An 82,097-nucleotide genomic window follows, 5' to 3' on the forward strand; every position below is an offset into this window, starting at 1 on the left:
GGGTAAAGTGGCTGCAAAATTGCAAAGCTGTGGGTTAGAAGTAATAGAAATCAACGGTTACAGGGATGCCTTTTTTGGAGGAGGTTTACCGGAACCGGTAGCTTCCAGACTGCAAACTCTAACTCAGACAGTAGTTCAGGCAAAGGCGGTAGTGGGCCTGGCCAATGATGGTGATGCAGACCGTTTCGGAGTGATCGGATCTAATGGTGAATATCTGGCCCCCAATCAGATCTTGAGTATTATCAGCCAGTATCTACTGGAAAATGGGCAAAAAGAGGGGGGGCTGGTCCGTACTGTAGCGACCACCCATTTGCTGGATGAAATTGCGGGCAGGTATGAACGGAAGGCTACTGAAACCCCTGTTGGATTTAAATATCTGGCCCAGGAGATGTTACGGCGTCCTGTGGTATTAGCCGGGGAAGAAAGCGGTGGCCTCAGTATCGGTGGTCATATCCCGGAGAAGGATGGGATATTGGCCAATCTGCTGATCTTACAAATAATAGGGGCCACTGGACAAAAGCCGGAGGAGGCCTGGCAACTCTTGCAGGAACAATATGGTTATTATGCTTTTCGACGCCTGGACTTACATATTGAAAATGATAGGAAAAACCAATTAATGCAAAAACTGCGGAATGAACCGCCTCTGGTTTTCGGGCAGAGACAGGTACTGCAGCAATCTTTACTGGAAGGGGTAAAGCTCTATTTAGATGATGGTTCCTGGGTTTTATTCCGGCCATCCGGAACAGAACCGGTCTTGCGGATTTATATAGAAGCCCGTTCGGAACAGGCGTACTACGATTTAATAGCGGCTGGAGAAGCGGCAGTAAAATAAAATGTATAAAAACTCTGGTTTTTGGTTAGACTTAACTCCTGTAGACTAAAAAAGTTTACAGGAGGTTTTTTTGTCGATGAGTAAGGGAAAAAAATATCGATTATGTTGCCTGGTGCTGATTGGATTGCTTATGCTTGCTCCCCTGGCCCGGGCAGCGGAGGTCGATTTTCGTCAGGGCAGACTGGTGCCGATTGTTTCCAGGAGCATTGTCTTAAGCCGAAATGTACCCGCTATTCATCGGGTGCGTCCGGGAGAATACCTGTTGCGGATTGCGCGTCAGTATAATGTTTCAGTTCAGGATTTGATCAGAGCAAATGGTTTAAAAAGCAAAATTATTTACCCGGGACAAAAATTAATTATACCAAGGGGTAGCAAAATGATGGCCCGTGCATCTGGCAGAATGGCAGCCGGGGTTTATTACTACAAAGGCAGGATAATCAGGATCAGTGAAAGTGAAATGGATCTGCTGGCCCGGCTGGTGCATGCTGAGGCTAGAGGAGAGTCTTTCCAGGGAAAAGTGGCAGTAGCTGCTGTTGTCTTAAACCGGGTAATAAATGACCAGTTTCCTGATACCGTGAAAGAAGTTATTCTGCAAAAAACCCGGGGAACCTACCAGTTTAGTCCGGTCCAGGATGGGGCTATCAATTTGCCGGCTGACAGGGAATCTTATGAGGCAGTACGGGAAGCGCTTGCCGGTTATGACCCTACGGAAGGATCGTTGTATTTCTATAATCCTCAGATTGCCACAGATACCTGGATCAAAACTTTGCCTACATCTACGATGATTGGCAATCATGTTTTTGCCCGTTAGAGCTTGGCTCTAACGGTCTTTTCATGTAGAATATACATGAAGGAGGTTGGTTACATGGCAGCAAAGGTTTACTATACGTCAATGCGTACCAAACGGGGAGAGAGTTTGTTAGCCAAACTGGTACGTCTGTACAAAAGAGCCGGTTTTGAGGAAATCATCAGTCCTGGAGATCTGGTGGCCATCAAAGTCCATTTCGGCGAAAAAGGCAATACAGCGTACATAAGACCGCAATTTATCCGGCAGGTAGTAGAACAGGTTAAACTGGCCGGAGGGAAACCGTTTTTGACAGATGCCAATACCCTCTACCGGGGTAGCCGGGCCAATGCTGTTGACCATTTGATTACTGCTATTGAAAACGGCTTTGATTATGCCGTAGTGGGCGCACCTCTGATTATTGCTGATGGTTTGACCGGACACGACTATATTAAGGTGCCAGTTAACCTCAAACACTTTCAGGAAGTAAAAATCGGCGCTGCGGCGGTACATGCCGATGCCTTTATTGCTGTCAGCCATTTTAAGGGACATGAGGCTACCGGTTTTGGCGGCACTATAAAAAATATCGGAATGGGTTTGGGGAGCAGAAGTGGCAAGCAGAATATGCATTCTGACCTGTTGCCCCGGGTTAATCGGGAGAAATGCATTAAATGCGGGCGATGTATCAAGTGGTGTCCAGCTGATGCTATCGCCTTTGCCGGGGAGGAGGGGACTGCTCTTATCAGTGAAACCAGGTGTATTGGCTGTGGTGAGTGTGTAACCGTTTGTCCGGTTCAGGCTATTGCTATTAACTGGAAGACAGAAGCGGATATGTTGCAGGAAAAAATGGTGGAATACACCTACGGAGTACTAAAGGATAAAGTTGGTAAATGCGGGTTTATCAGTTTTGTTACCAGCGTTTCTCCTGATTGTGATTGCTGTGGCTGGTCCGATGCTCCACTGGTAGCCGATCTGGGCATTCTGGCCTCTAAAGACCCGGTAGCTCTGGATCAAGCCTGTGTCGATCTGGTTAACCAGGCTCCTGTCAACCGGATTTCTGTTCTGGGGGATAAACAGGTAGAGGATAAATTCCGCGCTCTCTATCCCAAAGTGGACTGGTCAGTACAACTAAGGTATGGCGAAGAAATTGGCCTTGGCACAAGGCAGTATGAATTAATTGAAGTTTAAAAGAAAGAGGCATTCTTCCTGAATTAAAGAAGAATGCCTCTTTTTATTGTATTTTTTGGAGGAAATTTAGTTATTGTGTCGAAAAATACATTCCGGGAGGGAAAAATTGTGGCACATGAAAACTTTGGCAAGACATTAATCGAGTTTAAGGTCGGAGTATTTTTATTCGCTTTTTTGTCTTATGTAGCTTTTATAGGCTCCAGTTCAATTTCATGGAACCTGATTCTGGCTATGTTATTAGTTATATCCTATAATTTCCTCATTTATTTTACATGGAATCATAATCTTCTGCAACGGAGCCGTTATCTAATTATCTTTGGTGAAATTGTGCTGTTTGGCTACTTGATGTTGTCTTCACAGGGTAATGCCTATTTCCAGCCTCTGTTTTACCTGGTGATTACCACCTATGCCATTCGGTTTGGGGCCAGATTCGGGTTGCTAACCGCCTTAACCGGCTGGCTGGCGGTAATTGTGACGGGAATCAGCCAGGAAGGGGATTTGCCTTTATTACTAAGCAAACCGGAAACGGGGATTTTGCAGGGCTCAATCTGGGCACTTATTGGCTGGTTTGTCGGTAAAATAATGGAAAGCCGTCATAAACTGCAGGAAAGCTATCAAAAACTGACTACCATTATGAAAATTGACCATATTACCGGGGTATATAGTTATCGGTATATTCAGCAGTTTCTCGCCGAGGAGATATTAAAAGCCAGACAAAAGCATGAGCAGTTATCGATAATTCGGATTAGTATTGATGGTTTCCAGCCGATAGTTGATGGCTATGGTCAGGAGGTAACCCAGCAGATTTTAAAGACTGTGGGGGAACTGATCCAGGAAAATATTCGAGGTAAAGATAAGGTAGGGCGATATGGGGAAGATGAGTTTATCGTTTTATTGCCCGGTTCCGATAGTTTCGATGCCCTGGATGTGGGGGAAAAAATTCGCATTGCCGTACGAAACCACTCTTACCCCTTTGAAGACGAGCAGCTCAGGATAACAGTCTCCCTGGGGATTGCCACTTTTCCAAAAGACGCTGAGGATATGGACAATTTATTATACAGGGCCAACCAGACCCTGTTTCGGGCCCGCCATTTACGGCGCGACCGGGTGTGCCTTTCATCTATCACCATTGATGAGGTACAGAATAAAATCAAAAAGGCTGGTACCGCTCTGGCCGAAAATATCCCTACCCTGGTTGCTCTCATTGATGCCAAGGATGTCAACACCTGTGGCCATTCGGAGCGGGTAACCAAATATGCGGTGGCTATGGCCAGAAAACTGGGCTTTACTGAAAAAGAACTGGAGAGACTGCAGTATGGAGCCCTGCTCCACGATATCGGCAAAATCAATGTGGAAGAACATATCCTGGATAAACCGGGAAGTTTGAATGAAGATGAAATTTACTCCATCCGTAATCATCCGGCCTTTGGAGCCAATTTTCTGGCTTCCATTGACTATTTGCAGATGGTAACACCGCTGGTTTTATATCACCATGAGCGCTGGGATGGCTCCGGTTATCCGGAAGGGCTGAAGGGTGAAGAAATACCGCTGGGGGCAAGGATTATAGCTATTGCTGATTCCTATGATGCCATGGTATCGGAACGTCCCTATAAAAAGCCCTTACAACCGGCAGCAGCCTGGGATGAAATCAAAAATTGTGCTGGTACCTGTTTTGATCCGGCTCTGGTTGAAGTATTCTGCCAGGTGGTGGATCGGGAAACCGGTCAGATCAAGCCCGCTTAACCGGCGGGCTCTAAACTTGCTCTTTTTGCCTTCTGTGATATAATTAAATGTGGCAAATAATTACTTAAGGAGGACTGGGAATGGAGCTGTGGCTGAGAGAGCAACATACAGAGGGCTATAGCGTGAGTTGGAAAATAAAGGAAATATTTTATCAAAAACAAACTCCATATCAACATCTGGCAATTGTTGAATTTTATGATTTAGGGAGAGCATTGGTTCTGGACGGGATTGTTCAGACCACTGAAAAAGATGAATATATTTATCATGAAATGATTGCCCATGTGCCCATGTTCAGTTTGCGGCAGGTGGAAACGGTACTGGTCATCGGTGGCGGTGATGGCGGTACAGTCCGCGAAGTGCTGAAACACACCGGGGTTAAAAAGGTGGTACTGGCTGAAATTGATGAAGATGTAATCAATGCCTGTCGGCAGTATTTGCCGGTAACGGCTGCCTGCCTGAGCGATCCCCGGGTTGAACTGGCCATTGGGGATGGGATTAAATATGTCGAGCAGCAGCAAGCTGCCTTTGATTTGATTATCGTTGATTCTTCCGACCCCATTGGACCTGCTGAACCACTGTTTGGCAGCAAGTTCTATCAGCTGGTCAAACGGGCTTTAAAGCCTGGAGGAGCAGTAGTAGCCCAGACGGAGTCGCCCCTCTTTTATCCACAGGCGTTTCAGAGAGCGGTGCAGGCTATGCGGGAGAATTTCACCTATGTTAAACCTTATTTAACAGCTATTCCTAGCTATGTGGGAGGATTCTGGACTTTTACTATGGCCAGTGATTCGGAACTGAAACCAAGCTGGCCTGAAACCCTGCCCTTTAGTAACCGTTATTATACACCGGAAGTTCATCAGGCTGCCTTTGCCTTACCGCCCTTTGTAGCGGAAATTGTGAATAAATAATAGTGATAAGGAGGGATAACCGGATGACCAGAAGCAAATGGCGTTTAGCGGTCATGGTTATCCTTTTTCTTTTTCTGCTCTCTGGTTGTAAACCCTTAAATCAATGGTTGCCCCGTTTGCCACAGCCCCAGCTGCCGGCGGCTACTCTGATTACTGATCACAAGGGCAGAGTGATCGGACAAATTTATGAACAAAAACGTTATCCGGTTAAACTGAAAGACATATCCCCTTATGTGCTGCAAGCAGTAATAGCGGCTGAAGACCGGGATTTTTATCTGCATCAGGGGCTGGATCCAGCTGGTATAATCCGGGCTATCTGGCATAATTTGAGGGCTGGCCGGATAGTGGAGGGGGGCAGTACCATCTCCCAGCAAACGGTAAAAAACCTGTTTTTGAGCCAGGAAAGAACATGGAAGCGCAAGCTGCTGGAGGCCTGGTGGGTTATTCAGCTGGAACAGCAATATACCAAAGATGAGATCCTGGAGCTATATCTCAATAGCGTTTATTTTGGCGAAGGAGCCTATGGTATAGAAGCTGCAGCTCAAACCTACTTTGGCAAAAGGGCCAAAGATTTGAACCTGGCTGAAAGCGCCTTGCTGGCCGCTACTTTGAAAGCACCTTCGCGCGTAAATCCCTGGGCTAACCTGGAAGCGACCAAAAAGCGGCAGCGCTATGTTCTGCAGCAAATGGTGGAAATGAAAGTCATCACTCCTGAACAGGCCCGTCAGGCCGAGGAACAACCATTGCAAATCCGAAAAAAGCAAAGGGCTGTTTCCAGCCTGGCTCCTTACTTTCTGGACCTGGTCAAGCAACAGGCGGAAAAGCAGGTTGACCAGGAAACCTTGCTGGCAGGGGGACTGAAAATCGAGACGACTCTGGATGCAGAGATTCAGCAGGTGGTTAATGACAGGGTACAAACATATTTGCAGAAATATCCCGGACTGCAGGTAGCGGTGATAGTGCTGGAGAATGATAGCGGGGCTGTTCGGGCCCTGACCGGTGGCCGGGACTGGTGGCAGAGCTCATATAATCGGGTCTTGGCCCGCCGGCAGCCTGGCTCAGCTTTTAAACCTTTCCTCTATGCTCTGGCGCTGGAGCAAGGGATGCAGGCCAATAGCCTCTATAAATGTGAACCGGTTAATTTCCAGGGTTATCAGCCCCAGGATTATGGCAGGCCCGGTTATCATGGCCGGGAGCTGACTATGGCGGAAGCTGTCTGGGTCTCCGATAATATCATTCCTGTTAAAATTCTGGCCCAGTATGGCCCGGAGCAACTGGTTAAAGAAGCAAAAAAATTTGGTTTTACTTCACCCCTACCGCCGGTGTTATCCCTGGCCCTGGGCAGTGGTGAGGTGACTCCGTGGGAAATGGCGGCGGCTTATCGGGTTTTCCCTGGTAAGGGGCAATATATAGAACCCTGGTATATTTCCAGGATAGTTACCGGTACTGGTACTAATCTCTGGCAGGGACAGCCCAGGCGCTGGCAGGCGCTTGGACCTGAACTTGCTTTTCAACTGTTGGACATGATGCGCGGGGTTACAGGACCACAGGGCACAGCGGCCCGCATTAGCCAGATAATACGGAACCAGGCGGTTGCTGGCAAAACCGGGACCACCCAGGAGAACCGTGATGCCTGGTTTGCAGGCTTTAATAGTAAATATACCGTTGTAGTTTGGCTGGGATATGATCTCAAAGGAAAAGGGGTAGGGACTGGAGGAAAAATGGCCGCTCCGCTCTGGGCTGAAATTGTCAATTCCCCTGCCTTGCGAGGGGAGATGGAATTTAACGTTCCTGGTAATATAGTTAAGGAAAAAGTTTGTCTGGATTCAGGGCAAAAGGCAGGACCAGCCTGTGAACGCACTGCCGAGCTGGCTTTTGAGCAGGGTAAAGAGCCCCAGGAGTACTGTGCCCTGCACTGGTTTGTTCCCTTTATCAATCTGCCTGGATTTTAGGAGAGATAGGGGAGAAGGAAGATGGCTGAAAAAATTTGGCACTGGCTTTGTGAACATGACAGGATCTACGCCGGTGACCCTGTTTGGATTAAACCTTTACAGCAATTGAGCCGGGAGGAAAGGCGCAAAGTCTATGGAGCGCAGGGACGAGCCGTGGCAGAGTTAATCTTGAAAACCCTGAAGGAGGATACGGCTCTAGCAGCAGAATGGGAAAAGGCTGTAATCGAGAGCGTACTGGCCAAAGGCGGTGACCGGGATTTCCTGGATAGCCAGGTCATGGCTGTCCTGGGCCCACTCAAACTCAATCATTATATCACCAGAGAAGCTGAAGCCCGGGGGATTTTGTTAAAAACAGGAGCCAGCCAGGGAGGTTGCATGCTGGCAATCGTGATCATGACATTGGTGGTGGCGGTCATTGCCTGGCTGACTCGTTAGAAAAAAGAGGAGGTAAGAAGGATGCGGAGAGTACAGACAGATAAGGGAGAAGTGGCAGTAGGAGGGCCGCTAACGGAAGATGTGCTGGCATGTTTGCAGTTTGATCCGGGCTTAACTGCCTTTCGGCGGCCTCATGAACAGCACCGGGCTTTGCAGCAAATAGCGGCCATGCCGGAAGGCAGGGTATATGGATGTATTGCCGACGAAACACTGGTAGGCTATGTAACCTTTCATCCTGCTGAAGAGGAGGGGCGCTGGGGTAAAGGGGAATTTGCCGGCTTTATCCTGGAACTGGGGGCTATTGAAATTTCACCGGAGTGGCGGGGTTTTGGGCTGGCTGGCTTACTGTTGCAGGAAACTTTCTGTGATGATTTCTGGGAAGATTATATCGTGATTTCCCAGCATTTGCACTGGCACTGGGACTTAAAAGGCACAGGGCTGGATTTATGGGGCTACAAGAAGATGTTGAGTCATGTGATGGAGAAAGGGGGATTCCAGCTCCGAAATACCGATGAGCCGGAAATAGCCAGCCATCCTGCCAATATGCTCCGGGTACGGATCGGCAAACGAGTACCGGCGGAGAGAGTCATCCAGTTCGAAGGCAGCCTCTATCAGAATCTTTGGATGTTATAAAGACAGGGAGGGAGAAGGATGGAAGTCTACCGAATTATGCGTTCACCAGTGGTAACTGTTAACCCTCAAACTACCCTGGCGGAAGCCTGGAAAATTATGAAAAATTTGCGCATCAGGCATTTGCCGGTAATTTCCGAAGGGCGGCTGGTAGGGATTGTTTCTGATCGGGATTTGCGTTCTGCCAGCCCGGCGTTCTGGGAAGAAAACAGCGAAGAAAAAACCTGCCAAATTTGGATCGGGCAGATCATGAGCAAAAATGTGATTACTATCGCGCCTGATGATACCATAGATGAGGCAGCCAGGATTATGTATGAATTCAGGATCGGCTCCTTGCCAGTGGTCGATGGCAAGTACCTGGTCGGGCTTTTGACCCAAAGCGATATTTTGCGGGCATTAACGGAATTGCTGGGTGTACACGAACCCGGCTCCCAGTTAATTTTGGAGATACCAGATCGGCCAGGCGTACTGGCTGACATCGCCATTATTTTCAAAAATCTGGGAGTAAATATTGTCAGTGTTGTCACTTTACCCAAACGCAGGCATGAGGAATACCGTTTGATGGTAATCAGGGTCAATACCATCGATCCCCGCAAAATTATGGCTGCTTTACAGCAAGCAGGATATATAGTCAGAACGCCGCGACTGGAGGATACCGGCTATGGGCGGTAGAAGTCTTTTAATCCATAGCCGGCATTTTCAGCGGTATCAGCTTAGTGATGAACATCCCTTCAATCCTTTGCGGCTGGAATTAACAGAAACCCTGATTAAAGCCATGGGGCTATGGCCAGAGAAGGCGCTAGAAGCGCGAGGTGCAACTTTTGAAGAACTGGTACTCTTCCATTCTCCTGCCTATGTCAATGCGGTTTTTAGTCTGGGGGAAAAAGGGGAATGTTCCCTGGGCCCCGAGGCATGGGGACTGGGTACGGAAGACAATCCGGTTTTTCCCCGGATGGGGCAAGCAGCAGCCTTGCTGGTGGGGGCATCGATACAGGGAGCCGAATTGATTCTTGCCGGCAACGCTGAGCATGTTTTGAACTATGCGGGTGGATTACACCATGCCCACCGGGAACAGGCTTCCGGCTTTTGCGTTTTTAATGATATTGTGCTGGCAATCAAGAAATTTTGTCAGGCAGGCTGGCGGGTCGTCTATATCGATACTGATGCTCACCATGGTGATGGCGTGCAATGGGCATTTTATGATAACCCCCAGGTTTTAACCATCTCATTGCATGAAACGGGAAGATATCTCTTTCCTGGTACAGGGAAAATTACCGAACTGGGTCAGGGAGCCGGATATGGCTATAGTATCAATTTACCTTTAGAACCCTTTTCGGATACTGCCAGTATGCTGGAATGTTTTCAGCTGCTGTTACCTCCTCTTTTAGAGGCGTTTAAACCGGATGTAATTGTTTCTCAGCACGGCTGTGATACCCATTATCTGGATCCATTAACCCATCTGCATGGGGACATGCATCTATTACGAGCCTATGCCGAGTTAATTCACGGCTATGCCCATCAATATTCCGGAGGAAGGTGGCTGGCCTTAGGGGGAGGGGGTTATGATATCTGGCGGGTTGTTCCCCGGGCCTGGACACTCCTCTGGGCAACTTTGAGTCACCAGCTGTGTTTACCAGTTGTACCGGCCAGCTGGCTAGAACAGTGGCAGGGAGGAGCGCCAGTACCTTTACCGGCAATGATGATGGACCCGGAAGACATGGTAAAGCCTATTCCCCGGCAGCAGGAAATTCGCGAAAAAAATCTGGCTAATGCGCAGCGGGTATTACAAAATGCTTATCCTATTATCGCAGGAATAATTGGTTAAACGGAGGTAGCAATGAAAAAAGATGTTGCGGGCTCTGTTGTTGCGTTTTCGCCTGAACAGGCCTTTGCAAGAACAGGCCTATGTGTTATAATTTTTTTAGTATTTTGCTTGTTGGGAGGGATTTTTGGTGAGATTGTTGATCATGGGGCCCCCGGGTGCTGGTAAGGGCACTCAAGCCGAGGTATTAGTAAAGAAATTAGAGATACCTCACATTTCCACCGGTGATATGTTCCGGGCTGCTATTAAGGAAGGCACTGAAATGGGCAAAAAAGCCAAGGAATATATGGATGCCGGTCAACTGGTTCCCGATGAAGTAGTGGTCGGGATGGTAAAAGAGAGACTGAGCAAGGAAGATTGTGCTCATGGCTTTTTACTGGATGGTTTTCCACGGACTATCGCCCAGGCAGAAGCACTGGAAAAAACATTACAAGAATTGGATATGCAGATCGATGCAGTCATTAATATAGCTGTGCCCCGGGAGAAACTGATGGAGCGCCTGACCGGTCGTAGAATTTGCCGGGCTTGTGGAGCCAGCTATCATGTAGTATTTAATCCTCCTGCCCGGCCAGGCATTTGTGACAAGTGTGGTGGAGAACTGTATCAACGGGATGATGATAATGAAGCAACAGTAGCCAATCGTCTGGATGTTTACGAGGCTCAAACTCAACCATTAATTGACTTTTATCAAGTCAGGGGATTACTGCGGCAAATCGACGGTGACCAGCCCATTGACAAGGTATTGAGTGATATTTTAACGGCTATTGGCAAATAATTTTGGTGGATTTTTGGCCACAGGATTACCTTCCTGTGGTTTTTTATTAAAGTCTGTTGACAAGGAGGTGAAAAAGTGGCCACAGTATTGAAGGAAGTATCCCGTATCTCCGGACTTTATGGTCTTGATGGCGAAGAAAAAGTAGCCAAAGAGCTGGCGGAACAGCTTCCGGAATATTTTCTGGTGATTAACTCACCGCGCCTGGCAATGAATGATAATGTGGTGGATATTGACCATATTGTGATTACGCCGGCTGCGATCTTTGTCATCGAGAGTAAAAACATGAATGGCCGTATTACCGGCGGCCTGATGGGCAACTGGACCCAGGAGCGATTAAATGATGGCAAGAAGGAATATATCAAGATAGGCAATCCTGCCGCTCAGGTTAATCAGTATACCAAAGTTGTTCGGGACTATTTAAAACATCATTACTATCAGCAATACCAGGTCCAAAAAAATTTTAAGATGGAACCCATTGTAGTTTTTACCCATGAACATTCCAATATTAATGGGATTCACTACACTTCCCGGGGACGGGTTGGTAAGGTCAGAGTTTTGTTGTTAAAGGACCTGGTTTCCCATATTATGAGCTTTGATAAGGAATATATGACTTTAGAGGAGATGCATGAGGTAGCTGATATCCTGGTGCCTCAGGATCAGCGGGAACAAACCGGGGTTTATCCGGTGCTGAACGATTTGCCCAAAGAAAGTTTTCGCAGCCGTTATCAGATTCTGGAGGAGATAGGCCGGGGAGCTACCGGGGTGGTTTTCCGCGCCTTTGACAATAAGCTGGATCTGGAAGTAGCAGTAAAGCGGCTGTATGCGGGCCAGGATGGAGAGAAACATAAACAGTGGAAGCAGATTGCCCGGATTTCTGCCCGTTTGAATCACGCCAATATAGTACGCATCCATGACTATTACGAAGAGGATGGCGAGTTTTACCTGGTCATGGACCTGGTCCAGGGTTTGACCTTGAGTGAGGCTCTGGAACAAAGGCAATTTAGCTGGCGCGAAATCTATGATATTCTGGAACAAATATGTAATGCCCTGGACTATGCTCATCGAGAAGGGGTTATTCATCTAGACCTCAAAGGGGATAATATTCTCATTGATGAAAAAGGACTGGTGCATGTTACTGATTTTGGTCTGGCAGCCCTAGCGGAACTGGGCCCTGGCAAAAGCATAGGCACTCCCCTCTATATGGCACCCGAACAGGTAAGAGGAGAAAGGGGGGATAAATCTTCTGACTGGTTTGCGGTCGGAGTTATCCTTTATCAATTGATAACCGGACATTTTCCTTTTTATGGAAAAGACTTGCAAGAAGTAGGACAGGATATTTTATACGGGCAACCCCCGCCGTTAACCCGCTGGCGGGAGGATGCACCGGCAGAACTGGAAAAGGTGCTGGCCAAAGCCCTGGCCAAAGAAGCCAGGCAGCGCTATCAAAGCGGGCGGGAGTTGCTGACTGATTTGAAAACTGCTCTGGGTGAACGCCTTGAAAGTGGACAGGGCTTGACCCAGCAATGGTTTGCCAATCAGCGCTGGTTAAATTTCTGGCGGGATGATAAAAAGAAATTTTATGTCATTGTGGCCCTAACGGCATTAATCTTTGGCTGGATGTTCAGTTTACAAATGTATATAGACCGGAAGTTCCCCCAATCCGGCAGCAGTACAACTGGGGAATTATTACAGGATAGCCGTCTGGATACTACTTTAATTACCAATGAAAATATAAATCAGGCTTATAATAAAGTTGAAGAATGGTCCGGACGCAAAGTTAAGATTACAGGGAGACTGGAGAAGCTGGTTAATCGAACAGAAGATTATCTCTTGTTACAAATGGCTGTTTCAGATAGCAAAGGAGCTATTACCAGAATCCTGGTCCAGTATAATGGGGATCCCCATCTCCTTCTGCAAAAAGAAGAGAGTTTGCCTCTGGTCAGACTGGTAGGCAATCTGGGCTCAACTACTACTGTTGATCCCCGCAATGGGGAAATAATAAAGATACCCTTGATAGTCAACAGTGTAATTGAGCCAATTGAATTATGGAATGCCATGACACCAGCTAAATACAAATTGGATGTTAAGCAGATACTGGTGCGACATGGGATAGAGGTAGAGCTGGAGCGGATAGAAATAGCAGAGGAGGAAACGCGTTTATTCTTAAGGGTCAAGAATCGTTCCTTGCAAAAACATCTGGTCTCTCTGGCTAATCCTCAGGCTAGACAAGGAAATAATATCATCTACCAGCTTTACCATAGCGAAAACAATTATCAATTCGAGTTACAACCCGAACAGGAGGTAAAAGGGCAAATTATCCTTGGGCCCCTTGATATTATCCAGCGGCAAGTCGAAATTAGTTTGGGGAATAATTTTTTGGGACAGGAACCCTGGGTATTTTCAGTCAAGTGGTAGGCACGGCAGCATAGAATATATTAGAACCCGAAAGGGAGGTGCTGACCGTGCCCCAATTCCTTTTGCGTGACCTGGCTACGGAAATTTATCTGGAAGTTTTATGGATTTATATAGATGATGCCCTGGATCGTCAGGACAAAAGAAGGTTTGAAGAATTATGTGGCGAATTATTGTCTATTATTAATGGAACAGGTTGAAGGAGGGCTGGTTATGTTAAAGCGAATCGGAGTATTAACAGGTGGGGGTGATTGCCCGGGTTTAAATGCGGTGATCAGGGCAGTTACCAAATCGGCCCTGCGGGCTGGTCTGGAAGTGGTTGGTATCGAGGATGGTTTTGGGGGGTTAATCAGACAACAGTTTCGCCCTTTGAATCTGGCGGCTGTGTCCGGTATTCTTCCCAAAGGGGGAACGATACTGGGCACTACCAACCGGGACAACCCCTTTAAATACCCTGTGCTGGTAAATGGCGAAAAAAAGTATGTGGATATGTCCCAAACTATCCTGGACAATCTGGCGGTAGCGGGAATTGATGCTCTGGTGGTTATTGGTGGGGACGGCAGTTTGTCTATTGCCAGGGAGTTACATAATAAAGGCTTAAGGGTAGTAGGTGTTCCGAAAACTATAGATAATGATTTATCTGCTACTGACATTACTTTCGGCTTTGATACTGCTTTACATACGGCCACCGAGGCGCTGGACAAGCTCCACACTACTGCTGAATCCCATCACCGGGTAATGATTCTGGAGGTTATGGGCCGTTATGCCGGTTGGATCGCTCTGGAGTCAGGGGTAGCTGGTGGTGCTGATGTAATTTTGATTCCAGAAATAGAGTTCCAGATTGAAAATGTGGTTAAGAAAATCGAGGAACGCTGCCAGCAGGGCAAGAAATTCAGTATTATAGTTGTAGCAGAAGGAGCCAAACTGGGTGAAAACCTGGTAGTGCAGAAAGTAATTGAGGATAGCGGTGATCCTATTCGCCTGGGAGGGATCGGCCAGCGGCTGGCCGATGAGCTGGAGCGCAGGATTAATCTGGAGACCAGAGTGACAGTGCTTGGCCATTTACAGCGCGGTGGCAGTCCTACTCCATTTGACCGCATTCTTGGTACCCGTTATGGGGCAGCAGCCGTAAAAGCCCTGTTGGAAGGGGAGAACGGGGTAATGGTAGCCTTGCGCACTCCCGATATAGTAACTGTTTCCCTGGCTGAAGCTACCGGGGTATTAAAGCGGGTCAATCCTGAACATGATCTGGTTCAGGCGGCTAAAGCCACTGGCATTTCTTTCGGTGATGAATAATATATAAATAAATATATAACAAAAAAGAACTGTACCCACTCTGGATACAGTTCGGAGAAAAGGGGAGAGGAGATGAGGTGATAACAGGACTTATCCTGATTCATATTATAGCTATTTTTTACTTCCTGACCAGTAATTTGGGGGGAGTTGCCGTTTTTGCTGGCTGAACGGCAGAAATGAGGGATTATTTATGATACGTGAGTTAATAAAGCTAAAGAATTTTTGCTGTTTGGTTTTTTCCTCAGCCCAGCAGGCATTGGCCGCAGAGCATATTGTTGATACCCGAGCTTTACCAGCACTAATCATCCCCACTCCCCGTATTATCACAGCTTCTTGCGGGTTGTCGTTGAAATGCCGGTTAGAGGATGAAGCCACAGTTACAGCGGTTTTACGGGCTGAGGGTATAGAACCGGAGGCTTGCTATATTTGTACCGAAGGCCAATTACCCGTTTTGAAATGGAAGGGGACTTAAGCTTTGGGGATTAAGAATTTTGTTGCTATTGATATTGAAACAACAGGAGTTTCACCGGCGATTGATGAGATCATTGAGATCAGCATCTGTCGGTTTGAAGAAGGAGAACTGGTAGAGAGCTGGGAGACTCTGGTTTGTGCTAAACATCCTGTTCCCAGGGAAATTACCCGGTTAACCGGTATTTCTTCGCAGGATTTGCAGCGGGCACCGTGCTGGGAGGAAATAGCGGATCTGGTACGGGATAAAATTGGGGAATTGCCTGTGGTTGGCCATAATGTAGAGTTTGATCTGGGCTTCCTGCGTGCCCGCGGTATTTATGCGGGCCATTTTTTTGATACCTGTCAATTGGCCCGCCTGTTGTATCCCGGTTTGTCTTCTTATTCCCTGGCTGCTGTGGCCAGCTTTCTGGGGCTAAAACCCGGAGAAAGGCACCGGGCCCGCTGGGATGCGGAATTGGCCGGGCAACTCTTTCTCTTAATGCAAGCGGAAGTGGAACAGCGACCACTACCCTGGCTTACCATGGTAGCCAAATGGGCCAATCCAGCCTGGTCCCTGGGCAAACTGATCAGAGAGACAGCTGAAGCAGCTCTAAAAGCCGGATTTGCTCAGCTGCCACCCACCATGGAATGGTTAACTGCGGGCCAGCGGTTACAGTACGCTGACAGCGCAGTTACCGATTCCGGGTTGACGATAGCAGAGATTTTTGCAACAGGTGGGCCCCTGGCCAGGGTGTTTAATCAGTGGGAGAGTAGAGCCCAGCAAATTGAACTGGCTGAAGCTATTTTTACGGCATTAGCCAATGAACGACATTTGGTGGCAGAGGCAGGAACCGGTACTGGCAAGTCCCTGGCCTATCTATTACCTGCGGCAAAGATAGCAATTAGAGAAGGAGCCAGAGTAGTGATCAGTACCAATACCCTGGCTTTGCAGGAACAGCTGCTGGAAAAGGATGGGCCAGTTCTACAACAAATTTTTCCTGGACTAAAAATATTGCCTCTTAAAGGCCGGAGTAATTATTTATGCTGGCGACGCTGGTGGGAACTGGTAGATGGCAGTGAGAGCTGGGATCAGGAAACCTGGACTTTGGCTGGCCGCCTGGCCTGGTGGCTGCATATCACTAAAACCGGCGATGAGGCTGAACTCAGGTTACATGGTCCTGACCGCAGCAAATGGGATTTACTCAAGGCGGAAAGGGATATTTGTCTGGGCAATGCCTGTCCCTGGCAGAAATGCTGCTGGGTGCAAACCAACCGGCTGGCAGCCCAGAAGGCCCAGCTGCTGGTTACAAACCATTCACTCCTCTGTACTGATTTGAAACTGGAAGACAAAGTTTTGCCTGGATATGATTATTTAATCATTGATGAAGCCCATAATCTGGAAGAAGTAGCCCAGCGCCATCTAGGACTGCGCCTGGGTGAAATCGACTTTAGGAGATGGCGGACTGGCCTCTGGCGACGGCCTTTTGGTGGACAGGGGCCTCTGGGTGTACTGGAGAGCTTACCATTAAGGGAAATTAAAGAGGAGCTCCTGCCAGTAAAAAGCCTTAGCCAGGAAGTGGAGAGCCGGGAAAAGGAGTTTTGGGAATTCATTGCCAGCGGGGAAAGATTACCGGAAGTGGTAGGAGACAATTATTTATTGAAGCTGAAAATGTTAGTGGATAGCTTGAACAAGCTGGTCTCTCAGGCAAGGGCCTGGAATCAGGAGGGGCTTATCGCTGAGAGTTTGCTTTCTGAATTGGGAGGAAGAGTCAATCAGGGGCAGGAACTGGTTGAAACTCTGGAAATTTGGTTACAACAACCTTTTTCCCACTGGGTTTACTGGATTGAAGATGGCAATATCTGTGCTGTCCCTGTGGAAGTAGGGCCGATATTGCAGGAGCAGCTTTGGAGCCGAAAAAAATCAGTGATTTTTTGTTCCGCTACCCTTTCCATAGCAGGAAAGAATCACTACTATGCCGAAAGCATCGGGTTAAGAGCCTCTGATTACAAGGAAATTGTTTTATCCAGTCCCTTTGATTATAGAAATCAGGCCCTGCTCCTGGGTGTAGCAGAAGGACCTGATCCCGGGCGGGAAGAAGACAGGCTGGCTGAATATCAGGCCGCCATGTTACTGCAGTTGTTATCCCATTCCGAGGAAAGAGTACTGGCCCTTTTCACTTCTTATAAACATTTGAATACAGTGGCTGATCTGATCGCAGAGCCTATGTTACAGATGGGGCGAAAATTGCTGTTACATGGCCGGGATGGCAGCCGAGGCCGTTTGATTCAGGAGTTTAAGAGTATTGATGGTGCAGTTCTCTTTGGCACCCAGAGTTTCTGGGAGGGCGTAGATCTCCCCGGTGACCTGTTGCGAATGGTGGTAATTATGAAACTGCCCTTTGCTGTGCCCACCTATCCTCCGGTGCAGGCTAAAATGGAATTATGCCGCCAGGCCGGAAAAAATCCTTTTACCAGAGTATCTTTGCCCAGAGCTATCATTCAGTTTAAACAGGGGTTTGGCCGTCTCATTAGAACGGCAGAGGACTGGGGCCTGGTAGTAATTCTGGATCCCAGATTAAAAAACAAAAGCTATGGCCGGGAATTTCTCAACAGCTTGCCAGAGGTAAATGTTGAATGGGCCCATCCCCGGGAAATCGGTTTAAAGGCAAAAACTTGGCTGGAAGCAAGAAAAATGCTACAATATTTAACATAAAATCAAACAGGGGGTAATATGTTACATGCGACAACCGTATCCGATTGCCAGGGAAGCTTTTCCCTACCTGATTTTTTTGGGGATCATCACAGTGTTAGTTGCTTTCTGGTCCTTCTGGGCCGCTCTGGTGCCTTTGACCCTGTTTCTTTACATTGCTTTTTTCTTTCGCAACCCCAAACGTCAGATTCCAACCGATCCGGAGCTGATTTTATCACCAGCTGATGGACGAGTTATGGTTGTAGAAGAAGTGGATGAAAAGCGTTTTCTCAACGGAAAAGCCATCAGGGTCAGTATCTTTCTTTCAGTTTTCAATGTTCATCTCAATCGCTGTCCCATTGCCGGTACTATTGCGTATACTGCTTTTGAAAAGGGTCAGATGCTGCCAGCTTATAAGCCGGAAGCTGCCAAACTCAATGAAAAGAACTTCATCGGCATTGAAAATAACAATTTCAGGGTGCTAGTAGTGCAGATTTCCGGACTAATTGCCCGTACCATTGTCAGCTGGGTTAAAACCGGTGATAAGGTGGCAAAAGGGGAAATTTATGGTCTGATCAAGTTTGGCTCCTGTACAGAGATTTATTTTCCAGCCAGTTGCGAAGTACTGGTAAAACCAGGGGATAAAGTAGTTGGGGGCATTACAGCGGTAGGGAGGATAAAGGATGCATAAGACAACCAAGGCCATACCCAGTATTTTTACCCTTGCCAATTTGTTACTGGGAGTTCTATCTCTTATTTATACCCAGAATAAGGAATGGCAGCTGGCAGCGATAATGATCTTAGGTGCTATGGTATTAGATGGCATGGATGGGCGGTTGGCTCGCAGGCTGGAGGCTACCTCGGCTTTCGGCAAAGAATTGGATTCTCTGTGTGACCTGGTAAGTTTTGGGGTAGCGCCGGCTTTACTGGCATACAGCAAAGTTTTATATGTTTGGTCCAGTGTTGGAATGATTATTGCCATTGTTTTTTCTCTGTGTGGAGCGATCCGGCTGGCCCGGTTTAACATTTTAAATATAACGGGATATTTTGTCGGGGTACCAATTACTGCTGCTGGCAGTCTGGTTGCCTTGTTAATCCTGGCTGGACACTATTTGCACCCCTATGTTTATCCGGTAGTGATGGTTGTTTTGTCTTTTTTAATGGTCAGTAACATTAAAGTTCCAAAATATTAGTGTTGTAAAACCCCCTTGGCGCATAGTATAAAGTAGTGATTGTTGCGAAGGGGTGAAAAATATGCGCGTGTTATTCATCCCCTTGCCGGGGTTTCTCCGAAATCTGTTGCTCAAGCTGTTTCAGTAATTGATAACAGCCTCATTGGAGGCTGTTATTTTTTTCTGAATTAGTCAGAAAATTTTTATTTATCGGCAGGAATTGGCGGTAAAACGTTGAATATAAATTTAACATGCATGGTTGTGTTGGCCTATTAGCACCACTCTTCACTTGCCGTGGTAGGGAGGTGACCTGGTTATTACCAGAAATTTCGCACATATCTGATGAAAGGAGAGTGGACGATGGAGGATGTGGTAAATATCACCGATTTAATAGCGGCCAACCGAGATTTTGCCCGGCAGGTTATGGAGGAAAGTGGCGAAAACCTGCGTCAATGTTATCAATGTGGAAAATGTTCGGCTGGCTGTCCGGTAGCGGCCGATATGGACATACGTCCAAACCGTATCATTCGGATGGTGCTATTAGGTATGAAGGATGAGGTATTGTCTTCCCGGACCATCTGGATGTGTGCTACTTGTTCCACCTGTACTACCCGTTGCCCGCGTGATGTGGATTTGGCAAAAATCATGGATACTCTGCGCATCATTGCTCAGCGAGAAGGAGTGCTGGCAGGGAGCAAGGCAGAAGCTATATTCCACAATTTGTTCCTGGATTCCATCAGCCGCTTTGGTCGAGTATATGAGCTGGGCCTGGTTATTGGTCTGAACCTTAAAACCAGGAATTTATTTAAGGATGCTGATCTGGGCTGGCCGATGATCAGCAAAGGCAAGCTGAATTTGTTGCCCCACAGCATCAAAGGTGCGAAAGAAGTGGCCCGGATTATAGCCGAGGCTAAAAGAACGGAGGGACATAGCTAATGGAATTTGCATATTATCCAGGCTGTTCCCTGCATTCAGTAGCTGCTGAATATGAACAGACTACCAGAGCTGTTTGCCAGAAACTGGGTGTATCCTTAACCGAAATTCCCGACTGGAACTGTTGTGGGGCCAGCTCAGCCCATAGTGTCAATCATTTAGCCGGTATAGCCGTACCGGCCCGCAATCTAGCTCTGGCAGAAGAACAGGGCAAGGATGTAGTGGCACCTTGTGCAGCCTGTTACCAGCGGTTAGTGACAGCTGATTATGAAATGCGGGAGCAACCGGAAACCAGGGCCAGGGTAGAAAAGCTCATCCAGCGCCCCTGGCAGGGCAAGGTCAAGGTATTATCCATTCTTGATGTTTTTAACCAGATAGGTCTGGAACAGATTCGCAAAGCGGCTGTTAAACCTCTGGTTGGTTTAAAGGTGGCCTGTTATTATGGCTGTTATTTGGTCAAGCCGCCCAAGATCGCCCATGTTGATGATCCGGAAAACCCAATGTTAATGGACAATATTCTGCGCACCCTGGGAGCAGAAACTGTGGACTGGCCTTTCAAAACTGAATGCTGTGGCGGTTCCCTGGTACTTACCAATACCGAAGTGGTTTTACGTCTGGGTAAGGACATTCTGGCGGCGGCTGAGGCAGCAGGGGCGAACTGTCTGGTGACACCATGCCCTCTCTGCCAGCCCAACCTGGACATGAGACAGAGCCAGATCAATAAACATTACAATACCAGTTTTAATTTACCGGTGTTCTATCTAACTGAACTGATGGCACTTGCACTGGGTGTCAGCAAAAGCCAGATACCTTTACGCAAACATTTTATTGATCCTCAGCCATTGTTAGTTTCTTTCTAAAAATTAATGATCAGGAGCGATGCCTATGAAACGCACTGGAGTGTTTTTATGCCATTGCGGAACTAACATCGCCGCTGTGGTTGATGTCAGTCGAGTAGCTGAAGAAGTCAAAAAAATGCCTACTGTTGCTCATGTGGAAGAAAACAAGTATTGCTGTTCTGAGCCGGGGCAAGAGGCGATTATCAGGGCTATTAAGGAACATAAACTGGACAGAGTGGTAGTGGCGTCCTGTTCCCCGCGGATGCATGAGCAAACCTTCCAGAAGGCACTGGAAAAAGCGGGGTTAAACCCTTATTTGCTGGAAATGGCCAATGTGAGGGAACATTGTTCCTGGGTACATGCACAGGAACCGGAAAAAGCTACTGTTAAGGCCATTGATCTGGTAAGGAAAGCAGTGGCTAAGACCGTTCGTCTGCAGCCCCTGAAGGAAGATTACATAGGTATTACTAAACGGGCCCTGGTTATCGGGGGTGGAATTGCCGGTATCCAGGCAGCAATTGATATTGCTGATGCTGGCTATGAAGTTTATCTGGTAGAACGGGAAGCTACCATTGGCGGGAAGATGGCCATGCTGGATAAGACCTTTCCGACCTTAGACTGCTCTGCCTGAATAAGCACACCCAAGATGGTTGTTGCGGCGCAACATCCTAACATTAAATTATTGACTTATGCTGAAGTAGAAGAAGTAAACGGCTATATTGGCAACTTTGAAGTAAAAATCAGGCAGAAGGCCCGTTATGTTGACATGACAAAGTGTACTGGTTGTGGCCTCTGTGAAACCAAATGTCCTACCAAAGTTAGCAGTGAATATAACCTGGGACTGGGTAAAAGACCGGCAATTTATAAACCTTTCCCGCAGGCGGTCCCCAATAAGCCGGTGATAGATCCTAACAGCTGTCGCAAGCTGAAGGAAAACAAGTGTGGCGTCTGTGCCAAGGTATGTCCTACCGGGGCTATCAAGTATGATGACCAGGACCAGATCCTTACCGAAAAATTTGGTGCCATTGTCATGGCTACTGGTTTTGACCTCTTTGATTGGACTCAGACTTATGGGGAATACGGTTATGGCCAGTATCCGGATGTAATTACCGGTTTGCATTTTGAACGCCTGGCCAATGCATCCGGTCCTACTGGTGGAAAAATCAAGCGCCCCTCTGATGGCAAAGTGCCGGAAAAAGTGGTTTTTATCAAGTGTGTTGGTTCCCGGGATGATACCAAAGGTAAGTCCTATTGTTCCAGAGCCTGCTGTATGTATACAGCCAAACACGCCATGCAGGTATTGGAAAAAATACCTAATTCAGAAGCCTATGTATTTTATATGGATGTAAGGACTCCGGGGAAGGCATATGAAGAGTTTTATCAGCGAGCAGTGCAAGCAGGAGCCCAGTATCTGAGAGGTCGGGTATCGAAAATTTATCCAAAAGGTGACAAGCTGGTAGTTAGAGGGGAGGATACCCTGCTGGGCAAACAGGTAGAAGTAGAAGCAGATATGGTGGTTTTGGCCACAGCGATGGTTCCCTCGGCTGGTTCTGATAAAATTGCACAAATTGTGGGCTTTTCCACTGATAAAGATGGATTCTTTACTGAAGCCCATCCCAAGCTGCGCCCAGTAGAAACCAATACTGCCGGGGTATTTCTGGCTGGTTGCTGCCAGGGGCCCAAAGATGTTCCTGACACTGTTTCTCAGGCCAGTGCAGCTGCGGCCAAGGTTATCACTCTGCTGGCCAAAGACCAGATGGCAACCAACCCGCGGGTATCAGAAGTCAATCCGGCCCTTTGTTCGGGTTGTATGTTGTGCCAGCCGGTTTGTCCGTATAAAGCCATTGAAGCGCGTACCATCACTGAAAGAGGCCACCATGGCATGGTTGAAAGAGTTATCGCTGCCGTTAATTCCGGACTATGCCAGGGCTGTGGGGCTTGTACTGTTGCTTGTCGTTCTGGTGCACTGAACCTGAAAGGATTCTCCAATGAACAGCTCTTGGCGGAGGTGGATGCAGCATGTCGTTAGAAAATAAGCAGGACTGGGAACCCAAAATTGTAGGTTTTGCCTGTAACTGGTGTAGCTATGCCGGTGCCGATTCAGCCGGTGTCAGCCGTTTTCAGTATCCTGCTACGATTAGAGTAGTTCGGGTACCATGTTCTGGTCGGGTTAATCCCCAGTTTGTCATTCGAGCCTTTCAGCGCGGGGCTGACGGTGTGCTGGTAGCCGGTTGACATCCCGGTGACTGCCACTATGCTAGTGGCAATTACTTTACCCGTCGGCGCTATTTGATTATGAAAAGATTGTTAGAATACGTGGGACTGGAGCCGGGGCGGTTTAAAGCCCGCTGGATTTCCGGCTCAGAGGGGCAGAAGTGGGCTGAGACCATCAAAGAAATGTCTGAACAGATCAGGGCTCTTGGTCCCAACAGGAAGATGAGGGATGACAGATGATCAAACTGGTAGAAGAGCTGCGGGCAGAAGTGGCTCGTCTGCTTGCGGATGGCGAGGTCAAACTGGTTATCGGTTATGAGAATGGCTCTGATCCTACCCGGACCACTCCGCTGTTTGTGAAGTCGGCGGATCAGGTTCAGCGTCTTACCTTTTCTCCCTTCGCCATCAATAATCTGGCTAAATATTTGCTGGATTATCAGGTTGGGGAAGGGAAAATCGGGATTATTGCCAAAGGTTGTGACTCCAGAGCCATAGTGCGCTTGTTGCAGGATAAACAGTTTCCGGCTGAGCGTTTGATGGTAATCGGAGTAAGCTGTCCTGGACAGCTGGATAGCAGAAAAGTTCTGGCTCAGATCGATCCCCTGGCTAAATTGGAGCGGGTTGAACTAAAAGGGGAAGAAGTAGTACTTGTGACCGATCGCGGCCAGTTCAGCCTTAAAAAAGCTGACTACTTAATGGATAAGTGTAAGGAATGTGAAACTCCCAGGCCAGTACTTAGCCATAAATTTATCGGGCCCGAGCCTCCAGCAGGTAAAACTCCTGCCTATGAGGAAATTGCCCGATATGAGGCCATGAGTCCGGCGGAAAAGGCTGCTTTCTGGGATAAGCAATTTGAAAAATGCATCCGTTGCTATGCCTGCCGTAATGTTTGTCCGGCTTGCAACTGTCGTCAGTGTTGTTTTGATCAGGCTGAACCCAACTGGCTGGGGAAAGGGGTAAATGCATCGGAAAATCACATGTTCCAGCTGACCAGGGCAATGCATGTGGCAGGTCGTTGTGTGGACTGCGGTGAATGCGACCGGGTATGTCCTATGGATATCCCATTGCGCTTACTTAACCGTAAAGTCTTAAAAGATATTAAAGAATTGTTTAGTGTGCCCACGCCCGGGATTGATGATACTGCACCGGTTTTAGGGGCCTATCGGGCCGCTGATCCGGATGAATTCCACTAATATGAGGTGGTTGTTGATGGAAAACAGGTTTCTATCGGAAGCTAAACTGGACCAATTTCTGGCTGGGCTGGGGCAAAAGTATCAGGTAATTGCACCTGTGGAGGAAGAGGGGATAGTATTATTTAAGCCCTGGCAAAATGGACAGAAGATCACTTTGCGGGGCAGCAATTCCGTAGTTCCTCCCAAGGATTTCTTCTTTCCCCAGACCGAGACCATGTTTAAATTTAATGCCGCTGGTGATTGGGAAATTGAGCAGGCACCGGGTATTGGGCCCAGAGTGATTGCCGGCATGCGTCCCTGTGATATTATGAGCTTGAAATTGCTGGATCCGGTTTTCATCGGCGAAAAATTCAATGATGTCTATTATCGTGATAAAAGGGATAATACAGTTATTATCGGTGTCAGCTGTGAAGAGGTTAATCACAATTGCTTTTGCGCTGCCTATGGCAACTCCCCTGTTAACGGGGAAGGGGCAGATTTGCATCTGACCTGGCTGGGTGATGGTTACCTGGTCGAAGTTCTAACTGAACGGGGGCGCGAACTGGTGGAAAGTCAGTCTTCCCTTTTTACAGCTGCCGGTACAGATGCCCAGTCTAAAAAGGCCGAAAAAGCTGAAAAGCTTCTGGTCAAGCAACGGCCTGTAGATGTTGCCGGTGTCAAGGAAAAGCTGGATGAGATGTTTGAGCATCCCTACTGGGAAGAGATTGCCCCTAAGTGTCTGGGCTGCGGTGCCTGTACTTATGTTTGCCCTACCTGTCATTGTTTTGATATCGTTGACCATGTTTCCCATGGTTATGAAGGGGAAAGGTTCCGCTGCTGGGATTCCTGTATGTTTGCTGATTTTACCTGCATGGCTGGGGGGCACAACCCTCGACCCACGAAAAAGGAACGGGTCAGAAACCGTTTCCTGCATAAATTGAAATACCATAATGATCGTTATAATCTGCCGGGTTGCGTGGGCTGTGGCCGATGCCTGAGTAAGTGTCCGGTTAACATGGACATTACTCGTATTATCTCCGATGTAAAGGGTGTGAAATAAAGAATGTGCAAGAGCGCAAATCCTTTGCAACCCCATATAGCCACCATAACTAAAATTATTGATGAAACACCGGATGTTAAAACCTTTCAGGTGGTTTTTGATGATCCCCAGGTTTTAGATAATTTTGGTAACTTGCCAGGTCAGGTAGCCCAGCTGTCAGTGATCGGAACCGGGGAAGCCACGATTTCCATTACCAGCTCCCCTACCAGAAAGGGATTTCTGGAATTTTCTATCAAAAAGGTGGGTCGCTTAACTTCTGTTATTCACCAGTTAGAAGAAGGATCAAAAATCGGGGTAAGGGGTCCCTATGGAAACCATTTCCCCTATGAAATGATGAAAGGGAAGGACCTGCTTTTTATCGGTGGTGGTATCGGGCTGGCGCCTTTGCGATCCCTGATTGATTTCGTACTGGCAGATGAAAACAGAAAAGACTATGGTAAAGTGGAAATTATTTATGGGGCACGGTCAAAAGCCGACCTCTGTTTTAAGTATGATCTCTTCGATCGCTGGCCTAAAGCCAAGGATTGTCAGGTCTATGTAACTATCGACCGGCCGGAAGAAGGCTGGGACGGCAAGGTGGCTTTTGTGCCGGCTTATCTGGAAGAACTTAATCCCAGTTCCCAGAACAAAATCGCAATTACTTGCGGACCTCCGATCATGATCAAATTCGTGTTACAGGCCCTGGAAAAAATGGGCTATACAGAGGAACAGGTAGTAACAACCCTGGAATTAAAAATGAAATGCGGAATCGGAAAATGCGGGCGTTGTAACATCGGTCATAAATTTGTTTGTGTTGACGGACCTGTATTTACCCTGGCTCAGCTCAAACAAATGCCCAATGAGTTTTAAAAAATACCCCCTCCTCCATACAATGGAGTGAGGGGGTGCTTATTATGGCATTAGCATTTGTCAGGCAAAACAGAGCTAGCATGGGGAAAAGAAAACAAAAGAAAAAAAGCCGGGTGCTTTTCGGTCTGGTTTACTTGATTTCAGGATTAGTGCTGATCAGCGTGCACCTGTTAATGCGCCTGCAATAGAACCGACTAAAATGGCAGCTATGTTGCCTACCCAGGCAGAGATGGTCATTGCGGACCCGTAAAAAACTATACCGATGGCCAGTAAAAACAGGATGAAAAATACACTTAGCAACAAGGTATGATATAATATACGGTGTTCCACCCTATTACCGAGATACCAGCTACCAGAAAAGGCAGAACCGGCTAGAAAAAGAACTACGAAATAGTCAATATACGTTTCTGGAAGGGATGTAAACTTAAGGGCAAGAGCCAGCACGACTGTAAATATCAACAAGGAAAGAATAGAGATTATTGAGGCAACAGTGATTGCACGCCAGTTTAAAGTTTCATCCATCCTTTTCACCTCCCTGCTAAAAAATTTATGCATGGAACAGGAATATATAACTGCTTGGCAATAATGAAGGAGGTATGCCGGTGATTACCAATTATCAGCTGGGTAACAGCCTTTATTTAAATATTACCAATGCCTGTACCAATCGCTGTGATTTTTGCATTCGCAATACTACTCAGGGACCTGGGGAGAAAAGCTTATGGCTGGAAAGAGAACCTTTGGCCAGGGAAATCATTGCTGACTTGCCGGCTGATTTAAAGCAATTCGATGAGGTGGTATTTTGCGGCTATGGTGAGCCTTTAGTGCGTCTGGAGGTAGTAAAGGAAGTAGCAGCTTATCTAAGGCAACAGCAGGTGAAGTCCATCCGCATTAACACCAATGGACAGGCTAATCTTATTCACCGGCGCAATATTGTACCGGATTTGGTAGGGTTGGTAGATGTGGTTTCTATCAGCCTCAATGCGGAAAATGCGGAAAAGTATCAGGCTAAATGCCATTCTGTGTATGGTAAAGAGGCATATTCCGCTTTACTGGAGTTTGCAGCAGAATGCCGCAAACATCTTCCCAGAGTAATCTTGACGGTAGTGGATGATGGAACAGTAGATATCGGGGCCTGTCATAAAATTGCGGAAACCCTGGGTGTGGAATTGCGAATCAGACATTATTATCCCGAGTTTGCTTGAAAAAATCGCCCTGTCGGCTGGCAGGGCGATTTTGCATATTTACCTGTGAACAAGCATAGATTTTTTGGTAGGGAAAGGAGGGACAATATGTTGACCCTGGAAGAGGAAAGGGAGAACTACCTGGTTGTTTTGAGCAAAAACCCCAAGGATGTCTGGACCCTCTTGCGCCTGGGTTATGTTAGCACCAGGCTGAAAATTTATGAAGAAGCCAAGCATGCTTATGAAACTGCGTTAAAACTGGATGACAACCTTTATTTTGCCTATTATGGTCTGGGTTATATTGCCTGGCAACAACAGCAACTGGATCTCGCTAAAAACTACTGGCAAAAGGCGATCAAAATAAACCCTTATTATTTGCAGGCATTGTTTCGCCTGGGAGTAGTGGAAGCCGATTCCGGTAATTGGACGGAAGCGGTAAATTATTTTCAGAAGGTGCTGGCTATAGAAGGAGCACATATAAAGGCTTTGCTCTGGCTGGGAAAATGTTTAAATCTCCTGGGTAGATATGAGGAAGCTATTGCTCCTTTGACTCGGGTTACTGCTTTAAAACCGGAGATCGAATTTGGCTGGTATCAGCTGGCATTAGCTTATGCTGGTATAGGGGAAATCAGGGAAGCTGTCGCCAAAGTTAAAGAGGCAATCAGGCTTAATCCGCGTTTACCTCATTTATATGACAAACTGGCAAAATGGTTATGGCAATTAGGGTATGGACAGCAAGCGGAAACTGCCCATCGCCAGGCAGTAGAGCTTGCCCCTAATCTGGGCATATACTGGCGCAACTGGGGTTTGGCCTTATGGCGTACAGGACGCTGGCAGGAAGCGGAAGAGCCGTTACGAAAAGCAGTAGAGCTGGAAAAAGATAATGGTATAAACTGGTATTATCTAGGTCGGGTTTTGTATAAGGGTAAAAAAAATGCGGAAGCAAAAACAGCATTTGCAAAAGCTCTGGAATTGATGCCTTTCCATCAGGCCAGCAAAAGATATTTAAATCTCTTATCTAAAACCTAAGGCCTGATAATCTGTGGCATGGATTTGACCGGTAATTTCAACTTTTCTTGTTTTTTGCCAGTTTTTCACTGCAAGCTCGGTACTGTAACCAAAAATACCGTCAGCATTTCCTTGATAAAATCCCAGAGCAGAAAGGCGTTCCTGAACTAGGACTACATCAGCACCTTTTAAGTCCCGAAAAAGAGGTCGCCAGCTCCAGGAAGCAAAAGGATTGCCGATAATGACCACTGGTGTACCTGTTTTTACCAGTGGATATAAACGCTCAATATCCTGGTTTTTCATTCTAATACAACCGGCTGAAGCCCGCTGACCAATGGACCAGGGCTTGTTGGTGCCATGAATGCCATATTTACCCCAGGGAACATCTAATCCCAGGAACCTGCTGCCAAAACCGTTACCCCAGTTGGCAGATTTATGTATTACTTTCCAGTTGCCGATCGGGGTAGGCGAATTTTTTTTGCCTATGGCTACCGGAAATTGAACAAGGGGCTGGTTACCTTGCAGAGCTGTAATAGTACGATTATTAAGATCGATTAATAACCAGGTATTTTGGTTGGAGGCAATTACTGGGGAAAAAGGAAAGAAAAGAAAAATTAACACATATAATATTGCTTTGCGCATTCCCATCACCCCTAATATTTTAACGCCAAAAAATTTTTTTATTCGGCAGGGATTTTACATAAAATATAGTAATTACCAATTAGGCGAGAGAAAGAGAAAAGGAGGTGAAGGAGAAATGAAAAAAGTTATGGTTAGAGCTGAGAAATGCCTGTCCTGCCATAGCTGCGAACTGGCCTGTGCTGTTGCCCATAGCCAGCAGAAAAATTTATTTCTTACTATATTGAATGGGGAAAAACCGGTTAACAGGGTACAGGTGGAAAAAACCAGCCAGGGTGCCATGCCTTTACAGTGCCGTCATTGTGATGATGCGCCCTGTTTACTGGCCTGTATGACCGGTGCTATCTACCGCGCTGGGGATGGGAGTGTACAACTAAAACGGGAACGCTGTGTCAGTTGCTGGATGTGCATTATGAGCTGTCCCTACGGAGTCATGTTGACAGAGGCTGAGGGGAAGGCAGTTAAGTGCGACCTCTGTCATGATACAGGCAAGCCATCCTGTGTTCAGGCATGTCCTACTCAGGCTCTTGTTTATGAGGAAGGGGAAGAGTTTGCTGCTGCAATAAGAAAAAATTATGCCAAAAATTTAATCTAGAGAGGGAGGCTACAGATATGGAGAAATTTACAATAGATACCGGGGCGGAGCAAGTATTACAAAACTGGCAGGGTCCTGTAGAACATGTCTGGCAGAGGTACCAGGAACAGGAACCCCAGTGTGGCTTCGGCAGTCTAGGCTTGTGCTGCCGTCACTGCGGCCAGGGCCCTTGCCGGATTAATCCTTTTGGGAAACCAGACAAAGGAATCTGTGGAGCAGATGGCAATATTATGGTTGCCAGGAACTTGCTCAGACAGGTTACTGCCGGGGCAGCAGCTCATGTGGATCATGCCTATGAAACCCTGGAAGTTTTAGAAAAGGCCTTATCTGAAGAAGGACCATACAAGATCACTGATGCTGAAAAGCTAAAAGGGCTGGCTCACAAACTGGGGATTGCTGTTGAAGGCAAAGATATAAAAGATATTGGCAAAGAATTAGTAGCCAAAGCCAGAGAAGATTTTCAACGTTTTGGCAGTGGAGAATTGAACTGGCTGGTTGCCCATGCTCCCAAAGAAAGGGTAGCTAAATGGCGGGAACTGGGGGTAATACCCAGAAATGCTGACCGGGAAATTCGCGAAGCCTTACATCAGACCACCATGGGCATGGACGCTTCCTGGCCAAATCTTTTGCTGGCTACTGTCAAGCTGGGTCTGGTGGATGGTTATGCAGGTTTAAAACTGGGTACTGATTTGCAGGATATACTATTTGGTACACCTCAGCCTGTCTTCAGTGAAGCTAACCTTGGTGTCCTGACTGAAGAAAACGTAAATATTGTTATGCATGGACATATACCTTTACTTTCCGAGAAAATAGTAGAATGGGCCAGAAAGCTGACACCGGAAGCACAGAAAGCAGGGGCCAAAAGTATTCAAGTCAGCGGTATTTGCTGTACAGCCAATGAAATTTTGATGCGACATGGCATTCCCCTGGCAACTAATTTTCTGGCCCAGGAACTGGCAATAGCCACCGGACTCACTGATGCCATGATTGTGGATGTGCAATGTATTATGCCATCTCTGGCTTCCCTGGCCAGATGCTACCATACAGTCCTCATTACTACCAACCCCATCGTCAAAATGGATGGCGCAACCCACCTGGAATGGTCCTATCAGCAAGCTGATGAAATGGCCAGAAAAGCAGTAGAATTGGCTATTGCAGCTTATAGCAAGCGAGATCCTGCCAAAATCAATGCCACCCGAGAAAAGACTACCCTCATGGCTGGTTTCAGTGTAGAAACTATTATTTCAATCCTCAGCAAAATAGATGCTCAAGAACCCTTAAAGCTCCTGGTTCAGGAGATTAGCAATGGCGATATCCAGGGGGTAGTGGCAACTGTTGGTTGCAATAATGTCAAGATTACCCATGATTACCTGCACGTAAATTTAGTCAAAGAATTAATCAGCAAAGATGTACTGGTTGTGACAACGGGCTGTTCAGCTAATGCCCTGGCCAAAGCTGGTTTGCTCAATAGTGAAGCTACGGAAAAGTGGGCTGGGCCGGGCTTGAAGAAGATCCTGTCTCTCCTGGGTCAGGTAGCCGGTCTGGATAAACCCTTGCCGCCAGTCTGGCACATGGGCTCCTGTGTAGATAATTCCCGGATTGGTGATGTGCTGACAGCTCTGGCAGAATACCTGGGCGTGACTGTTCAGCAATTGCCTGTTGCCGCTTCGGCGCCGGAACATCAGCATGAAAAGGCCCTGGCTATCGGTACCTGGGCTGTAGCCATGGGATGTCTGGTTCACTTAGGAGTAATGCCTCCGATATTAGGGGGGCAGGAAGTCACTGCTTTCCTAACCAGTGGCGCAGAAGAGGTTCTCGGAGGCAAGTTTTTCGTAGAATCCGACCCTGTAAAAGCTGCAACGGTTATTTATGAACATATTCAGGCCAAACGCAAGGGACTGGGCTTATAGGAGGCAGTGACAATGGCCTGTTTACAGCGAGAGATCGTTATTATCGGCAACAGCATTGCCGGGATTACTGCTGCCCAGGAATTGAGGAGGCTTGTTCCCTGGCGGAAAATCACTATCTTGACTGCTGAGACAGAGGGCGGATTTTATAGTAAACCGCTATTAACCTACTTTCTGGCTCAGAAAATCCAGTCTGAACAAATCTATATTAAAACGGCTGCGGCCATAAAGGAACAGGGGATTGAACAAATTACCGATTATAAAGTACAGGCTATTGATGTTAACCGGCGACTGATAGTTGATAAACAAGGAAAGGAAATCCAGTATCAAAAGCTATTGATTGCCAGTGGGGCTGACCCTGTGGCTATTGACTTGCCTGGCGTCGAACTCAAAGGTGTTACCCCATTACGTACATTGGAACATCTACAAATCATCAAAGCTAGATTACAGCAAACCCAGAAATGCGCTATCATTGGCGGGGGATTGGTGGGCCTTAAAACTGCCTGGGCTTTGCGGGAACTGGACAAACAGGTAAGCATGATTATTTCCTCCAGTTATCCTTTTTCCCAGGGCCTGGATACAAGAGCAGGTGAAATCCTGGCAGCTCATTTGATTGAACACGGGATAGAGCTAATTTTCGGGGACAACCCGGTCGCCTTCACTGGCAGTCCAGAACAGGGCCTAACCGCTCTGCAGACGGCCAGGGGCAGAACATTGCCAGCAGGACTTGCGGTTATCGGTAAGGGAGTTAACCCCAATAGCGATTTCCTTGGCCGGGAAAAAGGCATACCGGTTAACCAATTTCAGGAAACAGAGTACGAAAATATCTATGCTGCCGGGGATGTGACCCTGGCCAAAGAAAAAGTTACCGGGAAACTGCGTAACCTGGCCCTTTGGCCGGTAGCAGCCCGACAGGGTTTAATTGCTGCCAGAAATATGGCCGGGTATAAAACAGCCTGGGATGATTATCAACCGGGCAATTCTGCTCATTTTGGCAGTTTGCGGCTGATTACCGGCGGACTTTCACCTTTGACTCCAGCTGAGGCTGAGGTGGAGGTTATAAAAGATAGGGGGAAAGAATACCAGAAGCTTGTTTTCCTTGAAGGAACCCTGGCCGGATTTATTTTGCTTGGAGCATCGGCCCGGATTGCCGGACCTCTTTCCTGGGGTCTAGGGAGTTGGAAAAAAGCGCAAGCACTGGACTGGTTCAGCAGGAAAAAAGCTGTTTTTGTCGAATAAAAAACAAAAAACAATTTGGAGCTGAGATTATGCAAATTCGCTCAAGGATTTTGGCCGGAATGATGTTGTTCCTGCTTCTAAGTGGTTGCGCTAAAGGTGGTACTATTTCCGGAAATGATCAGAACTGGTTAGCAGCTGATGCCAGAGAGGGATTGCGGGCTGCCTGGGAGAGGGATTATCGCCTCTTGAGCATTGTAACTGGCAATATCAACCGGTTACGCAGTTCTGACCAGCCCGCCTGGATTCTCGGAAAAGCTACGGGAGCACTGGAAGCTTTTATTTATACTGAGGAACAGGAATATCAACGTTTGGATGAAAACCGTAATATTAGCGTGGAGATAAAAAAAGAGCTGGTTACTCCCGGGCTTTTAACCCAGTTGTTGCAAACCAGAGCGGTACTAACCCACATTAAACAGGATATATTTGATCCCTGGAGCCAGAGCCTTCTGACCAATCAAGCCTTAACGGTAGAACAGGAAAAAGCAATTGAGCAAACAAAAGAATTATTGCAAAAACTTACTGATATATATGAAAAACTGGCAGATGAATGGGAAAAAATGAATGGTAACCAGAGACAGGAATTAGTACAGGAGTTAGGGCAGGTACAGGAGCAACTGCAAAAATTGAGTTATCCCCGCAAGGGTTAAGATTGGCAGAGGGAGGCGATAGTGGTGCGGGCGTTGAATTTCTATTCTTCCAATTACCATGGTCATCTGTTATGTCGCAAGAAGAATTGTACCATCAGACTGGGAGATAAGAGAGAGAAATATAGTGAAGGTGATATCGTTTGGATTACTGCCGGTAATCGCTTTGAACCCCGCAAAAAAGTTTTTACTGCTGTCCTGGACAGAGTAATTGTCAAAAAACTTTCAGAGTTAAATGAAGATGATTTAAAAGGAGAAAGTCCGGATATTCGTTCTCTGGATGATGTAATCAAGTATCTTTCTGAGATTTACAAACGTCCAGTAGAAAAGGATGAAACTGTTACAGTCATCTATTTTTCCGAAATTCTCGAGTAAGAGATAATTCCTCCGTGAAAAGGAGGAATTTTTTTCTTTGACATTTTATTCCTTCTATTATATAATAAATAATGGTTTTGTAAATCGTAATGTAATAACCGGGGAGATGCAGATTTTATGAATTTTACTGCTTTTTTATCTGAAAATCGTAATTTTCGGTTTTTATGGTTAAGTCAGCTGATATCAGCGCTGGGGGACTGGATCAGCTATGTCGCTTTAACTCTTTTTGTAATTGACAGGTATTCCAATTCCGTACAAGCCCTTGCCTGGATTACCCTTAGCAAGACCCTGGCCATTCTGTTTTTTGGGCCGCTTGGTGGGGCAATGGCTGATCAACACAACCGGAAAAAATTGATGGTCATTGCGGATTTATCCCGGTTTTTCCTTACTCTTTTGTTGCTTTTTTCCCCTCCCCTCTGGGCCTTAACATTGATAGTTTTTGCCTTAAATATTTTATCGTGCCTGTTTACCCCGGCCTATTATGCTATTATCCCTGAACTGGTTGAGGAAAAAAATCTGCTGGCTGCTAATAGCATTAATGGTGTTACGGCAAACAGTGTCTGGTTGCTGGGGACTTTAATTGGTGGTGTCATGGTTGCTGCTATCGGCTACCGATGGGCCTTTTTATTTGATGCTTTGAGTTTTCTTTTATCAGCACTTTTTCTGGCTTTCATTAACTATCGTTCGCAGAAAACGGCTCATTTTTCTTTGCTTATGCCTTTTCAGCAAACCTATCAGGGCCTGCGGGAAATAAAAAAATCACCACCGCACTTAATCATGTTTGCAGTGGTGTTTGGCTTTTTCCTGGCCGGTGGTTTTTATAATTTTGTCCAGCCCTTGATAATTCGCAAGGAACTGGGACTGGCTGAAGTTTACTACAGTTACGCTCTTGCCCTCACTGGCGGACTGATGATTTTAACCTCTTTTTTACTGGGGAAATATGGTCAGAGAGTTCCTAGACCATTACTGGTACAAATTAGTGTCCTGCTGGGCGGGATAGCATTTATACTGCTGGGCTGGCAGATCAACTGGGCAACTGTAGTGATTGCAGCTGCTCTGGTCGGAATATCCAATTCCTTTGGCGGCCTGGGCATGCGAACATTTATGCAGGAAATAACACCTAATGAGCTCAGGGGCAAAGTTTTTGGTTTGATCGAACCAATTATCAATAGCGCCATGGCAATTGCTGCGTTTGGTGGCATGGTAGTATTGAAGGGACTGGGCTATAACTGGCCGTTAAAATTAAGCGGGATCTTCCTGATTTTAGTCTTGTTTTTGGCGATCGCATTAAATAGATATAATAATTTACAATCTGATTTAAGTCAGCAAAATATCTCCGCATAAAAGAGAAACCCCTGCATTTGCAGGGGTTTTTGACTTATTGGTGCCGAAGGCGAGACTCGAACTCGCACGTGGGGTAACCACGCCAGATTTTGAGTCTGGTGCGTCTGCCAGTTCCGCCACTTCGGCAGGATTTGGAGGCGGCGGTCGGAATCGAACCGACGCATATCGGTTTTGCAGACCGCTGCGTTACCACTTCGCCACGCCGCCATATTTAAGAAAATGGAGCGGAAGACGGGATTCGAACCCGCGACCCTCGCCTTGGCAAGGCGATGCTCTACCACTGAGCCACTTCCGCCTGCGAAAGATAGTATAAACTATCAGTAAAAAGAAGTCAAGTAGATTTAGAATTCTACATATATATGTAACACCCAGGGGGTTTTGGGAGGAAAGGAGGCGACCTCAATGGATTTTTTACAAAAACTGGAATTATATCGACAGCAGCAGGAAGCTTTGGCCTGGGAAGGCACCTTCAAAGACTATTTGCAGCTAGTCAAAGCAAGACCTTATATTGCTCAGCTTTCCCATGCCAGAATCTATAACATGATTAAAGATGCTGGCATTGAAGAGGAAAATGGGGTAAAAAAATACAAGTTTTTTGCCGAAGAAATTTTTGGTTTGGAAAAAACCCTGGAGAAGCTGGTAGAGGAATATTTTCACTCAGCAGCGCGACGCTTGGATGTGCGTAAGCGCATTTTGCTTTTAATGGGGCCTGTCTCAGGGGGAAAATCAACGATTGTAACCATGCTCAAAAAAGGCCTGGAAAAATATTCGCGCACTGATAGAGGGGCGTTATACGGGATAAAAGGTTGCCCCATGCATGAAGAGCCATTACACCTGATTCCGGAAGAACTGCGCCCGGACTTTGAGCGGGAATATGGGGTTTATATCGAAGGTAACCTCTGTCCTGTTTGCCGTTTGCGTTTACAAACGGAATTCAACGGACAGATCGAATTGATGCCGGTAGAAAGGGTAATTTTTTCCGAGGAAAACCGGATTGGCATAGGTACTTTCACACCTTCTGACCCCAAATCCCAGGATATTGCTGACCTAACAGGCTCCATTGACTTTTCTACGATTACTGAATATGGTTCTGAGTCTGATCCCCGGGCTTATCGCTTTGATGGTGAGCTGAACATTGCCAACAGAGGGATCATGGAATTCCAGGAAATGTTAAAGTGTGACGAAAAATTCCTCTGGAACCTGTTGAGCCTATCACAGGAAGGAAATTTCAAGGCCGGCCGCTTTGCTTTAATTTCGGCAGATGAAGTTGTAGTAGCTCACACAAACGAAGCTGAGTATAAAGCTTTTATCAGCAATAAGAAAAATGAGGCTCTGCAGTCCCGGATAATTGTCATCAGGGTACCTTATAATCTGAAAGTTTCAGAAGAGGTCAAGATCTACGAAAAATTAATTCGCAACAGTGATATGAAACATATTCACATTGCTCCCCATGCTTTACGGGCAGCTTCTATTTTCTCTGTGCTCAGCCGCCTGAAAGAATCCAAGAAACAGGGAATGGACCTGGTCAAGAAAATGAAGCTTTATGATGGAGAAGATGTAGAGGGATTCAAGCAAAAAGATGTAACTGAACTGCTGAATGAGAATCCTGATGAAGGGATGAGCGGGGTTGATCCGCGTTATGTAATTAACCGAATTTCCAGTGCGCTGGTGACCAAGGATACAACCTGTATCAATGCTCTTGATGTACTGCGGGCTCTTAAAGATGGACTGGATCAGCATCCATCCATTACCAAGGAGGAAAAAGAGCGGTTGATCAATTTCATTGCCATTGCCCGGCGGGAATTTGATGAGATCGCTAAAAAAGAAGTGCAAAAGGCTTTTGTCTATTCCTATGAAGAGAGTGCCAGAACCCTGTTCCAGAACTATCTTGATAATGTAGAGGCCTATTGCAATGGAGTAAAATTAAAAGATCCCATTACTGAAGAAGAACTAGATCCAGATGAGAAATTGATGCGTTCCATTGAAGAACAGATCGGGGTTTCGGAAAATGCCAAGAAAAGTTTTCGGGAGGAAATCCTGATTCGCCTTTCCAATTATGCCCGGCGGGGAAAAACTTTTGATTACAACAGTCATGAACGCCTTAAAGAGGCTATTGAGAAAAAACTCTTTGCCGACTTGAAAGATGTAGTTAAAATTACAACCTCTACCCGTACTCCCGATGCGGAACAGCTAAAGCGTATTAACCAGGTATCCAAGCGCCTCATTGATGAACACGGGTATTGCCCGGTCTGTGCCAATGAATTGCTAAAATATGTAGGAAGCTTACTTAACCGGTAACGGGAGGGGGTAATATGACATCGATTGTCTCCCGGGACGATTGGTCACTGCATCGCAAAGGGTTCCTTGATCAACAAAGACATCAGGAGAAGGTAAAGGAAGCTATAAAAAACAATCTGGCAGATATTGTTAGTGAAGAAAGCATCATTATGTCTGATGGTAAAAAGATAATTAAAGTTCCCATTCGCTCCCTGGATGAATATCGTTTCCGCTATAATTTTAACAAGCAAAAGCATGTGGGCCAGGGTAAAGGAGACAGTAAAGTCGGTGATGTTTTGGGGTCAGATGTGAAAGCCGGCAAAGGACCGGGTAAAGGCCCGGGCGCCGGCGATCAGCCTGGGTTTGATTATTATGAAGCAGAAGTAACGGTAGATGAGCTGGCAGCATTGATTTTCGAAGATCTGGGACTACCCAATCTGGAACAAAAAACGGCACCAGAGCTGGAGAATGTGAAATATCACTTCAATGATGTCCGCAAAGTGGGTATTACGGGCAACCTGGATAAGAAAAGAACACTTCTGGAGAATTTGAAACGCAATGCATTAAAGGGAATTAAAGGAATTGGCAAAATCAGCAAAGATGACTTGCGATTTAAAACCTGGGTGGAAAAATTTGAGTATCACGCCAATGCAGTAGTCCTGGCTATGATGGATACTTCCGGGTCAATGGGGCCCTTTGAAAAATACATTGCTCGCAGTTTCTTTTTCTGGATGGTGAAGTTTTTGCGTACAAAATATAAAGCGGTAAATATAGTGTTTTTAGCCCACCACACTGAGGCTAAAGAGGTCACAGAAGACGAATTTTTTACTAAAGGCGAATCAGGGGGTACGCGCTGTTCCTCGGTCTATAAACTGGCCCTGGATATTATTGAAAAACGCTATAGTCCCCAGGATTATAATATTTATGCCTTTCATTTTTCGGATGGCGATAATCTGGCTTCAGACAATGAATTGTGTGTCAAGTTGTTACATCAGCTGGCAGAACAATGTAATATGGTTGGCTATGGAGAAATTGTCGGGCCCTATTACCGGCATAGCACTCTATATTCTGTTTTTAAGCGGATTAACCATCCTCGTTTTGTAGCTGTAACCATAAAAGATAAAACTGGTGTCTATCCAGCCCTGAAAGCTTTTTTTGGACCCCAGGCTGATATGGCACAAAAGGGGGGGTAACGGTGGCAGATAAACAGGAAATCAAAGCTCTGCAAAAAGCTATTAGCGAAATCGAAGCCATCGCCCTGGATTTTGGTCTGGATTTTTTTGATATGCGTTTTGAAATTTGTCCTGCCGATATTATCTATACTTTTGGAGCATATGGGATGCCTACCCGCTTTTCCCACTGGAGTTTTGGCAAGGCATTTCACAAGATGAAAACTTCCTACGATTACAACTTGAGCAGAATTTATGAACTGGTAATCAATTCTAACCCCTGCTATGCTTTTTTGTTAGAGGGAAACAGTTTAGTGCAAAATAAAATGGTAATAGCCCATGTCTATGCCCATTGCGATTTTTTTAAAAATAACCGCTGGTTTGCCAGAACAGATCGCCAAATGGTGGACATTATGGCTGTGCATGCTCTGCGGATTGCCGACTATGAATTTCATTATGGTTTTCGGGAAGTGGAGAAATTTCTTGATGCTGTTCTCTCTATTCAGGAGCATATTAATCCACACCAGATTAAGGAGAAAGACGGCAGGCCTGTCAAAGAAAAAAAGCCAGAGCCTGCTGGGTCCTATGCTGATCTCTGGCAACTGGATAGCAGAGAAATACAGGACCAAGAAGAGGAGGAGGAAAACAATAAGAAGCTGCCGGAAAAAGATTTGCTGAAATTCATTATGGAAAACTCATTGGATTTAACGGACTGGCAACGGGATATAATTGCTATGATTCGCAGTGAAATGTACTATTTCTGGCCCCAGTTGGAAACTAAAATCATGAATGAAGGCTGGGCTACTTTCTGGCACGTCCGGATTATGCGGGAATTGGCTCTAACCGAAGATGAGGCTATTGAATTTGCTAAACTCCATGCTGGCATCAGCCAGCCTAATCCCTATCATATCAATCCCTACCTGGTAGGCTGGCGTATCTGGGAATATCTGGATAAAAAATACGGCCGGGATGAGCTGTTTCTGATCAGGGAAGTGGATCATGATCAGTCATTTTTGCGAAATTATTTAAATGAAGAGCTGGTAGAGGAACTGGACCTTTATCTTTATCAAAAGGTGGGGCAAAACTGGCAGATAACAGAGAAAAAATGGGAACAAATCAGGGATAATCTGGTCTTTAGCTTGAATAATTGTGGATTTCCTTATATAGAAGCGGTAGATGGGGATTATAACAAACGGCATGAGCTGTATCTCTTACACAGGTATGAAGGAATTGAGCTGGATACAAAATATCTGGAAAAAACCTTGCATTATGTCAGTTTCCTCTGGGGTCGACCGGTACATCTGGAGACAGTTATCGACAATAAACGCGTTCTTTTTACCAGCGATGGTTTCAGAAGCAGCAAGCGATTATTGTGATTGCTTGACTTTTCAAACTATCTTATTTATAGTGGAAGCAGTGAAGTTGCAGGAATTCTATGGTAATGAGGAGTCAAAAAGAGATGGATAGGCGTCAATTGAAGCTGGCCCTGGTCTACCAGCTGGGGCCAGCCAAAGCCATCAATTACTATTATGCTCAGGGGCAAAAGATCAGCTTCCGGTTGGAGTGTGACCCTTCTACCCTGATGGAAGAATTACAACTGCAGGGGATCTGGTGGGTAACTGATGAAGATGAGGAATATCCTGCGGCTTTGCGGGAATTGCATCAGCCGCCCCTTCTTCTTTTTGGCCAGGGGGACAAGCAAGTTTTAAAGAAACCCATGATTTCCGTAATCGGCAGCAGAAAAGGTACCGAATACGGGCGACAGGTGGCTGTGCAGGTTAGTAATCAGCTGGCTGCCTGTGGCTATGTAGTGGTTTCAGGGCTAGCCTATGGCATAGACAGCTTTGCTCACCAGGGAGCTCTGCGTTCTGGTCTGACCATTGCGGTCCTGGGCAATGGGCTGGGACGCATATATCCGGCTGCAAACCGGTCCCTGGCGGAGAAAATCATAAACCGGGGCTGTTTATTGTCCGAATTCTGGCCGGGAACAGAGCCTAAACCCTGGCATTTTCCCATGCGCAACCGCATTATTGCTGGTTTAGGTCAGAAGCTGATTGTGGTTGAGGCAGCAGAAAACAGCGGTACCTTGATTACTGTAGATTACGCCCTGGAACTGGGACGGGAAGTCTGGGCGGTCCCTGGACCCATTACCAGTATATATTCTAAAGGAACCAATAACCTGATAAAACAGGGAGCCATGCCGCTTTGTGACCTGGAGGATCTGGATTTACCGCCGGTAAAGGAAAATACTGCAGATTCAGAACTCCCGACCAGAATTTTATCCTTAATTAACCGGGGCTTTACCGATGCGGTAGCTTTGGCCCGTGAACTCAATCTGAATCTGGATATAGTCATGGCGGAATTAACCAGAATGGAACTGCGTGGACAGGTTATTCGTTTTGGCAACAATTTTTGGGCGTGAGGTGTTGATTGTGGCAAAAACCCTGGTGATCGTTGAATCTCCAGCTAAAGCAAAAACTATCAACAAGTTTTTGGGCAGAGGTTTTAAAGTAGCAGCTTCCATGGGACATGTACGCGATTTGCCGAAAAGTCAGCTGGGAATAGATGTGGAAAAGGATTTTGCTCCTAAATATATCGCCATCAGGGGTAAAGGGGATTTGATCAAATCCCTCAAAGCTGAGAGCAAAAAAGTAGATCAAGTTCTGCTGGCTACTGACCCGGACCGGGAAGGGGAAGCCATTGCCTGGCACCTGGCTAACTTGTTAGAACTACCTCCTGAAGCCAGGTGTAGAATTGAATTTAATGAAATTACCAAAGCAGCCATTCAAAAGGCCGTAAAACAACCACGCCAGCTGGACTGGCATCGCATTGATGCCCAGCAGGCCCGGCGCGTACTGGACCGTCTGGTGGGTTATTCCTTGAGTCCATTTCTCTGGAAGAAGATCAAAAAAGGGCTTTCAGCCGGACGGGTGCAATCTGTTGCGGTGCGGTTGATTTGTGATCGCGAGGAAGAGATTCGCGAGTTTGTTCAGGAAGAGTACTGGAGCCTGGAAGCCATTTTTACTGAACCAGGGCAGACTCATAAACTGGTAGGGAAGCTGGTACAAATCGGTGACCAGAAAGCGGAAATTAAAAATCGGGAAGAGATGGAAAAAATCCTGGCGGACCTGGCCAGTATCCAGCAGGTTCAGGTAACAGCAGTGAAGAAGAAAGCCAGGTTGCGTCAACCGCCTGCTCCCTTTACTACCAGTACACTGCAGCAGGAGGCCAGCAAAAGGCTGAATTTTTCCACCCGCAAGACTATGCAGCTGGCTCAGCAGCTGTATGAAGGGATTGAACTGGGAAAAGAGGGAGCTGTCGGTTTAGTCACATATATCCGAACCGATTCGGTCAGGATTGCAGAAGAGGCACAGCGAGAAGCGGCGGATTATATCAAAACCGAATTTGGCAATGCTTACCTACCGGAAAAGCCGCGACAATTCGCCAGCAAAGGTAAAATTCAGAATGCCCATGAAGCTATTCGGCCTACTTCTATGAGCAGACCGCCGGAAAATATCAAGCAGTTTTTGACCCGAGATCAGTACCGGCTATATAAGCTGATCTGGGATCGTTTTCTGGCCAGTCAGATGGCTCCAGCTCAGCTGGAAACAACCAGCATCGATGTAGACATATCACCATATTTGTTCCGTATTACCGGTACGGTGGTGATTTTCCCCGGATTTATGAAAATTTATCAGGATGAGGAGAAGGAAGAGGAAAAACAGATTCCCCCTGTATTTGAAGGGCAATGGCTGGAATTAAGAGAACTGAAACCGGAACAGCATTTTACCCAGCCACCACCCCGTTACACAGAAGCTTCTCTGGTTAAGACTTTGGAGGAACTGGGGATTGGACGTCCATCAACCTATGCTCCGACCATCGAAACCATTCAGAAACGGGGCTATGTTACCAGGGAACAAAAACATTTTTATCCTACCGAACTGGGACAAATGGTAGTGGAGTTATTAAAACAGTTTTTCCCGGATATTATTGATGTGGAATTTACTGCAAAAATGGAAGAGGATCTGGATAAAATTGAAGAAGGGGAAAAGCGCTGGGTAGATGTAGTCCGTAGTTTTTATGAGCCTTTTCGAGAAGAATTGCAGCAGGCGGAAATAAAAGCTGAAAAAATTGTGGTAGCGGATCCGGTGGTTGAGGAAAAATGCCCTAATTGTCAGGCTAATCTGGTGATCAAAACCGGGCGTTTTGGTAAATTTTTGGCCTGTCCTAATTTTCCGGAGTGTCGTTTTACCAAACCCTTGCTGGAGGAAACGGGGGTATTGTGTCCTCAGTGTGGTGGTATGCTGGTGAAAAGGCGGAGCAAAAAAGGAAGAACCTTTTTTGGCTGTGTTAATTATCCGGAATGTGATTTTACGGTTTGGAACGAACCGGTACCGGAGAAATGTCCCCAGTGCTCTGCGCTAATGGTGAGAAAAAGCAAGAAAATAGCAGAGTGTATTAAATGCAAAACTAAGGCCCAGGTATCTTAGGAGGAAAGAAAGTGGCTACGATACAGGTTATTGGAGCGGGATTAGCTGGTTGTGAAGCCGCCTGGCAGGCGGCGAATCTAGGTGTAAATGTGGTTTTAAAGGAAATGCGGCCGTCTAAAATGACACCGGCCCATCATACCGGTTATTTTGCTGAGCTGGTTTGTAGTAACTCTCTGAGAGGCAATGCTCTGGAAAATGCTGTGGGTTTGCTTAAAGAAGAGATGCGCCGGCAGAACTCTCTCATAATGCAGGCGGCGGAAAAATATCAGGTGCCGGCTGGTGGGGCCCTGGCGGTCGATCGGGAGGGCTTTTCCCGTTACATAACGGAAACCATTCATAAACACCCCCGGATCACTGTTATTCAGGAAGAAGTAACCGCCATTCCGGAGGAAGGGATTGTGATTCTGGCTTCGGGGCCGCTGACTTCTGCTGCCCTGGCAGAGGCTATTCTGAAGTTTACCGGGGAAGATTATTTGTATTTTTTTGATGCCGCAGCCCCCATCGTAACCAGGGAATCTCTGGATTTCAGCAAGGTGTTTGCTGCTTCCCGTTATGGCAAGGGGCAGGGGGATGAATATTTGAACTGCCCACTGGACGAACAACAATATCTGAGATTCTGGCGTGAGCTGGTAGAAGCAGAGAAAGCACCGGTAAAGGATTTTGAAAAACAGATTTTTTTTGAAGGCTGTATGCCGGTAGAAGTGCTGGCAGCCCGGGGGGAAAAGACATTGCTCTTTGGGCCCATGAAGCCTGTAGGACTTATTGATCCCCGTACCGGTAAACAGCCTTATGCAGTGGTACAGTTGCGTCAGGATAATGCCGAAGGGACCCTCTATAACCTGGTGGGTTTCCAGACTCACTTGAAATGGGGGGAACAGGAGAGGGTTTTCCGCTTGATTCCCGGGCTGGAAAAGGCGGAATTTGTCCGTTATGGTGTAATGCATAGGAATACTTACATAAATTCCCCCAGAATTTTATTACCTACTCTGCAAACCAGGAAAAGGACGACTTTGTTTTTTGCCGGGCAGATTACCGGGGTCGAGGGCTATGTAGAATCAGCGGCAGCGGGCTTAATTGCCGGTACCAATGCGGCCCGTTTGGCCATAGGACAAGAACCGCTGGTCTGGCCCCGAACCACTGCCCATGGGGCATTGATTCATTATATTACCAGTGCCCGGCCGGATAATTTTCAACCGATGAATGTAACCTATGGCCTTTTCCCGGCCCTTGCAACCAGGATAAAGAACAAGAAAGAAAGAAATCTGGAACTGGCCAAACGGGCCCTGGCGGATTTGGAACAGTTCCGCTACCGATGGGGGTGATTGGTTTGTTAAAGGGAACGACGATAGCCGCTGTCCGTAAGCAAGGGATTACTGCTATGGCCGGTGACGGGCAGGTAACTTTCGGCAATGCCATAATTATGAAACACCAGGCCTGCAAAGTGCGGGAACTTTATGGTGGTAAAGTGCTGGCCGGTTTCGCCGGTTCGGTAGCTGATGCTTTTACACTTTTTGAAAAGTTTGAGAGCAAACTAGAGGAATTCAGAGGAAATTTAACCAGAGCCGCTGTCGAGCTGGCCAAAGAATGGCGGCGGGACAAAATCCTGATGAAACTGGAAGCCATGATGATTGTGGCTGATTTACAACAAATACTGATAATCTCCGGGAACGGTGAAGTGATTGAGCCTGATCAGCCATATATAGCTATTGGGTCAGGAGGCGCCTATGCAATGGCAGCCCTGAAGGGTTTGTATCATCATTCTGCACTGCCTGCAGATAGCATGGCAGAAGAGGCTTTAAAAATCGCTGCCTCTCTCTGTGTATATACCAATGAGCATATTACTGTGAAGCGGATAGGGGGGTAAGACAGTGCAGGAACTGACTCCTAAACAGATAGTACAGGAACTGGATAAATATATAGTGGGTCAGCATAAGGCTAAAAAAGCTGTGGCCATAGCACTGCGCAATCGGATTAGGCGGAAAAGGCTGCCCAGAGAACTGCAGGAAGAAGTGCTTCCTAAAAATATTATTATGATCGGTCCAACCGGAGTGGGTAAAACCGAAATAGCTCGTCGGATTGCCAAACTGGTGAATGCTCCTTTTGTTAAAGTGGAGGTTACGAAATTTACGGAAATCGGTTATGTTGGCCGGGATGTAGAGGCAATGGTAAGGGATCTGGTGGAAACGTCCATTCGCATGGTCAAAGAAGAAAAAATGCAGGAAGTGGAAGAACGCGCCTATGAACTGGCTGAGGAGCGGTTACTGGACATAATTGCCCCTCGAACTCAGCAAAATTTGAACCGCAAAAATCCTTTCGAATTGTTTTTTGGTAGCAATCAGGAAGAGCAGGAACCGGTACAGGTATCAGAACAAGATGAACTCCAGCGGGTTCATCAGCGCCAGTTACTAAAAGCAGGCAAGCTGGATAATATGTTGATTGAAATCGAAATCGAAGAAACTAACCGCCCGGTGGTGGAAGTTTTTTCGGGAAGCATTGAGGATATGGGTTTGAATATTCAGGATATGCTAAGCGGCTTCCTGCCCAGGAAGAAGCGAAAACGGAAAGTAACTGTAGCGGAAGCGAGAAGAATATTGATGCAGGAAGAGGCACAGAAACTCATTGATATGGATGAAGTGATTGCAGCAGCGATTGAGCGAGCAGAAGAAACAGGAATAATTTTTCTGGACGAAATTGACAAGATTGCAGCCAGGGAACAGACTGGTGGGCCAGATGTGTCGCGGGGTGGGGTTCAGCGGGATATATTGCCGATTGTGGAAGGTTCAACCGTCATGACCAAATATGGGGCCATCAAAACAGATCACATGCTCTTCATTGCTGCTGGTGCCTTTCATGTTGCGAAACCATCGGATTTGATTCCAGAACTGCAAGGAAGATTTCCAATCCGTGTTGAATTAGAACCATTGAGTGAACAGGATTTTTTACAAATTTTAATTGAGCCGCAGAACTCATTAATCAAGCAATATACAGCTTTGCTGGCTACAGAAGGCATAGAAGTTAAATTCTCTGAAAATGCCCTTGCTGAAATAGCGAAAATAGCTTATACTGTAAATGAAGAAACAGAGAATATCGGGGCACGAAGATTACACACTATTTTGGAAAAAGTTCTGGAAGATATTGCCTTTGCTGCTCCGGAAACTGAGGAAAAACATATTACTATTGATGCCGAATATGTCAGAAAAAAGCTGGCTGATGTGGTGCAAAATCGGGATTTGAGCCGATATATTTTATAAACACTATTCTTTGGAGGGACAGCAGGAATGGAAGAAATGGAAATACTTTTAGAGAAGACGAGGAAGATCAACCGACTTTTACAGAAAGCAGCGGGCAACCCTGTAGATTTTGAAGAAATGGCCAAAGTTTTGTGTGATTGTGTAGATGCCAATGTTTACATTGTGGGAAGAAGAGGAAAAGTACTGGGCCATGCGTTTATGAAAAAATTCGAATGTGACACCATGGTTCAGATCGTGGAACAGGCAGAGCGGTTTCCTGAGGCATACAATGAGGCTCTGCTTAAAGTTTCTGATACTTGTACTGATTTTCACCAGCGGGCCAACACCTGTGTTTTTGAAGGCGGGCATACCTGTATATTCAGTGGGAAGCGTACAACGGTAGTTCCCATACTGGGTGGCGGTGACCGCCTGGGCACTCTGGTCCTGGCTAAATTTAATACTGAATTCAGTAATGCCGATTTAATCCTGGCCGAATATGGTGCGACTGTTATTGGAATGGAAATCCTCAGATCTAAAGCCGAGCGAGTAGAAGAAGAAGCAAGGAAAAAAGCGGCTGTTCAAATCGCTCTGGCTACCCTGTCCTTCTCGGAACTGGAGGCAGTTGAGCATATTTTTGAGGAACTGGGCGGGGAAGAAGGATTGCTGGTGGCCAGCAAAATTGCTGACCGGGTAGGTATTACGCGTTCGGTAATTGTAAACGCTCTGCGAAAATTTGAAAGCGCAGGTGTGATTGAGTCCAAATCCCTGGGAATGAAAGGCACTTATATCCGGGTATTAAATGATCGGCTGCTGGAAGAACTAAAAAAGCTAAAACACTAATTTTTAGAAAACGATGAAAAACCACCTTACTGGTGGTTTTTTTTCTTGTCTTTCCAGCAACAAATACTATATTTTTTAAGGTAAAGCTTGATATTTTATTGATAAGAGAAAGGAATTTCGCCAGCTGCGGCGAATATATAATGCGACATAAGATGACAAAAAAAGAAGAAAAACGAAAATGGTTAAACAAAAAGCAATAATATGGGACTAAAGTCCTGTCCTTTGCTCAGGGCAACTTGGTCGAAAGGCCAAGACGCAAAGCCACGGGCCTGTAGCTCAGATGAGTATGGCAGCCGGGTTACCAAAGGGTTCTCTTGCCCTGGCCTCTGCCGGGTTTATTTTTTGGAGGGATAGCGAGATGATCGAGCGCATTCTCAATCTTTCGACAATCAATTTTTTAGAACGGGGTCTGGATGCAGCCAGCCTGCGGCATCAGGTTTTAAGCAATAACATTGCTAATGTGAGCACACCTGGTTTTAAACGCAGTGATGTGGTTTTTGAAGAGGTTCTGGCTGCAGCGTTAGGACAGGGAGAAAAGACTACCCTTGCAGGTGTCAGAACGGATGCTAAACATTTGCCCATTGGTTCTGTCCCAATTGTGGCTGTTCAACCTCAGCTTGTCCGGCAGGAGGATACTTCTCTCCGAAATGATGGTAACAATGTAGATATTGATTTGGAAATGGCTGAACTGGCGAAAAACACCATTTATTATGAAGCTTTATCCAGACAAATTGGAGCGGAAATTGCCAAGCTGAAATATGTGATCTCCGAAGGGAGGCGCTAATTAATGAGCTGGTTTGACAGTCTGGAAATCAGTGCTTCAGGATTGACGGCCCAGAGGTTGCGGCTAGATGTTATTTCCAACAATCTGGCTAATGTTAATACTACCAGAACGCAGAACGGAGGCCCTTATCGGCGGCAAATGGTAGTTTTTGCAGAGCGGGCCGATGAGCTTACCTTTGCCCAGGCTTTACAGAATGCTCTGGGGCAGCAAAAACCTGTTCCTGCGGGAAAGGGAGTTAGGGTAGTTCAGGTTGCAGAAGACCAGAGTCCTTTACCCAGAGTTTACAACCCCCAGCATCCGGATGCCGATAACCAGGGGTATGTGACAATGCCGAATGTGAATGTAGTGACGGAAATGGTAGACATGATTTCAGCTACGAGAGCTTATGAAGCCAATGTTACCGCCTTGAATGCTGCTAAGTCCATGGCGGTCAAGGCTCTGGATATTGGCCGTTAATTAGCGGAAAAGGGGTGAAAGAATGAAAATCGAAGCAATCCAAAGCAGCGGATTGGCTCAACCCCTGGGGTTGGATAAAACAAAAACTGTTACTAACAGTGAGGGTCCCAGTTTTAGTGAAATACTGGCTGCCAATTTGGCCAAAGTGGATGAGTTGCAAAAACAGAGCGATGCCGCCAGGATGCAACTCTTGACCGGTCAGGCCCCTGATTTGCACACCGTAATGATTATTGGGGAAAAAGCTAATCTGGCTTTGCAATTAACGGTACAAATACGCAATAAGGTAATTGAGGCCTATCAGGAAATCATGCGCATGCAGGTATAAAAGTTAAAGGTTAGTGAGGAAGGTGGATATGAAAGAGTTATATGCCAAAGTCAGGGAAAAACTGATGCAATTCTGGCAACAGGCCAACCAAACCCAGAAAATACTGGCCCTGGCGGCGGCAGTGACTGTTGTTGTAGCCATTGGGGCGATTTTGTATTTTTACCGGCAGCCTGATTATCAGCCCCTTTTTACTAACCTGGAAGCAGCCGACGCTGGTGCCATCACAGCCAAACTGGATGAGATGAAAGTGCCATATCAGGTTTCAGCGGATGGCAAGACCATCCTGGTACCCGCTGACCAGCAAGCTTCTATTCGCTTAAAACTGGCCAGTGATGGTGTACCTACTGGTGGCGTGGTGGGTTTTGAATTATTCGACCAGCCTAAATTCGGGGAGACAGATACCGATCGTCAGGCCAAATACCAGCGGGCATTGGAAGGAGAACTGACCCGCACTATCATGCGAATGAATGAGGTTGAGCAGGCGCGGGTTCATATTGTATTGCCGCAGAACAGTTTGTTTGCCCTGGAGAACGAACAGGAAGCTAGAGCGGCAGTAATGCTGAAACTGAAACCCTACCAGAAATTAAAAGAAGAGCAGGTAGTGGGCCTGATCCGTCTGGTAGCCAATAGTGTTAAAGGTTTAAAGCCGGAAAATGTAACAATTGTTGATTCCAATATGCAGAGTTTAAGTGATGATATTAATCTGGGCAGTGAAGAGAAAAATAGTTCGAAGCTAACAGCATCCCAGCTGGAATTAAAACAGCAGCTGGAAAAGGATATGGAAAAATCAGCCCAGTCTATGCTGGACCGGGTTTTTGGACAGGGTAAGGCAGTGGTTAGAGTGACTGCTGAACTGGACTTTGACCGGGTTGAAATCAACAAAGAGGACTGGGGAGATAAAGTAACGCGGTCAGAGCAGATTCAGGAAGAAAACCAGAAGGGCAGCAGTACTATTCCGCAGGGAGTTCCCGGAACGACCACAAATATCCCCGGTTATCAGCAAATAACTCAGCAGAATAACAGCAGTGAAAGCAATAAGAGCAATAAAATCCGCAACTATGAGATTGACCGTACTCAAGAACATCGTGTCGTAGCGCCTGGCTCAATTAAGCGCCTGTCAGTAGCAGTGATGGTGGATGGGCAAAGGGTAAAAGAGGATCAAGTAGGAGCGGTGCAGGAAGTTGTTGCCAGCGCCCTGGGTGTTGATACTGCTCGTGGTGATATGATTAAAGTCACCGCCATTCCTTTCGATACATCTGATCAACAGGCTCTGGCAGCTGAGCTGACAAAAGCTGAAAAAATGGAACTTTACAAACAGATAGCAATCTGGGCGGGGATTGCGATAGTTCTAATCTGGCTTGCTTTCATGCTTAAGAAGGTGTTAACTCCTAAAGGCGGAATACAGCCTGAGCCGGTTTCGGTGGAACAGCTTCTGGCCGGCGTCAGCATTGAAAAGACCCAAGAAAAATCTGAACTGGAAAAAATTCAGGAAGAAATTGAGCAACTGGCCAAAAAAGAACCGGAAAATGTGGCCGGGTTGTTACGCACCTGGTTGGCCGAGGAATAGAGGTGATGTAGTTGGCCAAAGGTCTAACAGGAAAGCAGAAAGCAGCAATATTGCTAATAGCCCTTGGGCCTGAGCTCTCAGCTCAGGTGCTGAAAAAAATGAAGGAAGATGAAGTGGAGAAACTGACCTTTGAAATTGCCAATTTGCGCAAGGTCAGCCGGGAATATACGGAACAGGTGTTGCGTGAATTTCATCAGCTTTGTATAGCCAAAGAGTATATTAACCAGGGTGGTATCGACTATGCCCGGGAAATCCTGGAGCGAGCCCTGGGCACTCAAAAAGCCATTGACATTATCCAAAAACTGACCTTAAACCTTCAGGTTAGACCATTTGACTTTATTCGCAAATCTGATCCATCCCAGTTATTGAACTTCATTCAGGGTGAGCATCCTCAAACTATTGCGCTGGTGATGGCTTACTTAAATCCGGATCAGTCAGCTCAGCTCCTGTCGGCTATGCCGCCGGAAATTCAGGTGGATGTGGCGAGACGGATAGCGTTAATGGATCGTACGTCACCGGAGGTTATCAAGGAAATTGAAAAGGTTCTGGAGCGCAAGATGTCATCTGTTTTTGCCCAGGACTACACTACTGCCGGCGGATTACAGAGCATTGTAGATATATTGAACCGCGTGGATCGTTCTACCGAAAAGGTGATTATGGAAAGCCTGGAAATTCAGAATCCAGAACTGGCGGAAGAAATCAAAATGCGCATGTTTGTCTTCGAGGATATTGTGTTACTGGATGACCGGGCAATCCAGCAAGTTCTGCGGGAGGTTGACAGCAAGGATCTGGCTCTTGCCCTGAAAGGTGCCAGCGAAGAAGTTGGTAACAAAATTCGTCGCAATATGTCCAAGCGGGCAGCGGAGATGCTCAAAGAGGACATCGAGTTTATGGGCCCGGTCCGTCTGCGGGATGTCGAGGATGCGCAGCAGCGAATTGTTAACATTATCCGCAAGCTAGAAGAAGCTGGCGAAATCATCATAGCACGTGGGGGAGGAGATGAGATCATTGTCTAAAGTCATCAAATCTGCTCATGTGGCTAATCTGGCTCCTTTGCCGGTTCATCGGCTCAGAATTTTGCAGCTGAATGAAACCGGGGAAGAAACTGGACCTGAAATATTTAAACCAGATGCGGAAGAACTGGAAAAGGTCCGGGAAAGCATCTTAAAAGAAACAGAAGAAATGGTGGCGGATTTAATCAACCAGGCTAAAGAACAGGCTCAGGTAATAATCGCTGAAGCCCATGATGAAGCGGAAGCCATTCTGGCCAATGCCCGTCAAGAAGGGGAAAACCTGCGCACCCAGGCTTTTCAACAGGGACTGCAGGAAGGACAAAAACAGGCATTAGCGCAATGGGAAGAAAAAATTTCTGCTTTAACAGCTATTATTAGGGCGGCTACGGAAAACAAAAGGCGGGCTCTCAAGGAAGCTGAGGAATTGATGGTAGAACTAGTACTAGCCATTTCTGCCCGCATTTTGAAAGCGCTGCCGGAAATTAATCCAGACTATCTCCGCGGGCAGGTTGAAGCAGTAGTGGAAAAAGTGCTGGACAGTGAGCAAGGAATTTTGTATGTGGCCCCTCAGGCTGTAGAGCAAGTCAGTGGCTGGCTGGATGAGATAATCGCCAATCATCCTACCCTTCGCAAGCTAAGGATTCAACCGGATTCCAGTTTGTCGCCTGGTAGTGTGATTCTGGAAACTCAGTATGGCCGAGTGGAAGCGATTCTGGAAGAGCAAATGCAGCTGCTGGCTGAAAGCTTAAAAGGTGTGATGGAAGATGAGCTGGACAGCGAAGAAATGGCGCTATCTGGAGTCAATTGAAAACACCGAATTGATCCGGGTTAAGGGTAGGGTTACTCAGATAATTGGCCTTACTATTGAAGCCAATGGGCCCGGGGTGCAACTGGGGGAGATATGTGCTATTAGCAGTAGAAATGGCGGTCCGAGGATTCTTGCCGAAGCGGTGGGGTTTAAGGAAAAGAAAGTATTACTGATGCCCCTGGCTGATACCAGCGGGATAGGACCGGGATGCGAGGTGCTGGCTCTGGGGCGCAATCTGGAAATTCCCGTTGGACCAGAGTTGCAGGGCCGCATCCTGGACGGTTTGGGCCAGCCTATCGATGGCAAAGGGGAAATAAAAGGCAGTATGGTTTATCCTGTTCATAATACACCCCCCAACCCCTTGACCAGGAGGCGCATTTCTGAACCCATCGCTGTTGGAGTGAAAGCCATAGATGGTCTTTTGACTCTGGGAAAGGGGCAGCGGATCGGTATCTTTGCTGGTAGCGGGGTGGGTAAATCCACCTTGCTGGGCATGATCGCCCGCAACACCAAGGCTGATATTAATGTTATCGCTCTGGTAGGAGAACGGGGACGGGAAGTAAGGGAGTTCATTGAACGGGACCTGGGGGAGGAAGGGTTAAAACGGTCGGTGGTGGTGGTGGCCACTTCTGACCAACCGGCTATGGTTCGCCTGAAGGCTCCCATGGTGGCTACTGCTATAGCCGAATATTTTCGAGATCAGGGTTATGATGTAATGCTGATGATGGACTCTATTACCCGCTTTGCCATGGCACAACGGGAAATCGGATTGGCAGTAGGGGAACCGCCGGCAACCAGAGGATACACACCATCGGTTTTTGCTCTCTTACCTAAATTGCTGGAAAGAGCAGGTACCGGTGAAAAGGGTTCTATTACCGGTCTTTACACCGTTCTCGTTGATGGGGATGACCATAATGAGCCTATTGCTGATGCGGTAAGAGGTATTCTAGATGGCCATATAGTTTTATCGCGGCAGCTGGCAGCGCAGAATCATTATCCTGCCATTGATGTACTCAATAGTGTCAGCCGGGTAATGACAGAAATAGTCGGCAAAGAACAAAGACTGGCGGCGGCCAGATTCCGCAGTTTTCTGGCCACTTATCAGGAGGCCAGAGATTTAATTGAAATTGGTGCCTATGTAAATGGAACCAACCCGGTACTGGATTATGTCATCGCCAATCTAGAGGAGATTAAAGGATTTTTGCAACAGGATACCGAGGAAAACTGGGATTTTACTGAGACCTGGCAGCGCTTGCTGCAACTGACAGAGCGAGGAAGTAGGCCATGAGGAAGTTTAAGTTTCGTTTACAAGCCCTGTTAGATCTGGCTGTGAAACTGGAAGAACAGCAGTTAAACAAAACCAGGGTGGCAGAGCGGCAGTTGAGAAAAGAACAGGAAACGCTGGAATCCCTCATGGAGGATAAGCAAACTGCCCTTTATTCACAACAGGAAAACATGTTAAAGGGCTGCTCAGTTCAGGAGCTTATTGAGATGCAGTTTTATCTGGATAAATTGGCTAGACAGATCTCAAGACAACAAACTCAGGTTGCAGAAGCTGAAAAAGCATATCAGGATGAAATGGCAATGCTGCAGGAGAAAATGCGCTATCGCAAAATGCTAGAAAACCTCCGGGCCAAAGCATGGGAGGAACATCGGCAAAAACAATTAAAAGAAGAGCAGATTATTTTAGATGAATTGGCCCTCGTCCGGTACTGGTACCAGGAACATAGCTAAAGGGGGCAAAGGAATGAGGGTAGTAAAATGGATTTTATTTGTCCTGCTGTTAGCAGGGGTTGTTGCAGGAGCGGCCTGGGCCCTGGACCATTACCAGATTTGGAGCTGGCGGAAAACTGAAAAAACTGCTACAACTAAAACTGTTAAAAATCAGCAAGCCTTATTGGAAGAAGAAATCCAGAAACTCAAACAAGAGAATGAACAGCTCAGGAAAAAATTGACGGAAACAGAAAAGCAAGCTAACCTTTTAACTGATCAAATCAATAAACAAAAGGCTGAAATGGAACAAATGCAACAGGAAATGGTTCAAAGCCGGCTTCAGAATAATGACAAAAAAGCCCAACAACTGGCTGCGTACTATACTGAGATGAAACCGCAGCAAGCAGCGGCGGTACTGGTTAAGCTGGATAATAACCTCACTGTCAACATCCTGGCGGCTATGGAAGCCGATGTGGTGGCAAAAATTTTGGCGGCTATGTCGCCTGACCAGGCGGCTGGTTATACCAAAATGCTGAATGAGAGGAGGTGAGCGAGTGGAAAATGTCAATTTAGCCGACTTGCTGCTGGGGTTTCCTGAACTCAAGAAAATTGAGACTGCAGGCAATGCAAATGGGAAAGCAGGGGATTTTACCTCATTGCTGCTTTCTGTTTTGGCTCCTGTGCAGGAAAGCAAACAGGAACAGGCTGAGCCAGTCAAACAGAAAGAGGAAGGTGAAGGCATTAACAGGGCTAAGGATTTGCCTCTTGAACTTTTTAACCTGCTCTCCATACCATTATTAGCGCCCCGATCCCAGATGATTACTGAACAAGAGGGGCAGCTACTGGATCAGGTTCAAGTTCAAGTTCAAGAACCGGGCCAGGGACCAATATTAGTAGATGCAGTAAGGCAACCGCCTACTGTCTCCCCTGCTGTTTTAGGGGTAAGACTGCCAGGACAAGGGCAGATTTTAGCAGACACAGCAATACCTGTCGAAGACAAGGAGCCATCAACTGGACAAACATCATTGTTTCATGAGTTTCCAGTTAAGCCTTTAGCTGATCTGATAGTGCTAAAACAAGAATCTCCAGCAGTTATGCCCAAGGCAGATATGCCAGACCTTAAACCTCAAATAAAAGATTCCGGTTTATCGCTTCGATTTAAACTACCTGATATCCGATCCCAGGAACCCAAAGTGGTACTGGTTAATGAAGTTTTAAATCTACCGCAGACCGCTAAAGAACAGCATCAGGTTCCGCAACAGGAAAAGCCGGAAATGTTAAAGGCTACGTTAATTGCAAATTCAGGAGAAAAAGGCTCGAAAGAGAAAGCATTCATCCAGGTTAAGGAAAATATACCCTATATTCAGCTTGGGAAACCTGACAAAGAAATGGCAAGGGAGAATTGGGAAACTTCAGATCAACCAGTTGCTCAAACCAGGCATTTTTCTCTACCGGAATTCCACAGGGCTAGTGATCCAGTTCAAACACCGGCAGATAAACAGCAAGTAACTAGACAGATTATTGAACAAATCGTTCAAAAGAGCCAGATGGTTAGGGAACAGCAAAAAACGACTATTGCAATTCAATTGAAACCTGAACATCTAGGGAAACTGGAAATTGTCCTCAAAGTGGAAAACGGAGTTTTGCAAGGGGAAATCAAGGTTCTGGATAGTTTCGTGCGTCAAACTATTGAGGCAGATCTTGCTAATCTCAAACAAAGCCTGGCTGACCAGGGGCTGAAACTGGGACAACTTACTGTTTCAGACCTGCAGAACGGGATATTTCAGCATTTTCAGCAGGAACAGCGAGAGAGAAATTCGGGTATGTTCAAGCAGTTCTCAAAACGTTCCCTTCGTACATTGTTGCAAGAAGAGCTGGAGCACAGCGAAACTGCTGCTGAAATCAAACTGAGTCAGATTAATTATCGAGCTTAAGGAGGTGAGAAAGATGACTATCAGTAAGGTTCAGCAAACTACCAATCAGGGGGGGGTAGCACCAAAAGCAAATAATAAAGACCTGGGCAAAGATGCGTTTCTACAGTTGCTGACCACTCAATTGCGCTATCAGGATCCGCTGCGCCCTATGGAAGATAAGGATTTTATTGCCCAACTGGCCCAGTTCAGCAGCCTGGAACAAATGCAGAACCTGAACTTAAATTTTAACTTGTTACGAGGAACTGAACTGCTCGGCAAGACGGTTAAAGCCAAATTGACTGATGAAAAAGGGCAGGAAAGAGTTATTTCCGGGCTGGTAACTGCAGCTCAGAAGGTAGATGGACAGGTAAAACTGACAGTTAATGATCAAGTTGTAAGCATTGAACAGATTTTGGAAGTTAGCCTGTGACCGGGAGGGATAGAGAGCTATGAGTGAGATGTTACGCGGAATTACCGGTCAGAGTATAAAACCTGCTGTCAATCAGCCTGGGCATGGCATCAGCAAAAACGTTAATTTTGCGGGGATCCTGCAACAAGCGGTAAACAAGCAAAAGTTGAAGTTTTCCGGCCATGCCTTAGAACGATTGGGCCTCAGAAACAGCACCATCAGTGAAAGGGCTCAGCAAAAACTGGAAGATGCTGTCGCCAAAGCTGCTGCAAAAGGAGCAAAGGAAGCGCTAATCTGGCTGGATAATACGGCTTATGTGGTAAGTATCAAAAACAGGACTGTAATTACAGCGGTAACCAAAGAAGCAATGAAGGAAAATGTCTTTACCAATATAGATTGTGCTGTAATTATGGATTAACGGGCTGGACCTCAGTGAGGAGGCCCAGGTGCCGTGGACTGACTGAAGCGGTACAAAAAGAGGAGGTTTGATTGCGTATGATGCGTTCATTATTCTCTGGTGTGTCGGGTTTGAGAAATCATCAAACCAAAATGGATGTGATCGGTAATAATATTGCTAATATAAATACGGTTGGGTTTAAAAGAGGACGGGTTAATTTTCAGGAAATGCTGGTACAAACCATTCGAGGTGCCTCTGCTCCTCAAGGGGGGCGCGGTGGCGTCAATGCTCAACAGGTAGGTCTGGGTGTCCAGGTGGCCAGCATTGATTATGTTCAGACCCAGGGTAACCTGCAGTCTACTGGCAAGACCACTGACCTGGCCCTGCAGGGGGATGGTTTCTTTATCCTTTCTGATGGTGCGGATCAGCTCTATACCAGAACCGGGATTTTTGACCTGGACCAGGATGGCAATCTGATTTTTGCCTCCAACGGGATGAAGGTAATGGGTTGGACCACAGTTGATGCCTATGGCAAGATAGTCACTAATACCAGCTTAACTAATATCACTATTCCCATCGGTCAGTCCATGAAACCTCAGGCAACCGAAGCAGTGACCTATGCCAACAACCTGGATGCCAGTGCCAAACTTGGGACTGTTCATCAGACACAGGTAGAGGTTTATGATTCTGTTGGCAATGCCCATACTATAGTGACAAACTTCGAAAAATTATCTGTCGATGCTGATGGAAATACCACCTGGGGTTATACAGTTAGCTTAGGTAATAACGATGCGATAATTCAAACTTTTATCGGTCAATTTGACACCTATGATTCGTTATTACCTGGAGGCCCTGGAGATCCTATTCCTACACCAACCACGAAGCTGGAAACGCAATATCAGGTATTAAACCTGGCCCAGAGAGCAGCTTTTCTGGCAAACCCTAATGTTACCATAGATGGCAAGCCGATTACTAAGGACTTAAAATTCTCTGATCTGGTTCAGGATACTGGTAATCCAGCCTTTTCCATTCGTGACCAGGTATCGTATCTCACGGGGGGCGCGGCTAATTTTGATTCATTGGATGTAGCCCAAAAGCTATTTATTTTAGAAGCAGCTTATGCGGCAGTGGAGGCAAATAAACAGGTAGCTGCTGGCAACCCCAAATTTTCCGGAGACTATAGTTTGAATGTAACTGCACCGTATACTGGAGCGGGCACCGTATTTGGCAATAATTATTATATTGATAATTTAGGTGTTCCTTATCCGCTTACCGTAACAGATCCCGCTGCCAATACTGATCCTTCAGTAGCTGAAACTATAACAATAAAAATTTATTCGGATAGTGATCCTACTGGTTTTACAATAACTTTAACAGAAACAGGTCCTGATACAGGTATTTTCCAAAGTGATTTTAATTTTACCAATGGCGCATCTAATGCCGCAACCAGAAGTATCAAGGTTAAGGATGGAGACACGATAACTATCGAATATGGCGGTAGTACTGTAGATACCGCTAGATGGTACACGACAACATATAGTCCTGAATATGTTGATGATTTGTTAAAGGTACAAACTAGCCTGGGAATCGATAAACTTAATCCCAGATATGGCTATATTATTTTCGATCAGAGCGGTCAGTTAAAAGCTGATGAAACCCGACTGGCAAACTTGATTATCGATCCGAAAAATATAAATTTGACCAGAGCTTATAGTTTTTCCCCTTCCGGGGCTAAGACAGTAAATATTATTCCTGATTTCAAGTCCCTTACTCAGTACACTTCGCCTTTTACAGCCAGTGCTGTTAACCAGAACGGGAACCCGGCGGGTACTTTGCAGAGCTTTACCATCGACAAGAATGGGACAGTTACCGGTATATTCTCTAACGGTTTTACCAAAGATTTGGCAGTAATTGCTATTGCTAATTTCAATAATCCGGGCGGGTTGATGAAAATGGGCGAAAACCTTTTCAAACGTTCCAACAACTCCGGTTTGGCCCAGATTGGCCCGGCTGGCACAGGTGGACGGGGTTCTATTACCCCCGGGGCGCTGGAAATGTCCAATGTGGATTTGAGCCAGGAATTCACTGATATGATTGTGACCCAGAGGGGGTTCCAGGCCAATTCACGGATTATAACTACTTCTGATGAAATGTTACAGGAACTGGTTAATCTAAAGAGGTAGTTTAAATTGATAATCCAAGCAGCCGCTCTCGGCTGCTTGGATTAATTAGAAGGTGACATAAATGATAAAGGTCACGCGTTTAAATGGAAAAGAGTTTGTTGTCAATTGCGAGCAAATAGAGTTTATAGAACAAACCCCAGATACGGTGATATCCCTTGTTAGTGGCAAAAAAGTTGTTGTGCAGGAAAGTGTAGATGAAATTATTGGAAAAGTAATTCACTATAAACGCCAGATTGGTATGTTCCCGGTAGAGAAGTGAGGTGTAAATAGTGGACTTAGCGACAATCATTGGTCTGGTTTTAGCGATTGCTTCGCTGTTGATCAGTGTTATTTTAGAAGGTGGGGAACTACATTCATTAATCAACGAATCAGCGGCTTTACTGGTCTTTGGCGGCACCATAGGGGCTACCCTGATCTGTTATTCCCTTGAAGATATAAAAGAAATCGGAAAGGTATTAAAAATAGCTTTTACTACTCAAAAAACTGACCCGATCAGTGTTATTGAAAACCTGGTCAGTTTTGCTGAAAGAGCCAGAAGAGAAGGTTTACTTGCTTTAGAAAATGAGACAAGTAGCATGGACGATGATTTTTTACGTAAAGGAATACAATTAATCGTTGACGGTACAGACCCGGAACTTGTTAGAAATATTTTGGAAACAGAATTGGCCTTTTTAGAACAAAGACATCATCGCAGCGCAAGTATCTTTGAAACTGCCGGTGGTTTTGCACCGACGATGGGGATTATTGGGACTGTTATGGGGCTGGTTCACGTTTTGGGGAACTTATCGGATGTAGCCGGGCTAGGTCCGGCTATTGCCACCGCTTTTATAGCAACATTTTATGGGGTGTCTTCAGCAAACGTCATCTTTTTGCCGCTGGCAAACAAACTAAAAGGTAAAAGTAGCACTGAACAACTTATCAGAGAAATAATGATAGAGGGAATACTTTCCATTCAGGCAGGTGAAAACCCCAGGATTGTAAAAGAAAAGCTAATGGCATTTTTATCTCCCAAAATTAGGTCTCAGCTCCCTGTTGAAGGAGGGGAGAAATAATATATGGCACGCAAACAAAAATCTGACAGTTCGGGCGGTGGAGGGGGGCATGGTGGCAGCGGCGAGCTTCGCTGGTTGCTAACATATGCCGATTTGATTACCTTATTACTAGCCTTTTTTGTTATTATGTATTCCATGTCGCAGACTGATGCCAAAAAATATCAAGCATTGGCGCATTCTTTATCAATTGCATTTAATAGTTCAAGTGGCGGTAGTAGCGTTGTTCTTGACCAAGGGGGAGCTTCGACAGTTCAGGTACCAGCACCTGAAGAACAAAGTAGCAGTGATTTGGAATTGTTAAAAAAGAAAAAACAGGAAATGGAAATCAGAAAAAAAGAAAATGAGGAGTTTCAAAAAATAAAAGAACAAATAGAGAAATATGCTGCTAAATTAGGATTTAAAAATAAAGTGATTATGAATATCGAGGAACGGGGCTTGGTTATAAGCCTGGCAGATTCTGTTATGTTTGACACAGGTAAAGCCAATTTAACACCAATGGCAATAAAGGTTCTGGATCAGATGGCCGGATTACTTAAACAACTAAATAATCCGATTAGAATTGAGGGACATACTGATAACGTACCAATTAAAAATAGTAAATATCCAAGTAACTGGCAATTATCAACGGATCGTGCTACTACGGTACTAATTTATTTGATTGAAAAACATGGATTGTCCCCCCAAAAATTATCTGCTGCAGGATATGGTGAATACAAGCCAATAGTACCTAATACATCAGAAGAAAATCGCAGCAGAAATAGAAGGGTTGATATAGTCATTCTTCATTCTTCTGAATCAGAAAAAGAACCTAAATGATAAATGGGGGTGTAAAGGTTGGCTTCAGAGACCAACAAGGAAACCAAAAGCAACAAAATCTATTTTACCATTGGGATTGCAATAATTATTATCGTTGTAGCGGTAGTAGGAACCAATTATTTTTTAATTAAAAGTCTATTGCCGAGTTTGACCAAGCAACCAGCAGCTACTGAAAGCAAATCATCAGAAATAGGACCGATTATTGAAGCTGGAGAATTTATAGTTAATTTAAATGATCCCGAAGCTTCACCCTATTTAAAAACCAAAGTTACTATAGAATTAACTAATGCAAAAAATGAGGCAACAGCTAAAGCTAGGGAAGCGATTATTCGCAATGATATTATTAATATATTAAGAAGTAAAACACTGGAAGATGTTACCCAGTCAGATTCCATGGTTAATTTAGCCAAGGAAATTACCAAGACGCTCAATGAAAAAACTCTCCCAGGTATGGTGAAAAATGTATATTTCTCGGATTTTGTTGTACAAAAATAAAGCTTGGGAGCTGGTAATGTGAGTGAAATACTTTCACAAGCAGAAATTGATGCTTTGCTAGCTGCATTAACACAAGAAGAAAAAAAAGATGGTAAAGAACCTTTAGCAAGTATTTTTCATAATGAACAGGACAGTTTATTACATGGATCGAATAAAAAAACAACTGTAAAAGTTTATGATTTCCGTCGCCCTTCAAAATTCTCAAAGGAACAATTGCATACAATCCAGGCAATTCATGAGAATTTTTGCAGATTAGCTGGAACTTATTTGTCAGCGTATTTACGTATAGCGACCCAGCTAACAGTTGTGTCAGTTGAACAAATTACTTATGAAGAAGTAATAAACTCATTACAAAATCCTTCTATAGTTAGTGTCCTTTCCTCCAAACCGTTAAACGGTAACGTTTTACTCGATATAAATCCTGCTATCGGTTTTGTAATGCTGGATAGGTTATTGGGTGGCCCTGGAGAAAGCGTAGAAAAAGCTCGTAATTTAACAGATATCGAACAAGTTGTTTTACAAAAATTAATAACATCGTTACTTGGCTATTATTCAGAAGCATGGAGTAATGTCTTTAAAATTGACTTCACTTTAGAGAGTCAGGAAAGTAATCCACAGTTTGTTCAGATAGTTTCACCAAGTGAAATGGTTGTACTGATTGGGATTGAGGCAAGAATTGGGCAACAAACGGGTATGCTTTCGATATGTATTCCCTATTTAACATTAGAACCAATCATAGGAAGATTAAATGCGCATATTTGGTATGGTACAAGCAGGAAAGAAACAGATGTCGAATATTTACAGAAATTGAAAAACAAACTGCAAAAAATCAATGTTAATATTTCTGTGCGATTGGGAGAAGGGACGATTTCGATAAAAGAACTACTTGAAGTGGAAGTTGGGGATATTATTAAGCTTGATACAAAAAGCGATGAACTAGTACGTTTATATATAGGGCAGACGCCTAAATTTTTAGGATTGCCTGGAACTATAGGAAGCCGTTTGGGGGTTCGAATAGTGCGAGTTATTGAAGAAGGAGAAGATAGCCTATGAATAACGGCGTATTATCACAGGAAGAAATCGATGCTCTCCTCCGTTCTGCTACTCTTCAGGACGATAGTTCTCAGCAAGAGGCGACCGCCGGACATGATAACCTGGATTATTTACTAAGTGATATAGAAAAAGACACTCTGGGTGAGCTGGGAAATATGGCGATGGGAGCGGCTGCCACAGCACTTTCTACATTGCTCAATACCAGGGTCGAGATTACAGCTCCACAGGTTGAAATAATTACCTATCAAATGCTAGAAAACCGCTATCCTATGCCCTTCGTTCTGGTAGAAGTAGACTATACTTCAGGACTGCATGGAACTAATCTTTTTGTTATTCAGAATCAGGATGCCTTGATCATAGCTGATCTTATGATGGGTAATGATGGTTCTAATCCCCCTCAGGAGCTGGATGAATTTTACCTATCTACGGTCGCCGAAGCGATGAACCAGATGATGGGTTCAGCAGCAACAGCCATGTCCCAGATTCTGGCCGGACGGGTTGAGATTGGTCCACCGCGAACCCGTACCATCAATCTGGCCAGTGAAAAACTGGTAACTGGCCAGGACGAACAAGCGCCTGTGATTTTAATAACATTCTCCATGCAAATTGGAAATTTGGTTAACAGCCATCTACTTCAGCTGATTCCCCTCGATTTGGGAAGGAAGCTGGTAGAACAAATGCTGAGTGATATCAACAAAGGGGAGATGCTATCTGTTCCAGAAACACCTGCCTATATACCGGAACCAGAGCTGGCGCCGGTTATCCAGCAACCCATACAGGACCAGGTAAGCAGAGGGGGAAATGGAGGGGTTCAGTCAATGGCAGGTGAAACGAAAAAAGTCACAGTGCAACCCGTTGAATTTGCTCCCCTGGATAAAGGCGGAGCCAAAGCGGAAATGCCGCAAAACCTGGATTTAATCATGGATGTTCCCCTGCAGATAACAGTGGAACTGGGTAAATCACGGAAAACCATTAAAGAAATTTTAACATTAGGACCGGGGTCAGTGGTGGAACTGGATAAGCTAGCTGGTGAGCCTGTGGATGTACTGGTTAATGGAAAACTGGTGGCCAAAGGTGAGGTAGTAGTTATTGATGAAAACTTTGGCGTCAGGATCACAGATATTGTCAGCCCGATGGAACGATTTGGCAAGTTAACGTAATATTAAGCTGGGGGGAAGATGATGAGCGCCAAAATTCTGGTAGTGGATGATGCTGCCTTTATGCGGATGATGATTAAGGACATTTTGACCAAGGCGGGCTATAATGTAGTGGCTGAAGCGGAAAATGGCCGCAAAGCAGTAGAACTTTATCAACTATTGAAACCAGATCTGGTAACCATGGATATAACCATGCCGGATATGGATGGATTAACAGCTTTGAAAGAGATCAGGAAAATCGATCCAAAAGCGAGAATTATTATTTGCAGTGCCATGGGGCAACAACCGATGGTAATTGATGCCATTCAGGCCGGAGCCCGGGATTTTGTTGTTAAACCTTTCCAGCCTGAACGGGTAATTGAGGCTGTAAAAAAAGCATTACTTTAAAGAAAAAACAAAGGGGGTTTCGGGGTGAAAAAACAACTATTTAGCATTATTTTTGCAGCCTTGCTAATCTTGCCGGGACAACTGGCTGGTGCGGCCCCGACCTCTTTCCAGGATCAACCTTTGCCACCCGCCCTTGGTGAGGAAACAGTTAAGACAGCGGCTCAGACCGAGCTGCCCAGTATAGGTGCATATCTCTTAAAAGTAGTCATCACTCTGGGCCTGCTTGGCGCAGCGGTTTACTGGGTAAAAAATCGCTATTACCGGGTAAACCTACCTGGCCAGCTGGATAGTCAGGTATTAAGGGTAGTCGACAAACTCGATTTATCCGTAAGCAATTCCTTAATAATCGTCGAGGTTGGCAGTCGCTTTTACTTGCTGGGAACAGGTTCTGGTGGTGTGAATTTGCTGACGGAAATAACTGACCAGGAACTGATTGAGGAGCTGATGGCGGCTAAGGGAAATTCACCCCAGCAGCTGGACAGACAGCTGGTTGATTTTACCAGTCAGTTACAAAAGCAGATCGAAAAAATTCGCAATCTGGCCGGGAAAGGGGGCGACCAGTAAAATGTCTTTGCTAATGACCCCTCTGCTGGCTGTTTCCGGGACCATTATACCAGGGATTAAATTAGGAGTAGAGACAACCGGTCAAAATGGTGATTTGAGCTCCAGTTTACAAATTCTTCTGGTATTAACTATCCTGTCTCTGGCGCCGGCGCTGCTAATCCTGATGACCTCATTTACCAGAATCGTAGTGGTTTTGGGTTTTTTGCGCCAGGCCCTGGCTACTCAGCAAATGCCACCGAACCAGGTGATCATAGGTTTAGCTCTCTTTTTGACATTTTTCACTATGGCACCTACCTTTAATCAGGTTAATAAAAATGCTTTACAACCTTATTTTGCAGGGAAAATTACCCAGCAGGAAGCTTTAACTAAGGCAATAGATCCTTTACGCGAATTTATGCTGAAGCAAACCCGGGAAAAAGACCTGGCCTTATTTATCCGCTTGCATAAACTGGAGAAACCCAGGACTTATCGAGATATACCCACTTATGTAATTATTCCTGCTTTTGTTATTAGTGAATTAAAAACAGCTTTTGAAATGGGTTTTCTCCTTTTTATCCCATTTATTGTGATTGATATGATTGTAGCTTCCGCCTTAATGTCCATGGGTATGATGATGTTACCTCCAATGATGATTTCACTACCTTTCAAGTTATTGCTGTTTGTACTGGTAGATGGCTGGGATCTGGTTGTGCAGTCATTAATTTTGAGTTTTAGATAGGGTGAAAAACTATGACCCAGGACTTTATTATTTATCTGGGAAAAGAAGCAATATTTACTATTGTTTTGGTTTCCGCGCCGGTGTTGCTGGGCAGCTTACTGGTGGGTTTGCTGGTTAGTATCTTTCAGGCAACCACCCAAATTCAAGAGGCTACCCTGGCTTTTGTACCCAAGATCCTGGCAGTCCTGGCAGTGCTGCTGATTTTTGGCCCCTGGATGATGAATGTTTTATTGAGTTTTGCCGGTAATCTACTGGGGAATTTGCATAAATTTATCGGTTAACAGGGGTTGAGCTATGCAAGAATTACTATTAATAGAGCAAAAATTGCCAGTTTTTCTTCTGGCTTTTTTCCGTATTGGTGGACTGATGGTAATCGCACCGGTTTTCAGTGCTCGTGTACTTCCCCAACAACTGAGAATAGCTATTGCTCTTATTCTAGCTGCTTTAGTTACCATCAGCCTGCCACCTCAGCAGCTACCTGCCTTCACTAATATTTACGGGTTTGTCTGGTTAGCTCTCAATGAATTCACTTTTGGTCTGGCGCTGGGATTTGTGATCTATCTGGTTTTTGCGGCCATCAGTCTGGCAGGAGAGATGATAGACCTGCAAATCGGTTTATCCATGGCCACCCTGGTGGATCCAACTTTTGGACAGGCCATGCCATTGATTGGCAATTTTAAGAACATGCTGGCAGTACTGATTTTTTTGTTAACTGACAGTCATCATTTACTGGTCATGACACTGATCAAGAGTTTTACCTTGTTAAAACCGGGCCAGCCCTGGCTGGAGATGGGGGTTAGTACCCTGGTTTTTAACTGGTTTCCTTTTACAGTAATTACCGGGTTACAAATTGCTTTGCCGGTAGTGGGGGTTCTACTAGTAGTTGATATAGCGCTGGGGATTCTAGCTCGCACTGTACCTCAAATGAATATTTTTGTTGTGGGCTTACCATTGAAAATCTTTATTGGCTTGATTTTTTTGATGCTAAGTCTGCCTCTCTATGTAAAGATTTTAAATCAGGTTTTCTGGCAGGGGTTTGATTTGCTGGCCACATTCATGCATGGATAAGGGGGACGGACATGCTGGAACTAAAATTACAGCAATTACAGCTTTTTGCCGGTGAAAAAACCGAAGAGGCCACCCCTAAACGCCGGCAAGAAGCGCGCAGAAAAGGTCAGGTTCCCCGGAGCCCTGAAGTTGGTTCAGCCTTCGTGTTGCTAAGTGCCTTTACTATTTTGTATTTGACCAGTAATTTTGCCTACCAGACTATGGGAGAATTTATTCGAAATATCTACGGTGTGCAGTTAAAAGAGCATTTACTAACAACCAACACTATTCCAGTTCTCCTCTGGCAGGGGATTATCGTTGGAGCCAAGATCCTCATACCGCTTTTGCTGGGGGCAATCATCGCCGGTGTAGCGGTTAATCTGATTCAAACGGGTTTTCTGTTAACTACTGAAGGGTTAACGATGAAGTGGGAGCGCATAGATCCCGTTGAAGGTTTTAAACGGATTTTCAGCAAAAGAACCCTGGTGGAATTAATTAAATCTCTGTTTAAGGTAACTATTGTTGCTCTTGTTGCCTATGGGATCATTAAAAATCAGATTATGTTTTTTCCCGGTCTGCAAACCGTTGAATTAAATACTGGTCTCGCTTTTATCGGCCATATGATTATTAAGATTGGGTTATACACATCAGGTATGCTGGTGGTGCTGGCATTATTTGATTATGCTTATCAGCGCTGGGAATTTAACAAATCTTTGCGCATGAGTAAGGAAGAAATTAAAGAGGAATACAAACAAACGGAAGGTAACCCGCAAATTAAAGCTAAAATTAAAGAAAGAATGAGAGCTCTGGCTCAAAGAAGAATGATGCAAGAAGTTCCCAGGGCTGATGTGGTTATAACTAACCCGACCCACTTTGCGGTGGCTATCAAATACCAGGCTGGCATAATGCCTGCTCCTGTAGTCGTAGCCAAGGGTGCAGATTTGTTAGCAAAACGAATAAAAGAAATTGCCCGGGAAAACGGGGTTGTTACTGTTGAAAACAAGCTACTGGCACAAGCTTTATATAAAAGTGTTGAAATCGGTGAGTTTATCCCGCCAGAACTATTTCAAGCTGTGGCTGAAGTGCTGGCTTATGTTTACAAGCTAAAAGGGAAAATATAGCCCGAAGGAGGTGGCGTTGTGGCAACACCACAAACAGCGGCTTCGAGAGGCTTTCGCAATAGCGATATAGTGGTAGCAGGAGCAGTAATCATGATGATTCTGTTGATGGTTATCCCTCTGCCGCCGCGGCTTCTGGACGTATTGCTGACCATTAATATCAGCTTGTCTTTGGTAATTTTGCTGGTGACAATGTATATTAAAGATGCCCTGGAGTTTTCCGCTTTTCCCACTTTGTTGCTGGTTATGACTCTCTACCGGCTTTCTTTGAATGTATCTTCTACTCGCTTGATTCTGGGGAACCGAGGGGAAGCGGGGGAGATAATCAGAACCTTTGGTGAGTTTGTTATTGGAGGTAATGCGGTAGTTGGTTTTATTATTTTCTTAATCCTGGTGGTAATTCAGTTTCTGGTCATTACCAAAGGGGCAGAGCGGGTATCGGAAGTTGCTGCTCGCTTTACTTTGGATGCGATGCCCGGTAAGCAAATGAGTATTGATGCTGATTTAAACGCTGGTTTAATCAATGACCAGGAAGCGAAAGAGCGCAGGAAAAATATTCAGCGGGAAGCTGATTTCTACGGGGCTATGGATGGTGCTTCCAAGTTCGTAAAAGGAGATGCTATCGCCTCTCTGGTTATTACTGCAATCAATGTCATCGGTGGGTTTATAATCGGGCTCGTTCAAAATGGAGCCAGCGATATTACCCAGGTCCTGAGGACTTATACGGTGCTTTCGGTTGGTGATGGTCTGGTTACTCAAATTCCTGCCTTGCTGATTTCAGTGGCCACAGGTATCACAGTAACACGGGCTGCTTCGGAATCCAGTCTGGGACAGGAACTGGCCGGACAAATGTTTAATAGTCCACGGGCCCTGGCTTTAGCTGCCGCTGCCTTGTTGCTGCTGGCTTTGCTGGGCATGCCTCCTTTGCCGATGATATTGCTGGCCTCTATCCTGGGGGGACTGGCCTGGCAAATAAACCGGGCTGCAAAGACCAGTGTGGAGACTGTAGAAGAGGAAGTAGTTAAAGAAGCGGAAGAAGCCCGCAAGCCGGAAAATGTGCTTTCCCTGTTACAGGTGGATTTGATGGAACTGGAGCTGGGCTACAGTTTGATTCCACTGGTAGACAGCTCACAGGGTGGGGATTTGCTGGACCGGGTAGTAATGATTCGCCGTCAGTGTGCCTTGGAGCTGGGAATTGTCTTGCCTCCCATTCGGATGCGGGACAATATGCAGCTTAGACCTAACAGCTATGTTATAAAAATCAAAGGAGTAGAAGTTGCTTCCGGTACATTGATGGTCGACCACTATCTGGCAATGAATGCTGGTCTGGCGGAGGATGATATAGCAGGAATAGACACGGTTGAACCGGCTTTTGGCTTACCGGCCAAGTGGATTCCTGCTCATCTGAAAGAAGAAGCGGAACTAAAAGGTTATACTGTTGTAGACCCATCCTCGGTACTGGCAACTCATTTAACGGAAATCATCAAGGCTCATGCCCATGAGATTCTGGGCCGGCAGGATGTGAAAAAACTGCTGGATAATGTGAAAGAAACCAATCCGGCAGTGGTTGAGGAACTGGTGCCTGACCTGTTGAATCTGGGTGAAATCCAGAAGGTTCTGGCTAACCTGTTAAGGGAGAAAATCTCCATTCGCGATCTGGTTACCATTCTGGAAACCCTGGCAGACCAGGCCCGGGCCACCAAAGACATTGATGTGCTGACTGAATATGTTCGTCAAGCTTTATCAAGACAGATTACCAGACAGTTCGCACGAGACGGACAAATAGCTGTCCTGACCCTGGCCCCGGAGCTGGAACAGCAATTGAGAGAAAATCTACAGCAGACAGAACATGGTTCCTATATCGCTTTAGATCCGATATCGGCTCAGAAATTTTACACCAGTTTACAGAATGCTGTTAATCAGCAATGGCAGCGGGGGATTCAGCCTGTGTTGCTTTGCCCGCCCTTATTGCGAATCTATATCCGCAGAATCGTGGAACGGGTATTACCGGATTTACCCATCCTTTCCTACAATGAACTGGAAGGGAATGTACAAATTCAAGCGGTTGGGACGGTGACCATCTGAAATGAAAGTAAAACGCTTTGTGGCACCTACAGTTAATGAGGCGATGCTGAAAGTCAGAAATGATATGGGGCGAGATGCTGTGATCATCCATACCCGCAAATTTCGTGAGGGTGGATTTTTCGGGCTCTTTGGCCGCCAGATGGTAGAGGTTACCGCTGCGGTTGAAGAAAAAATTTCCTCTCCTCCAGTACCGTCACAGCCTGTTGAGATCCAGTACAAACAAATAAATGTCGAATTGAAGCAGGAAATTCATGAACTGAAAGAGAAAATTGACCGTATGGCAGAAATAGTGGATGAAAAGAAAATCCCAGCCGAGTTGTCAGAAGAAGGGAAAAAATACTGGGCCCTGCTTCAGGACAAGGAAGTTGAAGAAAACATATTAAGAAAGATTTTTAAACAGCTTAGAGCAAGTGAGGAAGAGAGTCAAACAGAAGAGGAGAAGATACTGCATGTCCTGGAGAAATATTTTAAAAAAGGTAAACCTATTACTGTAAAAAAGAATAAAAACAAAGAAAGACCGCTGGTTGTCTCTTTCATTGGGCCAACAGGGGTTGGTAAAACCACCACGATTGCTAAAATTGCTGCTAACTTTGCTATCAAGCAAAATTTTGCAGTGGCGTTACTGACTTCAGATACTTATCGGGTTGCAGCAGTTGAGCAACTAAAAACCTATGGAGATATTATGGGGCTGCCTGTGGAAGTAGTTTATTCGCCTAAGGACATGAAAGAGGCCATCGAAAAACATCAGGATAAAGATTTACTGCTAATCGATACGGCCGGGCGCAGTCACCGCAACAAAGATAAAGTGGTGGAACTCAAAAGCTTTATTGCTGCGGCCCAACCCGATGAAACCTATTTGGTTCTGAGTGCACCGACAAAACGAAAAGATATGCTGGAGATTGTTGAAAATTATCGGGATATAGAGTTTGACAAAATTATTCTTACCAAAATTGATGAAACTTCTTCTTTTGGCGGTATTCTCTCAGTTCTGCAAAAAACCAGGAAGCCTTTAGTCTATGTTACAACGGGACAAGAAGTACCAGATGATATCAGTGAAGCTGACCCGACCTGGTTAGCTGGTAAACTGATAAAGGAGAGATAAGCCATGGCTGATCAGGCAGAAAAACTACGGCAACTGGCTTTGAATTTAAAGAAACAGGCTGAGGCTGAGCTGAGAGAAAAAGATCCGCGCTTTAACCGAACCAGGGTTATTGCTGTAACGTCAGGGAAAGGCGGGGTCGGTAAAACCAATTTTACCATTAACCTGGCCCTTACTTTAACAAAATTAGGTAAAAAGGTACTGGTTTTCGATGCTGATTTGGGGTTGGCCAATGTGGATGTAGTCCTGGGTGTAACTCCTAAATATACCCTTTATAATCTTATTAAAGATGAGATGAATATTAAAGATATAATTACAACTGGCCCGGGTGGACTGGGGATCATTGCAGGAGGGTCGGGAATTCAGGAACTGGCTAATATATCCCGCAAAAAACTCAATACCTTTATTAAGAGCCTGCAGGAATTAGAGGGTATGGCAGACATACTCCTTATCGATACCGGTGCCGGTCTGAACCGGAATGTGCTGGCTTTTGTGCAGGCGGCAGATGAAGTAATTGTGGTCTGCACACCGGAGCCGACCAGTATTACAGATGCTTATGGTTTAATAAAGGCTTTGCATAGCAAGAAACCGGATGCCCGCATTAGTCTGGTGGTCAACCGGGTCGAAAACATGGAGGAAGGCAAAAATACAGCCAATAAACTAACCATGGTTTCACAGCGTTTCTTGAAATTGAATTTGGAGCAACTGGGTTTTATCTGGGATGATCTCCATGTATCCAAGGCGGTAAAATATCAGGAACCTTTTGTTTTAAAATACCCCAATTGCTTGGCCAGTACCTGTATGAAAGGAATTGCCGATAAATTATTAACGGGGCAGGATACCCAAAAACCGCCAGGTGGAGTTAAATCATTTTTTAACAAAATTATTGGTTTCTTCAGTTGAGGGAGGGATTTGAGTGGCGGTAGTACCGCAGCTGTCGGTAAACCAGAATGTGGAAATAGAATTGCTGGAAGAAAATCTTTCCGGGGTTTACCGCAGCCGAGTAGAAGAGATTGCACCTGACAGAATCATCCTCGCTTTGCCCTTTAGTAAAGGAGTACCTGTTCCCGTAAGAGTAGGAAGCCAAATTCTGGTGCGGTATTTTGACCAGTCGGCAATATACAGCTTTAAATCTGAAGTAATTTCCCGGGCCACAGCTCCCCAAGCGATATTATCCATTAGCATTCCAGAATCAGTAAATCGGGTACAGAGACGCAACTACGTCCGCCTGGATGACAGCGTTCCCCTGACCTTTTATAAACTGCAAGAAGATGATATAACCGGAACTGATACTGTAACCAAAGATATTTCCGGTGGCGGCGTGCGCATCGAAATCCCGCAACCCCTGGAACTGGGGACCGAACTGGAACTCCATTTAAAACTGCCAAAGGATAAAATCATCGCCGTAGGCAAGGTAGTACGCTGCCTGCCCCTGGAAAAACCCAAAAAAGGTTACAATATCGGTATACAGTTTACTATTATTGAAGAACGGGACAGGGATAAAATCATAAAATACATTTTCGATCGGCAACGGGAGCTGAGAAAGAAGGGATTGTTATAGGGGGTTTGGCTATGGAACCATTAAAAGTTTTAGTTGTTGATGATTCAGCATTTATGCGCCAGTATATCACCAGGATCTTAGAAAGCAGCGGTAAAATCAAAGTAGTCGGATATGCCAAAAATGGTCAGGAAGCCATAGAAAAGGTCCAGGAACTAAAACCCCAGGTGATGACTCTGGACGTGGAAATGCCGGTCATGAACGGCCTGGAAGCTTTAAAAATAATTATGGAACAATTCCCACTCCCAGTGGTTATGCTCAGTTCTCTGACGACAGAAGGGGCAGAAGCTACCATTAAAGCTCTGGAACTGGGAGCGGTGGATTTTGTAGCCAAACCTTCAGGACAAATTAGTTTTGATCTGGATAAAGTCCAGGAGGAACTAATCATTAAAGTAAGCAATGCTGCTCTGGCCAAATTGAAAAAAACGAGCAGCAGCCTCTCGCTCCTTCCTCAGACAGGGGTAAAGCTCACTGCTTTTCAGCGTGTTTCCAAGCTGGTTGCAATCGGTACATCCACAGGAGGGCCCAGGGCCTTACAGGAAGTGGTGACCCAGTTTCCCCGCAATTTACCGGCGGCTATCCTGATTGTACAGCATATGCCCAGAGGATTTACCAAATCGCTGGCAGAGAGACTGGACAGCATTTCTCATTTAGTAGTCAAGGAAGCGGAAGATGGAGAGGAAATCAAAAACGGGATCGTTTATATCGCACCTGGAGACTATCATATGGAAGTTCGTCAAAATCAGGGCAGTTACTTTATCAGTCTAAACCAGTCACCACCGGTTTCCGGACATCGACCATCAGTAGATGTAATGATGAAATCAGTAGCCCGCTTAAATCTGCCCAAAATCGGGGTGATTATGACCGGTATGGGTGGGGATGGCTCTGATGGAATGGTGGAAATCAAAAAGTCCGGGGGTAAAACTATCGCCCAGGATGAAAGTTCATGTGTGGTTTTTGGTATGCCAAAAGTAGCAATCCAAAAAGGTGGCGTTGATGTAGTTGTGCCTTTGAATAAAATTGCCCTGGAGATAATGAAATGGCTATAGCCCAGGGGAGGGGAGAATTGTGGATCTGTCCCAGTATCTAACCATATTTTTTGAGGAAGCACGGGAGCATTTGCAAAAAATCAGTGAATGTTTGCTGGAGCTGGAAAAAGATCCGTGTAACCTGGAAACCATCAATGAGCTCTTTCGCAGTGCCCATACTTTGAAAGGAATGTCGGCAACGATGGGTTTTACCCAGATGGCCGAACTTACCCATGAAATGGAAAGTTTCTTGCAACCCTACCGGGGAACCCAGCAATGTATCAGTTCCAATGGGATTGACCTTTTGCTGAAAGTAGCTGATACGCTGGAAATTATGCTGGAGGAAGTCGCCAGCCAGGGCAGTATTCAAACATCGCCGCAGGATATTATCAATCAGCTTAGGAATCATCAACCTGAGGCCGCTGAATCAGTTACTACCAAAAAAAATGAAGAGTCTAAACCGACAACTTCCCCCGCACCTGCTATGGTACTCAATGAGTATGAAGTAAGAGTGGTACAGGATGCCAGTAGCCAGGGGTTAAATGTCTGGAAAATCAAAGTAATTCTACGGGAAGATTGTTTAATGAAAGTGCCCCGGGTATTGATGGTTTATCGCAATTTGGAGCAGCTGGGGGAAATTATTAAAACCGTACCTGACACATCGGAAATTGAAGAAGACAATTTTGACCGGATAGTGGAATTTCTGTTAATAAGCTCCGAATCAGCCAGTGCAGTAGAAACAGCTATGCAATCTGTCTCTGAACTGGAAAGCTATCACATCGAAGCCTTTCAGCTTCAGGCCAGACCGGTACAGGAAACAAAAACAGAAAAACCGGCAGTATCATCAGGGCAGGAAACGATAAAACCAGCGGTAGAATCTGATAAGAAACCGTCAGGACAGTTGAAAGCTCAAACCCTCAGGGTGGATATTCAGAAACTGGATATATTGATGAACCTGGTGGGAGAACTGGTAATAAATAAAACCCGCTTATTCGCCATCGCCAGGAAAAATGGACTGAAAGAACTTAACGAGACTATCGAACAAATGGATTTTATTTTCTCCGAATTACAAAACCTGGTAATGAAAGTTCGCATGGTACCAGTTGAGACGGTGTTCAATCGTTTTCCTCGCATGGTTAGGGATCTGGCCAGAGAACTGGGAAAAGAGATCGATTTTCAGGTTTATGGAGCTGATACAGAGCTGGATCGCACGGTGATAGATGAAATTGGGGAGCCACTGGTGCATCTACTGCGAAATGCCATTGACCACGGTATTGAATCCCCTGCTGAGCGGCTGGCAAAAGGAAAACCAGCTGCCGGAACCATCAGTCTTTCGGCTTTTCATGAAGGGAATCATGTGGTCATTGAAATTAAGGATGATGGCAAAGGGATTGATACTGAGAAAGTAGTACAAAAGGCTTTGCAGAACGGTCTTATCAATAGCGTTGAAGCGGAACAAATGAGTGAAGAGGAAAAACTGGCTCTGATTTTCCGACCGGGATTGAGTACAGCAGAAAAAGTGACCGATATTTCTGGCCGTGGTGTGGGAATGGATGCAGTGAAGAAAAAAATTGAATCCCTCAATGGGCGGATTATGCTGAATTCTCGTTTGCATCAGGGCACCACTGTGCACATTATTTTGCCTTTAACTTTAGCGATTTTGCAGAGCTTACTTATCAAGATCGGTCAGGAGACCTATGCAGTACCGATCGGCTATATCGAAGAAACAGCGGCAATTTTACAAAGGGATATTCTGGAACTACAGGGGGCTTATTATATAAAACTAAGGGAAGTACTGGTTCCTGTGTACATTTTAAAAGAATTGCTGGAACACCCCTGGGAGATACCAGAGCCGGAAACAGAATTGCCTGTGGTTATTGTCAGAACAGGGAGACAGAGGATAGGGTTGATCGTGGACGAACTGCTGGGACAGCAGGAAATCGTCATCAAGTCCCTGGGCCCACTTTTGACAGGGATTTCAGGCATTGCAGGTGCTACCATTTTAGCCAATGGTGAAGTTGCCTTGATCCTGGATGTCCCATCCCTATTGACGGGGAGGTAAAGGCAGTGGAGGTTCAAATTGTTGTATTTCGTTTACAAAACAAATGGTATGGTCTTTATATCAACAGAGTGAAGGAAATTTTTCCGCTCGTTAAAATTACCAGGGTGCCGCGGACACCCTCCTATATTCTCGGGGTGATAAACCTGCGGGGAACAGTAGTACCAGTCCTTTCTTTGCACCGGTTGTTTGGCTTGCCGGAACCGTTAAGCACTGAAGAAAGCCGAATTATAATTTTGACTGAACAGGAGGGTATGTTTGGGGTACTGGCTGATGAAATTAGCAGTGTAACCAAGGTAGGAGAAGATCAGATTCAAACTGATATCTACGAAAAATATATTGACGCTTTTGTTAAATTGCCAGATCGGGTAGTGATGGTATTGAAACGGCAATTTAAGGAGGAATTGGGGTGGGGGAATTCAAAAAATTGAGTGAAGCGCAGCTGGATGTAATCAGGGAAGTTTGCAATATTGGTGCTGGTAATGGTGCCACTGCTCTGGCCACCATGCTGGGTCAGAGAGTAGAGATGTCAGTGCCGGAGATAAATATTGTTTCTTATCAGGAGATTCTGGAAGCATCGCCTATTTGCCAGGAAACTGTTTATGGTATTTACCAGAAGATTAAGGGGCAAGCTCCAGGAGAAGTTTTATGGCTCTTGCCGCAATCCATGGCCCAGCAGCTGGTGGAAATGCTGTTACAGCGCTCTGTAACTGAGACGGGGAGTTTTAATCAGTTTGAGTTATCGGCCCTGGCTGAAGTCGGAAATATCGTAACAGGAGGTTTTCTAGCGGCCATTACTGGCTTTACTGGTATCAGATTTTATCCTTCGATACCGGGGGTGGCCCTGGATTATGGCTGCAATATCCTTTCTAGTGTTGCTGCGGAACTAGGGCATGTTTCCAATGAGGTACTGATAATAGAGACCATATTCAAGCTAAATCACAAGGAAATGATCGGGCACTTTTTCCTCTTGCCTGAGCCTGATTCCCTTAGAGTTATAGTTACGGCGCTGGGAGTGTAAGTTGAGATGGAGATTATAAAAGTTGGGATGGCTGATTTAAAGATAGGACAGGCTCCTGCCCGGTTATTGACTTCTGGTCTGGGTTCCTGTGTAGGCATATGTCTCTGGGATTTTCTCAGCAAAAAAGGCGGCATGGCCCATATTATGCTGCCAGATAGCACTAAAGCCAGGGTAGCGGGAAATCCCGCGAAATTTGCTGATACAGCCGTACCGGCACTAATCCAGTTGCTGGAAAACCATGGGGCTTGCCGCCGTCGGTTAAAAGCTAAGATTGCAGGCGGGGCCCAGATGTTTTCCTTTGGTGGTGAACATGAAATCATGAAAGTGGGACAGAGAAATGTGGAAGCGGTAAAAACAGCCCTTGCTGCCTGGGATATTCCTTTGCTGGCGGAGGACACTGGAGGAAATATCGGGCGAACCATTGAATTTGACCTGGAAACAGGGCTTGTGCATATTCGTACTATGGCAGCTAAAAACTATCATATCTAAAGAGGTGAGCCCATGTTGGCCATTAAATTGAGCGGGCAAAAGGATGAACAGCTCTGGGCAGAATATAAAGAAAAAAAAGGACCAGAGTTGAAGGAGGCCCTCATTAAACGTTATGCTCATCTCGTTAAATATGTGGCGGGCAGGCTTATTTCAGGCTTGCCATCCAGTATCACTTATGATGAATTATTAAGTTTTGGTACCTTTGGTTTACTGGAAGCCATCGAACGGTTTGAGCCTGAGCGAGGCATCAAATTTGAAACTTATGCGGTAGCCCGCATCAAAGGGGCGATAATCGATGGCTTGCGCCAGCTGGATTGGATGCCAGCTTCAGTAAGAGCCAGAGTAAAGAAATTAGAACAGGGAATTTGGGAGTTAGAACAGCGTTTGGGTAGGTCGGCTACGGATGAAGAAATTTGCCAGGCTTTAGGTTTGTCAGAGGAGCAATATCAGCAGCTGCTGGTACAGAGCTCCCAGGGGGTTATTTTTTCCCTTGATGAATTGATTCCTGGGGAAGAAGAAAATACTGCCGGATTCCATGAATTGATCGCCGACAAAAGTCAACCAACCCTTGAGGAACAGGTTCAGCTTCAAGCAGTCAAGCAAATTCTTGCCGACGCTATTGCCAAACTGCCAGAAAAGGAGAAACTAGTTGTAGCCCTGTATTATTATAATGGTTTGACCTTAAAGGAGATAGGACAAGTAATTGGAGTTAGTGAATCCCGGGTTTCACAGCTGCATACCAAAGCAATTTTCCGGTTACGGGGCCGGCTCAGTCGACAGAAGCAAAAGATTTTTGCGGAATAACCGGGGGAGGGGCTGTCATGGATCAGCAGAAAGAAAAGAAAATCGTTTTAAGTCTCGAAACCAGTGCCGATAACATGACAGCCTTTTTACAGCTGCTTGCAGCAGCAGAAGAAAGTGACCAGAAACTGGAACAATTGGTCTGGAAAGCTATCAATGAACGGAAGATTAAATATGGTTTGATTGAGGAAAATATTAAAAACGCTATTGTAAAACGGAATGGCGAAAAAATTCTACTAGCCCGGGGCCGGGATCCTGTAGCTGGAGTAGATGCTTATATTAAATATCATTTTGAAATTAATGGACTCCCTCTAACTCCCAAAACCCGTCAGGACGGTTCGGTCGATTATTATAACCTGGAACTAATTCAACAGGTTAAAGCCGGGGATGTGCTGGCCGAGCGGGTTCCTCCTGTACCTGGCCAGGATGGAACGGACATATTCGGTCGGGTGGTTCCTGCTAAAAAGGCAAAAGATGTGGTCTTGAAAGCAGGAAAAGGAACGCGCCTTTTGCAGGAGGAAAATATAATTGTTGCAGAAAAAAACGGACATGTAGCTTTGATTAATGGTAAAGTAACCGTATCTGATATATATGAGGTGCGGGGTAATGTGGATTTTTCCACCGGAAACATTGATTTTGATGGCACCATCCGTATCACCGGTGATGTGCTTGGCGGATTTCAGGTCAAAGCTACCGCTGATGTGGAAGTAGGTGGTGCTGTCTTAGGAGGCAGTATCCAGGCCGGGGGACATTTGCGGGTACGTAATGGCATTATTGGCAAAAAAGGCGCTCAGATATCCTGTCAGGGTAACCTGTTTGCAGCCTATGTTGAAAACGCATTCATTGAATGTGGGGGGAATGTGCAAATCGGGAAGGGGATTATGCACAGCCAGGTAATTGCGGAAGGTTCGGTCATAGTGGAAGGCAGCAAAGCTCTGATTGCCGGCGGGGAAGTCCGGGCTGGACGGGACATCCGGGCCAAAACTGTGGGAGCACCGATGGGGACTCATACTTTGCTGGAAGCTGGAGTAAGCCCGAAACTGAAACTTAGATATTTAGCGACTGTATCCGGGCTGACCGCAGTTCAACAAAGTTTGACCAAAGCAAAGCAAATCATTGACCTTCTGCAGCGAATGAAGGAAAAGGCCGGTGAGCTTCCTGATGAAAAGAAGGCATTGTTAATTAAGGTAAAACGATCAGTAATTAGTCTGGAAGATGAATTAAAAAATTTGATAGTCGAGGAGCAGGAGCTATTAACTTTATTGCAAACCTCAATTGAAGGCAAAATAATGATAGAAAAAATTGTCCATCCCGGAACCCGGATCGTCATTGGTGATCAGACCCTGATTATCGATGAACCCGTGCAATACGTGTCTTTTCAGCTGAATCAGGAAGGTGAAATCGAAATGCGGCCTTTGCGTTAGGGGGAGAGCGATGAGTATTAAGCCTGTTGATATGCAAAATACTTTCATTAAAGTTCAGGAAGTAAGCAAAATCCAGCAAACTGAGCTGGCTGCTCGCCAGCAGGCTAATCAGGAATTCAGCGCTCAACTGGATAAACAGACCCGAAATGTGAAACAAAAGATTCAAGCCAGCAGCAAAACGCTGGGCAGTCGTGTACGAAAAAAAACGGAAAAAGACAAAGAAAAGCAGGAAGAACGGGAAGAAGGGAAAAAGGAACATCTGGATATTCTGGTATAGGAGACGATTTGCGGTGACATTAGAATGGTGGATGTTGTTAGCAGGTATACTGGCTCTGGGCTGGAGTTTCTGGCTGGAAAAAAGGGAAAATCTGAAACGTCAGGACGAACTATTAACGATATTGACCAGGGTTGAACAGGCAAAAGCAGATGTAGCCTTGTTATTGACAGAAGTGGAAGAAGCGGCAGAAAAACTGGTTAACAGGCTGGAAAAAACAGTGGTATCGGATGGAGACCCACAGGTTATGAAAAAGCCTAAAACTAAGGACAAAGTTAAAGAAAACCGGGAAAAAGATAAGGAGCCGCAGAAGAAAATGGATTCACGGTTTAAAAATAAAGATGAAATCATAGCCTTATGGCAATCAGGGCTATCGATAGATGAAATTGCGGCCCGTCTGGGAATAGGCAAAGGGGAAGCTCAGCTGATTATAGATTTATTTGGCAAGGAGGCAGGGCGATAATGGGTAGGCAAGCCTTTTGGCGCGGTTTGGGCATAGGCCTGGTACTGGGCGGTTTAGCCCTGTTTTTTGCAAAAAGCAACCTGCAGTTATCAGAAGCAGAACTAATCAGCCGGGCCCGCTCTTTGGGTATGATTACTCGACAGGAGGCGGCGGAAAAGGTAGCCCAGGAACTGGCCAACGCCAGGAAAGAATGGGAAAAACAAGCCCAGCAACGTTTGCCGGTCCAGCCTGCCCAGCAACCATCAGCAGAACGCATGGTTCTAGTGGTTTTGCCCAAAGGGGTTACTTCAGAAAAAATAGCGGATATTCTGCTGGCAGAAGGATTAATCCAGGATAAAAAAGCTTTTCTCATGGAAGTGGATAAGGCGGGACTGGCCCGGAAGTTTAAAGCGGGAACTTATCAGATAAAACAAAACACATCGGTTGCTGACATTCTTAAAACCCTGACCCACTGAACCCTTGCCAATTAAATCAAGTTATGTTAAAATAGCAAATGGTGTGTAAAATACACACGTCTCCGGATTCGCTTCCGAGTGCCTGGAGACAGGTGGGCAGCGAAGAAGATGGGGGCGGAGGTAAAACTAATGGAGGTGTAAATATGTCAGTCGTTTCCATGAAACAATTACTGGAAGCCGGTGTTCACTTCGGACACCAAACCCGGCGGTGGAACCCCAAAATGCGGGAATATATCTTCACTGACCGGAACGGAATTTACATTATCGATTTGCAAAAAACTGTTAAGAAAGTAGAGGAAGCCTACAATTTCCTGCGCAGTGTAGCTGAAGAAGGCAAGACTGTGCTGTTTGTAGGAACCAAGAAACAAGCGCAGGAAGCTGTGAAAGAGGAAGCTGTCCGCTGTGGTCAGTTCTATGTAAATCAGCGTTGGTTGGGTGGTATGCTGACCAACTTCACCACCATTCGGAAAAGAATTGAACGGCTGCATGAGCTGGAGAGAATGGAACAGGATGGTACCTTTGCCGTACTGCCCAAGAAAGAGGTGGCCGAACTGTTAAAAGAAAAAGCCAGACTGGAAAAATTCTTGGGCGGCATTAAGGATATGAAGGAACTGCCCGGTGCCTTGTTCGTAGTCGACCCGCGGAAAGAAAAAATTGCTGTTGCTGAAGCGCGGCGACTGGGTATACCGGTGGTCGCTATTGTGGATACTAACTGTGATCCAGATGAGGTAGACTACGTTATTCCCGGTAATGATGATGCCATCAGGGCGGTAAAGCTGTTAACCAGCAAAATGGCAGATGCTATTCTGGAAGGTTTGCAAGGACAGCAAATGACCGAGTAGTAAAGTCGGGTGGGTGGCCGGGAAACTCGGGCCCACCCTTTTTATTACAAAAATTTAAGGAGGTTATCGTGATGATATCTGCACAGGCAGTTAAAGAACTAAGAGAAAGAACCGGTGCCGGGATGATGGACTGCAAAAAGGCATTGCAGGAAACCAATGGTGATATGGAAAAGGCTGTTGAATATCTGCGGGAAAAGGGGCTGGCTGCAGCAGCCAAAAAAGCTGGCCGGATTGCAGCTGAAGGGATCGTTACATCGTACATACATGCTGGCGGCCGTGTAGGTGTCCTGGTGGAAATTAACTGTGAGACTGACTTCGTGGCCAAAACCGAGGAATTCCAGCAGTTGGGCAAGGATATTGCTATGCAAATTGCTGCTTCCAAGCCTCAGTATGTCCGGCGGGAAGAAGTGCCTGCTGATGTAATTGAAAAAGAAAAGCAGATTCTGCGGGCTCAAGCTCTTAATGAAGGCAAACCCGAAAATATCGTCGAAAAAATGGTGGAAGGAAGAATTGAAAAGTTCTACAAAGAAGTATGCTTGCTGGAGCAGCCTTTTGTTAAAAATCCGGACATCACCATAGAACAACTTATCAAGGAAAAAATTGCCAAAATCGGTGAAAATATTAATGTCAGACGGTTTGTTCGTTACGAAATGGGTGAAGGTCTGGAGAAACGGCAGGATGATTTTGCTGCCGAAGTTATGAAGGAGCTGCAGCGGTAGTTGGTAATAAAAGAGAACACATTTTTGTGTTCTCTTTTTTGTAAAAATATTTCTGAAAACAAAAGGAAATCGGCCACCGTTGTAGAATTGATTATACAAATACAGGAGGTTGGCCCATGACAGTTCCAAAATATAAACGGGTTGTTCTTAAACTAAGCGGTGAGGCGCTGGCTGGTGGACAGGGTTTTGGCATTGACCAGCATACTGTTCAGAACATTGCCCGCCAGATTAGTGAAATTGTAAAACTGGGAGTCCAGGTTGCTATCGTTGTGGGTGGAGGTAATATCTGGCGCGGAGTGGCCGGTAGTGCTAAAGGCATGGACAGGGCTACTGCTGATTATATGGGTATGCTGGCTACTGTGATGAATTCTCTGGCCCTGCAGGATGCCCTGGAAAACCTGGGCGTGGATACCAGGGTACAAACGGCCATTGAGATGCGGCAGGTAGCTGAGCCTTATATAAGAAGGAGAGCGATTCGCCATCTGGAAAAAGGACGGGTGGTGATCTTTGCAGCCGGCACTGGTAACCCCTATTTTTCTACTGATACCACCGCAGCTTTGCGGGCTGCCGAAATAGAAGCGGAAGTTATCCTGATGGCCAAGCAGGTAAATGGGGTCTATGACTCTGATCCCAAGAAAAACCCCGCTGCCCGACTGTTTAAAGAACTTACATATCTGGATGTCTTACAACTGGGGCTGGGGGTAATGGATTCAAC

General features: G+C 45.8%; 86 protein-coding genes, 3 tRNA genes, 2 pseudogenes and 1 riboswitch. Of the genes and pseudogenes, 85 read left to right on the forward strand and 6 right to left on the reverse strand.

Translation table 11 applies throughout. From position 1 onward, the window contains the following. The 14 genes and pseudogenes from JDF658_RS09470 to JDF658_RS09535 all read left to right on the forward strand — a co-directional run. Positions 1-832, forward strand: a pseudogene (locus tag JDF658_RS09470) (phosphoglucomutase/phosphomannomutase family protein); the annotation flags it as partial. A gap of 76 nt (positions 833-908) precedes the next feature. Then, entirely contained in the window at positions 909-1,643 is a 735-nt protein-coding gene (locus JDF658_RS09475) for a cell wall hydrolase (RefSeq protein WP_107753524.1), read from the forward strand. Between the two features lie 54 nt (positions 1,644-1,697). Beyond that, positions 1,698-2,804 carry a DUF362 domain-containing protein gene (locus JDF658_RS09480; RefSeq protein WP_078665822.1) on the forward strand — a complete coding sequence of 369 codons (1,107 nt, stop codon included), beginning with the start codon at positions 1,698-1,700 and terminating at the stop codon, positions 2,802-2,804. A 108-nt stretch (positions 2,805-2,912) separates the two neighbouring features. After that, on the forward strand, positions 2,913-4,547 hold the full coding sequence (locus tag JDF658_RS09485; protein ID WP_159446603.1) for an HD domain-containing phosphohydrolase: 1,635 nt from the start codon (positions 2,913-2,915) through the stop codon (positions 4,545-4,547). Positions 4,548-4,627: 80 nt separating this feature from the next. Next, on the forward strand, positions 4,628-5,452 hold the full coding sequence (gene speE / locus JDF658_RS09490) for a polyamine aminopropyltransferase (RefSeq protein ID WP_078665824.1): 825 nt from the start codon (positions 4,628-4,630) through the stop codon (positions 5,450-5,452). Between the two features lie 23 nt (positions 5,453-5,475). Continuing rightward, the gene (locus JDF658_RS09495) at positions 5,476-7,404 is read left to right on the forward strand and encodes a transglycosylase domain-containing protein (protein WP_079907392.1); all 1,929 of its coding nucleotides are present in this window, start codon (positions 5,476-5,478) and stop codon (positions 7,402-7,404) included. 21 nt (positions 7,405-7,425) lie between these two features. After that, a complete protein-coding gene (locus tag JDF658_RS09500) occupies positions 7,426-7,839 on the forward strand; it encodes a hypothetical protein (RefSeq protein ID WP_079907393.1) in 414 nt (137 codons plus the stop codon). Between the two features lie 21 nt (positions 7,840-7,860). Further along, entirely contained in the window at positions 7,861-8,472 is a 612-nt protein-coding gene (locus JDF658_RS09505) for a GNAT family N-acetyltransferase (RefSeq protein WP_078665827.1), read from the forward strand. An 18-nt stretch (positions 8,473-8,490) separates the two neighbouring features. After that, complete coding sequence (locus JDF658_RS09510; protein ID WP_078665828.1) at positions 8,491-9,141, forward strand: CBS and ACT domain-containing protein; 651 nt, start codon at positions 8,491-8,493, stop codon at positions 9,139-9,141. Continuing rightward, positions 9,131-10,294: an acetoin utilization protein AcuC gene (locus JDF658_RS09515; protein WP_078665829.1), complete on the forward strand. Its 1,164-nt coding sequence runs from the start codon at positions 9,131-9,133 to the stop codon at positions 10,292-10,294. Before JDF658_RS09510 ends, JDF658_RS09515 begins: the two co-directional genes overlap by 11 nt. 127 nt (positions 10,295-10,421) lie before the next feature. Then, positions 10,422-11,066 carry an adenylate kinase gene (locus tag JDF658_RS09520; RefSeq protein ID WP_078665830.1) on the forward strand — a complete coding sequence of 215 codons (645 nt, stop codon included), beginning with the start codon at positions 10,422-10,424 and terminating at the stop codon, positions 11,064-11,066. A gap of 75 nt (positions 11,067-11,141) precedes the next feature. Beyond that, complete coding sequence (locus JDF658_RS09525) at positions 11,142-13,481, forward strand: protein kinase (protein WP_079907394.1); 2,340 nt, start codon at positions 11,142-11,144, stop codon at positions 13,479-13,481. A 47-nt stretch (positions 13,482-13,528) separates the two neighbouring features. Further along, the gene (locus JDF658_RS09530; RefSeq protein WP_159071891.1) at positions 13,529-13,678 is read left to right on the forward strand and encodes an IDEAL domain-containing protein; all 150 of its coding nucleotides are present in this window, start codon (positions 13,529-13,531) and stop codon (positions 13,676-13,678) included. Next, on the forward strand, positions 13,665-14,774 hold the full coding sequence (locus JDF658_RS09535) for a 6-phosphofructokinase (RefSeq protein ID WP_079907396.1): 1,110 nt from the start codon (positions 13,665-13,667) through the stop codon (positions 14,772-14,774). The genes JDF658_RS09530 and JDF658_RS09535 overlap by 14 nt, the downstream gene beginning before the upstream one ends. Before the next feature lie 111 nt (positions 14,775-14,885). Here the strand turns inward: JDF658_RS09535 and JDF658_RS14840 are convergent, their stop codons facing one another. After that, positions 14,886-15,080, reverse strand: a complete 195-nt coding sequence (locus JDF658_RS14840) for a hypothetical protein (RefSeq protein ID WP_242946649.1) — start codon at positions 15,078-15,080, stop codon at positions 14,886-14,888. Here JDF658_RS14840 and JDF658_RS15030 point away from each other — a divergent pair. The 12 genes from JDF658_RS15030 (at position 15,031) to JDF658_RS14430 (ending at position 26,340) form a co-directional block, all read left to right on the forward strand. Further along, positions 15,031-15,246, forward strand: a complete 216-nt coding sequence (locus tag JDF658_RS15030) for a DUF3343 domain-containing protein (RefSeq protein ID WP_375804201.1) — start codon at positions 15,031-15,033, stop codon at positions 15,244-15,246. The two genes, JDF658_RS14840 and JDF658_RS15030, sit on opposite strands and share 50 nt — an antisense overlap. Before the next feature lie 3 nt (positions 15,247-15,249). Next, positions 15,250-17,937: a helicase C-terminal domain-containing protein gene (locus JDF658_RS09545; protein ID WP_079907397.1), complete on the forward strand. Its 2,688-nt coding sequence runs from the start codon at positions 15,250-15,252 to the stop codon at positions 17,935-17,937. Positions 17,938-17,962: 25 nt separating this feature from the next. Beyond that, positions 17,963-18,604: a phosphatidylserine decarboxylase family protein gene (locus JDF658_RS09550; protein ID WP_079907399.1), complete on the forward strand. Its 642-nt coding sequence runs from the start codon at positions 17,963-17,965 to the stop codon at positions 18,602-18,604. Next, positions 18,597-19,106, forward strand: coding sequence for a CDP-diacylglycerol--serine O-phosphatidyltransferase (gene pssA, locus JDF658_RS09555; RefSeq protein ID WP_078666148.1), 510 nt, complete (start codon positions 18,597-18,599; stop codon positions 19,104-19,106). Before JDF658_RS09550 ends, pssA begins: the two co-directional genes overlap by 8 nt. Before the next feature lie 339 nt (positions 19,107-19,445). Then, the gene (locus JDF658_RS09560) at positions 19,446-20,021 is read left to right on the forward strand and encodes a 4Fe-4S dicluster domain-containing protein (protein ID WP_079907401.1); all 576 of its coding nucleotides are present in this window, start codon (positions 19,446-19,448) and stop codon (positions 20,019-20,021) included. Then, positions 20,021-20,878, forward strand: coding sequence for a CoB--CoM heterodisulfide reductase iron-sulfur subunit B family protein (locus tag JDF658_RS09565; protein ID WP_079907403.1), 858 nt, complete (start codon positions 20,021-20,023; stop codon positions 20,876-20,878). The genes JDF658_RS09560 and JDF658_RS09565 overlap by 1 nt, the downstream gene beginning before the upstream one ends. Positions 20,879-20,903: 25 nt before the next feature. After that, a complete protein-coding gene (locus JDF658_RS09570) occupies positions 20,904-22,886 on the forward strand; it encodes a CoB--CoM heterodisulfide reductase iron-sulfur subunit A family protein (RefSeq protein ID WP_079907405.1) in 1,983 nt (660 codons plus the stop codon). Then, positions 22,877-23,311 carry a hydrogenase iron-sulfur subunit gene (locus JDF658_RS09575; protein ID WP_159446604.1) on the forward strand — a complete coding sequence of 145 codons (435 nt, stop codon included), beginning with the start codon at positions 22,877-22,879 and terminating at the stop codon, positions 23,309-23,311. The genes JDF658_RS09570 and JDF658_RS09575 overlap by 10 nt, the downstream gene beginning before the upstream one ends. Continuing rightward, positions 23,308-24,264, forward strand: coding sequence for a 4Fe-4S dicluster domain-containing protein (locus JDF658_RS09580; protein ID WP_079907406.1), 957 nt, complete (start codon positions 23,308-23,310; stop codon positions 24,262-24,264). The genes JDF658_RS09575 and JDF658_RS09580 overlap by 4 nt, the downstream gene beginning before the upstream one ends. Before the next feature lie 16 nt (positions 24,265-24,280). Further along, a complete protein-coding gene (locus JDF658_RS09585; protein ID WP_079907408.1) occupies positions 24,281-25,303 on the forward strand; it encodes a 4Fe-4S dicluster domain-containing protein in 1,023 nt (340 codons plus the stop codon). A gap of 3 nt (positions 25,304-25,306) precedes the next feature. After that, complete coding sequence (locus tag JDF658_RS09590; RefSeq protein WP_079907410.1) at positions 25,307-26,152, forward strand: FAD/NAD(P)-binding protein; 846 nt, start codon at positions 25,307-25,309, stop codon at positions 26,150-26,152. Between the two features lie 44 nt (positions 26,153-26,196). Continuing rightward, entirely contained in the window at positions 26,197-26,340 is a 144-nt protein-coding gene (locus tag JDF658_RS14430; RefSeq protein WP_159071889.1) for a hypothetical protein, read from the forward strand. On the opposite strand, the gene JDF658_RS09595 is transcribed toward JDF658_RS14430, so the two are convergent. Then, complete coding sequence (locus JDF658_RS09595) at positions 26,309-26,674, reverse strand: TIGR04086 family membrane protein (RefSeq protein ID WP_159071888.1); 366 nt, start codon at positions 26,672-26,674, stop codon at positions 26,309-26,311. The two genes, JDF658_RS14430 and JDF658_RS09595, sit on opposite strands and share 32 nt — an antisense overlap. An 80-nt stretch (positions 26,675-26,754) precedes the next feature. Between JDF658_RS09595 and JDF658_RS09600 the strand changes: the two genes are divergently transcribed. Further along, positions 26,755-27,354 (forward strand): TatD family nuclease-associated radical SAM protein, encoded by a 600-nt coding sequence (locus tag JDF658_RS09600; RefSeq protein ID WP_242946650.1) that lies wholly within the window; start codon positions 26,755-26,757, stop codon positions 27,352-27,354. Between the two features lie 87 nt (positions 27,355-27,441). Then, a complete protein-coding gene (locus JDF658_RS09605) occupies positions 27,442-28,362 on the forward strand; it encodes a lipopolysaccharide assembly protein LapB (protein WP_078666157.1) in 921 nt (306 codons plus the stop codon). On the opposite strand, the gene JDF658_RS09610 is transcribed toward JDF658_RS09605, so the two are convergent. Further along, positions 28,348-28,983: a L,D-transpeptidase family protein gene (locus JDF658_RS09610; protein ID WP_159446605.1), complete on the reverse strand. Its 636-nt coding sequence runs from the start codon at positions 28,981-28,983 to the stop codon at positions 28,348-28,350. The genes JDF658_RS09605 and JDF658_RS09610 overlap by 15 nt on opposite strands. Before the next feature lie 115 nt (positions 28,984-29,098). Between JDF658_RS09610 and JDF658_RS09615 the strand changes: the two genes are divergently transcribed. The 6 genes from JDF658_RS09615 to JDF658_RS09640 all read left to right on the forward strand — a co-directional run bounded on the left by JDF658_RS09615 (position 29,099) and on the right by JDF658_RS09640 (position 35,084). Next, positions 29,099-29,575, forward strand: coding sequence for a 4Fe-4S dicluster domain-containing protein (locus JDF658_RS09615; protein WP_079907413.1), 477 nt, complete (start codon positions 29,099-29,101; stop codon positions 29,573-29,575). Between the two features lie 17 nt (positions 29,576-29,592). Then, positions 29,593-31,485 (forward strand): anaerobic carbon-monoxide dehydrogenase catalytic subunit, encoded by a 1,893-nt coding sequence (gene cooS, locus JDF658_RS09620; RefSeq protein WP_079907415.1) that lies wholly within the window; start codon positions 29,593-29,595, stop codon positions 31,483-31,485. A gap of 12 nt (positions 31,486-31,497) precedes the next feature. Continuing rightward, positions 31,498-32,721: an NAD(P)/FAD-dependent oxidoreductase gene (locus tag JDF658_RS09625; RefSeq protein WP_079907417.1), complete on the forward strand. Its 1,224-nt coding sequence runs from the start codon at positions 31,498-31,500 to the stop codon at positions 32,719-32,721. Between the two features lie 29 nt (positions 32,722-32,750). Beyond that, positions 32,751-33,368 carry a hypothetical protein gene (locus JDF658_RS09630; RefSeq protein WP_079907418.1) on the forward strand — a complete coding sequence of 206 codons (618 nt, stop codon included), beginning with the start codon at positions 32,751-32,753 and terminating at the stop codon, positions 33,366-33,368. Positions 33,369-33,392: 24 nt separating this feature from the next. Continuing rightward, the gene (locus JDF658_RS09635) at positions 33,393-33,740 is read left to right on the forward strand and encodes an ASCH domain-containing protein (protein ID WP_078666163.1); all 348 of its coding nucleotides are present in this window, start codon (positions 33,393-33,395) and stop codon (positions 33,738-33,740) included. Positions 33,741-33,857: 117 nt separating this feature from the next. Further along, on the forward strand, positions 33,858-35,084 hold the full coding sequence (locus tag JDF658_RS09640; protein WP_078666164.1) for an MFS transporter: 1,227 nt from the start codon (positions 33,858-33,860) through the stop codon (positions 35,082-35,084). Positions 35,085-35,122: 38 nt separating this feature from the next. Here JDF658_RS09640 and JDF658_RS09645 read toward each other — a convergent pair. The 3 genes from JDF658_RS09645 to JDF658_RS09655 all read right to left on the reverse strand — a co-directional run bounded on the left by JDF658_RS09645 (position 35,123) and on the right by JDF658_RS09655 (position 35,379). Further along, positions 35,123-35,210, reverse strand: a tRNA-Leu gene (locus JDF658_RS09645). A 6-nt stretch (positions 35,211-35,216) separates the two neighbouring features. Further along, positions 35,217-35,291: transfer RNA gene (locus tag JDF658_RS09650), tRNA-Cys, on the reverse strand. Between the two features lie 13 nt (positions 35,292-35,304). Next, positions 35,305-35,379, reverse strand: a tRNA-Gly gene (locus JDF658_RS09655). 107 nt (positions 35,380-35,486) lie between these two features. On the opposite strand from JDF658_RS09655, the gene JDF658_RS09660 reads away from it, so the two are divergent. The 51 genes and pseudogenes from JDF658_RS09660 to pyrH all read left to right on the forward strand — a co-directional run. Then, the gene (locus JDF658_RS09660; RefSeq protein WP_079907420.1) at positions 35,487-37,382 is read left to right on the forward strand and encodes a PrkA family serine protein kinase; all 1,896 of its coding nucleotides are present in this window, start codon (positions 35,487-35,489) and stop codon (positions 37,380-37,382) included. Between the two features lie 14 nt (positions 37,383-37,396). After that, complete coding sequence (gene yhbH / locus JDF658_RS09665; protein WP_079907422.1) at positions 37,397-38,554, forward strand: sporulation protein YhbH; 1,158 nt, start codon at positions 37,397-37,399, stop codon at positions 38,552-38,554. Positions 38,555-38,556: 2 nt separating this feature from the next. Further along, entirely contained in the window at positions 38,557-39,906 is a 1,350-nt protein-coding gene (locus JDF658_RS09670) for a SpoVR family protein (protein ID WP_079907424.1), read from the forward strand. A gap of 83 nt (positions 39,907-39,989) precedes the next feature. Further along, positions 39,990-40,952: a DNA-processing protein DprA gene (dprA, locus tag JDF658_RS09675; protein WP_159446606.1), complete on the forward strand. Its 963-nt coding sequence runs from the start codon at positions 39,990-39,992 to the stop codon at positions 40,950-40,952. A 10-nt stretch (positions 40,953-40,962) separates the two neighbouring features. Further along, positions 40,963-43,020 carry a type I DNA topoisomerase gene (gene topA, locus JDF658_RS09680; protein ID WP_079907427.1) on the forward strand — a complete coding sequence of 686 codons (2,058 nt, stop codon included), beginning with the start codon at positions 40,963-40,965 and terminating at the stop codon, positions 43,018-43,020. A gap of 11 nt (positions 43,021-43,031) precedes the next feature. After that, positions 43,032-44,342 carry an FADH(2)-oxidizing methylenetetrahydrofolate--tRNA-(uracil(54)-C(5))-methyltransferase TrmFO gene (trmFO, locus tag JDF658_RS09685; RefSeq protein WP_078666170.1) on the forward strand — a complete coding sequence of 437 codons (1,311 nt, stop codon included), beginning with the start codon at positions 43,032-43,034 and terminating at the stop codon, positions 44,340-44,342. 5 nt (positions 44,343-44,347) lie between these two features. Beyond that, on the forward strand, positions 44,348-44,884 hold the full coding sequence (hslV, locus tag JDF658_RS09690) for an ATP-dependent protease subunit HslV (protein ID WP_278308118.1): 537 nt from the start codon (positions 44,348-44,350) through the stop codon (positions 44,882-44,884). 4 nt (positions 44,885-44,888) lie between these two features. Further along, positions 44,889-46,271, forward strand: coding sequence for an ATP-dependent protease ATPase subunit HslU (gene hslU / locus JDF658_RS09695; protein WP_078666172.1), 1,383 nt, complete (start codon positions 44,889-44,891; stop codon positions 46,269-46,271). A 36-nt stretch (positions 46,272-46,307) separates the two neighbouring features. Next, positions 46,308-47,090 (forward strand): GTP-sensing pleiotropic transcriptional regulator CodY, encoded by a 783-nt coding sequence (codY, locus tag JDF658_RS09700; protein WP_079907458.1) that lies wholly within the window; start codon positions 46,308-46,310, stop codon positions 47,088-47,090. A gap of 220 nt (positions 47,091-47,310) precedes the next feature. Continuing rightward, positions 47,311-47,396: riboswitch (cyclic di-GMP riboswitch) on the forward strand. A 52-nt stretch (positions 47,397-47,448) separates the two neighbouring features. Continuing rightward, on the forward strand, positions 47,449-47,874 hold the full coding sequence (gene flgB, locus JDF658_RS09705; protein ID WP_078665301.1) for a flagellar basal body rod protein FlgB: 426 nt from the start codon (positions 47,449-47,451) through the stop codon (positions 47,872-47,874). A gap of 3 nt (positions 47,875-47,877) precedes the next feature. Further along, positions 47,878-48,330: a flagellar basal body rod protein FlgC gene (gene flgC / locus JDF658_RS09710; protein WP_078665300.1), complete on the forward strand. Its 453-nt coding sequence runs from the start codon at positions 47,878-47,880 to the stop codon at positions 48,328-48,330. Between the two features lie 22 nt (positions 48,331-48,352). After that, on the forward strand, positions 48,353-48,655 hold the full coding sequence (gene fliE, locus JDF658_RS09715) for a flagellar hook-basal body complex protein FliE (protein WP_078665299.1): 303 nt from the start codon (positions 48,353-48,355) through the stop codon (positions 48,653-48,655). A gap of 28 nt (positions 48,656-48,683) precedes the next feature. Continuing rightward, positions 48,684-50,222, forward strand: a complete 1,539-nt coding sequence (gene fliF, locus JDF658_RS09720) for a flagellar basal-body MS-ring/collar protein FliF (RefSeq protein WP_079907430.1) — start codon at positions 48,684-48,686, stop codon at positions 50,220-50,222. Positions 50,223-50,233: 11 nt separating this feature from the next. Continuing rightward, positions 50,234-51,238: a flagellar motor switch protein FliG gene (gene fliG, locus JDF658_RS09725; protein WP_078665297.1), complete on the forward strand. Its 1,005-nt coding sequence runs from the start codon at positions 50,234-50,236 to the stop codon at positions 51,236-51,238. Beyond that, entirely contained in the window at positions 51,231-52,043 is an 813-nt protein-coding gene (locus tag JDF658_RS09730; protein ID WP_159071885.1) for a FliH/SctL family protein, read from the forward strand. Before fliG ends, JDF658_RS09730 begins: the two co-directional genes overlap by 8 nt. After that, a complete protein-coding gene (gene fliI / locus JDF658_RS09735; RefSeq protein ID WP_078665295.1) occupies positions 52,000-53,331 on the forward strand; it encodes a flagellar protein export ATPase FliI in 1,332 nt (443 codons plus the stop codon). The genes JDF658_RS09730 and fliI overlap by 44 nt, the downstream gene beginning before the upstream one ends. Then, positions 53,328-53,777 carry a flagellar export protein FliJ gene (fliJ, locus tag JDF658_RS09740; RefSeq protein WP_078665294.1) on the forward strand — a complete coding sequence of 150 codons (450 nt, stop codon included), beginning with the start codon at positions 53,328-53,330 and terminating at the stop codon, positions 53,775-53,777. Before fliI ends, fliJ begins: the two co-directional genes overlap by 4 nt. 13 nt (positions 53,778-53,790) lie before the next feature. Then, positions 53,791-54,306, forward strand: coding sequence for a MotE family protein (locus tag JDF658_RS09745; RefSeq protein ID WP_159446607.1), 516 nt, complete (start codon positions 53,791-53,793; stop codon positions 54,304-54,306). Positions 54,307-54,310: 4 nt separating this feature from the next. Next, positions 54,311-55,690: a flagellar hook-length control protein FliK gene (locus JDF658_RS09750; RefSeq protein WP_159446608.1), complete on the forward strand. Its 1,380-nt coding sequence runs from the start codon at positions 54,311-54,313 to the stop codon at positions 55,688-55,690. A gap of 13 nt (positions 55,691-55,703) precedes the next feature. Beyond that, the gene (locus JDF658_RS09755) at positions 55,704-56,099 is read left to right on the forward strand and encodes a flagellar hook capping FlgD N-terminal domain-containing protein (protein WP_079907435.1); all 396 of its coding nucleotides are present in this window, start codon (positions 55,704-55,706) and stop codon (positions 56,097-56,099) included. A 19-nt stretch (positions 56,100-56,118) separates the two neighbouring features. Beyond that, on the forward strand, positions 56,119-56,496 hold the full coding sequence (locus JDF658_RS09760) for a TIGR02530 family flagellar biosynthesis protein (protein WP_078665290.1): 378 nt from the start codon (positions 56,119-56,121) through the stop codon (positions 56,494-56,496). A gap of 77 nt (positions 56,497-56,573) precedes the next feature. Beyond that, entirely contained in the window at positions 56,574-58,658 is a 2,085-nt protein-coding gene (locus JDF658_RS09765) for a flagellar hook protein FlgE (protein ID WP_078665289.1), read from the forward strand. A gap of 61 nt (positions 58,659-58,719) precedes the next feature. Continuing rightward, positions 58,720-58,917, forward strand: coding sequence for a flagellar FlbD family protein (locus tag JDF658_RS09770; protein ID WP_078665288.1), 198 nt, complete (start codon positions 58,720-58,722; stop codon positions 58,915-58,917). A gap of 10 nt (positions 58,918-58,927) precedes the next feature. Then, positions 58,928-59,710, forward strand: coding sequence for a flagellar motor protein (locus tag JDF658_RS09775; RefSeq protein WP_078665287.1), 783 nt, complete (start codon positions 58,928-58,930; stop codon positions 59,708-59,710). 3 nt (positions 59,711-59,713) lie between these two features. Beyond that, complete coding sequence (locus tag JDF658_RS09780) at positions 59,714-60,526, forward strand: OmpA family protein (RefSeq protein ID WP_079907437.1); 813 nt, start codon at positions 59,714-59,716, stop codon at positions 60,524-60,526. A gap of 18 nt (positions 60,527-60,544) precedes the next feature. After that, complete coding sequence (gene fliL, locus JDF658_RS09785) at positions 60,545-61,021, forward strand: flagellar basal body-associated protein FliL (protein WP_078665285.1); 477 nt, start codon at positions 60,545-60,547, stop codon at positions 61,019-61,021. An 18-nt stretch (positions 61,022-61,039) separates the two neighbouring features. Continuing rightward, complete coding sequence (gene fliM / locus JDF658_RS09790) at positions 61,040-62,074, forward strand: flagellar motor switch protein FliM (RefSeq protein ID WP_079907439.1); 1,035 nt, start codon at positions 61,040-61,042, stop codon at positions 62,072-62,074. Next, the gene (gene fliY, locus JDF658_RS09795; protein ID WP_078665283.1) at positions 62,071-63,234 is read left to right on the forward strand and encodes a flagellar motor switch phosphatase FliY; all 1,164 of its coding nucleotides are present in this window, start codon (positions 62,071-62,073) and stop codon (positions 63,232-63,234) included. Before fliM ends, fliY begins: the two co-directional genes overlap by 4 nt. Positions 63,235-63,255: 21 nt before the next feature. After that, a complete protein-coding gene (locus tag JDF658_RS09800; RefSeq protein WP_078665282.1) occupies positions 63,256-63,618 on the forward strand; it encodes a response regulator in 363 nt (120 codons plus the stop codon). A gap of 24 nt (positions 63,619-63,642) precedes the next feature. Beyond that, positions 63,643-64,182: a flagellar biosynthetic protein FliO gene (locus tag JDF658_RS09805; protein ID WP_078665281.1), complete on the forward strand. Its 540-nt coding sequence runs from the start codon at positions 63,643-63,645 to the stop codon at positions 64,180-64,182. Between the two features lies 1 nt (position 64,183). Further along, the gene (fliP, locus tag JDF658_RS09810) at positions 64,184-64,900 is read left to right on the forward strand and encodes a flagellar type III secretion system pore protein FliP (RefSeq protein ID WP_078665280.1); all 717 of its coding nucleotides are present in this window, start codon (positions 64,184-64,186) and stop codon (positions 64,898-64,900) included. 11 nt (positions 64,901-64,911) lie between these two features. Beyond that, complete coding sequence (gene fliQ / locus JDF658_RS09815; protein ID WP_078665279.1) at positions 64,912-65,181, forward strand: flagellar biosynthesis protein FliQ; 270 nt, start codon at positions 64,912-64,914, stop codon at positions 65,179-65,181. A 13-nt stretch (positions 65,182-65,194) separates the two neighbouring features. Next, the gene (gene fliR, locus JDF658_RS09820; RefSeq protein WP_079907441.1) at positions 65,195-65,968 is read left to right on the forward strand and encodes a flagellar biosynthetic protein FliR; all 774 of its coding nucleotides are present in this window, start codon (positions 65,195-65,197) and stop codon (positions 65,966-65,968) included. A gap of 11 nt (positions 65,969-65,979) precedes the next feature. Further along, positions 65,980-67,068, forward strand: a complete 1,089-nt coding sequence (flhB, locus tag JDF658_RS09825; RefSeq protein WP_079907443.1) for a flagellar biosynthesis protein FlhB — start codon at positions 65,980-65,982, stop codon at positions 67,066-67,068. An 18-nt stretch (positions 67,069-67,086) separates the two neighbouring features. Continuing rightward, positions 67,087-69,150, forward strand: a complete 2,064-nt coding sequence (flhA, locus tag JDF658_RS09830) for a flagellar biosynthesis protein FlhA (protein WP_079907445.1) — start codon at positions 67,087-67,089, stop codon at positions 69,148-69,150. A gap of 139 nt (positions 69,151-69,289) precedes the next feature. Next, positions 69,290-70,252 (forward strand): flagellar biosynthesis protein FlhF, encoded by a 963-nt coding sequence (gene flhF, locus JDF658_RS09835; RefSeq protein ID WP_159446609.1) that lies wholly within the window; start codon positions 69,290-69,292, stop codon positions 70,250-70,252. A gap of 3 nt (positions 70,253-70,255) precedes the next feature. Beyond that, complete coding sequence (locus tag JDF658_RS09840) at positions 70,256-71,152, forward strand: MinD/ParA family protein (RefSeq protein ID WP_079907449.1); 897 nt, start codon at positions 70,256-70,258, stop codon at positions 71,150-71,152. Between the two features lie 13 nt (positions 71,153-71,165). Then, the gene (locus JDF658_RS09845; protein WP_078665273.1) at positions 71,166-71,810 is read left to right on the forward strand and encodes a flagellar brake protein; all 645 of its coding nucleotides are present in this window, start codon (positions 71,166-71,168) and stop codon (positions 71,808-71,810) included. A gap of 11 nt (positions 71,811-71,821) precedes the next feature. Continuing rightward, entirely contained in the window at positions 71,822-72,856 is a 1,035-nt protein-coding gene (locus JDF658_RS09850) for a chemotaxis response regulator protein-glutamate methylesterase (RefSeq protein WP_079907451.1), read from the forward strand. A gap of 19 nt (positions 72,857-72,875) precedes the next feature. Further along, a complete protein-coding gene (locus JDF658_RS09855) occupies positions 72,876-74,897 on the forward strand; it encodes a chemotaxis protein CheA (protein WP_078665271.1) in 2,022 nt (673 codons plus the stop codon). A 5-nt stretch (positions 74,898-74,902) separates the two neighbouring features. Next, on the forward strand, positions 74,903-75,325 hold the full coding sequence (locus JDF658_RS09860; protein WP_159446610.1) for a chemotaxis protein CheW: 423 nt from the start codon (positions 74,903-74,905) through the stop codon (positions 75,323-75,325). Next, positions 75,304-75,915 (forward strand): chemotaxis protein CheC, encoded by a 612-nt coding sequence (locus JDF658_RS09865; protein ID WP_078665269.1) that lies wholly within the window; start codon positions 75,304-75,306, stop codon positions 75,913-75,915. Before JDF658_RS09860 ends, JDF658_RS09865 begins: the two co-directional genes overlap by 22 nt. A gap of 6 nt (positions 75,916-75,921) precedes the next feature. Next, entirely contained in the window at positions 75,922-76,404 is a 483-nt protein-coding gene (locus JDF658_RS09870; protein ID WP_078665268.1) for a chemotaxis protein CheD, read from the forward strand. Positions 76,405-76,416: 12 nt separating this feature from the next. Beyond that, the gene (locus JDF658_RS09875) at positions 76,417-77,208 is read left to right on the forward strand and encodes a FliA/WhiG family RNA polymerase sigma factor (protein ID WP_078665267.1); all 792 of its coding nucleotides are present in this window, start codon (positions 76,417-76,419) and stop codon (positions 77,206-77,208) included. Between the two features lie 17 nt (positions 77,209-77,225). Next, complete coding sequence (locus JDF658_RS09880) at positions 77,226-78,629, forward strand: DUF342 domain-containing protein (protein ID WP_079907454.1); 1,404 nt, start codon at positions 77,226-77,228, stop codon at positions 78,627-78,629. Between the two features lie 10 nt (positions 78,630-78,639). Further along, positions 78,640-78,906, forward strand: coding sequence for a hypothetical protein (locus JDF658_RS09885; protein WP_078665265.1), 267 nt, complete (start codon positions 78,640-78,642; stop codon positions 78,904-78,906). Positions 78,907-78,919: 13 nt separating this feature from the next. Then, positions 78,920-79,366 (forward strand): DUF6115 domain-containing protein, encoded by a 447-nt coding sequence (locus JDF658_RS09890; protein ID WP_143311824.1) that lies wholly within the window; start codon positions 78,920-78,922, stop codon positions 79,364-79,366. Further along, positions 79,366-79,821 carry an endolytic transglycosylase MltG gene (locus JDF658_RS09895; RefSeq protein WP_078665263.1) on the forward strand — a complete coding sequence of 152 codons (456 nt, stop codon included), beginning with the start codon at positions 79,366-79,368 and terminating at the stop codon, positions 79,819-79,821. The genes JDF658_RS09890 and JDF658_RS09895 overlap by 1 nt, the downstream gene beginning before the upstream one ends. Before the next feature lie 143 nt (positions 79,822-79,964). Further along, positions 79,965-80,663 (forward strand): 30S ribosomal protein S2, encoded by a 699-nt coding sequence (gene rpsB / locus JDF658_RS09900; RefSeq protein ID WP_078665262.1) that lies wholly within the window; start codon positions 79,965-79,967, stop codon positions 80,661-80,663. 62 nt (positions 80,664-80,725) lie between these two features. Continuing rightward, positions 80,726-81,382 (forward strand): annotated as a pseudogene (gene tsf / locus JDF658_RS09905) (translation elongation factor Ts); the annotation flags it as partial. A gap of 116 nt (positions 81,383-81,498) precedes the next feature. After that, the coding region (gene pyrH, locus JDF658_RS09910) for a UMP kinase (RefSeq protein WP_079907456.1) at positions 81,499-82,097 on the forward strand (599 nt) is incomplete at its 3' end.

The sequence above is a fragment of the Carboxydocella sp. JDF658 genome (genome assembly GCF_002049395.1).
Taxonomy (GTDB): Bacteria; Bacillota.

Coding starts and splice junctions, on each gene's coding strand:
- rpsB (WP_078665262.1), top strand. CDS start 79,965: ATGTCAGTCGTTTCCATGAAACAATTACTGGAAGCCGGTGTTCACTTC.
- JDF658_RS09585 (WP_079907408.1), top strand. CDS start 24,281: ATGGAAAACAGGTTTCTATCGGAAGCTAAACTGGACCAATTTCTGGCT.
- fliQ (WP_078665279.1), top strand. CDS start 64,912: ATGACCCAGGACTTTATTATTTATCTGGGAAAAGAAGCAATATTTACT.
- JDF658_RS09660 (WP_079907420.1), top strand. CDS start 35,487: ATGGATTTTTTACAAAAACTGGAATTATATCGACAGCAGCAGGAAGCT.
- JDF658_RS09605 (WP_078666157.1), top strand. CDS start 27,442: ATGTTGACCCTGGAAGAGGAAAGGGAGAACTACCTGGTTGTTTTGAGC.
- JDF658_RS09590 (WP_079907410.1), top strand. CDS start 25,307: ATGTGCAAGAGCGCAAATCCTTTGCAACCCCATATAGCCACCATAACT.
- JDF658_RS09500 (WP_079907393.1), top strand. CDS start 7,426: ATGGCTGAAAAAATTTGGCACTGGCTTTGTGAACATGACAGGATCTAC.
- JDF658_RS09625 (WP_079907417.1), top strand. CDS start 31,498: ATGGCCTGTTTACAGCGAGAGATCGTTATTATCGGCAACAGCATTGCC.
- JDF658_RS09765 (WP_078665289.1), top strand. CDS start 56,574: ATGATGCGTTCATTATTCTCTGGTGTGTCGGGTTTGAGAAATCATCAA.
- flgB (WP_078665301.1), top strand. CDS start 47,449: ATGATCGAGCGCATTCTCAATCTTTCGACAATCAATTTTTTAGAACGG.
- JDF658_RS09595 (WP_159071888.1), bottom strand. CDS start 26,674: ATGGATGAAACTTTAAACTGGCGTGCAATCACTGTTGCCTCAATAATC.
- JDF658_RS09895 (WP_078665263.1), top strand. CDS start 79,366: ATGGGTAGGCAAGCCTTTTGGCGCGGTTTGGGCATAGGCCTGGTACTG.
- JDF658_RS09780 (WP_079907437.1), top strand. CDS start 59,714: ATGGCACGCAAACAAAAATCTGACAGTTCGGGCGGTGGAGGGGGGCAT.
- JDF658_RS09770 (WP_078665288.1), top strand. CDS start 58,720: ATGATAAAGGTCACGCGTTTAAATGGAAAAGAGTTTGTTGTCAATTGC.
- codY (WP_079907458.1), top strand. CDS start 46,308: ATGGAAATACTTTTAGAGAAGACGAGGAAGATCAACCGACTTTTACAG.
- JDF658_RS09580 (WP_079907406.1), top strand. CDS start 23,308: ATGATCAAACTGGTAGAAGAGCTGCGGGCAGAAGTGGCTCGTCTGCTT.
- fliJ (WP_078665294.1), top strand. CDS start 53,328: ATGAGGAAGTTTAAGTTTCGTTTACAAGCCCTGTTAGATCTGGCTGTG.
- JDF658_RS09755 (WP_079907435.1), top strand. CDS start 55,704: ATGACTATCAGTAAGGTTCAGCAAACTACCAATCAGGGGGGGGTAGCA.
- JDF658_RS09535 (WP_079907396.1), top strand. CDS start 13,665: ATGGAACAGGTTGAAGGAGGGCTGGTTATGTTAAAGCGAATCGGAGTA.
- flhF (WP_159446609.1), top strand. CDS start 69,290: ATGGTAGAGGTTACCGCTGCGGTTGAAGAAAAAATTTCCTCTCCTCCA.
- JDF658_RS09880 (WP_079907454.1), top strand. CDS start 77,226: ATGGATCAGCAGAAAGAAAAGAAAATCGTTTTAAGTCTCGAAACCAGT.
- JDF658_RS09480 (WP_078665822.1), top strand. CDS start 1,698: ATGGCAGCAAAGGTTTACTATACGTCAATGCGTACCAAACGGGGAGAG.
- JDF658_RS09615 (WP_079907413.1), top strand. CDS start 29,099: ATGAAAAAAGTTATGGTTAGAGCTGAGAAATGCCTGTCCTGCCATAGC.
- speE (WP_078665824.1), top strand. CDS start 4,628: ATGGAGCTGTGGCTGAGAGAGCAACATACAGAGGGCTATAGCGTGAGT.
- JDF658_RS14840 (WP_242946649.1), bottom strand. CDS start 15,080: ATGATTAGTGCTGGTAAAGCTCGGGTATCAACAATATGCTCTGCGGCC.
- fliI (WP_078665295.1), top strand. CDS start 52,000: ATGAGCTGGACAGCGAAGAAATGGCGCTATCTGGAGTCAATTGAAAAC.
- JDF658_RS09515 (WP_078665829.1), top strand. CDS start 9,131: ATGGGCGGTAGAAGTCTTTTAATCCATAGCCGGCATTTTCAGCGGTAT.
- JDF658_RS09875 (WP_078665267.1), top strand. CDS start 76,417: ATGTTGGCCATTAAATTGAGCGGGCAAAAGGATGAACAGCTCTGGGCA.
- JDF658_RS09850 (WP_079907451.1), top strand. CDS start 71,822: ATGGAACCATTAAAAGTTTTAGTTGTTGATGATTCAGCATTTATGCGC.
- JDF658_RS09565 (WP_079907403.1), top strand. CDS start 20,021: ATGGAATTTGCATATTATCCAGGCTGTTCCCTGCATTCAGTAGCTGCT.
- JDF658_RS09510 (WP_078665828.1), top strand. CDS start 8,491: ATGGAAGTCTACCGAATTATGCGTTCACCAGTGGTAACTGTTAACCCT.
- JDF658_RS09885 (WP_078665265.1), top strand. CDS start 78,640: ATGAGTATTAAGCCTGTTGATATGCAAAATACTTTCATTAAAGTTCAG.
- fliY (WP_078665283.1), top strand. CDS start 62,071: ATGAATAACGGCGTATTATCACAGGAAGAAATCGATGCTCTCCTCCGT.
- fliP (WP_078665280.1), top strand. CDS start 64,184: ATGTCTTTGCTAATGACCCCTCTGCTGGCTGTTTCCGGGACCATTATA.
- yhbH (WP_079907422.1), top strand. CDS start 37,397: ATGACATCGATTGTCTCCCGGGACGATTGGTCACTGCATCGCAAAGGG.
- JDF658_RS09560 (WP_079907401.1), top strand. CDS start 19,446: ATGGAGGATGTGGTAAATATCACCGATTTAATAGCGGCCAACCGAGAT.
- JDF658_RS09505 (WP_078665827.1), top strand. CDS start 7,861: ATGCGGAGAGTACAGACAGATAAGGGAGAAGTGGCAGTAGGAGGGCCG.
- JDF658_RS09800 (WP_078665282.1), top strand. CDS start 63,256: ATGAGCGCCAAAATTCTGGTAGTGGATGATGCTGCCTTTATGCGGATG.
- JDF658_RS09760 (WP_078665290.1), top strand. CDS start 56,119: ATGAGTGAGATGTTACGCGGAATTACCGGTCAGAGTATAAAACCTGCT.
- JDF658_RS09495 (WP_079907392.1), top strand. CDS start 5,476: ATGACCAGAAGCAAATGGCGTTTAGCGGTCATGGTTATCCTTTTTCTT.
- fliF (WP_079907430.1), top strand. CDS start 48,684: ATGAAAGAGTTATATGCCAAAGTCAGGGAAAAACTGATGCAATTCTGG.
- JDF658_RS09640 (WP_078666164.1), top strand. CDS start 33,858: ATGAATTTTACTGCTTTTTTATCTGAAAATCGTAATTTTCGGTTTTTA.
- cooS (WP_079907415.1), top strand. CDS start 29,593: ATGGAGAAATTTACAATAGATACCGGGGCGGAGCAAGTATTACAAAAC.
- JDF658_RS09745 (WP_159446607.1), top strand. CDS start 53,791: ATGAGGGTAGTAAAATGGATTTTATTTGTCCTGCTGTTAGCAGGGGTT.
- JDF658_RS14430 (WP_159071889.1), top strand. CDS start 26,197: ATGGCATTAGCATTTGTCAGGCAAAACAGAGCTAGCATGGGGAAAAGA.
- flhB (WP_079907443.1), top strand. CDS start 65,980: ATGCTGGAACTAAAATTACAGCAATTACAGCTTTTTGCCGGTGAAAAA.
- fliR (WP_079907441.1), top strand. CDS start 65,195: ATGCAAGAATTACTATTAATAGAGCAAAAATTGCCAGTTTTTCTTCTG.
- flgC (WP_078665300.1), top strand. CDS start 47,878: ATGAGCTGGTTTGACAGTCTGGAAATCAGTGCTTCAGGATTGACGGCC.
- fliE (WP_078665299.1), top strand. CDS start 48,353: ATGAAAATCGAAGCAATCCAAAGCAGCGGATTGGCTCAACCCCTGGGG.
- JDF658_RS09870 (WP_078665268.1), top strand. CDS start 75,922: ATGGAGATTATAAAAGTTGGGATGGCTGATTTAAAGATAGGACAGGCT.
- JDF658_RS09840 (WP_079907449.1), top strand. CDS start 70,256: ATGGCTGATCAGGCAGAAAAACTACGGCAACTGGCTTTGAATTTAAAG.
- JDF658_RS09610 (WP_159446605.1), bottom strand. CDS start 28,983: ATGCGCAAAGCAATATTATATGTGTTAATTTTTCTTTTCTTTCCTTTT.
- pssA (WP_078666148.1), top strand. CDS start 18,597: ATGCATAAGACAACCAAGGCCATACCCAGTATTTTTACCCTTGCCAAT.
- dprA (WP_159446606.1), top strand. CDS start 39,990: ATGGATAGGCGTCAATTGAAGCTGGCCCTGGTCTACCAGCTGGGGCCA.
- JDF658_RS09630 (WP_079907418.1), top strand. CDS start 32,751: ATGCAAATTCGCTCAAGGATTTTGGCCGGAATGATGTTGTTCCTGCTT.
- JDF658_RS09475 (WP_107753524.1), top strand. CDS start 909: ATGAGTAAGGGAAAAAAATATCGATTATGTTGCCTGGTGCTGATTGGA.
- JDF658_RS09550 (WP_079907399.1), top strand. CDS start 17,963: ATGCGACAACCGTATCCGATTGCCAGGGAAGCTTTTCCCTACCTGATT.